A 92894-nucleotide genomic window follows, 5' to 3' on the forward strand; every position below is an offset into this window, starting at 1 on the left:
GGTATCATGAAATCGGAATTTCTGTATCGAAAAGAATTTGAAAGTATAACACATTTCAAACAAGAATTAGCAAAGTATATAGAATACTATAATCATAAAAGAATTAAGGCAGCCTCTAGGGTATGAGCCCAGTACAATACCGGGCTCATACCCTAGAGGCTGCCTAATGAAACGACCTGTCTAACTTTCGGGGGTCACTTCAATTATATTAGATGGCTTTTGTATGTTACGTGTATAAAGTTATTTGAAAATAACGATCGAATAATAGGTGAGATTATAACAATATTTGTGTAAGAGAATAAAAAATGTAGATAATTTCGATTTTCAAAAAAATCAATTTGAAAATATGTTTTTATTTTGCAACTAAATATGTTACTATATGTGTGATAAAAACAAAGAGGTCTGACATCTACACTCCACATAATAATACTCTAATGATTTGAAAATTCAAAAAAATCAAAATTTAAAATAATAATTGTATTAATGATTAGAGTAAAAATAAGGGGAATGGAGAAATTATGGAGAAAGACACTGCTTTGTAAGGGGCATATTTTATCATCTTGAGCAGAGAGGAGGATGCATAGCATATTGTAAAATATAGAGATAAACAATGAAAAAGTGCTATGCAAATGAAGAGCATGAAGGGACGTTTAAGGCCAGGTGATACGGTAGCAATTGGTTTAATGCTATTTGCATTATTTTTAGGAGCAGGAAATTTAATTTTTCCGCCAGTTTTAGGTCAACAAGCAGGAGAGAATGTTTGGATTGCTACAATAGGATTCCTTGTAACGGGAGTCGGATTACCCCTACTAGCTGTAACAGCTGTCGCGTTTGTAGAGGGGGACTTGAAAGCGCTATCTTCTAGAGTCCACCCTATATTTGCGTTTATTTTCCCATTGATTAGTTATTTAGCAATTGGACCATTTTTCGCGATTCCTCGTACTGGAGCTGTTTCGTTTGAAATGGGTATGAAGCCGTTTTTATCAGAGGCAATGGTTTCAGAGTGGTACATGCTATTTCTTTTCACGATAGTTTTCTTCGGAATAACGTGGTATTTATCATTAAATCCATCTAAATTAGTGGATTGGTTCGGAAAGTTTCTTACACCATTATTAGTATTAATTGTCGCTGTTATTGTCGGAAAGGCAATTATTGATCCAATTGGAGAGCCAGCTGCGCCGTTAGCTGCTTACAAAGAAAATGCTTTCTTTGGTGGATTTATTCAAGGATATTTAACGATGGATGCAATTAGCGCGCTCGTATTCGGAATTGTCGTTGTACAAGTTATCCGCTCTAAAGGGATAAAAGAGAGTAGTCAAATTGCAAAAATAACAGTAGTATCAGGTATTATTGCTGTACTTGGTTTAACGTTAATTTATTTATCACTTGCTTATCTTGGTTCAACAAGTACATCACTTGGTATCTCAGAAAACGGTGGTCTTATTTTAACGAATGTTGTAAATGAGCTATATGGGACGAGTGGTAAAATTTTATTAGGGCTTGTTATTATACTCGCTTGTTTAACAACTTCTGTTGGGCTAACATCTGCGTGTGCGGGTTTCTTTACAAACTTATTCCCAAAACTTTCGCATAAAACGATTGTAACAATGGTATGTGTATTTAGTTTAATTGTATCTAACCTAGGTTTAACGCAATTAATCGCAGTAACATTACCTGTGTTAATGATCATTTATCCAGTTGCAATTGTATTAATCGTACTTTCTTATTTCCATAAGTGGATTGGGAAGCGTAATACAATTTATATTGGAGCTATTTTAGGTGCATTGTTAATTAGTTTCTTTAACGGTTTAGAAAGTGCGAAAATTAAAATTGACGCGATTTCTAATGTACTACAAATGTTACCGTTATATAACGAAGGAATCGGATGGTTAATTCCATCATGTATTGGCGGGATTCTCGGTTTCTTCTTCTATAAATCAAATGAATCAAGTGAATTACAAAAGAAAGGTGCTTAGGCACCTTTCTTTTTTTGAAGGGGATTTTTGTATTTTGTCTAAGTAATAATTGGGGGGAATGATAAATGGCTAATTTTGAAGATTTTTTAAATTTGGATTTGAGAATTGGAACTGTAATACATGCAGAGGAATTTAAAGAAGCGAGAGTACCAGCGATTAAACTAGCAATAGATTTTGGAGAAATCGGGATAAAGCAGTCAAGTGCTCAAATTACGAAAAGGTATAGTCCAGAAGATTTAATCGGTCAACAAATCGTTGCTGTTGTAAACTTTCCACCAAAGCGTGTAGCTGGATTCAAATCAGAAGTACTTGTGCTTGGTGGTGTTCCTGAAGCTGATGATGTTGTGTTACTTCAGCCTAATATGAAATTGCCAAATGGAACAAAAATTAGCTAGGGTGAAGGTAGGGGCTAATATGGATATCGGACGAGAATATTTACAATGTGCGATTTCGAACTTTAAAGCAACAAAGAAACAAGGGGAACGGGCACTTTCTCAATTATCATATGAACAAATACAATGGTCTTCTCATGAAGAAACAAATAGTATAGCGATTATTATTAAGCATCTGCACGGTAATATGCGTTCTAGATGGACGGATTTTTTAACGTCTGATGGTGAAAAAACAGATCGTAATCGAGATGGTGAATTTGAAGGATGCTATCACTCAAAAGAAGAAACCCTTATAGCTTGGCAAGAAGGATGGAAATATGTTTTTAATACGATGAATACTTTAACGCCGGAACACTTATTGAAGACGGTATACATTCGCGGTGAAGCACATACTGTCATGCAAGCAATTGAAAGGCAAATTGCTCATTATGCATTGCATATTGGTCAGATTATTTACATTGGGAAGATGTTAAAAGAAAATGAGTGGGAATGTTTAAGTATTCCGAGAGGTCAGTCTGCGCGTTATGTAGAGAAAAAACGTTCAACATAATAATAAGAAAGAAACCGATAAAAAATGGGAAAAAAGAAAGTCAGCCAAATAATAGATGGTTCTGTAATCATAAGAATACTGCCAAAAATAATTCCATATATAATAAGAAAGAAATTGAAAAGTGTATTCACAGGGAGAAATCGTGAGATAAACACTTGCTGTCGTTTAAAACAATCACTGTGAAATAAATAAAAGCGGAAGTACCATGTGGCTGTAATAAGGTCTTTCTTTCTCACAATTCTTTTTTTGCATGTATGACAGATAAATGGTGGTTGCATTTCATTACGCTCCATTTTTTATTTTCATAATAATGTGAGACAAAAGTAGGTACAAAGTGTATGTTCCTATATACGCTCCTGCAATAAGGAAAAATGGATTCAGTAAAATTCCATGAATGCTCGTCATGAAAACTAAATCTTGTATTAAAACATCGTATATATTAATGGAAATAATTGTACCGAGTACATACAGTGCCAAGTACGCAGAAATATGTAGCACAATAGAGATTTTTGGTTGCTTAGCGGACAAATAAAAAATGAATGATAGAGCGATTGGTAATATTCCTATTAATAGCTTCAATTCATTTCACCTCATTAACAATATAGCCGGAATTTTAACGGTCTATTCTCTAGGGCTTGTACATAACTTAAAATAGAGAGGTGATAGTATGAATCGGGGCTTTTTTTTTATGAAGTTTACAAATATGCGTAAGTTAGTTTTATTTGTTATTACTACAATGCTAGCGACTTTTTTTCTTATTAGTCTGATGGTAACCTCTATGAAAGAGACAAAGTCAACGTATTTATATAATTGGTTAAATGAGTTATCGATGAATGGTTACATGTATGTACTTGGAAAAGAGAATCATTATTTTACACAGGAGTATCGAAATTTGAATCAAGATTTTTCAATTTCTTCTTTTCTCTTTTCTATGGCTACAAATATTCGCTTTAATGATGTACGCAGTTTCGTCGGGAAAGAGCTCCCGGGGTTTGGTAAGTACGATACAGAAATTGTTATTGCGGGTGAGGGTACAAATTATTCTAACTTACCGATAGAGTCGAGTGTTCCTCTTGAAGAAGTAGTGAAGGAACGGACTAGTGGAACTGGACAAGCACCTAAACAAGATACGAGTAAAGAGAAAAAACAGCCGTCCCAAACGACCGGGAAGAGACAAGTTGCGTTTATTTATCATACACATAGCTGGGAATCTTATTTACCTTTACTTAACTTAACGAATGACCCGGATCCGAATAAAGCAACGAGTTCTGTATCGAATATTTCTATATTAGGAGATCGTTTCCGTGAACAACTAGAAGGAGAAGGGATTGGAGCTACTAACGATAAGAGTGATGTTGGTCAAAAGTTAATAAGTAAAGGTTTAAACAGTAATAGTTCGTATAAGATGTCACGAGAAATTGTGCAGCAAGCTATGGCTGGAAATAAAGATCTTCAATACTTTTTTGATTTGCATCGTGATAGTGCCCGAAAGAATGTAACGACAAAAACAATTGGAGATAAATCATATGCAAAGCTTGCATTTGTAGTAGGGAAAGGAAATAAAAACTATGAAAAAAACTTACAATTAGCGACAGCTTTACATGAGGCGATTAATAAGAAATATCCAGGAGTGAGTCGTGGGGTCATTCAAAAAGGGTTCCAGACAGGAAATGGAATCTATAATCAAGACTTATCAGGACAAGCGATATTAATAGAAGTTGGCGGTGTAGATAATACAGTGGAAGAATTGAATCGATCAATTGATGCACTTGCTAAAGCATTTGGTGAATATTTTTGGCAGGCAGAAAAAGTGAATGGATAAAGTGAAACGTGAATTAGCCAGGACATCTATCGATAATTATTAGCTCACTTCAATCTTGAAAAAACGTAAGTGTAATGCTTGCGTTTTTTCTTTGTAATGGTGAGACGTCACAGAATAGACATAATTTGTCGTTGTTATAGTAATATCGAAATTTGTCAATTTATAGTAGGAGATTTACAAAGGAATTTTCGGGAAAGTAGAGAAAATCTTTTTATAAGGAAAACTTTTTATTATGAAACTGGTAGGGTGATTGAAGTGATTAGGGAAATCGAAATAGAAGATGCAGCATCATTTTTGCAATTAAGTAAGCAATTAGATGAAGAAACGAAGTTTATGCTATATGAACCAGGAGAAAGGAAAACTACAGCTGAGCAACAAGAAAAAATGATCCATCGATTTATGGAAAATGAATATGCAACAATATTTGTAGCAGTTGAAGATGAGAGGATAGTAGGTTTTATATTAGTGAATGGAAATAACATTCAAAGAAAGAGGCATGTGGCAAGCATTGTAATTGGTATTTTGCAAGAGTATAACGGGCGAGGTATTGGGACTAGATTGTTTAAAGAGGTTGAGAAGTGGGCAAAATTACATGATGTATGGCGTTTAGAATTAACAGTAATGGCCCACAATACAAGAGCTCAGGCACTATATAAAAAAGCTGGATTTGAGAAAGAAGGTGTCAAAAAAGCTGCTCTTATTATCGATGGAAAGGGCATCGATGAGTATGAAATGGCCAAATTATTAAAATAAGAGGTCGTTATATGAAAAAAAGATGGGCACTACTTGGTATTGTAGCTGCAATAATTATTATTGGAGTAGCAGGAATCAATTATAAAATGTATAAGGATAAGCAGGCGCGGGAAGTAAGTGTAAATAGCATATTTCCGAAAGCGAAAGAAACGATTGCTAATATGGATGGGGATATTGCGGTAATTAATAATCCGAATTCAATGCTTGTACTTGTAAATAAAAGTAGGCGTTTACCAGATGGGTATAGACCGCCAGATTTAGTTATTCCGAAAGTGCGCTACTCTAGTGAAGGTGATCAAGAAAAGAAAAAGATGAGAAAAGAGGCAGCGAGGGCGCTTGAGGATATGTTTCAGCAGGCTGACAACGAGCGTATTTTTCTTTTTGCAGTTTCTGGATTTAGATCTTTTGATCGACAAAAAGCATTAAATACGATGTATAAAAAACAAGACGGGGAAGCAAAAACAGCAATGTCTAGCGCGGTTCCTGGCACAAGTGAGCATCAAACTGGACTAGCTATGGATATTACGTCTCAATCTGCTAAATTTCAGTTAGAGACGGTTTTTGGGGAAACGAAAGAAGGTCAGTGGCTTTCTGAAAATGCCCATAAATTTGGTTTTGTTGTTCGATACACAAAAGCGAAAGAAACGATTACGGGTTATCGGTATGAACCATGGCACGTAAGGTATGTGGGAAATCCACAAGCTACATATTTGTATGATAATCAACTGACGCTTGAAGAAGTAACAGAGTAAATGATTGAGGGGAGAGACGTATAATGACGATGTTATATAAGAAAAAAGTACATGCATATATTACAAGAGAAAAAGAGGGGGTTATGCAATTACTTGTTTTTAAACATCGTGATATACATGAAGCTGGTATTCAAGTGCCAGGAGGAACGGTTAATGAAGGTGAAACGTTAGAAGCGGCTATATTGCGTGAAGTACAGGAAGAATCCGGATTGCGTCATTTATGCATAGAACGTTTTTTAGCAGATTACATCATACATATGAAAGAAAAACAGGAATATGAAAAATGCCACTTTTTTCATGTAACTTTACTAACAGATGTAAAGGATACTTGGGAACATATTGTAAGTGCTGGTGAGGAAGATAAAGGATTAGTATTTTGCTACGAATGGGTTGATATTGCAAAATGCCCTGAATTAGCTGGGAAACAAGGTGAGTTTTTACATTTGTTAGATGAAGTATACGCACAGTAATGTAAGAGTCTGAAGCGAAGGTTAATCCGTTTCAGACTATTTTTATTTTTCGGTAAATTAAAGGTGTTTAAATAAGGAAATTGAATTTCTTTAAAGGAATATTAATTTAGGATGTGTTGAGGTGAAAAAAATGAAAAAGTAAGGGGTATACGCTAAAAAAGTTCATATAAGGGAGAATATAAATGGAAATTCAGTTTAATCCAATCTTAAAAAAGGAATTAACAATTCAAGATATTCAAAATGAAATGGAATCAGGAAAGTTAACTTCAAAAGAGCTAGTGATGTATTATCTTTATAGAATCGCAAAGTATGATCAAGACGGACCGAAAATCAATTCAATTTTAGAAATCAATCCAGATGCAATTTTTATTGCAGAAGCGTTAGATTATGAAAGAAAGACAAAAGGTATAAGGGGTCCATTACATGGAATACCTGTTTTGCTTAAGGATAATATTGAAACGAATGACTCCATGCATACAAGTGCAGGTACAATAGCTCTAGAACAAAATATAAGCAGTGAAGATGCATTTCTCGTTACTCAACTGCGAGAAGCAGGGGCAGTGATAATTGGAAAAACGAATATGACAGAATTAGCAAATGCAATGTCTTTTGAAATGTGGGCTGGATATAGTGCAAAAGGTGGTCAAACAATCAATCCATACGGAACGGGCAAGGATCATATGTTTGTTGGCGGATCTAGTACAGGATCTGCGATAGCAGTTGCTGCTAACTTTACAGTAGTATCTGTTGGGACAGAAACCGATGCTTCTATTTTGAGCCCCGCTGTTCAAAATTCTGTAGTAGGTATTAAACCGACTGTCGGTTTAATTAGTCGTAGAGGAATTATTCCATTTACTTATTCACAAGATACAGCTGGACCATTTGCTAGAACGGTAACAGATGCTGCTATTTTGCTAGGGAGTTTAACTGGAGTGGATGAGAAAGATGTAGTTACTCGAAAAAGTGAAAATAGGGCATATCGGGATTATACATCTTACCTTGATGCAAATGGTTTAAATGGAGCGAAGATTGGTGTGTTTAACGATGCACCAAAAGATTATTACGAAAATGGTGAGTATGATGAAATCTTGTTTAAGGAAACGATTCAAGTATTACGTAATGAAGGAGCGACAGTAGTAGAAAATATTGATATTCCTTCTTTTCATAGAGAATGGAGCTGGGGAGTTCCGCTTTATGAGCTGAAGCATAGTTTAGATAACTATCTTTCTAAATTACCTTCTACTATCCCGGTACATTCTATTTCGGAGTTAATGGAGTTTAATAAAAACATAGCAGAAAGAGCTTTAAAATATTGACAAACTAAGTTAGAGGGAAGAAAAGATTTTCCTAATACTTTACGAAATCCAGAATATTTAAATGCGAGATTAGAAGATATATATTTTTCTCAAGAACAAGGCATTGATTTTGCATTGGAAAAATATAATCTTGATGCGATACTGTTTCCTTCCTATATAGGTTCTACTATATGTGCAAAAGCGGGTTATCCGTCTATAGCAATACCAGCAGGGTATATGGAAAGCGGGAGGCCTTTTGGAATTACCATTGCAAGCACTGCCTTTAGTGAAGGGATATTAATTAAATTAGCTTATGCTTTTGAACAAGCGACAAAGCATAGAAAAATCCCCAACTTATCATGAATAGAATAAACAAAGAGGACAGGAATCCCTGTCCTCTTTGTTTTAGTGATTAAATTGAAATATCGTTCTGCTCTGTCTTATGATATTTTAATAAACTAAAAGATAAACAAGCGGAACATAAAATAAGAATAGAAGCGATGATATAAATTGTACGAACACCGAACATATCAGTAATAATGCCAATGCTAAGCATAGATAGTCCAGAGGCTGTTGAAAGAAGTGCACCATGTGCTGTATACATTTTGGATAATAAAGCAGGGGCGACACTTGATTGTAAAACAGTCGTTTGGGAAATATCTCTAATTTGATAACATGGTCCCATTAGAACACATAGAAAAAGCGCAATAAATCCGCTGCTCGTCATACCATATAAAAATGTAAGAATGCTAAATATAAGAGAGCCAATCGACATAGATCGTATTAAATTGTTTTGAATATAGGAACTCATTTTCCATGCTAATAGACCACCGATTAACGTGCCAACATAATAACTTGTATTAATATATCCCCACCATTCTTCGCCTTTATGAAGGATAGTCGTAACGTATGCCATCGTAATAGCACCAATCCATATTGTCCCTGCGAAAGTTTCGATTAAGTCCATATATGTAACGGTACGGAGAGAAGGATTTTGAAATAGGAGTTTCCAACCTTCCAATAAAACAGTACTTTTGGAAGAGGGAGAATCTGCTATTCTTTCAGTATGTATGGAACGTAATGAAAAATGTAAGGCAATGCATCCGAAAATCATTAAAATGTTATTAATCATGAGTGTAGAAGTAGCGCCAATGAGAAGAACGACAATACTCGTAAATGAATAAGCAACGGCTTGCACAATTTGTGTTGAAAAGGAAAAGATACTATTTACTTTTACTAATTTTTCTTTCGGTGTAAGGCGCGGGAGAATACCGTATAATAACGGAGCACTCCACCCACTACATAATGAAATGACAAAAATAAAAGTTAATAGAGCTATAATGTTTGTGGATAAGACCGGGAACAAAATCATTAATAATAGTAAAAAGACTGTTTTCAGCCATTGGAGCGTATATAACAGCGTATAAGATGGAAAACGATTTATTATAAGTGGTGCAGAGATGTTAGCAATTAGATTTGTGATAACTTGTAATAATGGAAAAAGAGCAGTAATAGTAGCTGATTTAGTTGCTATATAAATATGAGTTGTAATAATCATTACATATACGATGTCAGCGAGAGTAATGCATATTTTGGAACCTAAATAGTAGATTAGTGACAGGTTTCTCAATAAGATTATCACCTCTATAAAAAATAGTATTTAGTAATTAGAATAATTGTAATTTAAAAATTAAAATTTTTAAAGAATTTAATTTTTTGTCACTTTTTGAAAGGGATTTTCATGTATAATGAAGGATATATTGATATAGTATTATATTAATGATCATTGTAACAGTGAGTATGTACAATAGCTTGTAGCAAACGCCCAAGTGTAAGAAAGGGCGGATAAACCATTCTTTTCTTCATATACATATAGAAAATGAGAAAGAAAGTGAGGGTTGCATATGGCTGCTTGGGTAATTTGGTTTATAATAGCTGGTATTTTATTTATCGCAGAAATGTTGTCGATTACATTTTACATGCTTTGGCTTGGAATTGGAGCTGTTGTCGGAGGTCTTATTGCTTTGTTTGCTCCTGATGCACTACTGTTACAAGTTACTGTTGGTGCAATTGTTAGTTTAACTTTGACATTCTTTACGAAAAGAATTTCAAAAAACTTTCGAGAAGCAAAAGGTTTTACTGATACAGTAGATATGCTTGTTGGTAAAAAAGGGATTGTTATGCAAACGATTACAAATGAAGCGAATGGTATTGTGAAAGTGGATGGAGATACTTGGACAGCTATTGCAGATTCTTCAATTGATGCTGGAGAAAAAGTCGTTGTTATAAAGAGGCATAGTACTATATTACAAGTGAAAAAGGAGAGTGAATAAATATGGTAGCATTAACGTTAACGATTATATTCGCACTAATTGTAGTTACATTTATCGCATTAACAATTAAAATTATTCCTCAGCAAAAAGTTGGGGTTGTTGAAAGATTTGGTAAGTTTCAACGTATCATGCACCCAGGGTTAAATATTTTAATACCAATTGTAGATCGTGTTCGTGTATATCATGACTTACGTATTCAACAAACGAATGTACCACCGCAAAAGGTAATTACGAAAGATAATGTTCAAGTAGAAATTGATACTATTATTTTCTATCAAATTGTTGAACCAGAACTTGCGACATATGGTATTTCAAACTATGAATATGGTGTTCGTAATATTACTTCAGCAACGATGCGTCAAATTATCGGTAAAATGGAACTGGATGAAACGTTATCTGGTCGTGAAAAAATTTCAACAGAAATCCGCTTAGCGCTTGATGAAGCAACAGAAAAATGGGGCGTACGTATTGAACGTGTCGAAGTTGTTGATATTAACCCGCCAAAAGATGTGCAAGCATCAATGGAAAAACAAATGAAGGCTGAGCGTAATAAACGTGCGATTATTTTAGAAGCTGAAGCAGCAAAACAAGATAAAGTCCTTCGTGCTGAAGGGGAAAAGCAAAGTAAAATCTTGATGGCTGAAGGGGATAAAGAAGCGCGTATTCGCGAAGCTGAAGGTATAAAAGAAGCAAAAGAATTAGAAGCGCAAGGGGAAGCAAGGGCAATTGAAGAAATCGCAAAAGCAGAACAAAATCGTATTGAATTGCTTCGTGAAGCGAATTTGGATGAGCGTATACTTGCTTACAAATCATTTGAATCATTAGCTGAAGTTGCAAAAGGACCAGCAAATAAAGTCTTTATTCCGTCTAATGCAATTGAAACACTTGGTACTCTTGGGGCAATTGGAGAAATATTTAAAGAAAAACAAGTGAAGAAACTACCTTCAAATGATACAGGAAAAGAACAATAAAAGTGAGGAAGAGAAATGGGATACCATTTCTCTTTTTTTTTGCGTATATTCCGAAAAGCTTGTACATATCCATGTATAAAGAAGGTGATGCAGTGAAAAAGTATGCAACTCGAATACATGGGAAGAAACTGATTTCGTTACTCCTTTTATATGCGCTAATAGTAATTATGATAGCGTCGATTTTGACGTCATTTTTACATACAATGAAATCGAATTATGCAAATCAATGGTTTGGAAAAGTATCGATGCAAGGTTTTGTTCAAATGATAGAAAGTGAGAATCGCTATTACGGATTTGATTATTTTAAGAAGAATAAAAGAGAGTCAGTTGGAAATTTAATGTTCTCTATTGCGACAGATTTGAAAATTAAAGATTTAAGAACATTCGTCGGTAAAGAAGTACCTGGTATGTCAAAGTATTATTCTAATATTATCGTAGCTGGGGAAGGGACAAACTTGACGAATATCCCAAATGAATCTAGTGTACCGATTGAAGAAGTAACGAAAGAACGGGAAGTAGCAAAAGATAAAGTTACAGAAGCGGAAAAGAATAATCCGGTTCAGAAAAAGAACGGAGCGAAAAAAGGTGAAAGTGCAGTATATATTTATCATACACATAGCTGGGAATCCTTCTTTCCATTATTACCAGGGGCTACGGATCCATCAAGTCCAGATGTAAATGTGTCCTTACTAGGGAAACGTATGAAAGAGCAACTTGAAGGACAAGGAATTCCGGTAGTTCACGATAAAACGAATATGGGTGATTTATTAGCGAGTAAAAAATGGAAATGGCCGCAATCATATAAAGCGTCTCATGAATATGTAAAAGAAGCATTAGCACAAAATAATAAAATTGCGTTTCCAATTGATATACACCGTGACGATCAGCGTAAGAAAGTAACAACAAAAGTAATTAACGGAAAATCGTATGCAAGATTATATTTTATAATTGGGATGGAAAATGAAGGCCGTGCTGAAAATGAAAAAATTGCAAGAGCGATCAATAGTTATTTAGATGAAAACTACTACGGATTAAGTAGAGGGATTTTTCCAAAGTATAAAAAAGATGGAAATGGCGTTTATAATCAAGATTTATCGAAAAATGCGATGTTAATTGAAGTTGGTGGTGTTGATAATACGTTAGATGAATTATATAACACAATTGATGTGTTAACAGAAGCGTTTAGTAAATATTATTGGAATGATGCGGAAAAAGTGAATGGATGAGGGACGGGAGACCGTTCCTTTTTTATTTTGGAATCTTAAAATGTGATATAATGGAATTTTATGAATGTTAAATAAAGGGAGAGAGAAACATGCAAATACTACTAATACGCCACGGAGAATCAGAAGCTGATATTTTACATGTGCATGAAGGTCGAGCTGATTTTGAGTTAACTGACAAAGGGAGACAACAAGTACAAAGACTTGTACAGAAAGTGAAAAAAGATTTTGCGCCAGATTTCATTTGGGCAAGCACATTAAAACGCGCTCGTGAAACGGGTGAAATATTAGCAGAAGCAATTGGTTGTCCAATTCAATTAGAAGAGGAATTAATGGAGTTTAATAATGGAGTGCAAGCAGGCTTATCATTTGAAGAAGCAAAGAAATATCCAGAGCCAAAGTTTCTTCATGACCGTTTTGAAAACGGAGAATCATTTATTGAGTTTCGAATGAGAATAGAAGGAATCTTTTCTAAAATTATGATAGAGAATACATATGATCGAATTGCAATTGTTGCCCATGGAGGCGTAATTAATAGTCTATTACGTGCATTTTTCAAAATGCCAATTTCAATGGACTACTATTTCAAAATGGGAGATACGGGAATAAGTTTAATTGAAATTGAGGGTGAACAAAAAACGGTGCATTTCATTAATGATACGAATCATTTGGACGGGATGTAAAGACTTATGTACAAAGTTGTATTTTTCGATGTTGACGGTACGTTATTAAGTGAGATTGATAGAAGCATGCACGAAAGTACAAAAGAAGCGATACGAAGGTTAATAGATAAAGGAATTCACGTAGTTGTTACAACTGGAAGACCGTATAGTTTATGCTCACAATTTAAGGAACTAGGTATAAATACGTTTATTTCAGCAAATGGTGCACATATAAAATGTGGGAAAGAAGTTATACATAAATCAGTACTTTCAAGCGAAATCGTTCATGATATTTCAAATTTTGCTGAATTACATGGTCACAGTGTTTCTTACTTTACAGAAGAATTTGCAATGAATAATATTGCTTCCAAAGATGAACGTGTCATGCGAGCGTTAAATGAAACTTTAAATTTAGAGCGGTATCCTGACAAAGTTAGAAACTTATCAGATGAGATGTATTGCATATGTCTGTATGCTGATGATACAGAAGCTCAAAAATTCATTGAAAGATATCCAGCACTTACGTTTGAGCGTTTTCATGGTTACGTTATAAATGTATTGGAAGATAGTAAAGTATCGAAGCTAACTGCAATTCAAAAAGTATTGGAACATTTAAACATTAGTAAATTAGAAGCCATTGCTTTTGGCGATGGTGGAAATGATATTGAGATGTTGCAGTATGTAGGATTAGGAGTTGCGATGGGAAATGGTGGAGAGGAGTTGAAGAGAAGGGCTGATTTCGTTACAACGAAGGCGAGTGAAGGCGGAATTTCTTATGCCTTAAAGAAGTTGCGAATTATTTAAAACTAATAGTTAGTCAGTGTGAAAAATCCTGTTTTAATAATGGCTTTTGTTAATATGTATACTGTTTTAGGGAATTATTTGAGCTCTCCTACTTACAATTTAACTGCAGAACAAATCCTTTATTTTCGCTTAGCAGGGCTGTTTGGTATGTTGCTGTCACCACTTGCAGGTCTTTTAACAAAGAGGTTTGAAGTAAGGAAAGTTCTTCAAGGAGGATTGTTGATTGTTATTTTTAGTCTAAGTTCAATGGGCTTTGTTTCGGATCTATCTCTACTTGTAATGATGAGTGTCTGTTTTGTAATAGGTATTGCTATATCCGTTCCGTCTTTAGTTTCTCTTGGAGGTCAATTAGGAGGGAAAGCAAGGGGAATATACTTTTATTTTATTTTTAGGTACTAGTATAGGACCTATCATTTCTATTTATCTTATGAAAATAGGAGGTTATGCTCAAACATTTATTTTATTAGGAATGATACTTTTTATTGGTTTTGTAGCTAATTAATGAATGAGTGGAAAATCACTCAAATAAAGGAATGCGAGGATCTTTCATATGCTCGCATAATAAAATATGAATTTGTCCACGATGATGATAAAAGTGTGCAACGATTTCAAGTAACCATTCAAAGCGCGAATAAGAAATCCCCCAATAGGCAGTCATAACTTTTGCTAATTCTATTTGGGAGTAGGAAAGAAATGTTTTAGAGAGAAGGTTGTATCCTTCAATCATCGTTTGTTGCATGTGAGCAACTGTTACGGGTGTATGTTCTATATAAAAGGTATGTAATTCTTTTTCTGAAATACCATTTAAAATGAGTAAATCAGCATGACAAATAAGAGAAAGATGTGCACACATTTCAAATAATGATCGTTTTGAGTGAATCGGTTGTATTTTTAAATCGTTTTCACTATATTGGTTAAGCATATAAATAGAAGTATCAATAGCAACTTTTAGTTGATGCAATGCAGATTGAACAAACATTGTAATTCTCCTCGTCTCCGTATATAATAGTTTCTTGAGGATATTATATCATACTCAAAATTCCGAAAATTCTAGTAGTTTGACTAGCATAATGAAAAGTATTATATTGTAAAAGGTCATATGAAACGTGAAATAGAATGGAATGCAATTATTGAGTTAGGAGTTAGACCAATGAGTTTGAAATATGGAAGAGATACAATTGTAGAAATTGACTTAAATGCTGTAAAACATAATGTAAAAGAATTTAAAAAACATGTAAATGATGAAGAAATTAAGATGATGGCTGCTGTAAAAGCGAATGGGTATGGCCATGGGGCAGTTGAAGTTGCCAAAGCTGCAATTGAAGCGGGAATACATCAACTTGCAGTTGCATTTGTAGATGAAGCAATAGAATTAAGAGAAGCAGGAATTACTGTACCAATTTTAATTTTAGGATACACACCAGTAGCGGCTGTAGAAGATGTAATTCAATATGACGTTATGATGACTGTTTATAGAGTAGAAGATTTACATGGTATAAATGAAATTGCAAACCGTCTTCAAAAGAAAGTACAAATTCAAGTGAAAATTGATACAGGAATGAGTCGTATCGGTTTACAAGAAGAAGAAGTTAAACCATTTTTAGAAGAATTAAACCGTATGGAGTATGTAGAGGTAGTAGGGATGTTTACGCATTACTCTACGGCAGATGAAATCGATAAATCATATACGAATATGCAAACAAGTTTATTTGAAAAAGCTGTTAATACAGCGAAAGAATTAGGAATTCAAATACCATATATTCATAGTTCAAATAGTGCGGGATCAATGGAATTAAGTAACACATTTCAAAATATGGTACGCGTTGGAATAGGAGTGTACGGTATGTATCCATCAAAAGAAGTGGATCATTCAGTCGTTTCTTTACAGCCTGCGTTGTCGTTAAAATCAAAAGTAGCTCATATTAAACATGCGAAGAAGAATCGTGGTGTAAGTTATGGGAATACGTATGTAACAACTGGTGAAGAATGGATTGCGACTGTACCAATTGGTTATGCTGATGGTTATAATCGTCAATTATCTAATAAAGGCTATGCGTTAATTAATGGGGTTCGAGTACCTGTTATTGGCCGTGTTTGTATGGATCAGTTAATGTTGGATGTTTCAAAAGCGATGCCAGTACAAGTAGGAGACGAAGTAGTATTCTACGGTAAACAAGGTGAAGAAAATATCGCAGTAGAAGAAATAGCGGATATGTTAGGTACAATAAACTATGAAGTTACATGTATGCTAGATAGAAGAATTCCGCGTGTCTATAAAGAAAATGACGAAACAACTGCAGTTGTAAATATATTAAGAAAAAACTGAATCATTTCGATTCAGTTTTTTTATTTTTTTATTCATATCAAATGCGAATATACCCTCGTTATGTAATACGGAGTAAACTTTGTGAAACACACTTTTTAGTTCAACTAAATTAAACTATCACCGGCAGAGATGACCAGTCCCGCAACAAAGATCTAATATACGAGAGTAGGGAAGAGCATCTTGTAAAACGAGGCTGGATGGGAGTATTCAACAAAATGTCCCCAATGTTTATTATAGATGTCTGCTAAAATATCATAATTAGAATAAATTGTTTTTTTAACATATGTATTCACCTAAAAATTAATTAAATTATAATAGTCATACCTCGTGTTAATTTCAAAACCACATTGTGTATATAGTTTTAAAGCGTGGATATTTTTCGTTTCGACGTCTAATTCAATTGTTGAAACTCCTTCTGTAATAAGGGTATGTACTATATTACAAAGAATATCTTTTCCGTATCCTTTACCTTGATAAGAAGGATGAACGGCGAATCCTGATAGTGTAGTAGATTGCTCTTGTTTAGAAACTGTAATTGTTCCTATCACTTTTTCAGCAATAAGGGCACTGTAAACTTGATGGGAAGATGAATTCATCATTTTTTGTAACCATGTAGTCGTATTTTCTACTGAATCACCAAAAGCTTTACTAGAAATTTTAATAAGATCAAGAAGTGATTCTGAAGGTGCAAGAGTAAGCTGTATATTATTATCTGTTGTTTTTTGAATTTCGTTTGTTTTGCACTCCATACTATATTCACTATATAAATATGGTAACTTCATATGTTTTACAAATTCATTCCCAGAAATAGAATCCCCATTAATAATAAGAAGAGCTTCATCTGTCTCTCTATTTTGTATTTCTTTCATTGCAGTTTGTAAAAGGATAGTTCCGAAGCGTTGTTTTCTAAAATGAGGATGTACAAAGCCTATTAGTTCAAGCTTTGTTGGTCTTTCGAAATCATACATATTTAAAGCGCCAATTAATTGAGTACCGTTATAAAGAAGAAAATCGTTTATATAATCTTCATTTCGATTTTTTAAAAAGTTGATATGTAAATCTGAAGAGTAATCAAGATTGTCTTGTTGCCCACAAATATAAGCCAAATCCTTCATTTGCTGTATTTCACTTTCTGTTACATAACGCTTTTTCTGAATATCCATTGTATATTCCCTCTCATTCGTATTTAAAAATAGGATGGGTGACTTAACCATTTTTTTAATTCCACATTACCTTGCACAGATAACAGTCGGTATAAATAACGATAAGGCTGTCTATATTCTTCTAAGTGAGGAATAGACATAATTGTTTCGTAACCACTTTTAAAGGCATGTGCTTATTTTTCTGTAAATTCTATAAATTCATTATATAACAGATGATGTGTTATGAGGATAAAGATAAAAAGATTGAAAGCATACTTACATTTATAGTGAAAATTCATTAAAAATATTATATTTCTCTATTTTTGTATGAATTGTCTAAAAATAATGGTGGTAATACTTGAATGTAAGACTCGTATCTTTAAATCTATGAAGAGTAAAAGTAAAATTAAGCATTCATTTATAAGATTGTGAATCACAATAATGTAGACTATAGAAAATATTTCTCAATAATAAAATGAAGAGAAAAGCATGAAGAAGTAGAATGCATTCATTTATAATAGACTTAAATTAATTAATATAATTAATTGTTAATTTTATTATATTAATTGGATAGGAGAGAATGTTATGGCAAATGTACTCGTAATAAATTTTCCTGGGGAAGGTCATATTAATCCGACTTTAGCTGTTGTAAGTGAGTTAATTCAGCGAGGGGAAACAGTTGTTTCTTATTGTATTGAAGATTATAGAAAGAAGGTTGAAGCAACAGGTGCGGAATTCCGAGTGTTTGAGAATTTTCTCTCTCAAATTAATATTATGGAACGAGTAAATGAAGGTGGGAGCCCTTTGACGATGCTATCTCATATGATTGAAGCATCAGAGCGTATTGTTACTCAAATTGTAGAAGAAACAAAAGAGGAAAAATATGATTATTTAATATATGATAATCATTTTCCAGTAGGACGTATTATAGCGAATATTTTACAATTACCAAGCGTTTCATCCTGTACAACGTTTGCTGTTAATCAGTACATTAATTTTCATGATGAGCAAGAAGCGAGACAAGTAGATGAAATGGATCCATTATATCAATCTTGTTTAGCGGGAATGGAAAGATGGAATAAGCAGTATGGAATGAAATGTAATAGTATGTATGATATTATGAACCATCCTGGTGATATTACGATTGTATATACTTCAAAAGAATATCAGCCACGTTCAGAGGTATTTGATGAATCGTATAAATTTGTAGGTCCATCAATTGCTACTCGAAAAGAAGTGGGGAGTTTTCCTACCGAAGATTTAAAAAATGAAAAAGTGATTTTCATTTCTATGGGAACAGTTTTTAATGAACAACCTGCTTTGTATGAAAAATGTTTTGAAGCGTTTAAAGATGTTGATGCGACAGTCGTATTAGTCGTTGGTAAGAAGATAAATATAAGTCAATTTGAAAATATCCCGAAAAACTTTAAGTTGTATAATTATGTCCCGCAATTAGAAGTTTTACAGCATGCTGATGTATTCGTGACACATGGTGGTATGAATAGTTCGAGTGAAGCGTTATATTACGGTGTTCCATTAGTTGTAATTCCGGTAACAGGAGATCAGCCATTCGTTGCAAAACGATTGACTGAAGTAGGGGCAGGAATAAGACTTAATCGCAACGAGTTAACTTCTGAATTGTTACGTGAGACTGTAAAGAAAGTAATGGATGATGTGACGTTTAAGGAGAATAGTCGTAAAGTGGGAGAGTCGCTTAGAAATGCCGGTGGATATCAAAGGGCAGTTGAGGAAATATTCAAATTAAAAATGAAGCCGTACGTAAAGATTAAATAGATGTTAAAAACACACTTACTTTTAATTTGTAAGTGTGTTTTTAGTATTACGCGTTACATGTGTTACATAAAAATAGCGATAAAGGAGAAACTTTTGTGTATATAAATCGATACCTTTGAATTAGTAGTAAAATTACGTTAAAATAATACTAAGAAAATATATAAGTTTTGGGGGTAATGAATGAAGAAAGTATTTGAATACGTATTATTAACAATTGGCTCAATTATAGTAGCAGGTTCATTAGAGCTTATTTTAGCACCTAATGGATTAGTAGATGGCGGGGTAACGGCTATTGCTATTATGGCAAATAAAGTCGCAGGATTGCCGCTTTATGGTGTGTTCTTAGGAATTAATATCCCAATTTTATTATTTACTGCAAAAGTAATGGGAAAGAAATTTTTTATCCGTACATCTTATGCGAATGTAGTTACAACACTCGGATTAATTTATTTAAAACCATTTCCAGCAATTACGACTTCTGAGTTATTAATTGTACTTTATGGTGGAGTACTGTTTGGAATTGGTGTTGGGATTGTTGTTAAAATGGGTGGAGCAATTGACGGTTCGGAAATGTTAGCAGTTTGGATGAATAAACACTTTAATGTACCGATTAGTACATTTTTACTTGCAGTAAATGCAGTTATTTTCATCTTTGTTGCCATTTTATTTTCAATCGAACAAGCGATGTTCTCATTAGCAATTTTCTATATTGTTACGAAGATGATTGATTTTATATTAGATGGTATTAATCAAGGTAAGAGCGTTATGATTATTTCTGGTAAGAATAAAGAAATAGGCGATTTACTTATGAAAGAATTGCAACTATCTGTTACGTATCTACATGGAGAAGGTGGTTTTTTAGGGGAGCATAAGAGAATCATTTATTGCATTACAAACCGATTCATTTATCCGAAAATGAAAGATCTCGTTCTCTCTGTAGATCCAGCCGCTATAATCGAAGCTTCCTATTCAACAGAAACGACTGGTGTGAAACGTCCGGGAAGGAAAGCTAGGTCAGGTGAATAACTAGAAGAAGGCTGTCCAAAAAGTTATTTTGGAACAGCCTTCTTTTTTATTTTGTTGAATTGTTAACATGTTACAAGTTAAATCCACTGTTAAAAAGTTTCCTTGCAACTAGGAAACCAAGCGTCTTTTAATAATGTAGCCAACGTTTCAATTTTATTTTCTGGAATACTACCAAAGCCGAGTAATACGTATGATTCCTTACGTAAATCATTCACGAAATCATATGGAGAAAGTGGGTATAATTTAACGCTTTGTTTTTTAGCGGATTCAATCAGTTCATTTTCATTCATACTGTTATGGACACATAAAACAATATGAAGTCCGGACTGTTCGCCAAGAATTTGAACATTAGCCCCCATTTCTTTCATAATGGATTTTACTAACGCATGATGTTTTCTTTTATATAGTGTACGACTCCGATTAAGGTGACGTTCCCAATTCCCGCTTTGTATAAAGTTAGCAAAAGCAAGTTGTTGTATTGTAGCGACTGTTTGTTTGAAAATTCCATGCAGTTCTTGATATGTTTTTAAAAGGTGTGGTGGTAAAACAACATATCCCATTCGTAAAGAAGGTAAAAAAGATTTTGAGAAAGTCCCCATATAAATAACGCGTTCATTTGAATCAAGACTTTGTAAAGAAGGAATCGGCTTACCAGCGTAGCGAAACTCTCCATCATAGTCATCTTCAATAATGTATCCGCTGCAATCATTAGCCCACTTTAACAATTCTAATCTTCTAGATAAAGGCATAATAATCCCGAGTGGAAATTGGTGTGATGGTGTAACGTATGCGACATTGGAATTTGTATTGTATAAACTAGAAATATCAATACCTTTTTCATCCAATGGTATGGGATGAATTTGTCTATCACAGCTTTTAATGATTGCGTGTATACGGTGAAATCCAGGGTTTTCAATGCCGTATTCTTTTGTAGGGCCAAGCAGTTGAAGTAGTAGCCAGAGAAGTGGCTGCGTTCCGGCGCCAATCACAATTTGATCAGGTGAAGAATGGACACCGCGAGAATGATATAAATATGTTGATATATGCTCTCGAAGAGCGAATTCACCTTGAGGGTCTTCTTTTGCAAATAGTGCATTTTCGTATGTAAGTATGGATTCTTGTAATGCTCGTTTCCAATTTGTAATCGGAAATGCATTTTGATCAATAAGTCCTTGGCTACAATCATATTCAAATTTTTCGTCTATCAAATTGCTCGTCTTCTTTGCTGCATTTGGCTTTTTATTTGGGATAACGTCAATATCGAAATTTGCTACAAAAATACCACGTTTCGGTTTACTTTCTACATAACCTTCAGCTAATAATTGTTGATAAGCTGATTCAACAGTAATGCGGCTAATATTAAGTTGTGATGCTAAATTTCTGTGTGAGGGTAGACGTGTGCCGACAGAAATAGTCCCTTGTATAATTTCAGCTTTTATATATTCGTAAATTTGCAAGTAAATAGGTGTGTTACTTTGTAATTGCAATGGGATAGTAAAATCCATATAAAACTCTCCTTTAAAACTGGCCTTATAAAAAACACTTAAACTGTCACTTAAGTGAAGGGCAGTTACTTTCTATAATAATGATATAACATTTGGAAAATTAAATAAATATTTAGAGGAGAGTTAAAAATGAATGTTAAAGAAGTAGTAACAGAAGAGCAATTACATGAAGTATTACCTGTTTTACAGCAATTACGAATGAAACTTTCAAAAGAGGAAACAAGCTCTTTATTTCGAAATATGAAAGAAGAAAATTATAAACTATTTTCGCTGCGTAATGAGAATGATGAAGTTGTTAGCCTTGCAGGTGTAGCGATTTGTACGAACTTTTATAATAAGAAACACGTTTTCGTATATGACCTTGTAACAGCAGAAGCACATCGTTCAAAAGGACATGGGAAAGTATTACTTTCGTATATAGAGAACTGGGGAAAGGAAAACGAATGTGAGTCTATCGTCCTCACGTCAGCATTTTCAAGAATTGATGCTCATCGTTTTTATGAAAGAGAAGGGTATGATAAGGTGAGTTATTCTTTTCATAAAGAATTATAAAAAATAAGAAGAAGTTGTCCCGCAAAAGTTGGGAACAGCTCCTTCTTATTTTTTAAGTTATTATTAAACCGTAAATAGGTTGTAAGTTATGGTATATGTATTTGAAAAGGTTATATAGTGTATTTTGTCGAATTGTTTTAATTTAATAAAGAGAATGATTGGAGCGCTTATACTTGAAAAAAATAAAAAAACTATCAATCCCTAATGATGCTAGAGTTATCGTCATATCGGATATTCATGGAGAATTAAATCTTTTAAAAGAAGCACTACATAAAGTTAACTTTAAAGATGAAGATTATTTAATTATTAATGGAGATCTTTGCGAGAAAGGACGAGATAGCGTAGGCGTAGTAAACTACGTTATGAATCTTGTAAAGAACAATTCAAAGGTTCACGTTGTTGAAGGGAATTGTGAAGTTTTAGTTGATGCTCTTCTAAATGAAAATCCTGGTCTTATTAATTATTTATGTACGAGGAAGCATTCAATTTTTAATGAATGGCTAGAGCAATTGGGTTTTTCAGTTCATGAGGGCACTTCAATTCGTGAAGTGAAAGAAGCATTGTTAAGTGAATTTTCACAAGAACTATATTGGCTAACAGAGTTGCCGACAGCGATTGAAACAGAAGATTATATTTTTGTGCATGCCGGTCTAGAAGATAGAGTAGATTGGAAAGAAACTGAGCGCAAAAATGCGATAGCAATGCCGGAGTTTTTCAATCAATCACATAAAGCAAATAAGTATGTAATAGTCGGTCATTGGCCTGTCGTGAACTATTCTGAAGAAGCACCGTCTAATAATCCAGTTATTGATAAGGAGAAAAAAATTATTGCAATTGATGGAGGAAATGCAATTAAAGAAGCAGGGCAATTAAACGTATTTATTATTCAGAGGAAACAAACGGGCGATACGTTTTCTTATACATATGTAGACTATTTTCCAGAGTACGAAGTAATAGCGGATTTTAATGCGAATTCAGAAATGCAGGGCGGAGTGACATATCCGTATTATTACATAGAGCCTATCGAGAAGATGCAAGATTACACCGTATGTAAACAAAAGGAAACGAATAATGTGCTCACTGTAAAAAATGAATATATGAAACAACTTAAGTCAGGTGAATATACAGTGAAAACCGATATTTCTTGTGCGCAAATAAGCGTTAGGAAGGGAGATATCGTTTCTCTCATTGATGATAGCTGTTCAGGATATGATTTAATTAAAAAAGATGGCGTAGAGGGTTGGATAGTGAAAGGGATTTTAGTTGAGATAGAAAAAGTGAAAAATAAAACATTAAGCTGAAATAGGAGGGATATAACCTCCTATTTTTTTAAAGGAGTAGATTGCTTGCTGTCTTTAATAAGTAAATAAATCGTACTCGGCAGAATGATAAGCGTCATTCCTAAAAGAATTGCTAGTATAGCATAACCTCTATAGGGAGCAGAAACGATAAAAGGAAGTATCGCTAAAAAAATACCTGCTATCATCATTGAAATACTACTAATATTTGAAGCTCTTTTTTCAAGGTGCTTATCATTCCATTCTAATGAAACGGTTGATTTAGTCGTATCAATTTTGGAACTGAAATAACCTATTAATATAAATAAAAGCCCTAATGCTAAAAATATGAAATGATCAAGAGGAAGTGAAAAGCCAAGAGCGATGAGGGCGATGACAATATCGACAAAAAATAAGAATAGTAACATTGTGTTGCCGATCCAATGGAGAAATTTTTGGTTACTCGCTGCTTTAGATAAAGCTAAAAATACAAAGAATAAGAAGGAACATATAATTATATTTACGATTACAAAAGTGCTTTTATCCATTGTTGATGTAGGCGTTCCATTAAAGTCCCATTTCGTAACAATACTTAATGGTAAGAAGAAATAGAGAATAATATTTGTCGTAACAATAGTAAGAAATAAAGCAATACTAAATCGTTTATTCATTGAATCACCAGCTTTCTACATGAATAATTCGTACCTTATAACAAAATTATACAATATAATAAATGATATTTGTTTTGATTTTTCAGAAAAAATATTATAATTATATATGAAATAAAGAGGAGTGTAGGAGGAAATTATGAATAGCGTAATAGTAAAAGGGGATAAAGTAACAATTCGTACAATTGAAGAATCAGATATAAAAACATTATGGAATCTCGTGTTTAAAGAAGAAAATCCAGAATGGAAAAAATGGGATGCACCGTATTTTCCGTTTTCAATGCAAGAATACTCATCCTATAAGGAAAAGATGCAAACTCGTTTAAAAGAAGAACCGCTATCCAATTTAATTATAGAAAATAACGGTCAAATCATTGGGACAGTTGGGTTTTATTGGGAATACAAACCGACGCGTTGGTTAGAGATGGGGCTTGTGATTTATGACCCAACATACTGGAATGGTGGATACGGTACAGAAACATTGACATTATATAGAGATTTGCTATTTGAAAAAATGGAGATTGGTAGAGTAGGAATCACGACTTGGTCTGGTAATGAACGAATGATGAAAGTAGCGGAGAAAATAGGAATGAGCTTAGAAGGTAGAATGCGAAAGTGTCGTTATTATAACGGAACATACTATGATTCTATTCGAATGGGCATGATTCGTGAAGAATGGGAAGCGCTATGTGTAACGAAGGGGTGAGAAAGATTGTACGCTATTATTGCTACATTTGATCGTGTGTTTACTAATAAAATTACAGAACTGCAAAATGAATTAACAAATGTAATTGGAACAAATCAACTAGCTGGAGTAGAACCTCATATTACGTTAGCTGATTATAATGAGTTAGATGTTCATTTGTATACTGAGAAACTAGGGGAGTTTGTAGCTATTCAAGAAAATATGGATGCAGTAACTTTTCCTTCTGTTGGAATTTTTCCTACTAATGGAACGGTCTTTCTAGCGCCGACTGTTACCAATGAATTGTTAAAACTTCATCATTCTTATCATGATTATTTTAAAACTTTTCATGACAACCCAAATTCATATTACGTACCGGGAAAATGGGTACCGCATTGTACAATTGCAAATAGATTACATACAAAGCAGTTTTTAAGTGTAATGGAATATATTTATGAGAAATTTGATTTTGTAACAGCTTCAATTGAGAAATTAAAATTAATTAAGGTGAATTATGAAAATGGTTCTGCCATTTCTTCTAGTATATTAGCAGAATATAATTTAAAGAGAATGGAGACATCGAGATGACATATATAATTAGAGAAATGAAGCAAGAAGATATTCATGCTGTACAATCAGTAGCAAAAATAGCTTGGCATGATACATATGAAGGCATTATTCCAAGAGAAATTCAAGACAGTTTTTTAGACGAGGCATATTCTGATGAAAAAATGAAATATCGTCTTAAAAATACGCATTTATTCGTTGCGGAAGAAGAAGGAGAAGTAATAGGGTTTGCGAACTTTTCACCTGTTAGACTACAAAATGAAGCGGAATTAGGTGCGATTTATTTGTTACCAGATCAGCAAGGAAAAGGGATCGGAAGTGCTTTATTACAAAAAGGAATTAAAGCATTAAATGGGATACGGAAATTGTACATACATGTAGAAGCAGCAAATGAAAAAGGAAAACGCTTTTATGAAGCGAAAGGTTTTGCTGAATTAGAGCAATTTGAAGAAGACTTTGAAGGACATATGATGCAGACAGTAAGGATGGTTTTATACGTATAAGGAGAACTAGTAATGAAAATTTTTGATTTTAGTGAAAAAGTAGGAAAGCACCTATCAGTATTTCAATCTAATTTCATCATGTCGAAAATATTAAACCATCGAGGAAATATACATATCGGTGCTATGCATTTACACGAGAATGGAATCATCGGTAATCATGAAGCAGTTGTATCTCAACTGCTTCTTATTGTGGAAGGAGCTGGATATGTATGTGGGGTAAATAAAGAAAAGATAAAGATAGAGGCGGGACAAGCTGTGTTTTGGGAAAAGGGAGAGCTCCATGAAACAAGTACAGAACACGGATTAACAGCAATTGTTATGGAAGCGGAGAATCTTGAACAAGCGATAGTAATGCCTATTATTCAAGGGGAGTTGTGAAAAATGATTGTTAAGGCGAATCAAGAAGATACCAATGAAATATTAAAATATTCGGCTCAATCGCTTTTTGAAGGGACGAGAGGGAATTGTCAATTAAGTACCGAGAAAGCAATTGAGATTACAAAGCCGATTGTAGAAAAAGGAGCATGCTATTTAATTATTAAAGAAAAAAATAAAGTAATGGGATGGATATTAATAGGGGAAAATACAGACTATTTTTCTCGTGAAAAACTTGGATTTATATATGAATTGTACGTTTTCCCAGAATATCGCGGGAGAGGATTATCGCGAGAACTGATGGAAGCTGGTATTAAGGAATTAAAGGAGAAGTATTCAGAAATTCGGTTGAATGTATTTGCTGGGAATTTTGCAAAAGAGATGTACGAAGAGTTTGGGTTTGTTGAAAGGCAGGTAATTATGACTTTGAAGTGAGTAGAATAGTCTGAATGAGAGAAGAGAAAATAATGATTTAGTGGCTACTTTATCGCTGGAATTTAAAGCGATAAAGTATAAAATAGATGGTTTGCCTTTATTTTATAGTCGATTTATAGAGTGTGCTTAAAAAACAAATAAATTAGTATTATACAATATATCGTTATTATAGTAAAAGAGAAATTTTGGAAAAATATCATTTTTTTGTTTAGAAATTTTTAAATTATTGATATAATCAATTTGTAGAATTGATTATTGGTTAATTTTACTATTTTTTAATTTTAAGGGGGATTTAATAATGGCAGGACAAATTCGTATGTCACCAGAGGAGCTTAAATCGAAAGCGACTCGATATGGACAAGGTGCAAATCAAATTGAGGACATTTTACGTCAACTACAAAACTTACAAAATGAATTAAGAGGAGAATGGGAAGGTCGTGCTTTCGAAGGTTTTGACCAACAGTTCAATCAATTAAAGCCAAAAGTACAAAACTTCGCACAGCTATTACAAGAAATTAATATGCAGCTTAATAAAACTGCAGAAGCTGTTGCTAGACATGACGAAGATCTTTCTCGTAATTTCGGTCTACAATAAGACAGATAAAAAGAAATATATAATTTAGCCATGCAACCATACGTTGTATGGCTAAATTACTTTAAAACTAGAGTAAGATACGAAGTCTTTCATTAGATAGACTCGCAGTCGCAGGAGTGATAAGTAGTGAAAAAGTTCAAATGGAGCATCTTGTTGTTTATTATTTTAGCTCTTGTACTATCAACAGGGGTCTCCTATTTAGCATTAAATCAAAATGTTAAGAAAGCTAATGAGAATACTACACCAAAAATGACAGTTGCGTTGGTAAATGAAGATCAGGGCACTGTATTTGAGGGCAATAAAATAGCATTTGGAGATCAATTTGTTAAAAATGTAAATAAAAATACGAAACAAGAATGGTACGTAGTTAGTCGCGGGGTAGCAGAAAATGGATTGAAAAATAATAATTACAATATGATGATTGTTATTCCAAATGATTTTTCTAGGAAGGCAGTTGCGATTGATTCAGAGATTCCAGAGAAATTAACGTTAAACTACAAAGTAAATGCAACTGGGAATAAGGATTTGAAAGCTGAGGCAGAAAATACAGCTTCTGTTATTTTAGAAGATTTCAATAAGCAAATAATCGACGTTTATTTTGCGAGTATTATCGGTAAGCTACAAGGTGCACAAGATAATATAGGTAAAATAATTGAAAAAGGAAACGTTCAAACAACTATGTATAAAAAAGATATACATAGTCCGTTAGCAAATTACACAAATCAATTTAAAACAGTACAAGATTATACAGGTGTTTCTGTTAATAGTTTCAAAGGATTTCAGGATGTTTTAAAAGGTTTCGGTCAAGCGTTAGATGAAGGGAATAAATCAAACAGTACGTACTTAGATGGTTTTAATAACTTTCAAAAAATGCAAACTGATAACAATTTGTTAGCGAATAATTTCATAAATCAATTCAATCAATATATGAATGATATGAATACAGGCGATGCTTTAAAGCAATTAAGTGCATTGGAATCCGCTAATAAAATTATTTCAAATCAATTTACGTTTTCAGAGAAAGAACCGAATATTTTAACTGATGCTGCAGCGATTCAAAAATATTTAGCAGATGTAAAAAAACAAGTATCTGAATATGATACAGAACTTGCAGGAAAGTTAGAAAGTGATATTCAAGAGACGGTAATTAAGAAGTTAAAGCAATCTATGTCGAATGATGGAAAGCAAGAAATCTTCATAAATACATTAATGAAACAACCAGATGCTCGAATAAAGAAACAAATCGAGAATTTAATTGCGAAATTACCTAGTTTAAACATGGAAGAAATCGGTCAAAGCGATTTACCAGATGCGACGAAATTACAACTGCAAAATGTAATTCAATTTACAAAAAAATATAATAAAGAAAATAATTTTTATTATGATCCTGTAAATAAAATATCTTTAGGAAACGCTATTAAAGAAGTAAAGGATAGACTTTATACAGAGGGAATTACATTTAGTGATACTGCGAAAGTAATTAAAATGGAATCTCCGCAAATTTTGAAGATAAAGATTCCAGAAGAATTTAAACTAGATGGAAGTACAGAAGCTTTATATATTGATGATGTGGATCGTACAAGTGATTTTCTTCAAAGCGAAGCAGGAGAAATTACAATAGCTCCTCGTAATGAAGGGGATATAAAGATTGATCTGCATGTGAAGTTAAAAGATCCAAACATCAATATAGATGTTTTCTCTCCTGTAATGTGGCAGTGGGAATTGAGTGGGACTCATAAAAAAGAAACTAGTCCTGAAAAAGAAAAACCTAACAAAGAAGATAAAGGAACACAAACGGAAAATAGCAAGGTGGAAAATGTGGTTCATAAATCACAGTATGGCATAATGCCGTTAGTACACAATGCTAAAACGCCTATTATCAAAAAAATGGAAAACACAACAGGCAATAATGAAGGAAGCCAAGGAGGCGGAACAGGGAAAGATAACGGAACTGGAGGAAACCCAGGAGGCGGAACGGGAACAGATAACGGAACTGGAGGAAACCCAGGAGGCGGAACAGGGAAAGATAACGAAACTGGAGGAAACCCAGGAGGCGGAACGGGAACAGACAACGGAACCGGAGGAAACCCAGGAGGCGGAACGGGGAAAGATAACGGAACCGGAGGAAACCCAGGAGGCGGAACGGGAACAGACAACGGAACCGGAGGAAACCCAGGAGGCGGAACGGGAACAGACAACGGAACCGGAGGAAACCCAGGAGGCGGAACGGGAACAGACAACGGAACCGGAGGAAATCCAGGAGGCGGAACGGGAACAGACAACGGAACCGGAGGAAATCCAGGAGGCGAAACGGGAACAGATAACGGTAAAGTTACTGAAAGTACAACGAATCAAGTAGTACATCAAAAAGCAGAAGTATTAACAAAAAATATATCTAGTGTATTAATAAAAGAAGCAGTAGATACAGTCGAAAGTTATCAAGGTTTAATGAGCCTTTACGAAATGTATTATGGGATTGATTTAAGAACGAAAGATGTAGGTCCTAAGTTAGAAGAGGGAAGTTTAGATGCAATTGCGACGGATCAATCTTTGTACTACGTATTAAATAAACAAAGTTTAATTGATTTAATTTCAAATCTTGTTTCATCAAGTATTACTACAGAAATAAAGCAAGATATGTCAGGTTTAAAACAAAAAATAAACTCTTATCAACAATCTATTACTAGTGCGGATCAAAATTCTATGCTACTAGCGGAGAAATTAAATGGAACGACGCAACAAGCAACTAGTATGAATGAAAATTTAGGAGAGTATGTAAAAGGTTTAGCGAAATGGCGTGAGAATAGCTTAAAGCTAGTTGAAGAGCAGCAAGTATTAACAACAAATCATGCTGGTGAGCAAACAGCTATTTTATCGTTAGATTCTGGTATTAAATCATTAATGATGCAAAGTCAGTCATTGGTCGAAAGTTCGAAGCATAGTTTAGCAACTTCAGACGATGTATATAAAACATTTGATCAAATTAATGGACAAGCAAAAGAAATTCAAGACAGCGGAACGACAATTGTTTCAAAAGCTGATCTATTATTAAATGACTTTACGAAGAAAATGGAAGATGATAAATCATTCTCCAAAAACTTTACGAAAATTTTAGCGAATAGCCGTATTGGAGATCGTCAAAATGAGATGCTATATGACTTTTTAGCTAGTCCAGTTCAAAAGCAAAATGATGGAGTAATTGCAGCAGGTAATGCTTTTACACCGTACTTAATTGTATTAACTTGTTTCATTGTTGCATTATTTACAGCATACGCAATTGCGAATCAAGAAAAGAAACGAATGCAATCAGATCATTTTGAAGAGAAATTCTCATTAATTGATATGAATGTACCAACTACAGTAGTAGCTTTCGGTATATCAATTGTGGAAGGGATTAGTATAGGTATCATTTCTGGGCGTCTTTTAAAGTTCGGTCAGGATCAAAGTTTACTATGGATTGCGTTCATCACATTTATTATGATGGCGTTTGTATTGGTCTCAACCTACTTATTACGACAAATAAAAATGGTAGGAATGTTTATACTATTAGTATTTTTAAGCATGTACCTATTTTTAACTGAGGCAGTTGGAAGTAAAGTAGATCAAATGTCGTCTGTCGGAAAGATACGTCAATTCTCACCGCTTCAGTATATAGAAAGTTTTCTAAATGATTTTATTAGTGGTAAAGATACTGGGAAAGTTATTTTTGTCGTATTGTTTGTAATTGCCATTATTGGATTGGTTAGTAATCTATTTGTATGGCATAAGAAATGGGAGGAAAAAGAAGTAAATGATCAAACAATGGAGCATAGTGGCTAAGTTATCATTTCTCTCTATCCTTTTACTGTTTGTCGCGCTACCGATAAGGAGCGCGGCTGACAGTTATCTTGGTGATGATGGGAAGATTAAGTTTAAAGTGGATCGACTTGAAGAAAGCGACCAAGAAAAAAATAAAAAGGAACATAAGGAAACAGAATTAGATAAAGCATCGATTGAGTTATTTAACAAAGATATAGAGGAAGAAATTGAGAAAAAGAAAAAGAAAGAACAAAAAGATATGGAAGCTTTGCGAGATTCTCTTTTTACAAAACCAAAAGAGAATAATAGTGTTAAAGATACGAAAAATAGTTTATTTAGCAGTGAATACATTGTCAGAAAAAGTGCAGATGAAGTAGCGAGTAATGAAACAATGAATGAAGAGCCAATTAGTATAACAATAATATTATTATTTGGCGGCGGCATTCTACTTATTTGCATCGGTATTTATACGGTTCTTCGTAAAAGTTGGAGGTAAAGTGATGGCAATACAAACACATATCAATGTGACAGTAGATTTTAGTAAATGGAATGGAAATACATATGATTTGCGTATTCCGAATCATCAATCTATTAAATATTTATTAAAAAACTTATTAGATACGCTAAAGATTGATAATCATGAAGGTTCACATTTTGTAATTAAAGTGAAAAATAAGTCAATTGTTTTAACAGATAATGATCGTTTAATTGATCACCAAATAACAGATGGAGATATTTTGCAAGTTTTATAAAGAATATTTTTTACTTTTAGTTATTTGAAAATAAGTTATTACGGGTTATAAAGAAAAGGAGAAGAGGATAAACATGACGGAAAAAATAATTCAAATTGATGCAATGAACTATCAATTTCAAATAGAAAAAGAAAATTGGAAATTGGAGATGACCAAATCTCAAACACGTATAAAAGACTTCCGTCAATTCGATATAATTACGGGCGAATCATCTGAATTTGTACCATTAACAATAGAAGAAACGGATGATATGTTTACGTTTCTATATCAAGTAGATAAAAAATTATATAAGTGGGACGATCTTAGCCGTTTTGGAAGAAATGAGAAATTAAGACTACTTCGGAATGTTGCGCAGTTTCGTAAATATTTAAATAAACGAATCACGTTCTTTTTACATCCAGACAATATAGTTTTTAATGCTAATTTAATACCAAGTATTATACATAGAGGAATTCGAGATATTGTTCCGCCAACCCCATTATTAGAAGAGCAATTTTTAACACAATATAAGTGTCTAATTATTGCTTTATTCTCCCAAAAACATAACTTTGATGATTTGTATGCTGGGTTACTAAAAGATGCAAAAGAAACAACATTTGAACAGACCGTTGCTCAAATGGAAAGTTTAGATGCATTACTGCAGTTTCTTGATGACAGCTTTGAGAAGGAACAAACAAAAACAGAAAAAAATATGCAGTTAGTACCTAAAAAAAGCTATAAATCATTTAAATACTTAGCTTTTTCCTTCATAGCGGCGACAGTTATTTTAGCTGCTCCTTTAATATATTTCACTTTTATAAAATTTCCTTATCAAAATAAATTGTTAGAAGCAAATGCAAGTTTCATAGCAACTGATTATGACAAAGTCATTACGCAATTGAATGAAGAGGAGTTTGAATCATTACCGATTGCATCTAAATATGAGTTAGCATTTGCATACATTACAGCTGAAAAACTAGGTGAAGCTCAAAAGAAATCGATTATGAAAAACATTAGTTTGAAAAGTGATGAAAAGTATTTGCTGTATTGGATGTATAACGGAAAAGGTAATTTTGATAAATCATTAGATTTAGCTAAGACACTTGATGATCCTCAGCTTATTATGTACGGCCTTGTTAAACAAATTGAATCACTGAAAAATAATCCGGATTTATCAGGGGAAGAACGTGATCAAAAGTTAAAAACATATGAGCAACAATTAGATGAATATAAAAAGAAATATGGCAATTCATCAAACGATAAAAATTTGTCGGACACAGAGAAAAAAGAGTAAGCACTTGATGAGACAGTTGAAAAGGAGCAGTGAACACGGATGGAGCAACTATTAGTATTGACTTATGGAGACAAAATATATAAGTGCACATTACATCCAAATGAGCAATCAATAGTGTCGATTGGAAAAGAGTGGACAAATGATATTACGAATCCAAGTTTAGAACAAGAAGTAGAGTTAAAGTGGAATAATGAAGTAAATGCTTGGATGGTACAGGATCAATTAATAGAATTCAATAAGGAAATTGAGATTGGGAAAACAAGAGATGTGAGCTTGAAAATCTTTATATCTATTGTTGGCACAACTAAAGTGTTTGATATTGGAACGAAACATTCTCTTACAGTGAGTCAAAACGATTACGATGATATTTCTATTACCGGGACTAGTGTAGATTTAATGCTATCTCGCGAAACGTTGTACGATTCTTTTAAAGTGAACGTGTATGGCGGGGATGTATTTCATAATTATACGAAGTTAAAAGATAGCGTTATGTTGGAATCAGGAGACGTATTATATTTTGATGGTATTTTATTGGAGATTGGTAGTGAAGACATTCAAGTACTTTCTTCAGAAGATAAAGTGAAATCTGCGTTACCTATTTTAGTAGAATCAGAAACGAATTATCAAAGTGGTTATCCAGACTATCATCGTTCACCACGTATTATTTACCGTGAACCAGAAGAGAAAATGACAATTGCAAAGCCTTCAAGTATGCCATCAAAACCAACGGAGCATTTAGCAAGAATCATTGCACCTTCACTTGTCATGATTGTCGTAACTGTATTACTTGCTATTTTCATGAAATATGGAATGTTTATTATCGCATCGATTGCGATGACATTAGTAACAATCATTGTTTCTGTCACATCGTATATTAAAAATTTGAAGCAATATAAAGTCGACATTGTTGAACGAGATAAAAGCTATAGAGAGTATATAAAACAAAAAACGAAAGATTTACATGCAGAAAGTGAAAAACAGCGTCACGCATTACATTATCACAATCCAAATGTAGAAGTAATACGTAATATGGCAGTTCAAGTAAATCCTAGAATTTATGAAAAAACAATGTTACATCATGATTTCTTAACATTTAGCGTTGGAACAGGACAAGCTAATACGAGTTTTGAAATTCAATTTAATGAAGAAGAATTTAGTCAAACGAAAGATGAATTAATCGATATAGCACGTGAACTAAGACAGCGTTATCTATCATTGGAAGATGTACCAGTTGTAACAGATTTAATGAATGGACCAGTCGGTTATATTGGCCAACGCTCTTTAGTGTTAGAGCAATTACAATTATTAGTTGCACAAACGGCTTTATTCCATAGTTATTATGACTTGCAGTTTATTACTATTTTTCCGGAAGAAGAAAAAGAAAAATGGGATTGGATGCGCTGGTTACCTCATGGAAGTGTTCGCGATATAAATGTACGTGGATTTGTATACCATGATCGTAGCCGTGATCAAGTGTTAAATAGTTTGTATCAAATATTGAAAGAACGAAAATTAAAACTAGATGAAAAAAGTTCTACTAATGAAAAAATGTACTTTGCACCGCACTATGTCGTTCTCATTACAGATGAAAAACTAATATTAGACCATGTTGTTATGGAATTCTTTAATGATGATCCGAGTCAATTAGGTGTATCACTTGTATTTGTACAAGATGTTATGCAAAGTTTACCGGAGCATGTGAAAACGGTAATAGATATAAGAGATGCAAAACAAGGGAACATCATCTTAGAGCAAGGAGAGCTTGTTAACCGTCAATTTAAACTAAATCACGTACCGAAAGGGTTCAATTTAGAAGATATTTCACGGGCATTAGCACCATTAAATCATTTGCAAAACTTAAAAAATAGTATTCCAGAAAGCGTAACATTTTTAGAAATGTACGGCGTTGAAAAAGTAAAAGAACTGAATATCACAAGTCGTTGGGAGAAAAATGCAGCGCATAAATCTTTAGCTGTACCACTTGGATTACGTGGTAAAGAAGATATCGTAAACTTAAACTTACACGAAAAAGCACACGGACCACACGGATTAATAGCAGGTACAACCGGATCAGGTAAATCGGAAATTATACAATCGTATATTTTATCTCTAGCAGTCAATTTCCACCCGTACGAAGTAGCCTTTTTACTAATTGACTATAAAGGCGGCGGAATGGCGAATTTATTCAAAAACTTACCGCATTTATTAGGAACAATTACGAACTTAGATGGAGCACAAAGTATGAGAGCGCTCGCATCAATTAAAGCTGAATTGCAAAAAAGACAACGCTTATTTGGGGAAAATGATGTAAACCATATTAATCAGTATCAAAAACTGTATAAAGAAGGCTTAGTAAGTGAACCGATGCCGCATCTATTTTTAATTAGTGATGAATTCGCGGAACTAAAGTCAGAACAACCAGAATTTATGAAAGAGTTAGTTTCAACAGCGCGTATCGGTCGTTCGCTCGGAATCCATTTAATATTAGCTACGCAAAAACCGAGTGGTGTTGTAGATGATCAAATTTGGAGTAACTCGAAATTCAAACTAGCATTAAAAGTGCAAAATACATCAGATAGTAATGAAATTTTAAAAACACCAGATGCTGCTGAAATTACATTACCAGGACGTGCTTACTTACAAGTTGGGAATAATGAAATTTATGAACTATTCCAATCAGCTTGGAGCGGAGCAGACTATGTAGAAAACAAAGAGGATAAAGAACATTTAGACGCAACAATCTATGCAATAAATGATCTAGGACAATATGAAATATTAAGTGAAGACTTAAGTGGACTTGGTAGCAGTAAAGAAGTAATAAGCGTACCATCTGAACTGGATGCTGTTATTGACTACATTCACGATTACGCAGAAATAAATGAAATTGAAGCGTTAGCTAGACCGTGGTTACCACCACTTCCAGAAAGCGTATATTTACAAGACTTACACGCTATTCAGTTCAAAGAAGCATGGACGAAAGAAAAGAAACCATTACAAGCAACAGTTGGTCTACTAGATCAGCCTGAATTACAATCACAAACACCATTAACATTAGATATTAGTAAAGACGGACACGTAGCGGTCTTCTCAAGTCCAGGCTACGGAAAATCAACATTCTTACAATCAGTCATTATGGATGTAGCTCGCCAGCATAGTCCGGAGCATTTGCATGTGTATTTATTAGACTTCGGAACAAATGGCTTAATGCCATTAAAATCCTTACCGCATGTGGCAGACATCATTACATTAGACCAAGTTGAAAAATGCGAGAAATTTCTTCGTCGCATAGAAGACCTATTAAAAGATAGAAAGCAATTGCTAAGTAAATATGGTGTTGCGAGTCTTGAAATGTATGAGAGAGCTAGTAAAGAAGTATTACCAACAATATTAATTACGTTAGATAACTATGATGCTGTTAGAGAAGCTGGATTTGTCGAAGACTTTGAACGCATTATTGCACAAATTGTACGTGAAGGGGCAGCAGTAGGAATTCATTTAATGCTTACGGCTACACGTCAAAATGCATTGAGAGTACAAGTAAATACAAATATTAAACTACAAATTGCGCTATATATGATAGATGAGGCAGAATCTAGAGCTATTGTAGGAAGAACAGAGTTAAAAATTGAAGAATTAGCAGGCCGTGGTTTAGTTAAAATTGACGAACCAACAATCTTCCAAACAGCTTTACCGACAAATGGAGAAGATGTCCTTACTCGAATTGAAAATATACAAGCTGAAGGAAAAGAGATGGATTCCTTCTGGGATGGAGAAAGACCGAAAGCAATTCCTATGGTACCTGAAGTTCTGGAATACAAGGAATTCATTGCATGGCCAGAAACAAGAAAAATTATTGAAGCAGGCAAACTAACATTTGGTGTAGAGACAGAAAACGTTACGCCTCTCGAATTAGATTTAACGGAAGCGTCTAATATTGTTGTAGGGGGAATCAAGAAAGATGAAGTTGAAAATGTAGTTCATCAATTCCTTCAACAGTTAGCAGACAGTGGACACTTTGACCTAGGTTTAATTGATACAAGAACACGAAATTTCTCAAACTATAGAGAGAGCGCTGCTTTATATGTAGCTGAAAAAACAGGAATTGAGAAAACGATTAAACAAGTTACAAATGCTTATAAATCGAGAGAAGCAGCGTTTAAAGAGGAGCAGGAAGCATCAAGTGAAACAGTGAACCCGGCAGAATTTATTAAGAAATTTAAGCCGATTGTAATCGTAATTGCGGATGTAAATGATATTTTAAGTAATTTAGAAGATAGCGATATATATAGTTTAGCGGAATTAATAACAAATGGTGCATTTATGGGCATCCACTTCGTAATTGGCTGTGATGTTGATTCAATTGACAGTCGATACGACTTAGTTTCAAAAACAATAAAAACGCAATCTCATGTTATTTTACTTAGAAAATCATCAGGCCAAATGGTCTTCGATGTATCTAATAAAGATTTAAGTAGTACAAAATTAAATCCATTTGAAGGGTATTTTGTTGAAAATCGTTTTGCTACTAGAATTAAAGTGCCAACTATTTAAGGGGGGATTTGCATGGGGATGGAGGAATTAAATAGTCAAAAATCTGGTTTATTAAGTAGTATAAGTCATCAACAAGGGCAATTGGCTGAATTACAAATGAAACTAAGAAGGCTAATAACTGCTAAAGGGAAATTTGTAAATAATCTTGAAGCAATTAAACAAAATCAAGAGCAATTTAAGTCTTTAGAAGTAAACGAGAGTAGTTGGAAAGGGCAAAGAGCAACTACTTTTAAAGAAACGTATGAACAACAAGTCATTTCGAATTTAGGGAGATTTATTGGAGAACTAGGGAGAGTGCAAGAAGACATCGATCAAGCTATACGGCGGCTTGAAAGAGAAATCGCTACATGTGAGTCTAGTATTCTTTCTCTAAGTAGAAGTGTTTCAATGGTTGACGCTAGTATTCAAGTAGAAGTACAGAAGGCGGGGAAATGATAAATGGGGGAAATTAAATTAAATAAAGGGGTATTTGATGCGAAAGTAAGTGATTTGAAAAGTGGTGCTAGTGATTTAGGGAAGACTAAATTTAATGGTATGCAGTTGAGTCGTACGAATTTGACTAGGCTAATTCAATATTGTGAAGCAATTGAAAAGTTATCTCAAAAGGTGCAGCGATACGAACAGATATTAGAAAATGACTTAAATAAAATACAACAAACTGGGGAGAAAATAGTCGAAAAAGACGAACAACTTGAGAAGCAATTAAGAATGATAGATTCAAATTATCATGCAAAATAGGGAGGGAGAAACGTGGATAAAAATATAGAGTTACAAGAAGTAAAAGAACTTCAGAGTAGATTTCAAGCAAGTGCCACTGAGTTGAATCAACAGTTTGAATCATTATTAGGAAAGATAGCGGATTTTAGTGAGATTAATTCATTTCAAGGTGCTGCTGCTGATGGAATTAAAGGCCATTTATCTAGAGTTCATGGAAGTGTTATTTCAGGTTGTATGGTCGCAGCAGAAAGCTTAAGTATGCAATTTGAAAAAGCATTAGAAGATTTTAATAGTTCTGTTGATAGTGATGCAGATACGAAGATTTATGGGAGTTATTTAGATAATGTAAAGCAAAAAATTAATGGGTATAGTAACAGTTTTAATCAATCGAATGAGTTAGCCCAACAGACTATCAGTTCAATTAATGATATTGTTCCGATCCATTATCCCTCATCATCAGGAATTTCTGAAGGGGTTGAAAAAAGTCAAAAAGAAATCAGTGATACGTTAGAAAAACTAGAGACTTACAATAGTCAACAAAACGATCTTCAAAATTTTGATGACATGTTACGCGGATTAGATGGTGCTATGAGACAAATACAAGAGACTGAAGGAAACTTTTCTAGTGATACAACCGAAAAACTTCTGTCTGAAGGAACCTTTGCATCTATAGTTGGAGTAGCTAAAAAAATTGCGGGATATACGGGTAAAGTGAAAAAAGGAGTAGTCGGATTATTTTCTGGTTATTTACGCCTTGTTTACATGAAAAAAAATTTGGGGTTTGGTGTTGATTTTGATGTTGATGCTCGAAAAGGAAAAGGGGCATATGTATTTAAAACTTTAAACGATGCCGATATTGTAGCGGCTTCCAAACTTTTAGCTTCAGATGCAAATGAAGATGCTATTTTTAAAGATAAATTTAAAGTCAATTACAACAACGAAACAAGAAATGTAATAAAACAAGCAAAAAAAGATATTTATAAATTGCCTGAATTTAAAGCGGTTGAAGATTTTATGATGACTCGGAATGCAGGAGGTTTTTTAAAAGCATTTAAAAATAGATGGACAGATTCATTTGGGACCGAATTTCAAAAGAGCATTGACGAATTCAATTTTAAGAAGTGGCCAGAGACATTTAAAAAACTCAAAGGTACTGGGACGCTCTTCAAAAGTGTGGCAATTATTGGAACGGGGTTGACAGTTGTAGATAATATTATACAGTCACAAGATGATGGATTTCAGCTACAGGATGTAAGAGATGTTGCATTAGATACAGGTGTGGACTTAGCATATGCAGCGGGAGCAGCAGCAACTGGAGCAGCGATTGGGACTGCTGTGGGACCACTTGGAACCTTGGCAGGAGGAGCTATAGGTGCAGTGGTGGGGATTGGAGCCTCATTACTGGTGAATGAGAAACTTAGCATATTAGGAGGTGAAAGTGTAGTTAGCGGAACAAAGAAATTAGTAAAATGGGCAGTAAATATGAACGATAATTTAAAGTCTGGAAATTATAAAGAGTTTACGAAAGAAAATGAAAAGGTCCTGAAAAAATTAAAATCAATATTTTGGTAATTTATATAAAATTAGAAGGTAGGATAAATGAATGCTAAAGATAAAGGAAGAAGATTTGGGCCTTTTTGAAATTGAAAATAGAAACAGATTAAGTCCGGATTATATAAGAATCTTTTATGGGGGAGTTTTTGCATATACTTCTATACCAATGCTCATCATGTTTTTAGGTGTTTTGCTGAACGGTGATAAGATTTCTTTAACACCATTTGAAACATTTTTGGTACGAACTGAGGTAAAGTTATACATTTTGGAGTTGATTTTTTTAATAATTTTCATGTCTTCAAAGGTTGCTTTTAAATTACAGAAACTCCAAGCCATCGTGACTTTATTTTATTCTTTTCAATTAGCAACATTACCATTTATCGTTATGATGGTTGAAGGAATGTTTGATTTTCCAAGTAATAATAAAACGTTAGTTTATATTGGTTTAATAATGTTAGGGGCGCTTTGTACTCACATTGTAACTACAATTAATGTTTTTAAAAAGGCAAAACATGGAGGATATAAATCGGAAGGACCAGCTGTCTCATTTTTTACTAACGCAAAATTATATTTATTGATTGGAATGACAATTGGTGTAATGGTTCTACTTATATTAATTTTTTTAAATCTTAATTATACATTTAGCCAAATGGCAATTTATGTTGTACAAACAATAATATTATATATATTCGCTGTAGTATCAGCAGAATTCGTCCTATTGGTGTATTGTCGCTTCAAATTCCCATCATTTAATATTACGTGGGAACAACATGAAAAGAAGCGCCAAGAATTCATAGCGAATAGAAAAAGAATAATAGAAAAAGAACAAAAGCGAAACAAAAACTGAAATGATATTTGTAAATAATAGTCATAAACTTTTTTTTATGTGTGGAAGAATCTATTTGTGAAGAAATAAATCATTGTACAAGGGGGAGAGATTATGAAAGTTCAGTATAAAGCATTATCGCTTTTAAATTTAATAAGCATCACTCAAATTGTAAAAAAAGATGATTGGTTATTACCAGCTATCGCACTTAGAAATCAAGTAGTTCATAACGATATATACCCAATAGGACCTGTTCTTTTTACGTATTCACCATTAGAGAATGAACCGGAATATGGTGAATATATGTATTGTGTCCCAGTGAATGGAAGGGTAAATATGGAAGAGGATTCACCTTATGAGTATATTGATGCAATTCTTATTGAAGAAGCACTTTGTGTTAGATTCTCAGATGAAGATGGTGATATTGAAGACGCTTATCGTGTTTTAAATGAATTTGCTAAACAGAATCATATGAAATTAGATAGTAGCTTTTATCACGTATGTTTAGATGTATATGGTGATATGTGGTTGGATATTTATGCTCCTATTATTGAAGTAGGTGAATTAGTGCGATGATAGTTGAGGAACAAAGCATTGCTTATACAAATGTTGTATCGAGAGAATATTTTTTTCACTATACTGATATGGAAAAAATAATAGAAGATTTATTGACAGAAATTGCGCAAGCGAATTTAATGGTCAAAGGTCCAATGTTTTATGCGCTGAAAAATGTACCATCAGATGGAGATATGTTTATTGAATTATTTATGCCAGTATATGAGAGTAGTATTCCTAAATCAGAAACAATGAAGTTTCGAAGTTATTACTATGTTGATAACATGCTAATGAAAAGATATGCAGGAGATTTTGAAACATTAACAGAGTATGCATATGCTGAGATTCTTCAGTATATGGAAGATAATGAACTTGATATGATCTCACCTATTTACCATATTTTTAGTGGTGATGAAGAGTTACAGTATGTTGAAATAAAAATTGCAGTAGATACACAATAATAATTTAGTACACTTTTAGTAATAAAGATATGAAAAGTAAAACCCTAATTTTAGTTTTGTTTTATAGAAGTATATAAAGGTATTCTTGAATTAAGAGTTCTAATTGTTGTTTTTAGTAGTAAGGGGCCTACATATGTGGTTATTTTCAAAAGAAAAACCTTTGTACTTTCAGTAAGAGTGTGGGGATAAAACTGGGGGATTAATTGAACAGAAAATATTGGATAAAGTATCGGTGGATGATTGCATAATAGCTGTTGAAATGCTTGATATATTGTTTATATACCTAAATTTGCAGAAGAACTTGCAACGATTTTATATATTAGTAATAAAGAATTATCCCGAACGGTTGCTATGTTTGTTGGTACATTTGAAATTTTTGTACAAGTTTCAAACACAACAAAAGTTATTATCCAATGTATTCCGGTAGATGAGGAAATGGAAGAATAAGTATTTTTGGATATGAAAGTGATTGATTTTAAATATAAGAAAAAAATCCACTGACGAAGAGAAAGAAGAAATAGCAGAGTGGATGCTGGAATATAAAAAGATGTGTAAAACAATAGCAGAGCACTATGAAATAGCTTAAAAAGAATCATTATTATAATGTAAGAATATCTGAGATTAATAGAACCTTCTCTTTTCATCAAAATGAGAAGGTTTTTATTTTTAATCTACATGATTTAAGTGAATGTAGTTAAGGGGGCGACAATTGGATGTGGAATATAAAAGAAGAAGATTTAGGGTTTTTTCAAATTACAAATAAAAACCGATTAAGTCCTGATGGTGTAATGGCCTTTTTAGTTGGAGTTTTTGTATACGCTTCATTACCGATGTTTTTTATTGTTTTGGGTTTTTTACAACTTGGTTGGGAGGCTTATCCAAAATCTTTTGAACGAATAATTGTTTCTGTAGAGTTAGCATTATATATTCTGCAAATCCTTTTTTTGATTATCTATTCATTTCCGAAATTAAGATTTAAATTACAAAAGTTACAAGCCGTTGTAATTGTTTTTAACTCGTTTCAGGTTGCAACGGTAGGTTATGCGTATGTACTAATTGAAGCAATATTTGGATATTATTGTGAAAATCTAACGGTATTTTATGTAGGTCTATTATTATTAGGAGCGATAATTACTCATATTGTAATAACAATCCATACTTTTAAAAAAGCAAAATATGGAGGCTATAAGTTAGAAGGGGAGTCAGCCTCATTTTTTATTAATACAAAACTTTGGATGTTAATTGGAATGTTTATTTATATAGTTGTCCTTTTGATATTAATCTTTGCAAGTATTCGTTTTGCGCTAAAGCCGATGGTGTTTTATTTTTTACAAACAATTATATTATATGTATTTGCCGTTGCATCAGCAGAATTCGTCCTATTGGTGTATTGTCGCTTTAAATTTCCATCATTTAATATTACGTGGGAACAACATGAAAAGGAACGCCAAGAATTTATAGCAAATAGAAAAAGAATAAGAGAGAAAGAACAAAAGCGAAACAAAAACTGAAATGAAAGTTATAAATGATACTCGTAAACTTATATTGAAGATAGAATGAATACATTATTCATAAATTAACTAGTAAAGGGAGGAATGTAAGATCTTGAATAAAGATTCTAAAGCCGTAAAAAAAGAAAAAGGTTTTTTTGAAGGTGTAATAGCACCTATTATTGTTGGGATTATATTTATCTTTTTAATTCTATATAAAGTAGCAGAGTTTCTGGGGAAGTGGATTGTTATCTTTGGAATAATATTTTTTATTGGTAGTATATTTCTTTGCATATATCTAGAAGAATATGGAGGAGTGTTGGGCGGTGGGACAGGGTTAATATCGATGTTATTGTTATATTTTATGTTTATTAGAAAAAGTAAAAAAGGCTAGTTTAATATGAAATACCAAAACATTTATTTACTCCTAGTTTGTTTAAAAATATAGAGTTATTACATGATTTTAGAAAAGGTGGTGTAATTATATGTGGAATATAAAAGAAAAAGATTTAGATGAATTTAAAATAACATGTAGAAATCGCTTAAGCCCAGAAGACTCTGTGGGGTTTATGTTTGGAGGAATAGTTTATAGTTCATTATTCATGCTTTTTATTTTGGTAGCATTAATTAAGATTGGCTGGGGTTACTATCCGACTCTCTTTGACAAAATAATTGTTAGTATTGAATTAGTGTTATATGGTTTGCAAGTAATCTTTTTCATTCTATATCTAATTCCAAAAGCTCGTTTCAAATATCAAAAGTTGCAAGCATTTGTGATATTATTATTTGCATTTCAGCTAGGAACTATAGGATTCACATTATTTATACTTCCAGCAATTTCGAATTATTCAATTGATCAAATTACATTATTGTATGTGGGTTTATTGTTTCTAGGAGCAGTTTTTGTTCATCTGGTGACAACGATTGATACCTTTAAACAAGCAGAGAGTGGAGCATTTAGTATGGATGAAAGAGCAACTTCATTTTTTAGTAAAACAAAAGGCAATGCAATGATTGGTGTTACGATATATGTACTAGTCCTTCTTATTTTAATTTATTTTCATAATAATTATGAAACAGGGGTTTTAGTGGGGTATATGGCAGGAACTCTTGTAATGTACGCAGTAGCCATAGGTGCAGCAGAGTTCCAATTATTAGCCTATTGTAGATTTAAATTTCCATCATTTTATATTTCGTGGGAGGAGCATGAAAGGGAACGTCAGGAAAGACTAAAGCTTTATGAAGAGCAGGAAAAAAAGCAAGCCAAAGAAATAAAATAAGTTTTGATTTCTGAAAATTCGAATAGAATATATAAGCAATTAAGGATTGTATATAAATCAATGCTATTAAAAATTAAAGCATCTTCAATATAATCTGTACGAGTAAGTAAATATCAGTAAGTAAAGGTGAGATGTATTACTTTCCAAAAAGGAACATAATGAACTTAAAAATGCCTAGAGAAATCAACGGGGTGTCAGTATGAAGTTAAAGAAGAAAGCCAAGATGATGATAGTTCTGTCAATAATAGCAAGTTTATTAAGTGGATGTGGTTTTGGAGAGACGAATATAGAGTATGAGAGATTAGTAAAGGCATTGGATGAAGAGGACATGAGTACGGTAATGTCTGCGAGTGATGATGGATATGCTTATGTGACTCAAAGAGGTATTTATAGTACGTTTGAGCAAAAAGAAGGTGGAGAGCACAGTAAGACAATTCGTCAAACTACGGAAGGTGTATATAATACAAAAGATAAAAGTTTATATGGAGAGGCGATACAAACAGTTGCGACTGATATAGAAAAAGACAAGGGGAAAAGGACAAATGAAAATTATAAAAAAGAAACTATTTATAGTACTCATGTTAAGTATGAAAATGGACAGGTGAAAAGTTCGGATTCAAATCTAGATGTTTCATACGTAAACTTAATTGTAGATCGTTTAAATGGGATAGGGAAACTAAAGATGAAGCCCGAGAATGATATAAAAAAGTTTGATCAGCCTAATTCAGTCGGATATCGACTAACTGAATCTGAATTTAAAGATATTATTAATAATAAATTAAAGATACAATACGATGAATTTGATGGAGCAACAATCGTATTGCACCTGGATGCCCCAAATAATCCAAAACAAATTTTGCAAATGAGGATAGATATAGATTTTAAAGAAAAGAATGAGGATGGAAAATTAATAGAAAATATGTTCCAAATAATAACGTATTTTAATAGAAAACAGGATAATAACCAAGATGCGAGACAGGAATATTTAAAATACAAGGCGCAGTACAACAAAAGAGATAGTTAAGAGTGGCAATGAAAATAAAAAGGTATAAAATCAGTGACTAAGAAAATTGAATCTTTATTTTGGTAATATACTATAGTTCGGGGAAAGGTGGAGTTAACAAATGTGGAACATAAAAGAAGAAGATTTAGATGAATTTAAAATAACATGTAGAAATCGTTTAAGTCCAGAACGCTCCATGGTGTTTATACTTGGCGCAACTGTTTATAGTTCATTATTCATGCTTTTTATTTTTGGAGCATTAGTTAAATTTGGCTGGGGTTATTATCCAAATCTCTTTGACAAAATAATTGTTTGTATTGAATTGGTTTTATATACCTTGCAAGTAATCTTTTTAATTCTATATCTATTTCCAAAAGTTCGTTTTAAATGTCAAAAGTTGCAAGCGCTTGTGATATTATTATGTACATTTCAGCTGGGAACTATAGGATTCACAGTGTTTATACTTCCAGCAATTTCAAATTATTCGATTAATCAAATTACATTATTGTATGTGGGTTTATTGTTTCTAGGAGCAGTTTTTGTTCATCTGGTGACCACAATTGATACCTTTAAACAAGCAGAGAGTGGAGCATTTAGTATGGATGAAAGGGCAGCTTCATTTTTTAGTAAAACAAAAAACAACTTACTGATTGGCGTTACGGTATATGCACTAATCCTTCTTATTTTAGTTTATTTTCATAATGATTATGAAACAGAGATATTAGTAGGGTATATAGCAGGAACTCTTGTAATGTACGCGGTAGCCATAGGTGCAGCAGAGTTCCAATTATTAGTCTATTGTAGATTTAAGTTTCCGTCATTTTATATTTCGTGGGAGGAGCACGAAAAGGAACGTCAGAAAAGACTAAAGCTTTATGAAGAGCAGGAAAAAAAGCAAGCCAAAGAAATAAAATAAGTTTTGGTTTCTGAAAATTCGAATAGAATATATAAACAATTAAGGCTTGTATAAAAATCGATGCTATTAAAAATTAAAGTATCTTCAATATAATCTGTATGAGTTAATAAATACCGGTAAGTAAAGGTGAACTATATTACTATCAAAATGGGAATGTAATGAACCTAAAAATGCCTAGAGAAATCAGCGGGGTGTCAGTATGAAGTTAAAGAAGAAAGCTAGGATGATGATAGTTCTGTTAATAGTATCAAGTTTATTAAGTGGATGTGGTTTTGGGGAGACGAAGATAGAGTATGAGCCATTTGTCAAAGCTTTGGATGAAGGTGACATGAAAAAGGTTATGTCTGCGAGTGATGATGGATATGCGTATGTGAAACAAAGAGGTATATATAGTACATATGAGCAAAAGGAAGATGGAGAGCATAGTAAAACAATCTATCAAACTTCGAAAGGCATATATAATACGAAAGATAAAAGTTTATATGGAAATACAACACAAGAAATTACCTCGGAAGTATATAATAAAAATTATAAAGAAGAAGTTAATTATAGTACAAATATTATGTATAAAAATGAAAAGGTGCAAAGTCCGGATTCAAATCTAGATGTTTCATATGTGAACTTAATTGTAGATCGTTTAAAAGGGATAGGGAAACTAAAGATGAAGCCCGGGGATGATATAAAAAAGTTTGATCAGCCTAGTACTGTTGGATACAAACTAACTGAATTAGAGTTTCAGAGTATCATTAATGATAAGTTGAAAATACAATATGATGAATATGATGGTGGATCAATCGCATTGCATATTGATTCTAAAAATGGTTCAAAGCAGATATTGGAAGTAAGTATTGTAATAAATTATAAGAAAAGAAATGATGAAGGCAAGTTAGTAAAATACATATCACAAATACATACATCTTTTGATAGTCACCAAGGTAATAACCAAGATGCGAAACAGGAATATATTGATTTTAAAGCAAAGTATAATAAGACGCAGTAATATTTAGAAGGGCATTTGTACGTAAAGATAATAGCGACATAAGTGTGATAAATGTTTCATAAATATAGTGGAAAGAATTTGAGGATAAACGCCCCAATTGCTGGAGTAGATGCAACAACTGGGGCGTTTATCTGTCTAAATTTAGCTTGAATACATGACATGTTTTAGTTAGGGGCACGGCTTTACAAGTAGTTTCTCCATCTTCATAATAACGGTGTGAGTTATTTTGTAATTTGCTTGTATTACTAAGTTACGACTATTTCCTCTTATAGAGTTACTTCTTATTATCGATACATCGTCCACATTCCAATGTCTTTAAATCCTAGTCGTTTATAAATTCGTCCAGCAGCTGGATTGTTATAAAATAAACAAAGTGTTCGGCCTTCTTTCGTAAAGTCTTGGATCATTTTTTGTAATATGAGTGAAGCGTAACCATTTCCGCGATAATTCGGGTGTGTACATACACCAACTACCATAGCAGATAATGAATTTTCAGCGGAAGTAGAGGCGGATGCGATGATCACGCCATCTTTTTCAATATAGTATGTGCGTCCTGTATTTGTTTCGATAGCCTGCCTTAATATTTTCTCTGATTCATTGGTAGTCGGAAATTCAGCAATGTCACTTCGTAATTTCATAATTCGTTCTATATCATCGAGTGAGGCAAGTTTAATTGTTTCATGAATTGGTGTGCTAGGTAAGTTGTTGTCATTTAGACATTCGCAAAAATACATTTCATTTTTAGTACCTAGTTGTATATTTGAAGCAGTTTCAAATTGTTCTACGATAGTTGACTTACCAGAGAGTTTAAGCGGCTTATATGTGGAAAGAAGTGCCTCATAATCAGTGGTAATAAATTCTTCTTTACTATAGGGTATAAATGAATCGTGGAATCGGAGTAGAATTGATTTTAATGTTCCATTCTCTTTAAATACTCCCCATAATTCTTGAAAATCTGTGTCATAACCGAAAGCTTTAATATCTCCAATAATAAACAAGTTAAGGGCTGCTTCTTCTTTTAGGTAAGCGAATACTTGTTCATGATCTTTCTTTGTTAATTTTCGCATCATAACGAATCGACCTCTTTTTTATTTTTCTAAATATTACAACTTAAGTTTTTTGAAATCAATATAAAATTTTATGTTTAGTTCACAAACTTTCGGAAAAACTAGGAAAGATATGACAAAGGAGGTTATGAACGGTGGATCATCCAATTCAAGGGTTAATGAAAGCAGCAATGGAAAATTTAAAAGAAATGGTCGATGTAAATACGATTGTTGGAGAGCCTGTTCAAACGGCTGACGGTGGTGTGGTGTTAACTGTTTCTAAAGTAGCGTTCGGTTTTGGAGCAGGAGGTTCTGATTTCCAAACGAATGATGGACAAAGAGCGAACGGTAACCCTGCATTTGGTGGCGGTAGCGCGGGTGGTGTTTCGATTACACCAGTAGCATTTCTTGTGGTGAATAAAGATGGAGTAAATATTCTGCATCTACAAAATGCGACACATTTAGCAGAAAAAATGATTGAATTAGCTCCACAAACAATTGATAAAATTCAATCGATGTTCCAAAAAGAAGAAAAGAAAGAGGGAAATCATCATCCTCAAAACCCTGATGAAATCCTTTAAAAACGCCTGCTTATGAGCAGGCGTTTTTTCTTGTAATCACTATGTAATAAAACACATGAAATTGTAAATAGTTTTTGAAGTTTTTTCTATGTTTCTAAAATTTTTCATGTTAAAATATGCTATAGAATTGAAACATATAAAACGAAGGTGGCTAGGTGCTTTGTCTGGAGGATCTGACCAAGTAAAGAATATGATATATATTAATGGTAATCGTCGAGGTCATTGTTTTATTACATCAGGAATTACGTTTAAAGAGTTTGCGAGTAACATCCCTTCACCGCTTCATCAAGTGTTGCTTTTGAAGCACAACTTTGAATGGACGGATTTTCATTATCATACTTTATTTGAATATGTTGAGGAAGAAAATATACATAAGTTAATTCAAGCAGAGATTGATGAATTTGATGAATTTTGTTGGGTAGATTTTGATGATGCAAGCGATTTAGATGAATTAGAGCCGAAAGAAATTGCAGAATTATTATATTTGGCTCACAAAAAAGAACCACTTGCAAGAACATTCTTTCCGCTGTTGAAAAATCGATTTGTTTATTTTTCACATGATGACGGATGGTACAACAAAGTGTATTATCGTAGAATTGCTGATTTTGTAGGAATGTTAAGTAAAGTCATTCCGTATAAACTCGGTGCTTTCGGTAAGAAACGTTTTTCTTTCTTCCAAAAATCAAAAATTTTCCCAGCAATTTCAAAAGAATTGATCATGGGACTGATTCCACTAATGGAAGATGGTCTTTACATAGATCTAGCAGGGAAGATTGAGTCAAGAAGAGGTCTTGAAATTCCGGTATATGTAGTTGGTTCGTATGAAAGTACGGATGAGGTGTTAGATAATATCGATGAATTGAAAGAGGAAGCAACAGAAACAGGTTGGCTCATTTTTGATAAGAAAGAACAAGAGTGGCAATGGGTTGTTGACTAAGAAAACTTGGCGTATGAAGTCAAGTTTTCTTGTCATTTGAAAGGAGTACAAATGAAGAAATATTATACAATTGTGGGTATTATAAGTATTATTCTCGTGGCAATATTACTTATAACTTGTCCGAAAGAATCAGATTTTAAAGTGTATGTAGAGGATAAGTATGCGTTGAATTGTAATGAGAGTAGTTTTGAATGCACGCAAAATGTAGATGGTAAAAAAGAAAAACTACAATTTGAAAGTACAGATGCACGAAATGGTGTATTCTTTATGACTGTAAGGCAAACATTTAAAACAGAAGCTGGTGTTTCAAAAGAATATAGCGGAGTAGGAATGTTTGGTACATTTCTTTTTGTTTCAGAGAAGACTTTCTAGTAATAGAAGGTCTTTTTTTTATGCTTATGTTCATATAGATGAAGTAAGACAAGCATAGGAGGGATAGCGATGAAGAACACATGTATCGTTTGCGGTGGTGAGGAGTTTTTTTCCTCAACGTTATATGCACGTACGAAACAAGATTGGGCATATGCACCAAACATGTATCGATTTGAAAAAGTATTTATTGAGCATCGAGATGAAGAAAATTATCCAGTGTTTCAAGAAATTACAGCGAAACATTGTTGTGGATGCGGTCATATTATGTTGTATCATGAATGAACACACCAAGTATAACTTGGTGTGTTTTTTTAAAACGCTGACAAAGCAAGCGGATAAAGTAAAGTAAATAAAACAGAAAAACTACCAAAACCAATTGCTGTATATCCAAGTGTTCTTGCTCCGAAATTGACAGCTAATAGGCCAACTAAAATTGCTAGGGAGCCGAGCGTAACTGGATAAAAAGCAATGGAGAATAACGAAAGAAATAAAGCGACATAGCCTACCATTGTGCCGGTATTTGTACCTTTTATCTCATTTGCAATTTCTTTACGCTTATGTCTAATTGGAATGCCAGCTGGTGATATTTCAGCAGCATACTCTTCGTTTTTTTCACCACTTTTAAAATGATGATTTCTCTTTCTTCGCATGTACATCCCTCTCTTTCAATTGGGTGTATCTATAGTATCTTTCAAAATGAGAAGAGCATGAGTATGAGTTAAACCCAAGTAAAGCAAAAATTGGAGAATACGCATTCCATCGTTAACATATTCATCTCCTATTGAAGATAAAGTGTGGGATTTTTTCCACTAGGACTGATTATCAGCCAGCAACAATTGGATTTTTATGAGCAGTTCTCTCCCATTAACTGATCCGCATCCATTGAATTTTGAGGTAGGTGTCTTACTGCAAGCGGGATAAAACAGGAATTTTGGAAAATGATGTAGAATGAAATGAATGATAATACGTGAAGGTAGGGGAATGTATGACGAAATTTAATTGGCACGAGTCAGCGGAGAAGAAATGGGATAGTAGCGCAGAGTTTTGGAATCAAAATAGTCAAGAGATGTGGGACAGTGGTAGCAGAAGTACAATTATTCCGTTTTTTGAACAATACGTGAAGAAAGAAGCACAAGTGCTCGATGTTGGTTGTGGTGATGGCTACGGTACATATAAATTAAGTCGCGCAGGCTATAAAGCAGTGGGAGTAGATTTATCGGAAGTGATGATTCAAAAAGGTAAGGAACGCGGAGAAGGACCGAATTTATCTTTTATAAAAGGAGATCTTTCTGCATTACCATTTGAAAATGAGCAATTTGAATCAATTATGGCAATTAATTCTTTAGAATGGACGGAAGAGCCATTACGAGCGTTAAATGAAATAAAGCGTGTGTTAAAGAAAGATGGATATGCATGTATTGCAATTTTAGGACCGACAGCAAAGCCACGAGAGAACAGTTATCCTCGCTTGTACGGAAAAGACGTTGTTTGTAATACGATGATGCCTTGGGAATTTGAACAGTTAGCGAAAGAACAAGGTTTTAAAGTTGTAGATGGCATCGGCGTATATAAGCGCGGAGTAAATGAGAAGATGTTAGGTCAACTACCTACAGAGTTACAACAATCGTTAACATTCTTATGGGTATTTATGTTAAAAAACGTATAAAGAAATGAAAGAATTTTTAGGAGGTAAATAAGTGCAGAAAATACAAAAAACTGATACAATATCATCAGAACCAATTAAAGGGGGACTAGGGTATATGACAACTACTACAACAGTGAAATCCGATATTGAAATCGCACAAGAAGCGAGTATGAAGAAGATTCAAGAAATTGCAGCTGATTTAAATATTTTAGAAGATGAATTAGAGCCATACGGGCATTATAAAGGTAAGTTATCTCTTGATATTTTTAAGCGCTTACAAGATGAGAAAGACGGTAAAGTTGTTTTAGTAACAGCAATTAACCCAACTCCAGCTGGAGAAGGTAAATCAACAGTAACAGTTGGTTTAGGTCAAGCTTTTAACAAAATTGGTAAGAAAACAGTAATTGCACTTCGTGAACCATCTCTTGGACCGACGATGGGATTAAAAGGTGGAGCAGCGGGTGGCGGTTTTTCACAAGTCGTACCAATGGAAGACATTAACCTTCACTTTACTGGAGATATCCATGCGATCACAACTGCCAATAACGCATTAGCAGCGTTTATTGATAATCATATCCAACAAGGAAACACACTTGGAATTGATACGCGTAAAATCGTTTGGAAACGCTGCGTTGACTTAAATGATCGTGCCCTTCGTAACGTAGTAATTGGTCTTGGTGGACCTGTACAAGGTGTACCACGTGAAGACGGTTTTGACATTACAGTAGCATCTGAAATTATGGCCGTGTTCTGCCTTGCAACAGATATTCAAGACTTAAAAGCACGTTTATCTCGCATCGTAGTTGCCTATAACTTTGCAAATCAACCTGTAACGGTTAAAGACTTAGGCGTAGAAGGTGCGTTAACACTATTATTAAAAGACGCATTAAAGCCGAACTTAGTACAAACGTTAGAAAATACACCAGCTATCATTCATGGCGGACCATTTGCGAATATCGCTCACGGTTGTAACAGTGTTATCGCTACAACAATGGCAGCAAAATTAGGTGATTATGTTATTACAGAAGCTGGATTCGGTGCTGATTTAGGCGCTGAGAAGTTTTTAGATATTAAAGCTCGTGCAGCTGGCATTAAACCAGAAGCAGTTGTTATTGTTGCGACGATTCGTGCGCTTAAAATGCATGGTGGCGTTGCAAAAGATCAATTAAAAGAAGAAAATGTAGATGCATTAGCAAAAGGTATGGAAAACTTACAGAAGCATGTTGAAACAATTCAAAGCTTCGGTGTGCCTTTCGTAATTGCAATTAATAAATTCATTACAGATACAGATGCAGAAGTTACATACTTACAAGAGTGGTGTAATGAGCGTGGCTATGCAGTATCCTTAACAGAAGTTTGGGAGAAGGGTGGCCAAGGTGGAGTTGACCTTGCTGAAAAAGTACTAAAAGAAATCGAAAAAGGTGAAAACAACTACGCACCACTTTATGAATTAGAATTACCATTAGAAGAAAAAATTCGTACAATTGCTCAAAAGGTATATGGCGCAAAAGATATTGAATTTGCTCCGAAAGCACGTAAGCAATTAGCTCAATATGAAGGAGAAGGTTGGAGTAACCTACCAGTTTGTATGGCGAAAACACAATACTCTCTTTCTGACGATGCAACAAAATTAGGTCGTCCATCTGACTTTATCGTTACAATTCGTGAGTTAAAACCATCTATCGGCGCAGGCTTTATCGTTGCGTTAACAGGTACAATGTTAACAATGCCAGGTCTTCCAAAACAACCAGCAGCACTTCAAATGGATGTAAATGAAGATGGAAAAGCAGTAGGTTTATTCTAAAAGGTTGTAATTCATCTCGTTTATCTGTAAACTATATATACATCAAGTGGCGCCTTTCCATCGAAAGGCGCCTGTTTTTTGGAGGAAATTATGTTTGATCCAACTGCTTTTGACAATTTAAAAGTAATCGTAGAAGGTGCTGTGTATGATTTTGATCTACATGGAGATATTCTTGTAACAGATCGAAAAGATATGATGGATCTTGCTTCATTAAGTCGTATATATCATATCTCATTTCAATTAACAGAACCGTTTGAACCATTAGTAGAAGCAACATTTTCATTATCTGTGGATGCAAAGAACTTGTCTGGTGAAATACTAGAAGTGCCTCAGTTTACACCAGGTTGTGAAATGAAGCTAGCATTTTTATTCCCGTTAGAACAACCAGAAGTAAAATGCGAAGGAATTGAAACATTAATGCGTTCTATATGGGGAAAAGAAAGAATGATTATGCAGAAAGTTTCATACGAATATAATAAGCAAGCGATTTCATATCATAATAAGGTAGAGGTTCTATTTCAAAAAGCGATTACAGAAGACCATGTTGATGATTTAATAGCTGTTATTTCACACATGATAGAAACGGTGCGAACAATACAGCATTTTCTTCAAAAATAGAGATAAAGGAGAAAAACAAATGATAAAAGATATGCAACCATTTTTACAACAAGCTTGGGAGAAGGCTGGTTTTAAAGAGTTAACTGAAATTCAAAAACAAGCGATTCCAACTATTTTAGAAGGACAAGACGTTATAGCTGAATCTCCAACTGGAACAGGAAAAACATTAGCGTACTTATTACCACTTTTACATAAAATTAATCCTGAAGTAAAACAGCCACAAGTTGTTGTTTTAGCGCCAACACGTGAACTTGTAATGCAAATTCATGAAGAGGTTCAAAAGTTTACAGCAGGAACTGAAATTTCAGGTGCATCTTTAATTGGTGGTGCAGATATTAAGCGCCAAGTTGAAAAATTAAAGAAACACCCAAGAGTAATTGTCGGTTCACCAGGCCGTATTTTAGAATTAATTCGTATGAAAAAGCTAAAAATGCATGAAGTAAAAACAATTGTATTTGATGAGTTTGATCAAATTGTAAAGCAAAAAATGATGGGCGCAGTGCAAGATGTAATTAAATCAACGATGCGCGATCGTCAATTAGTATTCTTCTCGGCGACAATGACAAAAGCGGCAGAAGATGCGGCACGTGATTTAGCAGTTGAACCACAATTAGTACGTGTAACACGTGCAGAATCAAAAAGCTTAGTTGAGCATGCGTATATCATTTGTGAGCGACGCGAAAAAAATGATTACGTAAGAAGAATTATGCATATGGGCGATGTAAAAGCAGTTGCTTTCTTAAACGACCCATTCCGTTTAGATGAAATTACTGAGAAATTGAAATTCCGTAAAATGAAAGCAGCGGCTCTTCATGCAGAAGCAAGTAAACAAGAGCGTGAAGCGACAATGCGTGCTTTCCGCGGAGGGAAATTAGAAATTCTACTTGCTACTGATATTGCAGCGCGCGGTATCGATATTGACGATTTAACACACGTAATTCACCTAGAATTACCAGACACAGTAGACCAATACATTCACCGCTCAGGACGTACTGGACGTATGGGTAAAGAAGGAACTGTCGTATCTCTTGTAACTCCACAAGAAGAGCGCAAATTACTGCAATTTGCGAAAAAACTAGGCATCGTATTTACGAAGCAAGAAATGTTCAAAGGATCATTCGTAGAAACGAAACCGAAAGCACCAAAGAAAAAGAAACCAGCATTTACTGGGAAGAAAAAGCCTAGATAAATGATGGAGAAGGCGTAACTATTTGTAGTTACGTCTTTTTTGTTTGTAAACAAGTGATAATGGGAATTGTATTAGTGTTTTTAATGTGCCTATCATATATATGCTTCTACTGGGAATATCGAAAAAAGGGTAGTTTATTTATTTGGTTTATACGAGGAAATAATATAAAAAAGTCGAATATTAAAATGATGCGAAATAATAAAAAGAAGGTACACATATGGATAGGAAATTAGGAATGTTTTTGAATACAAAATATATTGAAGTAAACGAAGGAATACAAAAAGCAAGGGAATGGGATTTAGAATATATTCAATTATATGCTATGAATCCGACTTTCAACTTAGCTAACATCTCAAAGATACGATGGAATACATTAAAAGAAAATTTATCTTTTAATGAGATTCAAGTCCCGTCATTAGCAATTAGCTTCGGAGAAAATGGAATAATAGGAACTGAAGCTGAATGTGTAATAGAGAGTTTTAAATATATTACTGATAAAGGGTTAAGGTTAGGAGCTAACATAGTAACAGCCCATATTGGGAAAATCCCTGATGATGAAAATAGTGAGTACTATGATAAAATGCTACGTGTTTGTAATGAAATAGGGGACTTAGCGTTCAGATTTGGAGGATTCTTCGCCATTGAGACGGGATCTGAAAAAGCAATAGTATTAAAACGATTTTTAGAAACTGCAAACTCGAAAGGACTAGCTGTTAACTTTGACCCAGCAAATTTAATAAGTGATGTAAATGAAAATCCGGGAGAAGGTTTATTACTATTAAAAGATTATATAGTACAAACTCATATTAAAGATTGTAAAGAAGTGAAAAGTGATCGTTCAACTAAGTATATAGAAGTCGCAGCAGGGAATGGTGAAGTAGATTTCGATATATTCTTCAAAGTATTAGATAAAATTGGATTCGACGGATATAACATGATTGAAAGAAATGATTATTTTGATGAACTGGATGGGATGAGTCAGTCGATAAATTTTGCAAAGAAGTACATACCAACTCAAAAGGAATAACGATAGTATTTGTAGAAAGCTACATAGAATATAAAAACCATTAGGGGGAAATGTAATGATCCATAAAGTAGGACAAATTATGTTATATGTAAATAATCAAGATGAGGCAGTAAATTTTTGGACGGAGAAGGTAGGGTTTCATGTAGTTGCAGAGGAAGATAATAAGCAAGGAATGAGATGGATTGAAATCGCTCCGAAAAGCGGTGCGGAAACGAGCATTATATTACATAATAAAGAAGTTATTTCGAAAATGAGCCCAGAATTGAATCTTGGTACACCGTCTTTAATGTTCTTCTCAGAAAATCTTGATCAACTATATACAGATTTAACAAATAAAAATGTTACTGTTGGAGAAATGGTAACTATGCCTTCTGGTAAAGTGTTTAACTTTGCTGATAGCGAAGGGAATTATTTTGCGGTTATGGAGAAGAACCAATAATAATATTGCTATGTGAAAATCCCCCTCAAATATATTTGAGGGGGATTAAATTTTTGAAGTGGATTTTTCATTAGAGAGTTGTTTAATAAAAAATACTCCTTTTTCAATAGCTGTCTCAATATAGCCAACGATTTGATCAAACGTAAATACTTGTAAGTCTTCATGCAAATGTTGCTTTGGATACAACATATCTTCAAAAAGATACTTTCGAAAAGCTAAAACGTTTTCTTTAGAAACCTCTTCAATATCCACAATGTGAGCCTCTTGATTGAGAAGAGAGAAAAGCTGTTGTTCTTGATCGTAATGATGAAGCAACTTTGCATTTAACAATTTAAAATCGTTATAGTACAGGGGTGCGATAGTTTCGTCATTCTCTATTCTATTTTTTAGCCAAGGTAGAAAAAATCCACTTAGCCAATTATCATCGGCAATGAGGTGGGTATAATAGCCTAAAATAAATGGGGAATCTATATGTGATTCATATTTATGAAAAAATGAATCATAATCTATTCTTCTCGTATAGTTCTTCGTTGTACCGGCATAAAAATGTGAGGTTCCTTTTTCTTTTTTTGAATGAACAGCATCAGGGGCTACAGCTCCAAGTAAGAAAGAAGTCTTATCGTGAATTGATAGTTTCTCAGCAATACCACTAGCGATAATAACATGCATAATTCGTGATCCCATGAATGCCACCTCTGTTTCCAGTATTCATTTCAGGAAGAGGACTAAACAGTTAGTATTACTTTCCCTGTACTTTTTCTACTTTCGACCCATTCATGTGCTTTCCCTGCATTTTGAAGTGGAAAAGATTTCGTAGCCTTAATTTGTAAACGTCCGTCACGCAAATAACGGAAAACTTCATTTGCAGTTTCTTGGAGCAGTTCAGGACGCTTTTTTCGTGTGGTTCCAAAGCTAAAACCGAGTATAGAGCGGCAACTTGCATGTAAATCTTTCGTTTGAAAGTTACCAATTTCACCGCTAGCATTACCGAAATGAACGAGGCGACCGTAATAAGCAAGGCAGTTTAAACTTCTTTCAGAAACCGTTCCAGAAATAGAGTCTAAAATTACATCAACCCCTTCACCATTTGTCAGTTCATTGACTTTTTCTAAAAAATCTTCATCTTGATGACAAATAACATAATCAGCTCCAGCATCTAAAGCAATTTCTTTTTTTGCTTCACTTCCGACAGTGCCTATAACTGTTCCAGCCTCTAATAGTTTAGCAAGTTGAATAGCAGTAGTGCCAATTCCGCCAGCAGCCGCATGAATGAGTACAGATTCACCTTGTTGAAGCCTTGCAACATTTGCGAGTAAATTATAGCTTGTAAAAGATACGATTGGACAAGCGGCTGCAGTTTGAAAGTCAACTTCATGGGGTAATACGAAAGTAAGATTTTCATTTGCAACAACGTATTCTGCGTAAGATCCATTTTGAGGAAAAGCAATGACACGTTGTCCAGGGTGAATATTTTTCACATGAGAACCGACACGTTCTACAATACCAGTGGCATCTATACCTGGAATAAAAGGTAGTGCTTTATTTCCTTTTTTACCATAACGTGATTTAATATCAGCGAAATTTACACTAGTAGCAACAACGCGAATTAAAACTTGATCTTCTGAAATAGACGGTATATCCAAATCTGTATATTTCATCACTTCAGGACCACCGAACGACGTTACAACGATAGCTTTCATCATATATCCTCCTAAATTTGACTATATAAATTATTTTAAATCTTTATCAGAAATTGGAAAAATATATAATAGTTATGTGTGGTTATAAGTGAAGCTTATAAACTCAATGAATCATAATATTAATTTATATAAAAAAACTTTAAAAAAATCGAACGAAATATGAATTACCTGCCAATATATAGTGTAAGACAAAGGAGGGCTGGAATATGAAGGGTGAAATAGATTACGTACATTTAATCCAATTAACTTTATCAGGAAATAAAGGAGCATATAGCAAGTTGTATGATAAAACGATTCAAGAAATATATAAAACAGCACATTTTTTAATAGAGGATAAAACGGATGTAGATGATGTCGTTCAAGAAATATACATACAACTATATGAATCGCTTCGTAAGTATGATAGCGAGAAGCCATTTCGTCCTTGGCTAATTGGACTTGCGATTAAACAAATTCACTCTTATAGAAGAAAGAGGTGGATGCGACTACGAATTATAAAAAAAGCAGAAGAGCAAAGAAAGTCAGTGCAAATTGATTTTTCTAACGATGTTGTAAGTAAAATATCAAACCAAAAACTAATTGAACTCATTCATAAATTACCGTATAAATTGAAACAAGTTATTATCTTAAGATACTTACATGATTATTCACAAGAAGAAGTAGCACAAATATTACATATTCCAATTGGTACTGTGAAATCTAGAATTCATGCGGCATTAAAGAAACTACGTCAAAAAGAGCAAGTAGAAGAAATCTTTTTAGGAGAGGTAGGGAATGTGAAATGAGTTTAGATTGTAGAGTTAGGGAATCTATACAAGAAGAAGCAAAAGGTATTGTTGCCCCGCCGGATTTAAAAGAAAAAGTAATCGTACAAATAAAAATGAAGCACGGGCGGAGTAAGAGGAAGAAACGCCTTATCGCAGGAGTACTTGCAGCAGCTCTTTTAATCCCGACGACTGGTTTTGCGTATCAATCTATTATGGCGGATGGTATATACGGATCTTTCGAGAATTTAAAAAAACATGCCGGAACGATGACATTAGAGGCGTATATGCGTTTTAGTGCAAAATTATCAGAGGCGAAAGATGAAATGGGTACGAAGGAATATGAAGAGTTTACAAAAGAACTAAAAAAATTAACAAATGCAAAACTTACGTACGGAGATTCGAACGGTAATATTGATTATGATCAATTATTACCGGCTAAAAAAGAGGAATTGAAAAAGGTGGTAATGGAGCTTCATCCGTATTTTGATAAATTAAATGGCCATAAGTCTAGTAAAGAGGTATTAACTCCTGAAGAGTATGAACAATATATGGAAGCATTAATGTCATATCAAACCGTTTTAGTAAAAACGAAATCGAGTGGGGGGATAACAATAGAAGAAGTACCTGAAGCGTACAAAGAAAGATTTATTAAAGCAGAGCAGTTTATGGAATATGTAAATGAAAAGGTGCAATAATTAGAAAAGCTCATAGCCTTAGCTTTGAGCTTTTTTATTGAAACAAAAAAGAGTGTTCAATTATACTTTTTCATATTTGCATTATCTTTTTGTATAAAACAATCTAAAAGGGAATAACCAGCTATTAAACTAATTATCGTAACAAAAGTTGTATTTATTAGAATAATATTAACTAAATAAGGTAGGTATTCTGCAAGTGGTGAAAAGAGTAGTGCTGGGGAAAAGGAAATGAATAGTGTAGGCACTGTAATAGCAATAAATTTATCCGGTTGAAAGCTCCAGTTTTGTTTACTTGTTTCGCGATTAATAGATTGAAGGAATCGTAATAAAATGCCAACTATAAGAGGGAAGAGTGTAAAGTAGAATAATCTTGGATAAACGTTAAAGTTCACTTGCGTGTCTGTATCTAAATAAAATTGAATTTTTACTCCTACAAATAATAATAAGACGATAAATAATGTAAAGCAGAGGTATAGCATCACTTTTTGCATTATATTCCACCATCCTTTACTCAAAATATATTCAAAAAAAGAAGAGATATACAATAACTACTGTTGTATATCTCTTCTTTTACTGTTAGTTAATAGTGGAGTTTGCTTTTTCTTGCTTCGTGAAATAATCAATAATGCCCATTGCGCTAATTTCTATATCTAGATGTAAAATGTTGTAAACAGAATGATCTGATGGAACGTTTAACTTTGTAAGATGAGAAGATATTTTATCCATTAACAAAGTTTGTAAAGCTTTAGTTGCTTCATCGAAATCATTATACTTTTCAAAGACTTCCTTACCAGTATGAACGAAAATAGGTAGCCAATATTCCAGTTGATTGTATACTTCTGTAACATGAGAGGATGCGCCGTAATGACCGAAATAAATAGTATCTACATCCATACTTTGAATATGATTTTTAGAAGCAATCATCGCATCTGGTTGAAATTGTGAAGGGGACGTTGATGGTAGATACAGTTCTACACCAACGTTTGCGAGTTCTCTATAATAAATTCCAATTGTATCACCAGTGAAAATCCCGTTTGTTAATGAATCGTGAATGCTAATATGGTGCTTCGCATGTCCTGGTGTATCGTAAAATGTAAGGGTGCGGTCTTTTGCAATTTTTAACGTATCACCATGTTGTACAATATGAACACGTTCTTCTTCAATTGGAAGAATTGGATCAAAGAGTTTATCGAAATCTTCTTTGTAGACAGCTTTTGCACCTAAAATGAGTTTTGTTGGATCAATCATATGACGAGCACCACGAGAATGCACATATAACGTAGCATTTGGGCACTTCTCCATCATTAAACCAGCTGCGCCAGCGTGATCTAAATGCACATGTGTAACGATAATGTTTTTAACATCGTTTAAATCAATATGTAATTGTTGTAAGCCGTCTAAAATATACGGAAGAGAAGGGGCTGCACAAGTTTCAATTAAAGTAATATCGTCACCTAATAAAACGTACGTACCTGTTCGTTCATTATGCTGTAAATCGAAATCATCAATAAGATATAGGTGAGAAGATAATTGCTCTACTTTTTTCATATTTATCACTCCTTATATACTGCATGTTTCTATTATACGATAAAATAGAAAAAAGGCAGAAAACGAAGCTCGTCTTCTGCCTTTTTGTAATATTATTATTTCGTTTGTTGTTTATTAATAGACATAATGAACAGTCCAACAATCCCGCCTACTAATGGAAGCATAATCTCTCCTGCTAAATTAAAGTAGGAGCTTAAGAATAAACCATTTACATCGATTACCCAGCCAGTAACATACAATAACATCATATATAGTACGAAATAAAACTCGCGATTTGAAATCGTTTCATGTTGTGCAGTTTTCATAATGGACACCATCCTTTTCTTTTATAATGGAATATAAACTGTCACATTTTGTTCACATTTCAATTGTAAAACTTTCCATCATAAAAGTCTAGTAGTATGTGTCGAATTTTGAACGAAAATAAAGCGCTATCATTATATCTTATAAGTACGTAATAAGAGATGTATATTCACGAATGTAGTATAGTATAAACATAGAATGATAGTGAAGAGAGGAGCAAAGACAATGACAGTTTATGATTTTTCAGCTAAAACAATTACCGGTGAAGAAAAATCGTTAAAAGATTACGAAGGAAAAGCACTTCTTATTGTAAATGTAGCTAGTAAATGTGGTTTCACACCGCAATATAAAGGATTACAAGAGGTGTATGATAAATATAAAGACCAAGGACTTGAAATACTCGGATTCCCTTGTAACCAATTCGGAGGACAAGAACCAGGTACAGAAGCGGACATTACTAGTTTTTGTGAATTAAACTACGGTGTAAACTTCCCAATGTTTGCAAAGGTTGATGTGAAAGGTGATAAGGCTCATCCTTTATATACATACATGACAGAACAAGCACCAGGTTTACTCGGTATGAAAGCAGTGAAATGGAATTTTACGAAGTTTTTAATCGGAAAAGACGGGAAAGTAGTAGGGCGTTTTGCGCCGCAGACGAAGCCGGTAGATTTAGAGGTTGAGATTGAGAAGGTACTTGGAGAATAATTAGGAGTTTCACTTTATTAAAAAACGTCTCAAAGAACAATGTAGTTCTTTGAGACGTTTTCTTTAAACTCACATTTTCAAGATTAAATTACTGTATCAAAGCCATCTGATTTAGGTAGAGAAGCTGCTTTTTTCATAAGCACTTCCCATAAGTGTACGGATTTCTTCCATTCTGCTGCAACCTGCCCCTGTTTATACATAGCATTCTCATAACTGGCAGTAAGTTGTTGCATATCGGCCGAGTTGTAAAGTGTATCGATATGGAGAGCGTATTCTCGGAATGTTTGACTTTCACCCCGTGGCATGCCAATTCTCGCAAATTGTTTTAAAAGTGCACCGTAAGCTTTTTGATAAACAGCATCATCTTTTCGGTATTTATAGAAATGAATAATAAGAAATGTCCTCCATATCATTCTAGTGGTGAAGAGAATGTATCCCATAATACTAATTAGTATCGTAGAGAGGAATACGTACCACCAAGAAAAACTAGTTTGAGAATTTGTGACCTTTTTAGTAGAAGCTTCTTCTGTATTTTCTATTAAACTTTTAAGTTTTGCTTCATTATTTCGTTGTTGTATTTGCGTGTTATTAGAATTATTTGCTTCGCTATTTTGTGAAATAGGAGCAGGCGTATTATTTATAAAATTATAGGGATTAGTAAATCCTTTTGTTGGTTCGAATGGAATCCATCCGTATCCTGGGAAATATACTTCGACCCAAGAGTGTGCGTTATCGTTCGTGATTGTATAAACATTCTCACCTTCTGCAGAGGCAAGTGTATTGTCAAGAGTTCCTTCTGTATAGCCTTTTACCCAGCGAGCAGGAATCCCAACAGAACGAAGTAGTACAATCATAGACGTCGAAAAATTATTACAGTAGCCGCTTTTTGTATCGAAAAGGAATTGATCTACATAATCTTGGCTTTTGGCAGGGAATAAGACATTCGTTGATTCGTATGTAAAAGAGTTGTCTGTAAAGTAATTTTCAATAGCTAATACTTTATCATATCGGTTGTCTTTATCATTTGTAAGATTGACAGCCAAGTCTTTTACGCGCTGTGGTAATGACTTGGGAAGTTGTGTGTACCTTGTCATAAAATAAGGATTTGTTTCTTGACCTTCATTTGTTTTTACAGCTTTCAAGTTTTCTATGGAAAACTCAGGGATCTCATATGTTACTTTATACGAATGTAAAGTAGTAGAAGAGTCTCCATTCATTGTATAAATTTTTTCTGAAAACGGGTCAACACTGTATGATACATCAGAAGCAGCCTCAACTGATACTAATCCTGCTGGATAGGTAAGATGAGGGTAACTTTTTTGCATGGTAATTGTTGCCTCAGTCGTTTTCATTTTTGTATTTTGTTCGTACCAGCTTACGACGTCGTTTTTATTTTTAAAAGAAATCTTTTTCGGATTTTCAGAAATTTCCCAGCCTTTTCCTGTATAAAAATCTTTTGTTTCTACTCTCCAATATTGTTTGTTTTGCGTTCGTGCTGTGAAAACAATTGTAGGATCCGCCTTAAAAGGACCGCCTAATCGCGAGTCATCTAAACCATACCCAATTGTAGAAACTTTTTGCTCTTTACTTGCTTCAGATGTGTTGAATTTTAAAAAATCCATTGGGTTTGGCCATTGAGGGCCAAATTTTGGAGCAAAGTATGCAATGGTTGCTAATAATACGATAAATATTGTAAGTGGTCTAAGTAATTTTGAGATTTCTCTAGCATAATTTTGTAAGTGTTCACGTTCTTTTATTCGTTCTACTTGAAGAAGACTAAGCATAAAAAAGCCGATGACAACAGTACGAATAATAGCGTAGTTTGCATTGTATAAATGTAAGTTATGAAAAGTTGCGATATAAATAATAGTCAATACAAGGAATAGAAACCCACGTTTTTTATGAATAATCCAAAATGAAGTGAAAGAACTCAAAAACCAAAATGAGAGAAAAAATAAAACCGTCGGAAAAACTGGAGAAATATCTAGTAAATTCCCTTGGAAAAACAGGGAGGAATTTCGAAACATATTAGAAAAGAATGTTGTTAGCCAAGATGGATTTATAAAAGCATTTTTATAATATAGGGAATGAATGATAAATAAGACTGTGACAATTTTTATAGGAATCTGCCACCTCGTTTGAAAAAAAGAGAGAGCGAAGCAAATTCCTATAAATGTTACGAAAATATCTAATCTACCTACATTTGTAATGCCTATAAGAGGTCTTAGCCATTCTAGTAAAAGAAGAAATACACATGCATGCATGAAGAATCTGTTCGTATCCCACTTGTATTTTGCTTGTAATATCATCATTTGCTCACCTCAAAAAACACGTTTGTATACCGGTTTTCATAAACCGTGTTTACAAATATTTGTCGTTTTTTTAGAGTTTCTAGTATACTGAGTTCTCGGTGTGAAAGTTGATTCGCTTTTTCTTTCACGACAAAAACCATACATTTTCTATTTCTTATAGCAGCACAATCAGCCGCCTTTTGAATATCGGGAGAAAGATTACTGGTCACGAGTATAACCGTGACGGGCTCATAAATTTTTCTTAGTTCCATGTCTACACTCTGGGAGAGCGGAAATACACTGTCTGCTTGTACTTTTGCTAAATGACAAAGGATTTGTTGTAACTGCGTATCTCCATTGTCTAAAGGGAAAATAGTTTGTTCTTTTCCGATAGACACGAATGATGCTGGTGAATTTTGTTTCAAGACAGCCCTTACAATAGAGGCAGTAAATGTGACGACTGATTCGAATAGAGGAGACTCGTTTCTGTCTATGAATATCATGATATTATGGCTGCGCTGTTGTTCAAACTCTTTTGTCATAATATTGTTTGTTCGTGCAGTTGCTTTCCAATCAATCCATGAAAAGCGATCACCAGGTTTATAGTCTCTGACACCGACAGAGATTGTAGAGTCTTTTGCTGAATTTATATTTGCTGAAAGCGCTCCTTGTTCGAAATGATTTTCCAATTGTCGATACGCTATATCTACATACTGGGGATAGACTAAAAATGTATCTGGAACTGAAAAAGTTGCTTCTTTCTCTATCATGCCGAATAAATCGCCGGTTTTGACACGTACGCTTGAAAAAGTGTGCTCGCCTCTAGGGATTGTGTCAATAACATATTGAAACGAAATATTTCGTTCCAATCCTGGGAAGAGTACTACCTTATTCATCTTTATTTGTTTACAACTTATAAATTGTGGTGGCAGTTCATCTTCTATAACTAAATAAAGTAAGGGAAAAGGAAATTTTCTTTTTATTGTAATCGTGCTTACAAATTGTTCTCCTACTACATATCCATTCTGGTTTGTTATTCGCTTTACTTCAGCGTCCCGTAAAGCGTAGAAGGGGAGTAGTAGCGAATAAAGAGCAATGGGAATTATGCTGTAAAATAAAAACCAACTGACAAACCCTCCTTGAAACATAGCGTACACAAATGTTAAGACTAGGCATAAAGGGAGTAGCAATAACTTCATAACGTGATATAGTGCTCGCAGCATTCGTTTCATCAAGGGTTCATCGCCCTTTGAGTAGGCACGGTAGTTCGTGCAACGATTTTTGCGATAACTTGTTCGCCAGTTATTCCTTCAAATTTTGCTTCCATTTTTATAATGAGTCTATGTGCTAAAACGTAAGGGGCTAAAAGTTTAACATCGTCTGGAATAACATAATTCCTGCCATGGATAAATGCATAAGCTTGTGAAGCTTTCATTAAAGCAATTGAGCCACGTGGACTTGCACCTAGCTGTATAGAACTGTACGTACGAGTCTGATTAACAAGCTTTACAATGTAATGCTTAATTGCTTTGTCCATACTTACTACCCGTACGCTTTGTTGTAAATAAAGTAATTCTTCTATTGTAGTAATGGTCTGTAATTGAGAGAGTGGATTTGTTTTTTCCATCCGGTTTAAAATTTCAAATTCTTCCTCTGGTGTAGGATATCCCATTTTTAGTTTCAATAAGAAACGATCGAGTTGAGCTTCTGGTAGAGAATATGTTCCTTCATATTCGACCGGATTTTGTGTAGCCATGACAAAGAACGGCTTTGGTAAAGGCCTTGTAATGCCATCTATTGTAATATTGCCTTCTTCCATACATTCAAGTAAAGCAGATTGTGTCTTTGGAGATGTACGATTAATTTCATCAGCAAGTACAAAATTACCCATAATTGGTCCAGGCTTGAACTCAAATTGGAGCTCTTTCGGATTATAAATAGAAACTCCTGTTACATCTGACGGCAATAAATCAGGTGTAAATTGAATTCGCTTATAATCAGCATCAATGGATTTAGAAAGAGCACGTACTAGCATTGTTTTCCCGACACCAGGAACATCTTCTAATAGCACATGACCTTCAGCTAAGAGAGCTGTCAAAACTAAGATGGTTTCTTTTCGTTTGCCGACCATTATTTTTTCAATATTATTGATTATTTTTTCTACAGTGGGATGTAATGAATCAAGCTGGGGCATCGTAATCCTCCTAATGTTATTATCGTTTTCTAATCTATTTAGTGGACATATTTCTAATTCTATTTGTAGATAGTAAAACTTCCACCTTTAATTCTGAGAATATTCAGATTATTTATTTTGATTATATCTAGTATAATTGTTTCCGTAACTAAGGGCAATACAGTAAATAATGATTTGTAGTTTTATGTAAAATCAGACTCGATATAAAATAATAACATTGGGAAAAATTTTTTTACATACAATTTATACTCTTTTCCTTATAGCAGTTTTGAAATAATATCAAAACTCTTTTTCTTTTGCAAAATAGTCGATACCTCAAAATACCATTCTCCTAATAATCACGATTAACCATAACCTTCACAACGGAACAAAAGGTTTTCTCACAAACTTATTCTCTAATAAATTTTTGACAATCTCTTGAACTGTGCGAAATGTCACATCTGTATTTTACAACCTCTCTTATAGTAAGGGTATGTAAGAGAGACGTATTAAAGGAGTGAACAGTATGAAGAAAAAAACTTCAGCACTAATGAGACGTTTAAAATATTTTTCACCAATAGATCGTTATAACGATAATCATACACAAGAAACATATGAAGATCGCGAATGGGAAAATGTGTACAGAAAGCGTTGGCAGCATGATAAAGTAATTCGTTCTACACACGGCGTGAACTGTACTGGTTCATGTAGCTGGAATATATATGTGAAAGATGGAATTGTAACTTGGGAAGGGCAGGAGCTTAACTATCCGACTACAGGTCCTGATATGCCAGATTTTGAACCGCGAGGATGCCCACGTGGAGCAAGTTTTTCTTGGTACATTTATAGTCCACTTCGTGTGAAATACCCGTATGTACGTGGTGTTCTTTGGAATATGTGGCAAGAAGAATTGCAAAATAACGAGTCACCATTAGAGGCTTGGAAAAGCATTGTGGAAAACCGTGAAAAGGCACGTACGTATAAGCAGGCGCGTGGTAAAGGGGGATTCATTCGTGCGAATTGGGATGAAGTATTACAACTCGTTTCAGCTTCATTACTGTACACAGTAATGAAATACGGTCCAGACCGAAATGTTGGCTTTTCACCAATTCCAGCTATGTCGATGCTAAGTCATGCTGCTGGTAGTCGCTTTATGCAACTTATGGGTGGACCGATGCTTAGCTTCTATGATTGGTATGCGGATTTACCACCAGCTTCTCCTCAAATTTGGGGTGATCAAACAGATGTACCAGAAAGTAGTGACTGGTATAACTCTGGTTACATTATGACATGGGGTTCAAATGTACCAATGACGAGAACACCAGATGCACACTTTTTAGCAGAGGTTCGATATAAAGGAACGAAAGTTGTTTCTGTCAGTCCTGATTTCGCTGAATCAACAAAGTTTGCGGATGATTGGATTAGTGTGAAACAAGGTACAGACGGTGCACTTGCGATGGCAATGGGGCACGTAATCTTACAAGAATTTTACGTAGATAATCAAGTGGAATATTTCACAAAGTATGCGAAGCAATATACTGATTTTCCTTTCTTTGTCACATTGAAACAAAAAGGAGATCAATTCGTTGCTGATCGGTTCTTAAATGCTTCTGATATTGGACGAGAAACGAAGTTAGGGGAATGGAAACCTGTTCTTTGGAACGAGAATACGAATGATTTTGCAACACCTCACGGCACAATGGGGTCACGTTGGGATAATGAAAAGAAATGGAACTTGCGTTTAGAAGATGAAGAAACAGGTGAAAAGATTGATCCACGTCTTTCTTTACTTGGAATGGAAGAAGCGATTGGAACTGTACAAATTCCGTACTTCTCTGATGATGGAAACAAAGTATTAGAACGTACGATTCCAGTGAAAAAGGTTATGACAGAAGAGGGCGAAATGTTCGTTACAACTGTATACGACTTAACTTTAGCAAATTACGGTGTGAACCGAGGGCTTGGCGGACAAGAACCGAAAGACTTCAATGATGATATACCGTTTACACCTGCATGGCAAGAGAAAATGACAGGAGTAAAACGTGAGCTTATTATTCAAATTGCTCGTGAGTTCGCACAAAATGCTGTTGATACGAATGGTCGCTCAATGATAATTGTCGGAGCGGGTATTAACCATTGGTTTAACTCTGATACGATTTATCGCGCCGTTTTAAATCTTGTTCTTCTCGTTGGAGCACAAGGTGTAAACGGCGGTGGTTGGGCTCATTATGTTGGTCAAGAAAAATTAAGACCAGCAGAAGGATGGCAAACAATCGCGATGGCAAAAGATTGGCAAGGTCCACCGAAATTACAAAACGGTACATCCTTCTTCTATTTCGTAACAGATCAATGGCGTTATGAAGATACACCTGTTGGACATTTAGCGTCACCAGTTGAAGGTAACTCTCGTTATCAACATCACGGTGATTACAACGTATTAGCTGCACGACTTGGCTGGTTACCTTCTTATCCAACATTCGAGAAAAATGGAATTGAATTATATAAAGAGGCTGTTGCTGCTGGTGCAACAACGCAAGAAGAAATCGGAAAATATGTTGCACAAAAATTAAAAGAAAAAGAACTGAAATTTGCGATTGAAGATCCAGATAACACAAACAACTTCCCGCGAAACTTATTCGTATGGCGTGCGAATTTAATTTCGAGTTCTGGTAAAGGACATGAATATTTCTTAAAACATTTATTAGGTACAACAAACGGGTTAATGAATGACGACAGTGATTCATTACGACCAGAAGAAATAAAGTGGCATGAAGAAGCGCCAGAAGGAAAGCTTGATTTACTCATTAATTTAGATTTCCGTATGGCTGGAACAGCACTGTATTCTGATATCGTCTTACCTGCTTCAACTTGGTACGAAAAACACGATTTAAGCAGTACAGATATGCATCCATTTGTACATCCATTTAATCCGGCAATCGGTTCACCGTGGGAAGCGCGCTCTGACTGGGATATTTTCACTTCACTTTCTAAAGCTGTGTCAGATTTAGCGAAGAAAATTGATCTTGAACCAATGAAAGAAGTTGTTGCAACACCACTTCTTCATGATACACCGCAAGAATTAGCGCAACCACTTGGCAAGATTAAAGATTGGAGTAAAGGTGAATGTGAACCAATCCCGGGTAAGACGATGCCACAAATTCACGTTGTTGAAAGGGATTATAAAACGATTTATGACAAAATGACTGCGCTTGGACCAAATGCCGGAAAACAACCGATTGGTACGAAAGGGATCTCTTGGTCAGCAGAAAAAGAGTATGAGCAATTAAAGAGCAAATTAGGAGTCGTTCGAACGGATTCTATCGCGAAAGGTTGTCCAGACATCAAAGAAGCAATCAATGCTGCTGAAGCGGTATTAACACTATCTTCTACAACAAACGGTCATATGGCAGTAAAAGCATGGGAAGCACTTGAAAAACAAACAGATTTAAAACTACGTGATTTAGCAGAAGAACGTGAAGAAGAATGCTTTACATTCGAACAAATTACAGCACAACCGAAAACAGTAATTACTTCTCCGGCCTTTACAGGTTCAGAAAAAGGTGGACGACGTTACTCACCGTTTACAACAAATGTGGAACGTCTCATTCCTTGGAGAACGATAACTGGTCGACAATCTTTCTACTTAGACCATGACATGATGAAAGAATTTGGTGAAACGATGGCAACATTTAAACCAATTCTGCAACATAAACCGTTCCGTAAATCACGACCTGAAGTAGAAGGGAAAGAAATTACATTAAACTATTTAACACCGCATAATAAGTGGTCGATTCATAGTATGTACTTCGATTCATTACCGATGTTAACGCTATTTAGAGGTGGTCCAACTGTTTGGATGAATAAAGAGGACGCTGCTGAAGCGGGTGTTGCAGATAATGATTGGATTGAGTGCTTTAATCGTAACGGTGTTGTTGTAGCGCGTGCTGTTGTAACGCACCGTATACCGAGAGGAATGGCATTTATGCATCATGCGCAAGATCGTCACATTAACGTACCTGGTACGAAATTAACAAGTAATCGCGGGGGAACGCATAATAGTCCAACTCGAATTCACGTAAAACCGACACATATGATTGGTGGATATGGTCAATTAAGTTATGGATTTAACTATTATGGTCCAACTGGGAACCAGCGCGACTTAAACGTTGTAATTCGCAAACTGAAGGAGGTAGATTGGCTTGAAGATTAAAGCACAAGTCGGAATGGTAATGAACCTAGATAAATGCATCGGCTGTCATACTTGTAGCGTAACATGCAAAAACACCTGGACAAATCGTCCAGGTGCTGAATATATGTATTTCAATAACGTAGAAACGAAACCAGGTATTGGTTATCCGAAACAATGGGAAGATCAGGAGAAATATAAAGGCGGCTGGGAATTGAAAAATGGTGAAATTCAGCTAAAATCCGGTTCGAAAATGAAACGTCTTATGAATATTTTCTACAATCCAGATCAACCAACGATTGATGATTACTTTGAACCTTGGAACTATGATTATGAAACGTTAACAAATAGTCCGCAGCGTAAGCATCAGCCAGTTGCTCGTCCGAAATCAGCAATTACAGGCGAATTTATCGACAAAATTGAATGGGGTCCAAACTGGGAAGATGACTTAGCAGGCGGACATATAACTGGATTGCAAGATCCAAACGTAAAGAAAATGGAAGAAGAAATTAAAACAGATTTTGAAAACGTCTTTATGATGTATTTACCACGCATATGTGAACATTGTATGAATCCATCTTGCGTATCATCTTGTCCATCTGGTGCGATGTATAAGCGTGAAGAAGATGGAATTGTTCTTGTAGATCAAAATGCATGTCGCGCATGGAGATTCTGCGTATCATCTTGTCCATATAAAAAAGTGTATTTTAACTGGCAAACGAATAAAGCTGAAAAATGTACAATGTGCTTCCCACGTATTGAAGCTGGTATGCCAACAATTTGTTCAGAAACATGTGTAGGACGTATCAGATATATTGGAGTAATGCTATATGACGCTGACAAAGTAAAAGAAGCAGCTTCTGTTGAAGACGAAAAAGATTTATATGAATCTCAGCTTACTGTTTTCCTAGATCCAAATGATCCAGAAATAGCAGCTGAAGCGAAAAAACAAGGCATTCCTGAAGAATGGATTAAAGCAGCACAACAGTCACCTATCTATAAAATGATTATCGATTGGAAAATTGCTCTGCCTCTTCACCCGGAGTATCGTACAATGCCGATGGTTTGGTATATCCCTCCGCTTAGCCCAATTATGAACATGGTGGAAGGGAAAGGTAGTAACTGGCAAGCAGAAGAGGTTTTCCCTGCAATTGATAATATGCGTATTCCAATTCAATATTTAGCGAATTTACTCACTGCAGGGGATGAATCACACATTCGTCTTACATTGAAAAAAATGGCTGTTATGCGAACACATATGAGAGCACTGCAAATTAATAAAGAGCCAAATGAAGCTGTATTAAAAGAACTTGGTTTAACGAAACAGGATGTAGAAGATATGTATCGTCTTCTTGCCATCGCGAAATATAAAGATCGCTTCGTTATCCCGACATCTCACCGTGAACAAGTGGCAGATTTATATAGCGAACAAGGAAGCTGTGGTTTATCATTCACAGGTGGTCCAGGCTCTTGTATGACAATTTCTTAAATAAAGGGGGCAGAAAATTATGAGACAAAGTTTACAAACAGCTTTTTCTTGTTCTTCTTTTCTTCTCTCCTATCCTGAACTAGGGTGGAGAGAAGCTTTAACTGAATTGCAAGAAGAGGTTGAAACAATAGAACAGGAAGACGTTAAAGCGTCACTTACAGCCTTTATAAAGCAAGTGATAGATAAAACGAATGATCAACTCATTGATAGTTACGTATATACATTCGATTTTGGTAAGAAAACAAATATGTATCTTACTTATATGAACACTGGTGAACAAAGAGAAAGAGGTATTGAATTACTAGAGTTAAAACAACATTATAAAAAATCAGGTTTTAGCGTAACAGATAAAGAACTACCTGACTATTTACCACTTTTACTTGAGTTTTTTGCAAATGCAAATGAGCAAGACAGTGAACCAATTATGAGTAAATACACGGAAAATATACAAGCATTACACGTTCAATTAAAAGAAGCGGGTAGTATGTATGAACCAATTCTTGCGTCTGTGCTACTCGCTATCGAAACATGGGGTGTACAGACAAATTAGAAAGGAGCGTTGTCAAAATGATGGATCAATTTCTTTGGGTATTGTTTCCCTATATCATTTTTGCAATCTTTATCGGTGGACATATTTTTAGATACAACTATGATCAATTTGGATGGACATCAAAATCTAGTGAACTATTAGAAAAGAAAATGCTCCGACTCGGAAGTCTATTATTTCACTTTGGGATCATGTTCGTAATTGGCGGTCATGTTATGGGGATTTTAATTCCAGAAGCTGTATACCGTTCAGTAGGTATTTCTGAGCATGTGTACCATGTAGTAGCAATTAGTTTCGGGCTTCCGGCAGGTGTTGCTTCTATTATCGGTTTAATTATATTAACGTACCGCCGCGTAACTGTAAAACGTATCATTGCAACGAGTACAAAGGGAGATTATATTGCGCTTATTTTATTACTTATCGTAATGCTAGCAGGACTTTCTTCAACATTTTTAAATATCGATTCAAAAGGATTTGATTATCGTACAACGATTGGCCCTTGGTTCCGAAGTCTCTTTATTTTCCAACCGAAAGTTGAATATATGATGGAAGTACCAATATGGTTTAAAATTCACATTCTCGCAGGGATGGGGCTTTTCGCAGTGTGGCCATTTACAAGACTTGTACATGTATTTAGTGCCCCAATTAAATATGTAAGCCGTAGTTATGTGATTTACAGAAGACGTATTCCTAATGAGTTGAAAAAATAATACTGCTGTAAACGGATAGGAGCTAATGGTTAAAACGAAACGAGGTCTAATATGGAAGGCCTCGTTTTTGTTTACATAGGCAATAAACGTTAATAAGTAGTTTAAATTGAAAAAAGATTAGCATCTAAATAAGATGCTAATCAATGCTACAAACAGAAGCAGAGCAATCTTCACAAGCAATTTCACATTTTAAAAATTGTAAATCGTGGATTGTAATCTTTCCTTTATGAATTGAAATTGTACCTTGCTTTTTTAATTCATTTAACATTCGATTTACACTTTCACGTGAAGTTGCACAGAAATTAGCGAGTTCTTGATTCGTTAATGGTAAATCGATGAGAATACCATTTTCTTTTAATACACCGTAACTATTTGTCATTCGTATAAGAGTAGAGTACAGGGCACCTTTTTTGCCGTGTAATACTAAATCTCGGAACTTCGTTTGCATTCTTCTTAAATGTTCACTAATCCATTTCATAAATTCAAATACAAGAGCGGGTTTTTGGAGTAATGCTTTTTCTAACGCTTCACGTTTTATTACACCTACTTCAACATCTTCAAGACATTTTGAGTTTAATAAATATTTTGCATTATCCGTGAACAATGTTAATTCTCCAATAATGTCATATTCCGAACAAATTCGAAGTGTTAATTCTTGTCCGTCAGCACTAAGTTTACTAATTTGTACTTTCCCTGAGTGAATGATATAGAGTTCTGTTGCCTCCATACCTTCTTGAAAAATAAAACTACCTTTTTTTATCTGCATTTTATATTCAACAGATGCAAGTAATTCTTTTAAATCTTGAGATAATGTCATACTGTTTGCCACAGTGATCACCTTTCTTCTTATAAGCAATACATTTCCTATTTTGAGTGTAAGTATGATGAAAATGCAAGAGCTATTTAAAAATAAATTGAAATTTCAATGACCGTAAGGAGGAGTGGCTAAAGATGTGAACAAAATGCGAACGGATTTGTGAAAATTTTTTGAATGGGGAAAGTGATGTGAGAAAAGTCACATTGAATATGTAGCTTCTTTTTTATAATGAAGGCAAATAAAAAAATGAAAGCTTACTAAGGATTGCAGCAGAAAAGAAGGGATAGAGATGCACGAGAATATGAAAGATTCTTTAAAGCGGTCACTTCAAGATTTACGCATTTCAGTTATTGATCGTTGTAATTTTAGGTGCACATATTGTATGCCTGCTGAAGTGTTCGGACCTGATTATGCTTTTTTACAGGAAGAGTGTTTATTAACATTTAATGAAATAGAAAGGTTAGCGAGATTATTTATAAGTATGGGAGTTAATAAAATTAGGCTTACTGGCGGTGAACCTTTATTGCGTAAAGACTTACCGAAGTTAATTGCAAGACTTACAAATCTAGAAGGCTTAAAAGATATTGGACTCACAACAAACGGAATTCATTTAGCAAAACAAGCTAAGGCGCTAAAAGACGCGGGATTAAAACGTGTAAATATTAGTTTAGATGCGATAGAGGACCATGTCTTCAAAAAAATTAACGGAAGAAATGTAAGTACAAAACCTGTACTGAAAGGAATAGAAGCAGCAAATGCTGCTGGATTAGAAGTAAAGGTAAATATGGTCGTAAAAAAAGGGATGAATGATAGTCAAATTCTTCATATGGCTCGTTATTTTAAAGAAAAAGAAATTCAGCTCCGTTTCATTGAGTTTATGGATGTAGGCAGTACAAACGGATGGAATTTTGAAGAAGTCATTACGAAGGAACAATTAATAGAGAAAATTAATCGTGTATATCCAATTGAGCCCGCTCAGCCTCGTTATTTTGGAGAGGTTGCGAAATTGTATCGATATGTAGGGAGTAATGCAGAAGTTGGATTTATTACTTCTGTTTCTGAGTCATTTTGTTTTTCTTGTACGAGAGCTCGTATTTCGGCAGACGGCAAGTTTTTCACATGCCTATTTGGAGCGAAAGGAACGGATTTGCGAACGCTTCTTCGAGAAAATATTTCTGATGCATCACTATTAAAAATTTTAAATGATACATGGCGATATAGAACAGATCGATATTCAGATGAAAGAACGGTTGAGAATACAAGTAAACGTTCAAAAGTTGAAATGTCTTACATTGGTGGATAGTGAAAGGAGGATTTCTTATGCAAGAGCGTTATTCAAGACAAGTGTTGTTTTCTGGAATTGGTGAAATGGGACAAAGAAAAATAAGAGAAAAGCATGTGCTCCTAATCGGTGCGGGTGCGCTAGGAGCTGCGAATGCAGAAGCACTTGCTAGGATGGGAATTGGGAAATTGACAATTGCTGATCGTGACTACGTCGAATGGAGTAATTTACAGCGGCAGCAGTTATATACAGAAGAAGATGCGCAGCAGTGTAAACCAAAAGCAATTGCAGCAGCAGAACATGTAAGAAAGATTAATTCTGAAGTGGAAATTGTACCAGTTGTAACAGATGTCACAATGCGAGAAATAGAAGAGTTAACAAAAGATGTGGATCTCATATTAGATGCGACTGACAATTTCGATACGCGTCTACTTATAAATGACATTTCACAAAAAGAAAATATACCTTGGATATATGGCGGATGTATTGGGAGTTACGGTGTAACGTATACAATTCTTCCTGGGAAAACACCATGTTTTCGCTGTCTAATGGATCATCCTATGGGCGGTGCAACATGCGATACAGCCGGAATCATTCAGCCAGCTGTACAAATGGTCGTTGCTCACCAAGTTACAGAGGCGATGAAAATATTGGTGGGTGATTATGAATCATTAAGAGGGACGATGTTGTCATTTGATATTTGGAACAATCAATATCTCTCATTAAAAGTAAATAGACAGAAGAAAAGTACATGTCCTTCTTGTGGGAAATCACGAACGTATCCAAGCTTAATATTTGAAGCGCAAATGAAAACGGAAGTGTTATGCGGACGGAATACAGTTCAAATCCGTTCAGGAATAAAGAGAAATCTTAATTTAACCGAAATTCAAAAACGATTACAAAAAAGTGTACATGTCAAAAAAACGCCTTACTTACTATCATTTCTAGTTGATGAATATCGTTTTGTTTTATTTATAGACGGTAGGGCATTTATTCATGGGACAAATGATGTGAAAATAGCAAAACGATTATACGCCAAATATATAGGATGAACAGAAAAATCGTTTTTTCCTTATTAAAACGAGGTGAAAAAGAATGTTAGATAAACGTATACCAATTCCAGTAGCAGAAGCAGTTGCTCGTGTAATGAAATATGCCTACCAAGGTGAAATGGAAAAGGTTTCTCTTATAGAAAGCTACGGTAGAACACTTGGAGAAGATGTTATTGCAGATCATGATGTTCCGCATTTTGATCGCTCTCCGTACGACGGGTTTGCGATGCGAGCGGAAGATACAAAAGAAGCGAGTAGTAGTAACCCCATTCAATTTGAAGTAATTGGCGAAATTGGAGCAGGCTTTGTTTTTACAGAAGAAGTGAAAGAATTTCAAGCTGTCCGTATTATGACAGGTGCCGCAATTCCGGAAGGGTGTAATGCGGTTGTTATGTTAGAGCTAACGGAAGGATTTGAAGAAAACGAAAAGATTTATATGGTATTAAAACGCTCTTTCTCTTCTGGCGATAACATTTCTTTTAAAGGAGAAGATGTAAACCAAAATAGCATCCTTGTGAAAAAAGGGACTGTTATTAATCCTGGAGTAGCAGCGCTTCTTGCTACGTTTGGTTATAGTTCCGTACATGTTATAAAACAGCCGGTTATTGGAATTGTAACAACAGGAAGCGAACTGCTTGAAGTACATGAACAATTAAAGCTAGGGAAGATTCGAAATAGTAACTCTTATATGATTGCTGCTCAAATTGAACGAGCCGGCGGAGTTGTACAGTATTATGGGCAATTCGCTGACGATTTAGAGACGTGTTATAACACTGTAAAAAAAGCGATGAAAGAAGTCGATATTTTAATTACAACTGGTGGCGTTTCGGTAGGAGATTATGACTATTTACCTGCTATTCATAAGAGGTTACAAGCTAATATACTTTTTAACAAAATAGCGATGCGACCAGGAAGTGTGACAACTGCAGCTGAGGTAGAAGGAAAACTACTATTTGGTTTATCTGGTAATCCTTCTGCTTGTTATGTCGGATGTGAGTTATATGTTCGACCAGTCATTGGAACATATTTGCATAGGAAAGATCCACACATTTATCGTGCAGAAGCAATTTTACAAAAAGACTTTTCGAAAGCAAATCCGTTTACTCGTTTTGTAAGAGGGAGAGTGGAATTTGTAGATGGTCAATTACAAGTTACACCAGTTGGTTTAGATAAATCTAGCGCAATTTCTTCACTTGCAGAAGCGAATGCATTTATCGTTTTGCCGGGGGGAACGAGAGGATTTGAAGCCGGAATAATCGTTTCGGTACTGTTATTAGAATCAAACGTCGGAAGTGAGTGGCCGTGGGATGAACCGCTTCGATCATATAAATAATAGAAAATAGATTGCTAACTTATACAAAGATAAGAGGTGCAAAATGACACATACGTATTATGAAGTAATTGATACACCTATTTCAATTGAGGAAGTTACAAACAAAGTAATTCGTCGTGAGTGTGGCGCAGTTACTACTTTCGTTGGTATTGTTAGAGAATTTACGAAAGGGCGTCGTACGCTACATTTAGAGTATGTAGCATATAAAACAATGGCAGAAAAACAACTTGAGAGAATTGGTACTGAAGTAGGAGAGAGGTGGCCTGGGACATTTGTCGCCATTACACATCGCATTGGTACATTACAAATTTCTGATCTTGCTGTTGTCGTCGCTGTTTCTACACCACATCGGAAAGCAGCCTATGAGGCGAACGAATATATTATGGAGCGTATAAAACAAATCGTTCCAATTTGGAAGAAAGAATTTTGGGAAGATGGTGAATCATGGGTTGGTGATCAGTTAGAGAATGTAGCATATGAGAATGGTGAGCCTGAAGAGGAGATGAGAATATGATTGAAGTACTATTATTTGCACATTTACAAGAAGAAGTAAGTAAGCCAGCATTACAAATCGATTGTGAAAATATTACAGTTGCTGAACTAAAGAAGGTACTCATTAAGAAATACAACGTAGCGATTTCAAATGAAATCATGGTGGCTATAAATGAAGAGTATGCAAATGAGAATGACATCATTCAAACTGGTGATACTGTGGCGATGATTCCGCCAGTAAGTGGTGGTTGATTCTTTTCGACCTAATCATGTTACGACGTGATTAGGCTGGAGAGAATGAATATAACTATGCATACATAGGAGGGAACAGGATGAAAAGTCCTAATTTTCAATTAAGTTTACAAACTTCTAATCTAATTATAGGTTTTATGGTATGGGTCATTTTATCATCATTAATGCCTTATATTAAAGTGGATATCCCATTAACTGCGGGGCAAATTTCTATGGTCACAGCAGTACCCGTTATTTTAGGTTCTGTTCTTCGCATTCCAATTGGTTATTGGACAAATCGTTTCGGAGCAAGAAAATTATTCTTTATTAGTTTTATTCTATTATTACTTCCTGTCTTTTATATTAGTGTTGCCAATTCTATGATGGATTTAATTATTGGTGGATTATTTGTAGGAATCGGTGGTGCTGTATTCTCTGTAGGAGTAACTTCTTTACCAAAATACTTTCCGAAAGAGAGTCATGGTTTTGTAAATGGTATTTACGGTGTCGGTAACGCCGGAACAGCAATTACTTCATTTTTAGCGCCTGTTATCGCAACTTCAGTTGGCTGGAGAACGACAGTACAATGTTATTTAGTTTTACTTGCAGCATTTGCACTTATGAACTTTTTATTAGGTGATCGTAGGGAGAAAAAGGTGAATACACCATTAATGGAACAAATAAAAGGTGTATATAAAAATGAGAAACTTTGGTTTTTATGTATCTTTTACTTTTTAACATTCGGATCATTTGTCGCATTTACAGTATACTTACCAAACTTTTTAGTATCTCACTTCGGATTAGAGAAAGTAGATGCTGGTATGCGAACTGCAGGATTCATCGTACTCGCAACAATTATGCGTCCGATTGGTGGTTGGCTCGGCGATAAGTTTAATCCATTTAAAATATTAATCTTCGTATTTATCGGTTTAACACTTTCAGGTATTATTTTATCATTCATGCCTAGTATGAACGTGTATACATTTGGTTGCTTACTAGTCGCATTTTGTGCAGGCATTGGTAATGGTACAATCTTTAAACTCGTTCCAATGTACTTCTCAGAACAAGCAGGTATTGTAAATGGACTCGTTTCAGCTTTAGGTGGACTAGGAGGATTCTTCCCGCCCCTAATTTTAACATTACTATTCCAACTAACAGGCCATTATGCAATTGGATTTATGGCATTATCAGAAGTCGCACTTGCTTGTTTAATCATTACAGTGTGGATGTATAGTCAAGAAAAGCTGTTAGTGATGTTAAAGAATCATTAATAAGGAAAAAGAACCATCCCAAAGTATTTTGGGATGGTTCTTTTAGTAATAGGCTTCAACATGTTTTTATTGATCTCTCAATAAACGCTTATTTTCTATAAGAATGTGCTTTTAAAATGAAGATGTCAAAAGTTATTCAATTAAAGGGCAGATTAGTTAAGGAAATCTTTAAAGTATTTACATATAGACTTGCGAAAAAAGACACAATCTCGCTTATAATTAAAGTTATATGAGCTTAGGGTGATAGCGATGGGGTGGGAGTGTCAAGTAAGAATTTTATGCATAATTGCCACTAAGGGAGATGATTAAAAGTTGAGTAAACAGAATATCAGCACAATAGTTTCAGGAGATTTGATTGTTACCCATCTAATTGGCCAGATTAATACAGAGGATGTGTATGAATGGTTTAATGATTTTGAGCAGGTTTGTCAGCAATTTATTTCTGAGGGTCGGAAATACAAATTGTTGGTGGATAGAAAAGGGTATACCCCAAATCATTTTTCTGTTCAAAAAGTATGGAAAGATAAGTTCTTCAATGAAACCATTTTGAATCATAGTAAGGCAATTGCATTTCTTCTTGAAGAAGGAGAGATACTGAAGTATTTGCAACAATCCAATACAAAAGAATCCGTGGAGTTTTTTGATGATTATGAACAAGCGCTAATTTGGTTGAATGAATATCCAATATAAAAACTGAATAGAAAGAGTTGCTCGTAATGTTACACTTGTCATGAAATTTATTTGTTTACAAGTTGCAAACACCATTTATTTTCTTCATAGATTGCTTGTGAAATAAAAGAACGGAACTACAACAAAAAGAACAAACGTCCCCTAAAAAACGTTTGTCCAAAGGTAATTACTATTTTAACTAAGAAATAGATTACAATTTATGTGTACGAGAAATCTTTTTTATAAGTTTAGGCAATATAGATGTTAGTTCTTGCTTCAAACGCTTCGTAAATGATGGATCTTTACCAGAAGTTGAAATAGTGACAACATATTCATTATTTCTTATAACGCCAGGTGTGTGAAAAGATGATTCTGTACCATCACTTACAACGTTAACCCACTGGAAATCATGAGCGGCCTGTTTGACCATCATATTTACAGCGTGTTGATTTGTAGCTGCATAAATAAGGTGAGCATCTTTAATATCATCATTACTAAAAGCTTTTTGCTTCCAAGTAATATAAGAAAGTTCCTTCATTTCCTCGCAAATTTCTGGGCTGACAACAGTGACGAAAGCGCCTGTATCTTTTAATCCAGACGCTTTTCGATATGCAATTTTACCTCCACCAATGATAACAACCACTTTATTTTGTAGATTAAACATAAGAGGGTACATGTTATACATATATGCATTCCTCCATTCGTTCTAACAATGTTAGTTTCATATATGTATCAAACTGAAGACAGTTACAAGTCGTAACATGATTGTATTTTTTTGTATGCAATTCAATTTTTTGAAGTAATAATCCGGTAAAGAGAAGGTATGGCATGACATATACATGGGACGCAGTCGATGTTATATCCTTGAGCTCAACAGCAAAAGAGGGAGTTCCTTTCGTTAAAAAGGAACAGGATACTGGCATACCAAGTTTTCGTTCGATGGCTGCTCCGATTTGTTGTAACTCATGTATCGGTTGTGTATCACTACTGCCTCGTCCTACGAGTAAAATACTACTATTTTGCATTGGCATAGCTTCACGTATTCTTTTCACTACAAGTTCCACCATATGTGGATGTGTACTAAAAGGAGGTACAACTGAAAATGTTATTTGTGGATATTTCTTTTGTAGTTGTTCTATTTCAAAAGGAACATCACGTTTGTAGTGAGCTGCTGCAAATAATAAAACAGGTACAATCATTATTTCAGTTACTCCCTCTATTATCGTTTCTGTAACTGCATCCGAAATAGTAGGTGTCGTTAGTTCTAGAAAAGCTATTTTTTGAATTCTTTCGTTTCGCTCTTTCATAACAGATTGAATAAATTGAATGAATTGTTCATTACCTTCTTGTAGCCGGCTCCCATGTCCAACATATACAATTCCTTTCATTGTCTCACCATGTCTTTCTTCATAAGAGTTTCTTGTAATTGATGATCTACGTTATGAAACCCAACTTTATTTGCATAGTATAAAGTTGGAACGTCGGTATACGAGAATGGGAGAGTAAGAATATTGATAAAGCCAAGGCGTTTTATTTCTGCTAGAAACGTATCAATAGAAGCACGACCTTCAAATACAATGCTATCCCATGAGAATTCAGAAAGCATACGTGAATGAATTTCATCGAAGCGATGATCAATTGTGTACTCATGAGTCATCATATAGGAACCAGCACCAATTTTTTCTTGAATAACAGCAATTCGGTTAATGTTTCGTCCTAAATAAACTGTTGTATTGGAAGAGAACTCTGCTTGTTTACTTAGTAGCCCATATTGCATAAGTTTTTCTTGAGTGGCAACGTTCATATGTTGTAGTTGCGCTTGTAAAGAACGAATATCTTTTTGGTGTTTACTACATGATTGCATCAATATTTCTACACTTTCAGCTGAACAAAAAACAAGACGATTAACGTTAAAAATTTCATTGATTTGTTCAAGTGTTAATGTGTATTCTACCTTTTTGAAAGTAGGAATTTGATATATTTCTGCACCGGCTTCTTGTAACTTTTGCTTCATTGAACTTGTTTTATTCGTTGCAGATGCAAATAAAACTTTTTTCTCGTGTAATGGTTTACGTTCTTTCCAAGCGATCTGATCCCGTAAGGAAACGACATCACCAATAATTGTCATAGAAGGATTAGAAATATTTTCGTTTTTGACAATAGAAACAATGGTAGACAGTGTCCCTGTGACAACGCGCTGTTTACCAGTTGTACCCCATTCAATGACTGCTACTGGCGTATCTTCTTTTTTTTCTGCTTGTAGTAAGTTTTCACAAATTGTAGGTAAGTTTTCTATACCCATGTAGTAGGCAATTGTGTCGCTATTGTGAGATGAATTATATTTTCCATGGTCGGTTAAAGGACCTTTTGCATGTCCGGTTAATAAAGTGACGCTATTACTGTAGTCACGGTGGGTGAGGGGAATACCTGCATAGATACTAGCGGCGATGCTAGATGTAATACCTGGTACAATTTCATATGGAATATTTGCTGATGCTAAAGTTTCTGCTTCTTCACCAACACGGCCAAAAATAGATGGATCTCCGCCTTTTAAGCGGACTACGATTTTTCCTTCTTTCGCAAATTGAAGGAGGTGTGCGTTAATCATTTCTTGACGCATAGTATGATTCTTTGGCATTTTTCCGCAATAAATAAGTTCACATGTTTCTTTTGTATAATTAAGAAAGGAAGGGTTTAATAAGCGGTCATATAAGACGATATCTGCACGATTTAAGCACTCCATCGCTTTTTTTGTAATAAGCCCTTCATCACCTGGTCCTGCACCAACTAAATATACATATCCGTTCATATTCGCACCTCGTCTATTTTTATTTAAAAGGAAGCCAGGGGAGGCTTCCTTTTGTAAATTACATGTATATATAAATATCCCCGTCAATAACTTCTACTTCATACGTTTGAATACAACCATCATCAGGTTTTTGAACTTCACCTGTTAGTAGTGAAATTTTCCAATTATGTAGTGGACAAAAGACGAATTCTCCAGATACAATACCTTCCGCTAATGGCCCGTTTTTATGAGGACAACGATTTTCTACAGCTCGAATATCGCCATTTGAAAGGCGGAATAGGGCGATAGACATACCTTTCATTTGTACCTCTTTACCGATTTGAATAGGAAGGTCTTCTGCACGCATAACTTTTATTTTTTCTTTCGTTTGTATCATATAGATCACAGCTCCTTATTTCACAGTTTCTACTTCATACATCGCTTTTAATGATTTCGTTTCTAGTGCTTGTCCCCATGCTTCTTTATATGTGCCACGAGCTTTTTGGAAACGTTCATTTAACTTAGTGACCATATTTGCATCTTGCAGTATTTCCTTTATGTGATCGAAGCCTAATCGTTCTGTCCAGTAGGCAGTACGCTCTCCATAAATACCAGTTTCACGATAATATTGCATGTAAGCTGTAGCGATGCGAAGGACATCATCTTCAGTAGGGACAATCATTACAAAATCAGCTTCGCGTACTTCCGTACCACCATTTCCGCCAATATAAAGTTGGTATCCATTTTCGACACAAACAACGCCAAAATCTTTCGTCAGTACTTCCGCACAGTTACGCGGACAGCCCGTTACACCCATCTTTATTTTATGAGGTGTATCTACCATTTCTAATGATTGTTCAAGCAACATACCAAGTCCTAATGAATCTTTCGTACCGAAACGGCAGAAACGAGAGCCAACACATGATTTTACATTACGAAGAGATTTTGAATACGCATATCCAGAAGCCATATTTAATTCAGCCCATACGTTAGGTAAATCTTGTTTCTTAACACCGTATAAGCCAATTCGGCTCGCACCTGTAATTTTCACAAGTGGAACATCGTACTTTTTCGCAACTTCAGCAATTTTCATTAAATCATCTGCTGTTGTAACGCCTCCGTACATACGTGGAATAACAGAGAAGGTACCATCGTGCTGGATGTTACCATTCATTCTTTCATTCACGAAACGGGATGATTTATCATCTTCATATTCTTCTGGAATCGCCATACGTAAATAGTAGTTTAAAGCAGGACGACATTTCGAACATCCATCTTCATGTACAAAACCAAGAACGTTTCGTACTTCTTTTGGAGATTTTAAACCTTTCTCATGAATGGCCGCTACGACTTCATCACGTGATAAAGGTGTACATCCGCACATACCGGTAGACTGTGCAGAAGCATCAAAAGCATCTCCAAGTGTATGAGATAAAACTTGTTCTACAAGCGGACGACATTTACCACAAGACCCTGCGGCTTTCGTACAGGCTTTAACTTCTTCAAAAGTCTTTAACTCCTGTTCTAAAATGGCGTGAACGATTGTGCCTTTCGTAACACCATTACATCCGCAAATTGTGTCATCCGCACTCATAGTAGCAACGTCAAGTTCACATTCTTCACCAGCTTTGTGAAGAATGGAAGCTGGTGTATATTCTTGTATATCTTCTTCTTTCTTTAACATGCTAAAGAGGCGGGTACCGTCAGCTGTATCACCGTATAAAACGATACCGACGACTTTATTATCACGAATTAATATTTTTTTATAGGAACGTTTACATTCATTAAAGATGGATATTGCTTTCGTTTGATCATCTTCATAAATTTGGCCAGCAGAGAATAAATCACAACCAGCAACTTTTAAGTGTGTACCGACGATACTGCCCGAATATCCATCAGTTTGTAAATTTGTTATATGTTTTGCTAATATCGCACCTTGTTCATAAAGAGGAGCAACAAGTCCATATGCGATACCGTCATGCTCTGCACATTCTCCAACTGCATAAATGGACTCATCATTTGTTAGCATATAGTCATTGACTACAATACCGCGATTTACAATTAGACCAGCATCTTTTGCTATTTGCGTATTTGGCCGTATTCCGACAGCCATTACGATTAAATCACAATCTACAACTTCACCGTCTTCAAATTGAATGCCCTCAACATGGTCTGTACCAAGAATTTTTACAGTTTTCTTTTCCATTAAAAACTTCATGCCTTGTGCTTCTAAATCTTCACGCAGAAGAGCAGCTGCTTTCGTATCTAGTTGTTGCTCCATTAAGCTAGGCATTAAATGAACAACATGTACGTCCATTCCTAAATCAATTAGACCTCTTGCGGCTTCTAAACCGAGTAACCCGCCACCAATGACAACGGCCTTTTTCTTTTCTTTAGCGGTATCTATCATAAATTGTGTATCTTCAATAGTTCGAAATCCTGTTACACCAGAAAGTGCGGAACCTTCAACAGGTAAAATAAAAGCACTAGAACCTGTTGCGATAATGAGCTTGTCGTATGTAAGAGTATGCTTCTTTTCTGTAATAATAATTTTTTCTTCTCGGTTAATACTTTGAACTCTTTCATTCGTATACAAAGTTATTTCGTTTTCTTCATACCAACTGTATTCATTCATAATGATATCTTGTATATTTGTTTTGCCTTGTAAAACATGAGAGAGCATAATGCGGTTGTAGTTTGGATGCGGTTCATCTCCAAAAATAGTAATCTCATATGAATCACTATCATGTTTTAAGATTTCTTCCATACAGCGAATGCCAGCCATACCATTTCCGATCATAACTAAACGTTTTTTCATTTTCGTTTCCCCTTTTTATGTGAAATATTGAACAAAGGATTATATTTTTATTATAGAAAATCAAATAAGGGGGAGATGTGATATTTATCACATCTTTATAATGATTCACAAATTGTTAAAATTCGGTTTTATGTGAAGGGGATGTGAATATTTTTCGCGAAACGAAAAAGCAGGCCATAAGTATTTACACTCATGTCCTGCACTTGATTTATGCTTTCGTAATGGCACGCGGAAATAAAATATTATTTTCTAAATGAATATGCTCAAATAAATCAGACTCTAGCGCTTCGAGGCGTTGGTAAACAAGTCGATAAGTACCGCAAGCACCTTCTGGAGGAGTAAAGTCATTTGTCACTTTACGAAGTTCTTTTATAATATTTCCAGCATGATTGTGCTCATTTTCTAGTTCATTTACTACTTTACGTAACTTAGCATAGTTTTCATTAGTTGGATTTTGTTCAAATTCTAAAATTAATGGAAAATCTTCCATTTCTTCTTTAATTAAATGCTGTTCTAATTCCATTCTAAGTTCATGAAATAGCTCATGAATTTGAGCAAAATGAGGCTGACTTGCCCCATGAACACGTAATACTTTTGTCACATATGGACTTAACTGTGGTAATTCTTCATTTAAATAGCGGTGATGCTTATTTATGACATAATCAATCAATTCACGATAAGAAGCATTTTTCCAATCAATTTCCGATTCATTTAATCGTTTCGTATTATGATAAAGCGTATTTAACTCTGTAAGCACTTCAGTAGCTGATAAATTTCTTTCATGAATTGCATCAATAAGTGGCTTATTACCGCCACAACAAAAATCTATTCTATATGATTTAAAAAGATCACTAGCTTTCGGAAATTGTGTAACAATCTCACCAACAATTGAAGTTTCAGTAAATGTATGTTCCATATGAATGCCTCCATAAAATTTTAATGTAATATCTGAATTAAGAATAGCGATAAATTAAAATCTATGTAGTGATTGAAATCACTTATTCTGTGTCGTTTTTGAGAATAATAAGAAGAATGTTATTAAAATAAGGGGGAAAGTAATAAGTGGTAATATTTTACGTTAATAAAAAAGAAGCTTAGTAAAAGCTTCTTTTTTATTACTATTTTTCACATGCAATTCCATCGCCATCACGATCAAGATGAGAGCTATAACCTGGTTGCCCTTTATGTAAAGGAGCTTTCCCAGCTGCTCTAACTGCAGCACAATTTTTGTAGTATGCACTATCAGTATTACCATTAGCTGGTTGTGTTTGAGCTTGCTGTGCTTTTTGTTCTTCTTGTTGTTTACGAGCTTGTTCATCAGCCTGACGTTTTTGTTCTTCTTGTTGTTTACGAGCTTGTTCATCAGCCTGACGTTTTTCATCCTCTTGCTTACGAGCTTGTTCTTCGGCTAGACGCTTCTCATCTTCTTGCTTTTGAGTTTTTTCGTCCGCCTCTTTCTTTTCTAGCTCTTTTTTCTGTTCGCTATCTTTTGGCTCTTCATTATTAGAGGCAACTTTTGTACTAGTTGCTGTCGTTTTTTCAGAAGAAGGAGCTGAAATACCTAATAACACAACAAAAATGACAAATAATACAGCTGTAATAATAAATTGTTTTTTCGCTACACCTGTTTTCTTAATAACAGATAAGATTGCTAGAACAAGGAAGAATATAAATAGAATGAAACTTAAAGTAGAAAAAAACTCGACGACGGGGTGTTCCGATTTTGTTGTACCGGCCGTTATTAATATAATAGAAATCATAAAAAGAATAACGGTAGGACGTCCATATTGTTTTGCTTTTCCATTTTTCTTAAAGAATGAAATGATACATAAGATTAAAAGAATAAAAGCAATAAAAAATAAAGCTGCACCAATATTACTTAAAATCGACATTTTCATACCTCTATTTGTAAGATTCTTCTTATTGATTATATAGGAATTTATTGGATATTACACGTTTTGTATAAATTTAGAAAATTAATATTTTTAATAGACTCATAAACATTTATTTTATATATAAGGAAAAATGGATATATTTCCTATTACTTTTTGAAAGAGATTTCATAAATTATAGTATATCAATTGAAAGGAGGAGATTTGAATGGAATTTCAATTGTTGGTAACTTGTATATTACAAGAAGGTAATGCTTACTTTTTAGTAACGAAGGTAGATGATGTTATTACGTTAAAAGTACCGATTACTGCGGGAGTAGCAGGTTTATTTTTAGCTTTAGGTGTACCAAGATGTTCTTAATTTAAATCTATAGTAGAAGAGGAAGGGACATGCCTTCCTTTCCTACTATTACATAATATAATTATGTAAACTTAAATGTCATATTTGTGATAGCACGTTTGAAATGGACATGCATATACTATAATGTTTCATTGGATGTTAGCGGTGAAAGGTAGTTTTAATAAGTGCATCCAGTGATATTTTTAAGCTATGAAAATAAAAGAGGTGCTATTATATATGAAAAGAAAAACATTGGATATTCCAGTTACATTGCGAAGAGAGTGGTTTTTAATAGAGTTAGCTCATTTAACGAAAAAATATGGAATTGAAATTGCAACTAGTAAAATGGATGCTGCACCGTTTTTAAGAGATCAAGTTACGGAGTCAAAGATAGGGAAAGGGCTACAATACGATAAATATGATGATGAGTATATAATTGAAAATTAAAGGGTAACAACAAAATTAAATTAATTTATAACAAAATATAAAATAAAGCAGATTCTAAATATAGAATCTGCTTTATTATGAAATACTTGTAGTCAACTAGCCTCTTTCTAGTGTTTTTCCTACATATTTCTCTTGCGTTATTCCAAAAGAGTCACGAAGAATGCGAGCATAATCTTTAGATTCTATTGGTCGTTTATTTTTGGTGCCTTTAAAGGTTTCTGTATAATTTTTATTTGTTAATGATATGTGACCATAAGTAGTTAATTTACAAGTGATAGCTCCTTTATTAAAAGGAGATTCTTTATGCTCTACAATCACTTTTTGAATCTTATTCACTTTTTTCTCATCTATTGGATCTACAGTGAAAGCATAGCCTATTTTCCATTCGTTTGAAGGTTCAGATTGTAAGAAACTTGTAGATTCCCCGTTAGCTCCTTTTCTCATTTCTAAAATATGCGTACCTTTTCGAGTATTTCGCTTACGAATTCGATATTCTCCTGTTTGAGAGGAGATGACTTCTCCGTTAAAAGGGACTGGATGTAAAGGGAGATGAGATGCAAAACCTGCATCCACAACATAATCTTTATCCTCATGACTTAATATGATAATGACATGACCATCATCGGGTTTCCATTTATTATCGTAAAGGTCATAAACAGTACCGGCTACTTTGTATACTTGAAACCCACAATCAATTAAAAAATAATACAATAGGGAGTTTAATTCATAACAAAGTCCACCTCGTTTTTGAATAAGTAACTTTTCTATTAAGTTATCTTTTGAGATATTTTTAATAGTACCAGCCATAATATCAAGATTTTCATAGGGGAGGATCATTCCCATTTTTAAGAGAATTTCATCTAAATCATCAAGTGTTATTTCTTTTGCAGGAATTTCTAAGCGTTTAAAAAACTCCTTTTGTAATTTGGTCATCATAAAGTATTCTCCTTTCTTTTTACAGAATTTTCTTCTGCTCACCGATAGGTTAGTACTTCTAAAAAGTTAATTCAAGTGTGCGGAAATTATCATAATATATGTTTCTGGAAATATGATTTTCTATTCGGAAATTTCAGTTTAATTTTTAATCGTAGGAAAGTCTTATAATACAAGCTCCTTTAAAATTAGTTTGTATTTAATGAAAAGAAAGTACATATCTTTATTATATTTTTAAATAACTAACTAGTAATAAAATGTTTTTTCACTAAAATTTTTTCAAGATTTGTATGCTTTATATAAACAATAATGATTTAAAAAATATCTGGGTGTAGCGAAGTTAACAATTATTGAGAAACTTTTTTGTCGTATTCTATCAAAAGGAAGAGGTAGAAACAAAGAGAATAACGAGAGTTAAGGAAGAGGGTATACAACTAGTAACCTTCTAAAAATAAAAGATTAGCTATTATTAAGGAAGGGAAAATATAAAATATTATAAAGAACACCTTCTTTCAAAAAAATAGGGGGAGTAATATGCGACTGATGAGAAGATGTGTGGCCTTACTAATTGTATTTTTTATCATGGCTCCAACGATTAGCACAAATGTACAGGCAGAAGTTGTAAAAGAGCTTGGAAAGGGGTTTCCTGATACAGAAGTATTCACACCTGGAGAATGGTTTTTAGGCCAAAAACCTGCTAATTATGATGAGAATAAACCGCCAATTCTCTTTGTACAAGGAAGAAATGGTAATGCTGATAGTTGGTATGGAAAGACAGTATATCATGATATAAATGATATGTATGTGCGCCCATAAGGGTAGATTTAGAATTGATTAAATAGCACTAATCTAGGTTAGCTCACGAAAGACCTATTACCAATCACCTCACCTAGAAGGGAAACCTAAAGGGGAAAACAGCATGGTGATAAAGTCATAAGTTGGTCAACTACTAAGATCACGACTGAATGGCAAGGTAAAACTCATAAATAAGGATGAAGGCTACACTGCTTGAATGATAGACCAAGGGTGGTCAGCGATACGAGTAATGAAAGGTAGTTGATACATTACTAGGGAACAAGGTTATAAAGAGGATAGTTTAGGTCGTACATATAAGCTATCAGTGAGTCTCTCCCTCCCAGCCACAGTAAGTGGAAAAAAGGTCGAACGTCACATCCGACATTATGAAAGCTATTCTTTATCTATCTAAATGGGGATTGCCTAAGTTGGGATGCCACCGGCATACATGCGAATTTGGCTATGAAGAATGACACCAAGTTACTAACAAGGTGTGTGACTTCTGAATACCCAATAAGGCAACGGAGCCTTCATAGTAGTCCGAGCTAGGGAAAGCCTAGTACATGGCGAAGGAAGGCAACTTATCCGGTCTAAAACAAAATTGGAAGGTGTGTGAGACACAATGAGAAATCCAAATGCAGTATTAGACAATCTGAATAAAAAAACAATTAACCCAGCTTATAAATTTGAACGTCTGTATCGAAATCTATATAACCAGGAGTTCTACTTTGCAGCATATCAAAAAATATATGCAAAAGAAGGGAACATGACTAGAGGAACAGATGGGCATACCATTGATGGTATGAGTTTGGAACGTATCGATAAAATTATTGAAAGAATTAAAAACCAAAGTTATCAACCAGCTCCATCTCGCAGAGTATATATCAGTAAGGGGCAAAATAGGGGAAAGAGGCCTTTAGGGATACCCTCTATAGATGATAAATTAGTTCAAGAAATCGTAAGAAACATCCTAGAAGCTGTTTTCGAACCGACCTTTTCTAACAATTCTCATGGGTTTAGACGTAATCGCAGTTGTCATACAGCACTAACACAAGCAACTAAAATCTTCAAAGGAGTTAAGTGGTGGGTAGAAGGTGATATCAAAGGCTTCTTCGACAATATTGATCATCACATTTTGATTAAACTGCTAAAAAGAAAAATTAAAGATGAAAAATTCATTAATTTAATCTGGAAATTTCTTAGAGCGGGTTATTTAGAGGATTGGAAATTCAATAATACTTATAGTGGCACTCCACAGGGAGGAATAATCAGCCCAATTCTATCAAATATTTATCTAAATGAACTTGATAAGTATATCGAAGAGTATAAA

General features: G+C 34.4%; 94 protein-coding genes and 5 pseudogenes. 71 read left to right on the forward strand and 28 right to left on the reverse strand.

Annotated elements, in window-relative coordinates; genetic code table 11:
• The 4 genes and pseudogenes from ACS2CR_RS14240 to ACS2CR_RS14255 all read left to right on the forward strand — a co-directional run.
• Window positions 1-167: pseudogene (locus tag ACS2CR_RS14240) on the forward strand (IS3 family transposase); the annotation flags it as partial.
• Window positions 168-638: 471 nt separating this feature from the next.
• Entirely contained in the window at window positions 639-1976 is a 1338-nt protein-coding gene (gene brnQ4 / locus ACS2CR_RS14245) for a branched-chain amino acid transport system II carrier protein BrnQ4 (protein WP_011110049.1), read from the forward strand.
• A 65-nt stretch (window positions 1977-2041) separates the two neighbouring features.
• Complete coding sequence (gene csaA / locus ACS2CR_RS14250; protein ID WP_001263016.1) at window positions 2042-2371, forward strand: chaperone CsaA; 330 nt, start codon at window positions 2042-2044, stop codon at window positions 2369-2371.
• Window positions 2352-2918, forward strand: a complete 567-nt coding sequence (locus tag ACS2CR_RS14255; protein ID WP_000435828.1) for a DUF1572 domain-containing protein — start codon at window positions 2352-2354, stop codon at window positions 2916-2918. The genes csaA and ACS2CR_RS14255 overlap by 20 nt, the downstream gene beginning before the upstream one ends.
• On the opposite strand, the gene ACS2CR_RS14260 is transcribed toward ACS2CR_RS14255, so the two are convergent.
• Both ACS2CR_RS14260 and ACS2CR_RS14265 read right to left on the reverse strand, forming a co-directional pair.
• The gene (locus ACS2CR_RS14260) at window positions 2891-3196 is read right to left on the reverse strand and encodes a hypothetical protein (protein ID WP_016109792.1); all 306 of its coding nucleotides are present in this window, start codon (window positions 3194-3196) and stop codon (window positions 2891-2893) included. The two genes, ACS2CR_RS14255 and ACS2CR_RS14260, sit on opposite strands and share 28 nt — an antisense overlap.
• Before the next feature lie 4 nt (window positions 3197-3200).
• On the reverse strand, window positions 3201-3497 hold the full coding sequence (locus ACS2CR_RS14265) for a hypothetical protein (protein ID WP_000770738.1): 297 nt from the start codon (window positions 3495-3497) through the stop codon (window positions 3201-3203).
• Between the two features lie 88 nt (window positions 3498-3585).
• Between ACS2CR_RS14265 and spoIIP (ACS2CR_RS14270) the strand changes: the two genes are divergently transcribed.
• The 5 genes and pseudogenes from spoIIP (ACS2CR_RS14270) to ACS2CR_RS14290 all read left to right on the forward strand — a co-directional run bounded on the left by spoIIP (ACS2CR_RS14270) (window position 3586) and on the right by ACS2CR_RS14290 (window position 8373).
• Window positions 3586-4740 (forward strand): stage II sporulation protein P, encoded by a 1155-nt coding sequence (gene spoIIP, locus ACS2CR_RS14270; RefSeq protein ID WP_001079274.1) that lies wholly within the window; start codon window positions 3586-3588, stop codon window positions 4738-4740.
• Between the two features lie 255 nt (window positions 4741-4995).
• Window positions 4996-5493, forward strand: coding sequence for a GNAT family N-acetyltransferase (locus tag ACS2CR_RS14275; protein ID WP_000617573.1), 498 nt, complete (start codon window positions 4996-4998; stop codon window positions 5491-5493).
• Between the two features lie 11 nt (window positions 5494-5504).
• Entirely contained in the window at window positions 5505-6245 is a 741-nt protein-coding gene (locus tag ACS2CR_RS14280; protein ID WP_000747647.1) for a M15 family metallopeptidase, read from the forward strand.
• A 23-nt stretch (window positions 6246-6268) separates the two neighbouring features.
• The gene (locus ACS2CR_RS14285; RefSeq protein ID WP_000178288.1) at window positions 6269-6715 is read left to right on the forward strand and encodes an NUDIX hydrolase; all 447 of its coding nucleotides are present in this window, start codon (window positions 6269-6271) and stop codon (window positions 6713-6715) included.
• A 182-nt stretch (window positions 6716-6897) separates the two neighbouring features.
• A pseudogene (locus ACS2CR_RS14290) lies at window positions 6898-8373 on the forward strand (amidase family protein).
• Between the two features lie 49 nt (window positions 8374-8422).
• Here the strand turns inward: ACS2CR_RS14290 and ACS2CR_RS14295 are convergent.
• On the reverse strand, window positions 8423-9640 hold the full coding sequence (locus ACS2CR_RS14295; protein ID WP_001245226.1) for an MFS transporter: 1218 nt from the start codon (window positions 9638-9640) through the stop codon (window positions 8423-8425).
• 274 nt (window positions 9641-9914) lie between these two features.
• On the opposite strand from ACS2CR_RS14295, the gene ACS2CR_RS14300 reads away from it, so the two are divergent.
• From ACS2CR_RS14300 to ACS2CR_RS14325, 6 genes are all read left to right on the forward strand, one after another.
• Window positions 9915-10343, forward strand: coding sequence for an NfeD family protein (locus ACS2CR_RS14300; protein WP_000741975.1), 429 nt, complete (start codon window positions 9915-9917; stop codon window positions 10341-10343).
• 2 nt (window positions 10344-10345) lie between these two features.
• On the forward strand, window positions 10346-11314 hold the full coding sequence (locus ACS2CR_RS14305; RefSeq protein WP_000226253.1) for an SPFH domain-containing protein: 969 nt from the start codon (window positions 10346-10348) through the stop codon (window positions 11312-11314).
• A gap of 20 nt (window positions 11315-11334) precedes the next feature.
• The gene (gene spoIIP / locus ACS2CR_RS14310) at window positions 11335-12540 is read left to right on the forward strand and encodes a stage II sporulation protein P (RefSeq protein WP_313897460.1); all 1206 of its coding nucleotides are present in this window, start codon (window positions 11335-11337) and stop codon (window positions 12538-12540) included.
• A gap of 89 nt (window positions 12541-12629) precedes the next feature.
• Entirely contained in the window at window positions 12630-13220 is a 591-nt protein-coding gene (locus tag ACS2CR_RS14315) for a histidine phosphatase family protein (protein WP_001166433.1), read from the forward strand.
• 6 nt (window positions 13221-13226) lie between these two features.
• Window positions 13227-14003: a Cof-type HAD-IIB family hydrolase gene (locus ACS2CR_RS14320; RefSeq protein WP_000278964.1), complete on the forward strand. Its 777-nt coding sequence runs from the start codon at window positions 13227-13229 to the stop codon at window positions 14001-14003.
• 39 nt (window positions 14004-14042) lie between these two features.
• Complete coding sequence (locus ACS2CR_RS14325) at window positions 14043-14402, forward strand: hypothetical protein (RefSeq protein WP_003284084.1); 360 nt, start codon at window positions 14043-14045, stop codon at window positions 14400-14402.
• Between the two features lie 118 nt (window positions 14403-14520).
• Here ACS2CR_RS14325 and ACS2CR_RS14330 read toward each other — a convergent pair whose 3' ends face one another.
• Window positions 14521-14982, reverse strand: a complete 462-nt coding sequence (locus ACS2CR_RS14330; protein ID WP_000498004.1) for a DinB family protein — start codon at window positions 14980-14982, stop codon at window positions 14521-14523.
• Window positions 14983-15153: 171 nt separating this feature from the next.
• Here ACS2CR_RS14330 and alr point away from each other — a divergent pair, with 171 nt between their 5' ends.
• Window positions 15154-16329, forward strand: coding sequence for an alanine racemase (alr, locus tag ACS2CR_RS14335; protein ID WP_021727885.1), 1176 nt, complete (start codon window positions 15154-15156; stop codon window positions 16327-16329).
• A gap of 30 nt (window positions 16330-16359) precedes the next feature.
• Here the strand turns inward: alr and ACS2CR_RS14340 are convergent.
• The 3 genes and pseudogenes from ACS2CR_RS14340 to ACS2CR_RS14350 form a co-directional block, all read right to left on the reverse strand.
• A pseudogene (locus tag ACS2CR_RS14340) lies at window positions 16360-16622 on the reverse strand (class I SAM-dependent methyltransferase); the annotation flags it as partial.
• Window positions 16623-17492: a GNAT family N-acetyltransferase gene (locus ACS2CR_RS14345; RefSeq protein WP_053513141.1), complete on the reverse strand. Its 870-nt coding sequence runs from the start codon at window positions 17490-17492 to the stop codon at window positions 16623-16625.
• 23 nt (window positions 17493-17515) lie between these two features.
• Window positions 17516-17665, reverse strand: a pseudogene (locus ACS2CR_RS14350) (nitrate reductase); the annotation flags it as partial.
• Window positions 17666-18056: 391 nt separating this feature from the next.
• Between ACS2CR_RS14350 and ACS2CR_RS14355 the strand changes: the two are divergent.
• Complete coding sequence (locus tag ACS2CR_RS14355; RefSeq protein ID WP_000024486.1) at window positions 18057-19265, forward strand: macrolide family glycosyltransferase; 1209 nt, start codon at window positions 18057-18059, stop codon at window positions 19263-19265.
• A gap of 180 nt (window positions 19266-19445) precedes the next feature.
• Window positions 19446-20291, forward strand: coding sequence for a YitT family protein (locus ACS2CR_RS14360; RefSeq protein ID WP_000755125.1), 846 nt, complete (start codon window positions 19446-19448; stop codon window positions 20289-20291).
• A gap of 89 nt (window positions 20292-20380) precedes the next feature.
• On the opposite strand, the gene ACS2CR_RS14365 is transcribed toward ACS2CR_RS14360, so the two are convergent.
• A complete protein-coding gene (locus tag ACS2CR_RS14365; RefSeq protein WP_053513139.1) occupies window positions 20381-21796 on the reverse strand; it encodes a PLP-dependent aminotransferase family protein in 1416 nt (471 codons plus the stop codon).
• Window positions 21797-21925: 129 nt separating this feature from the next.
• Here ACS2CR_RS14365 and ACS2CR_RS14370 point away from each other — a divergent pair, with 129 nt between their 5' ends.
• The gene (locus tag ACS2CR_RS14370) at window positions 21926-22348 is read left to right on the forward strand and encodes a GNAT family N-acetyltransferase (protein ID WP_001101110.1); all 423 of its coding nucleotides are present in this window, start codon (window positions 21926-21928) and stop codon (window positions 22346-22348) included.
• Window positions 22349-22521: 173 nt separating this feature from the next.
• The gene (locus ACS2CR_RS14375) at window positions 22522-23649 is read left to right on the forward strand and encodes a metallophosphoesterase (RefSeq protein WP_053513137.1); all 1128 of its coding nucleotides are present in this window, start codon (window positions 22522-22524) and stop codon (window positions 23647-23649) included.
• A gap of 20 nt (window positions 23650-23669) precedes the next feature.
• On the opposite strand, the gene ACS2CR_RS14380 is transcribed toward ACS2CR_RS14375, so the two are convergent.
• Window positions 23670-24296, reverse strand: a complete 627-nt coding sequence (locus ACS2CR_RS14380) for a DUF1648 domain-containing protein (protein ID WP_053513135.1) — start codon at window positions 24294-24296, stop codon at window positions 23670-23672.
• 136 nt (window positions 24297-24432) lie between these two features.
• On the opposite strand from ACS2CR_RS14380, the gene ACS2CR_RS14385 reads away from it, so the two are divergent.
• The 23 genes from ACS2CR_RS14385 to ACS2CR_RS14495 all read left to right on the forward strand — a co-directional run bounded on the left by ACS2CR_RS14385 (window position 24433) and on the right by ACS2CR_RS14495 (window position 47629).
• Window positions 24433-24999 (forward strand): GNAT family N-acetyltransferase, encoded by a 567-nt coding sequence (locus ACS2CR_RS14385; RefSeq protein WP_001089593.1) that lies wholly within the window; start codon window positions 24433-24435, stop codon window positions 24997-24999.
• 6 nt (window positions 25000-25005) lie between these two features.
• Window positions 25006-25566: a 2'-5' RNA ligase family protein gene (locus ACS2CR_RS14390; RefSeq protein ID WP_000270892.1), complete on the forward strand. Its 561-nt coding sequence runs from the start codon at window positions 25006-25008 to the stop codon at window positions 25564-25566.
• Window positions 25563-26048, forward strand: coding sequence for a GNAT family N-acetyltransferase (locus tag ACS2CR_RS14395; protein WP_000221048.1), 486 nt, complete (start codon window positions 25563-25565; stop codon window positions 26046-26048). Before ACS2CR_RS14390 ends, ACS2CR_RS14395 begins: the two co-directional genes overlap by 4 nt.
• Before the next feature lie 12 nt (window positions 26049-26060).
• A complete protein-coding gene (locus ACS2CR_RS14400; RefSeq protein ID WP_000688076.1) occupies window positions 26061-26426 on the forward strand; it encodes a cupin in 366 nt (121 codons plus the stop codon).
• A 3-nt stretch (window positions 26427-26429) separates the two neighbouring features.
• Window positions 26430-26858: a GNAT family N-acetyltransferase gene (locus ACS2CR_RS14405; RefSeq protein ID WP_000635649.1), complete on the forward strand. Its 429-nt coding sequence runs from the start codon at window positions 26430-26432 to the stop codon at window positions 26856-26858.
• A 298-nt stretch (window positions 26859-27156) separates the two neighbouring features.
• The gene (locus ACS2CR_RS14410; protein WP_000918601.1) at window positions 27157-27453 is read left to right on the forward strand and encodes a WXG100 family type VII secretion target; all 297 of its coding nucleotides are present in this window, start codon (window positions 27157-27159) and stop codon (window positions 27451-27453) included.
• Between the two features lie 126 nt (window positions 27454-27579).
• Window positions 27580-31272 (forward strand): type VII secretion protein EsaA, encoded by a 3693-nt coding sequence (esaA, locus tag ACS2CR_RS14415; protein WP_088056707.1) that lies wholly within the window; start codon window positions 27580-27582, stop codon window positions 31270-31272.
• Entirely contained in the window at window positions 31244-31747 is a 504-nt protein-coding gene (gene essA / locus ACS2CR_RS14420; RefSeq protein ID WP_000595655.1) for a type VII secretion protein EssA, read from the forward strand. The genes esaA and essA overlap by 29 nt, the downstream gene beginning before the upstream one ends.
• A 4-nt stretch (window positions 31748-31751) precedes the next feature.
• Window positions 31752-32003, forward strand: coding sequence for an EsaB/YukD family protein (locus ACS2CR_RS14425; protein ID WP_001007571.1), 252 nt, complete (start codon window positions 31752-31754; stop codon window positions 32001-32003).
• A 73-nt stretch (window positions 32004-32076) separates the two neighbouring features.
• Window positions 32077-33276 carry a type VII secretion protein EssB gene (gene essB, locus ACS2CR_RS14430; RefSeq protein WP_000136611.1) on the forward strand — a complete coding sequence of 400 codons (1200 nt, stop codon included), beginning with the start codon at window positions 32077-32079 and terminating at the stop codon, window positions 33274-33276.
• A 39-nt stretch (window positions 33277-33315) separates the two neighbouring features.
• Complete coding sequence (gene essC, locus ACS2CR_RS14435) at window positions 33316-37827, forward strand: type VII secretion protein EssC (protein WP_053512324.1); 4512 nt, start codon at window positions 33316-33318, stop codon at window positions 37825-37827.
• 12 nt (window positions 37828-37839) lie between these two features.
• Window positions 37840-38262, forward strand: coding sequence for a YwqH-like family protein (locus ACS2CR_RS14440; RefSeq protein WP_053512323.1), 423 nt, complete (start codon window positions 37840-37842; stop codon window positions 38260-38262).
• A gap of 3 nt (window positions 38263-38265) precedes the next feature.
• Entirely contained in the window at window positions 38266-38565 is a 300-nt protein-coding gene (locus tag ACS2CR_RS14445) for a TIGR04197 family type VII secretion effector (RefSeq protein ID WP_053512322.1), read from the forward strand.
• Between the two features lie 12 nt (window positions 38566-38577).
• Window positions 38578-40116 carry a T7SS effector LXG polymorphic toxin gene (locus tag ACS2CR_RS14450; protein ID WP_309567868.1) on the forward strand — a complete coding sequence of 513 codons (1539 nt, stop codon included), beginning with the start codon at window positions 38578-38580 and terminating at the stop codon, window positions 40114-40116.
• Between the two features lie 31 nt (window positions 40117-40147).
• The gene (locus tag ACS2CR_RS14455) at window positions 40148-40945 is read left to right on the forward strand and encodes a hypothetical protein (protein WP_053512320.1); all 798 of its coding nucleotides are present in this window, start codon (window positions 40148-40150) and stop codon (window positions 40943-40945) included.
• Between the two features lie 93 nt (window positions 40946-41038).
• Window positions 41039-41500, forward strand: coding sequence for a DUF5085 family protein (locus ACS2CR_RS14460; RefSeq protein ID WP_000868164.1), 462 nt, complete (start codon window positions 41039-41041; stop codon window positions 41498-41500).
• Window positions 41497-41940 (forward strand): DUF5085 family protein, encoded by a 444-nt coding sequence (locus tag ACS2CR_RS14465; RefSeq protein ID WP_053512319.1) that lies wholly within the window; start codon window positions 41497-41499, stop codon window positions 41938-41940. Before ACS2CR_RS14460 ends, ACS2CR_RS14465 begins: the two co-directional genes overlap by 4 nt.
• Before the next feature lie 713 nt (window positions 41941-42653).
• Window positions 42654-43451, forward strand: a complete 798-nt coding sequence (locus ACS2CR_RS14470) for a hypothetical protein (protein WP_053512318.1) — start codon at window positions 42654-42656, stop codon at window positions 43449-43451.
• A gap of 94 nt (window positions 43452-43545) precedes the next feature.
• A complete protein-coding gene (locus ACS2CR_RS14475) occupies window positions 43546-43824 on the forward strand; it encodes a hypothetical protein (RefSeq protein WP_030025440.1) in 279 nt (92 codons plus the stop codon).
• Window positions 43825-43915: 91 nt separating this feature from the next.
• Window positions 43916-44710, forward strand: a complete 795-nt coding sequence (locus tag ACS2CR_RS14480) for a hypothetical protein (protein ID WP_030025441.1) — start codon at window positions 43916-43918, stop codon at window positions 44708-44710.
• Between the two features lie 199 nt (window positions 44711-44909).
• Entirely contained in the window at window positions 44910-45734 is an 825-nt protein-coding gene (locus ACS2CR_RS14485) for a DUF3952 domain-containing protein (RefSeq protein WP_074643593.1), read from the forward strand.
• 100 nt (window positions 45735-45834) lie between these two features.
• A complete protein-coding gene (locus ACS2CR_RS14490; RefSeq protein WP_053512317.1) occupies window positions 45835-46629 on the forward strand; it encodes a hypothetical protein in 795 nt (264 codons plus the stop codon).
• A 199-nt stretch (window positions 46630-46828) separates the two neighbouring features.
• Window positions 46829-47629: a DUF3952 domain-containing protein gene (locus ACS2CR_RS14495; RefSeq protein WP_030025444.1), complete on the forward strand. Its 801-nt coding sequence runs from the start codon at window positions 46829-46831 to the stop codon at window positions 47627-47629.
• A 284-nt stretch (window positions 47630-47913) separates the two neighbouring features.
• Here the strand turns inward: ACS2CR_RS14495 and ACS2CR_RS14500 are convergent, their stop codons facing one another.
• The gene (locus tag ACS2CR_RS14500) at window positions 47914-48699 is read right to left on the reverse strand and encodes a GNAT family N-acetyltransferase (RefSeq protein WP_053512316.1); all 786 of its coding nucleotides are present in this window, start codon (window positions 48697-48699) and stop codon (window positions 47914-47916) included.
• A gap of 131 nt (window positions 48700-48830) precedes the next feature.
• Between ACS2CR_RS14500 and ytfJ the strand changes: the two genes are divergently transcribed.
• The 4 genes from ytfJ to ACS2CR_RS14520 all read left to right on the forward strand — a co-directional run bounded on the left by ytfJ (window position 48831) and on the right by ACS2CR_RS14520 (window position 50847).
• A complete protein-coding gene (ytfJ, locus tag ACS2CR_RS14505) occupies window positions 48831-49256 on the forward strand; it encodes a GerW family sporulation protein (RefSeq protein ID WP_000349991.1) in 426 nt (141 codons plus the stop codon).
• 160 nt (window positions 49257-49416) lie between these two features.
• Window positions 49417-50193, forward strand: coding sequence for an oxalate:formate antiporter (locus tag ACS2CR_RS14510; RefSeq protein WP_000014087.1), 777 nt, complete (start codon window positions 49417-49419; stop codon window positions 50191-50193).
• Between the two features lie 51 nt (window positions 50194-50244).
• Window positions 50245-50565: a hypothetical protein gene (locus tag ACS2CR_RS14515; RefSeq protein ID WP_053512315.1), complete on the forward strand. Its 321-nt coding sequence runs from the start codon at window positions 50245-50247 to the stop codon at window positions 50563-50565.
• Window positions 50566-50634: 69 nt separating this feature from the next.
• The gene (locus ACS2CR_RS14520; protein ID WP_000798747.1) at window positions 50635-50847 is read left to right on the forward strand and encodes a hypothetical protein; all 213 of its coding nucleotides are present in this window, start codon (window positions 50635-50637) and stop codon (window positions 50845-50847) included.
• 29 nt (window positions 50848-50876) lie between these two features.
• Here ACS2CR_RS14520 and ACS2CR_RS14525 read toward each other — a convergent pair whose 3' ends face one another.
• Window positions 50877-51215: a hypothetical protein gene (locus ACS2CR_RS14525; protein ID WP_053512314.1), complete on the reverse strand. Its 339-nt coding sequence runs from the start codon at window positions 51213-51215 to the stop codon at window positions 50877-50879.
• A gap of 335 nt (window positions 51216-51550) precedes the next feature.
• On the opposite strand from ACS2CR_RS14525, the gene ACS2CR_RS14530 reads away from it, so the two are divergent.
• The 6 genes from ACS2CR_RS14530 (at window position 51551) to ACS2CR_RS14555 (ending at window position 57287) form a co-directional block, all read left to right on the forward strand.
• Window positions 51551-52231, forward strand: coding sequence for a class I SAM-dependent methyltransferase (locus ACS2CR_RS14530; protein ID WP_000160044.1), 681 nt, complete (start codon window positions 51551-51553; stop codon window positions 52229-52231).
• Between the two features lie 94 nt (window positions 52232-52325).
• Window positions 52326-54014: a formate--tetrahydrofolate ligase gene (locus tag ACS2CR_RS14535; protein ID WP_014482011.1), complete on the forward strand. Its 1689-nt coding sequence runs from the start codon at window positions 52326-52328 to the stop codon at window positions 54012-54014.
• A 90-nt stretch (window positions 54015-54104) separates the two neighbouring features.
• A complete protein-coding gene (locus tag ACS2CR_RS14540; RefSeq protein ID WP_000460206.1) occupies window positions 54105-54632 on the forward strand; it encodes a hypothetical protein in 528 nt (175 codons plus the stop codon).
• Window positions 54633-54651: 19 nt separating this feature from the next.
• A complete protein-coding gene (locus ACS2CR_RS14545; RefSeq protein ID WP_153602613.1) occupies window positions 54652-55821 on the forward strand; it encodes a DEAD/DEAH box helicase in 1170 nt (389 codons plus the stop codon).
• Window positions 55822-56038: 217 nt separating this feature from the next.
• Window positions 56039-56848 (forward strand): sugar phosphate isomerase/epimerase family protein, encoded by an 810-nt coding sequence (locus ACS2CR_RS14550; protein WP_053512313.1) that lies wholly within the window; start codon window positions 56039-56041, stop codon window positions 56846-56848.
• Window positions 56849-56903: 55 nt separating this feature from the next.
• Window positions 56904-57287, forward strand: coding sequence for a VOC family protein (locus tag ACS2CR_RS14555; protein ID WP_000581467.1), 384 nt, complete (start codon window positions 56904-56906; stop codon window positions 57285-57287).
• 45 nt (window positions 57288-57332) lie between these two features.
• On the opposite strand, the gene ACS2CR_RS14560 is transcribed toward ACS2CR_RS14555, so the two are convergent.
• On the reverse strand, window positions 57333-57971 hold the full coding sequence (locus ACS2CR_RS14560; protein ID WP_000535630.1) for a zinc dependent phospholipase C family protein: 639 nt from the start codon (window positions 57969-57971) through the stop codon (window positions 57333-57335).
• 41 nt (window positions 57972-58012) lie between these two features.
• Window positions 58013-58987: a quinone oxidoreductase family protein gene (locus ACS2CR_RS14565; RefSeq protein WP_053512312.1), complete on the reverse strand. Its 975-nt coding sequence runs from the start codon at window positions 58985-58987 to the stop codon at window positions 58013-58015.
• A 206-nt stretch (window positions 58988-59193) separates the two neighbouring features.
• Here ACS2CR_RS14565 and ACS2CR_RS14570 point away from each other — a divergent pair, with 206 nt between their 5' ends.
• The gene (locus ACS2CR_RS14570; RefSeq protein WP_053512311.1) at window positions 59194-59772 is read left to right on the forward strand and encodes a sigma-70 family RNA polymerase sigma factor; all 579 of its coding nucleotides are present in this window, start codon (window positions 59194-59196) and stop codon (window positions 59770-59772) included.
• Entirely contained in the window at window positions 59769-60449 is a 681-nt protein-coding gene (locus ACS2CR_RS14575; RefSeq protein ID WP_000050675.1) for a DUF3600 domain-containing protein, read from the forward strand. The genes ACS2CR_RS14570 and ACS2CR_RS14575 overlap by 4 nt, the downstream gene beginning before the upstream one ends.
• 56 nt (window positions 60450-60505) lie before the next feature.
• Here ACS2CR_RS14575 and ACS2CR_RS14580 read toward each other — a convergent pair whose 3' ends face one another.
• From ACS2CR_RS14580 to ACS2CR_RS14590, 3 genes are all read right to left on the reverse strand, one after another.
• Window positions 60506-60940: a hypothetical protein gene (locus tag ACS2CR_RS14580; protein ID WP_001174543.1), complete on the reverse strand. Its 435-nt coding sequence runs from the start codon at window positions 60938-60940 to the stop codon at window positions 60506-60508.
• 85 nt (window positions 60941-61025) lie between these two features.
• Entirely contained in the window at window positions 61026-61997 is a 972-nt protein-coding gene (locus tag ACS2CR_RS14585) for an MBL fold metallo-hydrolase (protein ID WP_053512310.1), read from the reverse strand.
• A 95-nt stretch (window positions 61998-62092) separates the two neighbouring features.
• Window positions 62093-62302: a DUF3925 domain-containing protein gene (locus ACS2CR_RS14590; protein ID WP_000844984.1), complete on the reverse strand. Its 210-nt coding sequence runs from the start codon at window positions 62300-62302 to the stop codon at window positions 62093-62095.
• 223 nt (window positions 62303-62525) lie between these two features.
• On the opposite strand from ACS2CR_RS14590, the gene bsaA reads away from it, so the two are divergent.
• On the forward strand, window positions 62526-63008 hold the full coding sequence (gene bsaA, locus ACS2CR_RS14595) for a glutathione peroxidase (RefSeq protein ID WP_000219434.1): 483 nt from the start codon (window positions 62526-62528) through the stop codon (window positions 63006-63008).
• An 83-nt stretch (window positions 63009-63091) separates the two neighbouring features.
• On the opposite strand, the gene ACS2CR_RS14600 is transcribed toward bsaA, so the two are convergent.
• Genes ACS2CR_RS14600 through ACS2CR_RS14610 form a run of 3 tightly spaced genes read right to left on the reverse strand, consistent with a single transcriptional unit; the run spans window position 63092 to window position 67493 of the window.
• A complete protein-coding gene (locus tag ACS2CR_RS14600) occupies window positions 63092-65320 on the reverse strand; it encodes a transglutaminase TgpA family protein (RefSeq protein WP_153602614.1) in 2229 nt (742 codons plus the stop codon).
• Entirely contained in the window at window positions 65317-66531 is a 1215-nt protein-coding gene (locus ACS2CR_RS14605) for a DUF58 domain-containing protein (RefSeq protein ID WP_000827540.1), read from the reverse strand. The genes ACS2CR_RS14600 and ACS2CR_RS14605 overlap by 4 nt, the downstream gene beginning before the upstream one ends.
• The gene (locus tag ACS2CR_RS14610; RefSeq protein WP_001135816.1) at window positions 66531-67493 is read right to left on the reverse strand and encodes an AAA family ATPase; all 963 of its coding nucleotides are present in this window, start codon (window positions 67491-67493) and stop codon (window positions 66531-66533) included. The genes ACS2CR_RS14605 and ACS2CR_RS14610 overlap by 1 nt, the downstream gene beginning before the upstream one ends.
• 505 nt (window positions 67494-67998) lie before the next feature.
• Between ACS2CR_RS14610 and ACS2CR_RS14615 the strand changes: the two genes are divergently transcribed.
• From ACS2CR_RS14615 to narI, 4 genes are read left to right on the forward strand one after another with little or no spacing between them, the layout of a single operon-like run.
• A complete protein-coding gene (locus ACS2CR_RS14615; RefSeq protein WP_000730783.1) occupies window positions 67999-71682 on the forward strand; it encodes a nitrate reductase subunit alpha in 3684 nt (1227 codons plus the stop codon).
• Window positions 71672-73147, forward strand: a complete 1476-nt coding sequence (narH, locus tag ACS2CR_RS14620) for a nitrate reductase subunit beta (RefSeq protein WP_000692704.1) — start codon at window positions 71672-71674, stop codon at window positions 73145-73147. The genes ACS2CR_RS14615 and narH overlap by 11 nt, the downstream gene beginning before the upstream one ends.
• Before the next feature lie 19 nt (window positions 73148-73166).
• Window positions 73167-73697, forward strand: coding sequence for a nitrate reductase molybdenum cofactor assembly chaperone (narJ, locus tag ACS2CR_RS14625; RefSeq protein ID WP_053512307.1), 531 nt, complete (start codon window positions 73167-73169; stop codon window positions 73695-73697).
• Window positions 73698-73714: 17 nt separating this feature from the next.
• Window positions 73715-74404 (forward strand): respiratory nitrate reductase subunit gamma, encoded by a 690-nt coding sequence (gene narI / locus ACS2CR_RS14630; RefSeq protein WP_000969223.1) that lies wholly within the window; start codon window positions 73715-73717, stop codon window positions 74402-74404.
• A 136-nt stretch (window positions 74405-74540) separates the two neighbouring features.
• Here the strand turns inward: narI and ACS2CR_RS14635 are convergent, their stop codons facing one another.
• On the reverse strand, window positions 74541-75233 hold the full coding sequence (locus ACS2CR_RS14635; RefSeq protein WP_000013866.1) for a Crp/Fnr family transcriptional regulator: 693 nt from the start codon (window positions 75231-75233) through the stop codon (window positions 74541-74543).
• Window positions 75234-75510: 277 nt separating this feature from the next.
• On the opposite strand from ACS2CR_RS14635, the gene moaA reads away from it, so the two are divergent.
• From moaA to ACS2CR_RS14670, 7 genes are all read left to right on the forward strand, one after another.
• On the forward strand, window positions 75511-76524 hold the full coding sequence (moaA, locus tag ACS2CR_RS14640) for a GTP 3',8-cyclase MoaA (RefSeq protein ID WP_053512306.1): 1014 nt from the start codon (window positions 75511-75513) through the stop codon (window positions 76522-76524).
• A gap of 17 nt (window positions 76525-76541) precedes the next feature.
• Entirely contained in the window at window positions 76542-77555 is a 1014-nt protein-coding gene (locus ACS2CR_RS14645) for a molybdopterin-synthase adenylyltransferase MoeB (RefSeq protein ID WP_001158130.1), read from the forward strand.
• Between the two features lie 43 nt (window positions 77556-77598).
• Complete coding sequence (locus ACS2CR_RS14650) at window positions 77599-78888, forward strand: molybdopterin molybdotransferase MoeA (RefSeq protein WP_053512305.1); 1290 nt, start codon at window positions 77599-77601, stop codon at window positions 78886-78888.
• A gap of 43 nt (window positions 78889-78931) precedes the next feature.
• On the forward strand, window positions 78932-79402 hold the full coding sequence (locus ACS2CR_RS14655; RefSeq protein WP_053512304.1) for a molybdenum cofactor biosynthesis protein MoaE: 471 nt from the start codon (window positions 78932-78934) through the stop codon (window positions 79400-79402).
• Window positions 79399-79632 carry a molybdopterin converting factor subunit 1 gene (gene moaD / locus ACS2CR_RS14660; protein ID WP_000573682.1) on the forward strand — a complete coding sequence of 78 codons (234 nt, stop codon included), beginning with the start codon at window positions 79399-79401 and terminating at the stop codon, window positions 79630-79632. The genes ACS2CR_RS14655 and moaD overlap by 4 nt, the downstream gene beginning before the upstream one ends.
• Before the next feature lie 80 nt (window positions 79633-79712).
• Complete coding sequence (narK, locus tag ACS2CR_RS14665) at window positions 79713-80882, forward strand: nitrate transporter NarK (protein WP_000841858.1); 1170 nt, start codon at window positions 79713-79715, stop codon at window positions 80880-80882.
• 312 nt (window positions 80883-81194) lie between these two features.
• Window positions 81195-81572 (forward strand): STAS/SEC14 domain-containing protein, encoded by a 378-nt coding sequence (locus ACS2CR_RS14670; RefSeq protein ID WP_000043362.1) that lies wholly within the window; start codon window positions 81195-81197, stop codon window positions 81570-81572.
• Between the two features lie 190 nt (window positions 81573-81762).
• Here the strand turns inward: ACS2CR_RS14670 and ACS2CR_RS14675 are convergent, their stop codons facing one another.
• The 7 genes from ACS2CR_RS14675 to ACS2CR_RS14705 form a co-directional block, all read right to left on the reverse strand.
• Window positions 81763-82236, reverse strand: coding sequence for a precorrin-2 dehydrogenase (locus tag ACS2CR_RS14675; protein ID WP_000282595.1), 474 nt, complete (start codon window positions 82234-82236; stop codon window positions 81763-81765).
• The gene (locus ACS2CR_RS14680; RefSeq protein ID WP_000676479.1) at window positions 82229-82939 is read right to left on the reverse strand and encodes a sirohydrochlorin chelatase; all 711 of its coding nucleotides are present in this window, start codon (window positions 82937-82939) and stop codon (window positions 82229-82231) included. Before ACS2CR_RS14680 ends, ACS2CR_RS14675 begins: the two co-directional genes overlap by 8 nt.
• Window positions 82936-84360, reverse strand: a complete 1425-nt coding sequence (locus ACS2CR_RS14685) for a uroporphyrin-III C-methyltransferase (RefSeq protein WP_001014978.1) — start codon at window positions 84358-84360, stop codon at window positions 82936-82938. Before ACS2CR_RS14685 ends, ACS2CR_RS14680 begins: the two co-directional genes overlap by 4 nt.
• A 58-nt stretch (window positions 84361-84418) precedes the next feature.
• The gene (gene nirD / locus ACS2CR_RS14690) at window positions 84419-84736 is read right to left on the reverse strand and encodes a nitrite reductase small subunit NirD (protein WP_016109877.1); all 318 of its coding nucleotides are present in this window, start codon (window positions 84734-84736) and stop codon (window positions 84419-84421) included.
• Between the two features lie 15 nt (window positions 84737-84751).
• Window positions 84752-87157 (reverse strand): NADPH-nitrite reductase large subunit, encoded by a 2406-nt coding sequence (gene nirB / locus ACS2CR_RS14695; protein WP_000746917.1) that lies wholly within the window; start codon window positions 87155-87157, stop codon window positions 84752-84754.
• 208 nt (window positions 87158-87365) lie between these two features.
• Window positions 87366-88073, reverse strand: a complete 708-nt coding sequence (gene ric / locus ACS2CR_RS14700; RefSeq protein ID WP_000401358.1) for an iron-sulfur cluster repair di-iron protein — start codon at window positions 88071-88073, stop codon at window positions 87366-87368.
• Between the two features lie 202 nt (window positions 88074-88275).
• Entirely contained in the window at window positions 88276-89049 is a 774-nt protein-coding gene (locus tag ACS2CR_RS14705; protein WP_021727821.1) for an excalibur calcium-binding domain-containing protein, read from the reverse strand.
• Window positions 89050-89257: 208 nt separating this feature from the next.
• Here ACS2CR_RS14705 and exsG point away from each other — a divergent pair, with 208 nt between their 5' ends.
• Together exsG and ACS2CR_RS14715 are read left to right on the forward strand one after the other, a co-directional pair.
• Window positions 89258-89410: an exosporium protein ExsG gene (gene exsG, locus ACS2CR_RS14710; RefSeq protein WP_000395679.1), complete on the forward strand. Its 153-nt coding sequence runs from the start codon at window positions 89258-89260 to the stop codon at window positions 89408-89410.
• A 216-nt stretch (window positions 89411-89626) separates the two neighbouring features.
• On the forward strand, window positions 89627-89836 hold the full coding sequence (locus ACS2CR_RS14715) for a hypothetical protein (RefSeq protein ID WP_000824207.1): 210 nt from the start codon (window positions 89627-89629) through the stop codon (window positions 89834-89836).
• A 96-nt stretch (window positions 89837-89932) separates the two neighbouring features.
• On the opposite strand, the gene ACS2CR_RS14720 is transcribed toward ACS2CR_RS14715, so the two are convergent.
• Window positions 89933-90772, reverse strand: coding sequence for an arylamine N-acetyltransferase family protein (locus tag ACS2CR_RS14720; protein ID WP_000988429.1), 840 nt, complete (start codon window positions 90770-90772; stop codon window positions 89933-89935).
• A 531-nt stretch (window positions 90773-91303) separates the two neighbouring features.
• Between ACS2CR_RS14720 and ACS2CR_RS14725 the strand changes: the two are divergent.
• Window positions 91304-91573, forward strand: a pseudogene (locus tag ACS2CR_RS14725) (hypothetical protein); the annotation flags it as partial.
• A gap of 613 nt (window positions 91574-92186) precedes the next feature.
• Window positions 92187-92894: reverse transcriptase domain-containing protein (locus ACS2CR_RS14730; protein WP_438906065.1), on the forward strand; the 708-nt coding region annotated here is incomplete at its 3' end.

Origin of the sequence: Bacillus cereus group sp. BceL291 (assembly GCF_051776705.1) — a bacterium.
GTDB classification, from domain to species: Bacteria; Bacillota; Bacilli; order Bacillales; family Bacillaceae_G; genus Bacillus_A; species Bacillus_A cereus.

Excerpts from the sequence above, each read along its gene's own strand:
- essA (WP_000595655.1), top strand. The coding sequence starts at position 31,244 with ATGATCAAACAATGGAGCATAGTGGCTAAGTTATCATTTCTCTCTATC.
- ACS2CR_RS14355 (WP_000024486.1), top strand. The coding sequence starts at position 18,057 with ATGGCAAATGTACTCGTAATAAATTTTCCTGGGGAAGGTCATATTAAT.
- narK (WP_000841858.1), top strand. The coding sequence starts at position 79,713 with ATGAAAAGTCCTAATTTTCAATTAAGTTTACAAACTTCTAATCTAATT.
- ACS2CR_RS14580 (WP_001174543.1), bottom strand. The coding sequence starts at position 60,940 with ATGCAAAAAGTGATGCTATACCTCTGCTTTACATTATTTATCGTCTTA.
- ACS2CR_RS14520 (WP_000798747.1), top strand. The coding sequence starts at position 50,635 with ATGAAGAACACATGTATCGTTTGCGGTGGTGAGGAGTTTTTTTCCTCA.
- ACS2CR_RS14685 (WP_001014978.1), bottom strand. The coding sequence starts at position 84,360 with ATGAACGGATATGTATATTTAGTTGGTGCAGGACCAGGTGATGAAGGG.
- ACS2CR_RS14470 (WP_053512318.1), top strand. The coding sequence starts at position 42,654 with ATGTGGAATATAAAAGAAGAAGATTTAGGGTTTTTTCAAATTACAAAT.
- ACS2CR_RS14445 (WP_053512322.1), top strand. The coding sequence starts at position 38,266 with ATGGGGGAAATTAAATTAAATAAAGGGGTATTTGATGCGAAAGTAAGT.
- ACS2CR_RS14360 (WP_000755125.1), top strand. The coding sequence starts at position 19,446 with ATGAAGAAAGTATTTGAATACGTATTATTAACAATTGGCTCAATTATA.
- ACS2CR_RS14650 (WP_053512305.1), top strand. The coding sequence starts at position 77,599 with ATGTTAGATAAACGTATACCAATTCCAGTAGCAGAAGCAGTTGCTCGT.
- ACS2CR_RS14370 (WP_001101110.1), top strand. The coding sequence starts at position 21,926 with ATGAATGTTAAAGAAGTAGTAACAGAAGAGCAATTACATGAAGTATTA.
- ACS2CR_RS14385 (WP_001089593.1), top strand. The coding sequence starts at position 24,433 with ATGAATAGCGTAATAGTAAAAGGGGATAAAGTAACAATTCGTACAATT.
- csaA (WP_001263016.1), top strand. The coding sequence starts at position 2,042 with ATGGCTAATTTTGAAGATTTTTTAAATTTGGATTTGAGAATTGGAACT.
- ACS2CR_RS14570 (WP_053512311.1), top strand. The coding sequence starts at position 59,194 with ATGAAGGGTGAAATAGATTACGTACATTTAATCCAATTAACTTTATCA.
- ACS2CR_RS14705 (WP_021727821.1), bottom strand. The coding sequence starts at position 89,049 with ATGTCGATTTTAAGTAATATTGGTGCAGCTTTATTTTTTATTGCTTTT.
- ACS2CR_RS14460 (WP_000868164.1), top strand. The coding sequence starts at position 41,039 with ATGAAAGTTCAGTATAAAGCATTATCGCTTTTAAATTTAATAAGCATC.
- alr (WP_021727885.1), top strand. The coding sequence starts at position 15,154 with ATGAGTTTGAAATATGGAAGAGATACAATTGTAGAAATTGACTTAAAT.
- ACS2CR_RS14480 (WP_030025441.1), top strand. The coding sequence starts at position 43,916 with ATGTGGAATATAAAAGAAAAAGATTTAGATGAATTTAAAATAACATGT.
- ACS2CR_RS14515 (WP_053512315.1), top strand. The coding sequence starts at position 50,245 with ATGAAGAAATATTATACAATTGTGGGTATTATAAGTATTATTCTCGTG.
- ACS2CR_RS14565 (WP_053512312.1), bottom strand. The coding sequence starts at position 58,987 with ATGAAAGCTATCGTTGTAACGTCGTTCGGTGGTCCTGAAGTGATGAAA.
- ACS2CR_RS14305 (WP_000226253.1), top strand. The coding sequence starts at position 10,346 with ATGGTAGCATTAACGTTAACGATTATATTCGCACTAATTGTAGTTACA.
- ACS2CR_RS14680 (WP_000676479.1), bottom strand. The coding sequence starts at position 82,939 with ATGAAAGGAATTGTATATGTTGGACATGGGAGCCGGCTACAAGAAGGT.
- bsaA (WP_000219434.1), top strand. The coding sequence starts at position 62,526 with ATGACAGTTTATGATTTTTCAGCTAAAACAATTACCGGTGAAGAAAAA.
- ACS2CR_RS14530 (WP_000160044.1), top strand. The coding sequence starts at position 51,551 with ATGACGAAATTTAATTGGCACGAGTCAGCGGAGAAGAAATGGGATAGT.
- ACS2CR_RS14495 (WP_030025444.1), top strand. The coding sequence starts at position 46,829 with ATGAAGTTAAAGAAGAAAGCTAGGATGATGATAGTTCTGTTAATAGTA.
- ACS2CR_RS14320 (WP_000278964.1), top strand. The coding sequence starts at position 13,227 with ATGTACAAAGTTGTATTTTTCGATGTTGACGGTACGTTATTAAGTGAG.
- ACS2CR_RS14655 (WP_053512304.1), top strand. The coding sequence starts at position 78,932 with ATGACACATACGTATTATGAAGTAATTGATACACCTATTTCAATTGAG.
- ACS2CR_RS14615 (WP_000730783.1), top strand. The coding sequence starts at position 67,999 with ATGAAGAAAAAAACTTCAGCACTAATGAGACGTTTAAAATATTTTTCA.
- ACS2CR_RS14585 (WP_053512310.1), bottom strand. The coding sequence starts at position 61,997 with ATGAAAAAAGTAGAGCAATTATCTTCTCACCTATATCTTATTGATGAT.
- ACS2CR_RS14365 (WP_053513139.1), bottom strand. The coding sequence starts at position 21,796 with ATGGATTTTACTATCCCATTGCAATTACAAAGTAACACACCTATTTAC.
- ACS2CR_RS14600 (WP_153602614.1), bottom strand. The coding sequence starts at position 65,320 with ATGATGATATTACAAGCAAAATACAAGTGGGATACGAACAGATTCTTC.
- narJ (WP_053512307.1), top strand. The coding sequence starts at position 73,167 with ATGAGACAAAGTTTACAAACAGCTTTTTCTTGTTCTTCTTTTCTTCTC.
- spoIIP (WP_001079274.1), top strand. The coding sequence starts at position 3,586 with ATGAATCGGGGCTTTTTTTTTATGAAGTTTACAAATATGCGTAAGTTA.
- ACS2CR_RS14405 (WP_000635649.1), top strand. The coding sequence starts at position 26,430 with ATGATTGTTAAGGCGAATCAAGAAGATACCAATGAAATATTAAAATAT.
- ACS2CR_RS14575 (WP_000050675.1), top strand. The coding sequence starts at position 59,769 with ATGAGTTTAGATTGTAGAGTTAGGGAATCTATACAAGAAGAAGCAAAA.
- ACS2CR_RS14485 (WP_074643593.1), top strand. The coding sequence starts at position 44,910 with ATGAAGTTAAAGAAGAAAGCCAAGATGATGATAGTTCTGTCAATAATA.
- ACS2CR_RS14540 (WP_000460206.1), top strand. The coding sequence starts at position 54,105 with ATGTTTGATCCAACTGCTTTTGACAATTTAAAAGTAATCGTAGAAGGT.
- ACS2CR_RS14645 (WP_001158130.1), top strand. The coding sequence starts at position 76,542 with ATGCAAGAGCGTTATTCAAGACAAGTGTTGTTTTCTGGAATTGGTGAA.
- ACS2CR_RS14280 (WP_000747647.1), top strand. The coding sequence starts at position 5,505 with ATGAAAAAAAGATGGGCACTACTTGGTATTGTAGCTGCAATAATTATT.
- ACS2CR_RS14715 (WP_000824207.1), top strand. The coding sequence starts at position 89,627 with ATGAAAAGAAAAACATTGGATATTCCAGTTACATTGCGAAGAGAGTGG.
- exsG (WP_000395679.1), top strand. The coding sequence starts at position 89,258 with ATGGAATTTCAATTGTTGGTAACTTGTATATTACAAGAAGGTAATGCT.
- ACS2CR_RS14325 (WP_003284084.1), top strand. The coding sequence starts at position 14,043 with ATGGCTTTTGTTAATATGTATACTGTTTTAGGGAATTATTTGAGCTCT.
- ACS2CR_RS14560 (WP_000535630.1), bottom strand. The coding sequence starts at position 57,971 with ATGGGATCACGAATTATGCATGTTATTATCGCTAGTGGTATTGCTGAG.
- brnQ4 (WP_011110049.1), top strand. The coding sequence starts at position 639 with ATGAAGGGACGTTTAAGGCCAGGTGATACGGTAGCAATTGGTTTAATG.
- moaD (WP_000573682.1), top strand. The coding sequence starts at position 79,399 with ATGATTGAAGTACTATTATTTGCACATTTACAAGAAGAAGTAAGTAAG.
- ACS2CR_RS14535 (WP_014482011.1), top strand. The coding sequence starts at position 52,326 with ATGACAACTACTACAACAGTGAAATCCGATATTGAAATCGCACAAGAA.
- ACS2CR_RS14525 (WP_053512314.1), bottom strand. The coding sequence starts at position 51,215 with ATGCGAAGAAAGAGAAATCATCATTTTAAAAGTGGTGAAAAAAACGAA.
- essB (WP_000136611.1), top strand. The coding sequence starts at position 32,077 with ATGACGGAAAAAATAATTCAAATTGATGCAATGAACTATCAATTTCAA.
- ACS2CR_RS14410 (WP_000918601.1), top strand. The coding sequence starts at position 27,157 with ATGGCAGGACAAATTCGTATGTCACCAGAGGAGCTTAAATCGAAAGCG.
- ACS2CR_RS14550 (WP_053512313.1), top strand. The coding sequence starts at position 56,039 with ATGGATAGGAAATTAGGAATGTTTTTGAATACAAAATATATTGAAGTA.
- ACS2CR_RS14605 (WP_000827540.1), bottom strand. The coding sequence starts at position 66,531 with ATGAAACGAATGCTGCGAGCACTATATCACGTTATGAAGTTATTGCTA.
- ACS2CR_RS14300 (WP_000741975.1), top strand. The coding sequence starts at position 9,915 with ATGGCTGCTTGGGTAATTTGGTTTATAATAGCTGGTATTTTATTTATC.
- ACS2CR_RS14610 (WP_001135816.1), bottom strand. The coding sequence starts at position 67,493 with ATGCCCCAGCTTGATTCATTACATCCCACTGTAGAAAAAATAATCAAT.
- ACS2CR_RS14500 (WP_053512316.1), bottom strand. The coding sequence starts at position 48,699 with ATGATGCGAAAATTAACAAAGAAAGATCATGAACAAGTATTCGCTTAC.
- ACS2CR_RS14330 (WP_000498004.1), bottom strand. The coding sequence starts at position 14,982 with ATGTTTGTTCAATCTGCATTGCATCAACTAAAAGTTGCTATTGATACT.
- ACS2CR_RS14400 (WP_000688076.1), top strand. The coding sequence starts at position 26,061 with ATGAAAATTTTTGATTTTAGTGAAAAAGTAGGAAAGCACCTATCAGTA.
- narI (WP_000969223.1), top strand. The coding sequence starts at position 73,715 with ATGATGGATCAATTTCTTTGGGTATTGTTTCCCTATATCATTTTTGCA.
- nirD (WP_016109877.1), bottom strand. The coding sequence starts at position 84,736 with ATGATACAAACGAAAGAAAAAATAAAAGTTATGCGTGCAGAAGACCTT.
- ACS2CR_RS14425 (WP_001007571.1), top strand. The coding sequence starts at position 31,752 with ATGGCAATACAAACACATATCAATGTGACAGTAGATTTTAGTAAATGG.
- ACS2CR_RS14465 (WP_053512319.1), top strand. The coding sequence starts at position 41,497 with ATGATAGTTGAGGAACAAAGCATTGCTTATACAAATGTTGTATCGAGA.
- nirB (WP_000746917.1), bottom strand. The coding sequence starts at position 87,157 with ATGAAAAAACGTTTAGTTATGATCGGAAATGGTATGGCTGGCATTCGC.
- ACS2CR_RS14255 (WP_000435828.1), top strand. The coding sequence starts at position 2,352 with ATGGAACAAAAATTAGCTAGGGTGAAGGTAGGGGCTAATATGGATATC.
- ACS2CR_RS14720 (WP_000988429.1), bottom strand. The coding sequence starts at position 90,772 with ATGATGACCAAATTACAAAAGGAGTTTTTTAAACGCTTAGAAATTCCT.
- ACS2CR_RS14455 (WP_053512320.1), top strand. The coding sequence starts at position 40,148 with ATGCTAAAGATAAAGGAAGAAGATTTGGGCCTTTTTGAAATTGAAAAT.
- ACS2CR_RS14490 (WP_053512317.1), top strand. The coding sequence starts at position 45,835 with ATGTGGAACATAAAAGAAGAAGATTTAGATGAATTTAAAATAACATGT.
- ACS2CR_RS14555 (WP_000581467.1), top strand. The coding sequence starts at position 56,904 with ATGATCCATAAAGTAGGACAAATTATGTTATATGTAAATAATCAAGAT.
- ACS2CR_RS14395 (WP_000221048.1), top strand. The coding sequence starts at position 25,563 with ATGACATATATAATTAGAGAAATGAAGCAAGAAGATATTCATGCTGTA.
- ACS2CR_RS14260 (WP_016109792.1), bottom strand. The coding sequence starts at position 3,196 with ATGCAACCACCATTTATCTGTCATACATGCAAAAAAAGAATTGTGAGA.
- ACS2CR_RS14590 (WP_000844984.1), bottom strand. The coding sequence starts at position 62,302 with ATGAAAACTGCACAACATGAAACGATTTCAAATCGCGAGTTTTATTTC.
- ACS2CR_RS14285 (WP_000178288.1), top strand. The coding sequence starts at position 6,269 with ATGACGATGTTATATAAGAAAAAAGTACATGCATATATTACAAGAGAA.
- ACS2CR_RS14345 (WP_053513141.1), bottom strand. The coding sequence starts at position 17,492 with ATGGATATTCAGAAAAAGCGTTATGTAACAGAAAGTGAAATACAGCAA.
- moaA (WP_053512306.1), top strand. The coding sequence starts at position 75,511 with ATGCACGAGAATATGAAAGATTCTTTAAAGCGGTCACTTCAAGATTTA.
- essC (WP_053512324.1), top strand. The coding sequence starts at position 33,316 with ATGGAGCAACTATTAGTATTGACTTATGGAGACAAAATATATAAGTGC.
- ACS2CR_RS14440 (WP_053512323.1), top strand. The coding sequence starts at position 37,840 with ATGGGGATGGAGGAATTAAATAGTCAAAAATCTGGTTTATTAAGTAGT.
- ric (WP_000401358.1), bottom strand. The coding sequence starts at position 88,073 with ATGGAACATACATTTACTGAAACTTCAATTGTTGGTGAGATTGTTACA.
- ACS2CR_RS14675 (WP_000282595.1), bottom strand. The coding sequence starts at position 82,236 with ATGTATAACATGTACCCTCTTATGTTTAATCTACAAAATAAAGTGGTT.
- ACS2CR_RS14315 (WP_001166433.1), top strand. The coding sequence starts at position 12,630 with ATGCAAATACTACTAATACGCCACGGAGAATCAGAAGCTGATATTTTA.
- ACS2CR_RS14380 (WP_053513135.1), bottom strand. The coding sequence starts at position 24,296 with ATGAATAAACGATTTAGTATTGCTTTATTTCTTACTATTGTTACGACA.
- ACS2CR_RS14545 (WP_153602613.1), top strand. The coding sequence starts at position 54,652 with ATGATAAAAGATATGCAACCATTTTTACAACAAGCTTGGGAGAAGGCT.